Source organism: Janthinobacterium silvisoli (assembly GCF_014200725.1).
Taxonomy (GTDB): domain Bacteria; phylum Pseudomonadota; class Gammaproteobacteria; order Burkholderiales; family Burkholderiaceae_D; genus Janthinobacterium.
This window is the reverse complement of sequence record NZ_JACHCL010000003.1, coordinates 283,857-399,199: the sequence shown is the minus strand read 5'-3', so window position 1 is coordinate 399,199 and position 115,343 is coordinate 283,857. Positions and strand designations below refer to the sequence as shown.

Annotated in this window: 101 protein-coding genes, 2 tRNA genes and 1 pseudogene (2 of these 104 cut by a window edge); 57 read left to right on the top strand and 47 right to left on the bottom strand. The window is 58.0% G+C overall.

Features of this window, described 5'->3' with window-relative positions; all coding sequences use genetic code 11:
- A protein-coding gene (locus HDE75_RS18245; RefSeq protein ID WP_183680861.1) for a flavin monoamine oxidase family protein crosses the window boundary here: on the bottom strand, positions 1–866 show its 5' portion. The gene continues 523 nt to the left of window position 1, outside the view; 866 of the gene's 1,389 nt are visible here — the first part of the coding sequence; it begins with the start codon at positions 864–866; the stop codon falls past the left edge of the window.
- A gap of 81 nt (positions 867–947) precedes the next feature.
- On the opposite strand from HDE75_RS18245, the gene HDE75_RS18240 reads away from it, so the two are divergent.
- The 9 genes from HDE75_RS18240 (at position 948) to typA (ending at position 13,604) form a co-directional block, all read left to right on the top strand.
- Positions 948–1,520 carry a TetR/AcrR family transcriptional regulator gene (locus HDE75_RS18240; RefSeq protein WP_183680859.1) on the top strand — a complete coding sequence of 191 codons (573 nt, stop codon included), beginning with the start codon at positions 948–950 and terminating at the stop codon, positions 1,518–1,520.
- Positions 1,521–1,971: 451 nt separating this feature from the next.
- Positions 1,972–2,772 (top strand): SMC-Scp complex subunit ScpB, encoded by an 801-nt coding sequence (gene scpB, locus HDE75_RS18235; RefSeq protein ID WP_183680857.1) that lies wholly within the window; start codon positions 1,972–1,974, stop codon positions 2,770–2,772.
- Positions 2,765–4,786, top strand: a complete 2,022-nt coding sequence (gene rluB / locus HDE75_RS18230) for a 23S rRNA pseudouridine(2605) synthase RluB (protein ID WP_183680855.1) — start codon at positions 2,765–2,767, stop codon at positions 4,784–4,786. The genes scpB and rluB overlap by 8 nt, the downstream gene beginning before the upstream one ends.
- 347 nt (positions 4,787–5,133) lie before the next feature.
- The gene (gene rimP / locus HDE75_RS18225) at positions 5,134–5,622 is read left to right on the top strand and encodes a ribosome maturation factor RimP (protein WP_183681130.1); all 489 of its coding nucleotides are present in this window, start codon (positions 5,134–5,136) and stop codon (positions 5,620–5,622) included.
- Positions 5,619–7,184 (top strand): transcription termination factor NusA, encoded by a 1,566-nt coding sequence (gene nusA / locus HDE75_RS18220; protein ID WP_183680853.1) that lies wholly within the window; start codon positions 5,619–5,621, stop codon positions 7,182–7,184. Before rimP ends, nusA begins: the two co-directional genes overlap by 4 nt.
- 46 nt (positions 7,185–7,230) lie before the next feature.
- Complete coding sequence (gene infB, locus HDE75_RS18215; protein WP_183680852.1) at positions 7,231–10,095, top strand: translation initiation factor IF-2; 2,865 nt, start codon at positions 7,231–7,233, stop codon at positions 10,093–10,095.
- A 109-nt stretch (positions 10,096–10,204) separates the two neighbouring features.
- On the top strand, positions 10,205–10,621 hold the full coding sequence (gene rbfA / locus HDE75_RS18210) for a 30S ribosome-binding factor RbfA (protein WP_183680850.1): 417 nt from the start codon (positions 10,205–10,207) through the stop codon (positions 10,619–10,621).
- Between the two features lie 2 nt (positions 10,622–10,623).
- Positions 10,624–11,562, top strand: a complete 939-nt coding sequence (truB, locus tag HDE75_RS18205; protein WP_183680848.1) for a tRNA pseudouridine(55) synthase TruB — start codon at positions 10,624–10,626, stop codon at positions 11,560–11,562.
- 209 nt (positions 11,563–11,771) lie between these two features.
- Entirely contained in the window at positions 11,772–13,604 is a 1,833-nt protein-coding gene (gene typA / locus HDE75_RS18200) for a translational GTPase TypA (protein ID WP_183680846.1), read from the top strand.
- 84 nt (positions 13,605–13,688) lie between these two features.
- Here typA and HDE75_RS18195 read toward each other — a convergent pair whose 3' ends face one another.
- The 3 genes from HDE75_RS18195 to HDE75_RS18185 form a co-directional block, all read right to left on the bottom strand.
- Complete coding sequence (locus tag HDE75_RS18195; protein ID WP_183680844.1) at positions 13,689–14,873, bottom strand: phosphatidylinositol-specific phospholipase C1-like protein; 1,185 nt, start codon at positions 14,871–14,873, stop codon at positions 13,689–13,691.
- A gap of 18 nt (positions 14,874–14,891) precedes the next feature.
- On the bottom strand, positions 14,892–17,144 hold the full coding sequence (locus HDE75_RS18190; RefSeq protein ID WP_183680842.1) for a TonB-dependent receptor: 2,253 nt from the start codon (positions 17,142–17,144) through the stop codon (positions 14,892–14,894).
- Between the two features lie 134 nt (positions 17,145–17,278).
- Positions 17,279–18,529 (bottom strand): TetR family transcriptional regulator, encoded by a 1,251-nt coding sequence (locus tag HDE75_RS18185; protein ID WP_183680841.1) that lies wholly within the window; start codon positions 18,527–18,529, stop codon positions 17,279–17,281.
- Between the two features lie 286 nt (positions 18,530–18,815).
- On the opposite strand from HDE75_RS18185, the gene dusA reads away from it, so the two are divergent.
- The 5 genes from dusA (at position 18,816) to HDE75_RS18160 (ending at position 23,946) form a co-directional block, all read left to right on the top strand.
- Positions 18,816–19,847 (top strand): tRNA dihydrouridine(20/20a) synthase DusA, encoded by a 1,032-nt coding sequence (gene dusA, locus HDE75_RS18180; protein ID WP_183680840.1) that lies wholly within the window; start codon positions 18,816–18,818, stop codon positions 19,845–19,847.
- A 552-nt stretch (positions 19,848–20,399) separates the two neighbouring features.
- Positions 20,400–22,163, top strand: coding sequence for a methyl-accepting chemotaxis protein (locus HDE75_RS18175; RefSeq protein ID WP_260174278.1), 1,764 nt, complete (start codon positions 20,400–20,402; stop codon positions 22,161–22,163).
- Between the two features lie 88 nt (positions 22,164–22,251).
- A complete protein-coding gene (locus HDE75_RS18170) occupies positions 22,252–22,599 on the top strand; it encodes an energy transducer TonB (protein ID WP_260174277.1) in 348 nt (115 codons plus the stop codon).
- Positions 22,600–22,806: 207 nt separating this feature from the next.
- Positions 22,807–23,355, top strand: a complete 549-nt coding sequence (locus HDE75_RS18165) for a hypothetical protein (RefSeq protein WP_183680839.1) — start codon at positions 22,807–22,809, stop codon at positions 23,353–23,355.
- 168 nt (positions 23,356–23,523) lie between these two features.
- Positions 23,524–23,946 (top strand): hypothetical protein, encoded by a 423-nt coding sequence (locus tag HDE75_RS18160; RefSeq protein ID WP_183680838.1) that lies wholly within the window; start codon positions 23,524–23,526, stop codon positions 23,944–23,946.
- 314 nt (positions 23,947–24,260) lie between these two features.
- On the opposite strand, the gene HDE75_RS18155 is transcribed toward HDE75_RS18160, so the two are convergent.
- The 3 genes from HDE75_RS18155 to HDE75_RS18145 all read right to left on the bottom strand — a co-directional run bounded on the left by HDE75_RS18155 (position 24,261) and on the right by HDE75_RS18145 (position 28,153).
- Positions 24,261–24,710, bottom strand: a complete 450-nt coding sequence (locus tag HDE75_RS18155; RefSeq protein WP_183680837.1) for a hypothetical protein — start codon at positions 24,708–24,710, stop codon at positions 24,261–24,263.
- A gap of 281 nt (positions 24,711–24,991) precedes the next feature.
- Positions 24,992–25,651, bottom strand: a complete 660-nt coding sequence (locus tag HDE75_RS18150; RefSeq protein WP_183680836.1) for an FxDxF family PEP-CTERM protein — start codon at positions 25,649–25,651, stop codon at positions 24,992–24,994.
- Positions 25,652–25,978: 327 nt separating this feature from the next.
- Positions 25,979–28,153, bottom strand: a complete 2,175-nt coding sequence (locus tag HDE75_RS18145; protein WP_260174276.1) for a TonB-dependent receptor family protein — start codon at positions 28,151–28,153, stop codon at positions 25,979–25,981.
- A gap of 271 nt (positions 28,154–28,424) precedes the next feature.
- Here HDE75_RS18145 and HDE75_RS18140 point away from each other — a divergent pair, with 271 nt between their 5' ends.
- Entirely contained in the window at positions 28,425–28,886 is a 462-nt protein-coding gene (locus tag HDE75_RS18140; RefSeq protein ID WP_183680835.1) for a response regulator, read from the top strand.
- Between the two features lie 7 nt (positions 28,887–28,893).
- On the opposite strand, the gene HDE75_RS18135 is transcribed toward HDE75_RS18140, so the two are convergent.
- From HDE75_RS18135 to HDE75_RS18110, 5 genes and pseudogenes are all read right to left on the bottom strand, one after another.
- Positions 28,894–30,414 (bottom strand): RHS repeat-associated core domain-containing protein, encoded by a 1,521-nt coding sequence (locus HDE75_RS18135; protein ID WP_221291920.1) that lies wholly within the window; start codon positions 30,412–30,414, stop codon positions 28,894–28,896.
- An 11-nt stretch (positions 30,415–30,425) separates the two neighbouring features.
- The gene (locus tag HDE75_RS18130) at positions 30,426–30,566 is read right to left on the bottom strand and encodes a hypothetical protein (RefSeq protein WP_183680833.1); all 141 of its coding nucleotides are present in this window, start codon (positions 30,564–30,566) and stop codon (positions 30,426–30,428) included.
- A gap of 74 nt (positions 30,567–30,640) precedes the next feature.
- The gene (locus HDE75_RS18125) at positions 30,641–31,114 is read right to left on the bottom strand and encodes a hypothetical protein (RefSeq protein ID WP_183680831.1); all 474 of its coding nucleotides are present in this window, start codon (positions 31,112–31,114) and stop codon (positions 30,641–30,643) included.
- A gap of 3 nt (positions 31,115–31,117) precedes the next feature.
- Positions 31,118–31,390, bottom strand: a complete 273-nt coding sequence (locus HDE75_RS18120; protein ID WP_183680829.1) for a colicin immunity domain-containing protein — start codon at positions 31,388–31,390, stop codon at positions 31,118–31,120.
- Between the two features lie 160 nt (positions 31,391–31,550).
- Positions 31,551–32,715: pseudogene (locus HDE75_RS18110) on the bottom strand (IS3 family transposase).
- 211 nt (positions 32,716–32,926) lie between these two features.
- Between HDE75_RS18110 and HDE75_RS18105 the strand changes: the two are divergent.
- Positions 32,927–33,454 (top strand): hypothetical protein, encoded by a 528-nt coding sequence (locus HDE75_RS18105; protein WP_183678753.1) that lies wholly within the window; start codon positions 32,927–32,929, stop codon positions 33,452–33,454.
- A 512-nt stretch (positions 33,455–33,966) separates the two neighbouring features.
- A complete protein-coding gene (locus tag HDE75_RS18100; RefSeq protein ID WP_183678751.1) occupies positions 33,967–34,398 on the top strand; it encodes a hypothetical protein in 432 nt (143 codons plus the stop codon).
- 190 nt (positions 34,399–34,588) lie between these two features.
- On the opposite strand, the gene HDE75_RS18095 is transcribed toward HDE75_RS18100, so the two are convergent.
- From HDE75_RS18095 to HDE75_RS18080, 4 genes are all read right to left on the bottom strand, one after another.
- Positions 34,589–34,664 (bottom strand) — tRNA-His (locus HDE75_RS18095).
- A gap of 161 nt (positions 34,665–34,825) precedes the next feature.
- Positions 34,826–35,707: a glutamate racemase gene (gene murI, locus HDE75_RS18090; RefSeq protein ID WP_183678749.1), complete on the bottom strand. Its 882-nt coding sequence runs from the start codon at positions 35,705–35,707 to the stop codon at positions 34,826–34,828.
- Between the two features lie 65 nt (positions 35,708–35,772).
- The gene (locus tag HDE75_RS18085) at positions 35,773–37,314 is read right to left on the bottom strand and encodes a fumarate hydratase (protein WP_183678747.1); all 1,542 of its coding nucleotides are present in this window, start codon (positions 37,312–37,314) and stop codon (positions 35,773–35,775) included.
- Positions 37,315–37,401: 87 nt separating this feature from the next.
- The gene (locus tag HDE75_RS18080; RefSeq protein WP_183678746.1) at positions 37,402–38,013 is read right to left on the bottom strand and encodes a YqhA family protein; all 612 of its coding nucleotides are present in this window, start codon (positions 38,011–38,013) and stop codon (positions 37,402–37,404) included.
- 293 nt (positions 38,014–38,306) lie between these two features.
- Between HDE75_RS18080 and acs the strand changes: the two genes are divergently transcribed.
- Positions 38,307–40,313 carry an acetate--CoA ligase gene (gene acs / locus HDE75_RS18075; protein WP_183678744.1) on the top strand — a complete coding sequence of 669 codons (2,007 nt, stop codon included), beginning with the start codon at positions 38,307–38,309 and terminating at the stop codon, positions 40,311–40,313.
- A gap of 171 nt (positions 40,314–40,484) precedes the next feature.
- Positions 40,485–40,575, top strand: a tRNA-Ser gene (locus tag HDE75_RS18070).
- A 514-nt stretch (positions 40,576–41,089) separates the two neighbouring features.
- On the opposite strand, the gene HDE75_RS18065 is transcribed toward HDE75_RS18070, so the two are convergent.
- Both HDE75_RS18065 and HDE75_RS18060 read right to left on the bottom strand, forming a co-directional pair.
- The gene (locus HDE75_RS18065) at positions 41,090–41,956 is read right to left on the bottom strand and encodes an IS3 family transposase (RefSeq protein WP_183678742.1); all 867 of its coding nucleotides are present in this window, start codon (positions 41,954–41,956) and stop codon (positions 41,090–41,092) included.
- A complete protein-coding gene (locus tag HDE75_RS18060; RefSeq protein WP_183678740.1) occupies positions 41,953–42,312 on the bottom strand; it encodes a transposase in 360 nt (119 codons plus the stop codon). Before HDE75_RS18060 ends, HDE75_RS18065 begins: the two co-directional genes overlap by 4 nt.
- A 318-nt stretch (positions 42,313–42,630) precedes the next feature.
- On the opposite strand from HDE75_RS18060, the gene HDE75_RS18055 reads away from it, so the two are divergent.
- From HDE75_RS18055 to HDE75_RS18035, 5 genes are all read left to right on the top strand, one after another.
- Positions 42,631–43,935 carry an HlyD family secretion protein gene (locus HDE75_RS18055; RefSeq protein ID WP_183678738.1) on the top strand — a complete coding sequence of 435 codons (1,305 nt, stop codon included), beginning with the start codon at positions 42,631–42,633 and terminating at the stop codon, positions 43,933–43,935.
- Between the two features lie 2 nt (positions 43,936–43,937).
- Entirely contained in the window at positions 43,938–45,134 is a 1,197-nt protein-coding gene (locus HDE75_RS18050; protein WP_183678736.1) for a Fic family protein, read from the top strand.
- Positions 45,135–45,145: 11 nt separating this feature from the next.
- Positions 45,146–45,826 (top strand): hypothetical protein, encoded by a 681-nt coding sequence (locus HDE75_RS18045; RefSeq protein ID WP_183678735.1) that lies wholly within the window; start codon positions 45,146–45,148, stop codon positions 45,824–45,826.
- A gap of 61 nt (positions 45,827–45,887) precedes the next feature.
- The gene (locus HDE75_RS18040; protein WP_221291919.1) at positions 45,888–47,969 is read left to right on the top strand and encodes a peptidase domain-containing ABC transporter; all 2,082 of its coding nucleotides are present in this window, start codon (positions 45,888–45,890) and stop codon (positions 47,967–47,969) included.
- 92 nt (positions 47,970–48,061) lie between these two features.
- A complete protein-coding gene (locus tag HDE75_RS18035; RefSeq protein ID WP_183678731.1) occupies positions 48,062–48,511 on the top strand; it encodes a hypothetical protein in 450 nt (149 codons plus the stop codon).
- A 211-nt stretch (positions 48,512–48,722) separates the two neighbouring features.
- On the opposite strand, the gene HDE75_RS18030 is transcribed toward HDE75_RS18035, so the two are convergent.
- The 3 genes from HDE75_RS18030 to HDE75_RS18020 all read right to left on the bottom strand — a co-directional run bounded on the left by HDE75_RS18030 (position 48,723) and on the right by HDE75_RS18020 (position 49,742).
- On the bottom strand, positions 48,723–49,013 hold the full coding sequence (locus HDE75_RS18030; RefSeq protein WP_183678729.1) for an IS4/Tn5 family transposase DNA-binding protein: 291 nt from the start codon (positions 49,011–49,013) through the stop codon (positions 48,723–48,725).
- A gap of 145 nt (positions 49,014–49,158) precedes the next feature.
- Complete coding sequence (locus tag HDE75_RS18025) at positions 49,159–49,584, bottom strand: helix-turn-helix domain-containing protein (RefSeq protein WP_183678727.1); 426 nt, start codon at positions 49,582–49,584, stop codon at positions 49,159–49,161.
- Positions 49,572–49,742, bottom strand: a complete 171-nt coding sequence (locus tag HDE75_RS18020) for a type II toxin-antitoxin system HigB family toxin (RefSeq protein WP_260178637.1) — start codon at positions 49,740–49,742, stop codon at positions 49,572–49,574. Before HDE75_RS18020 ends, HDE75_RS18025 begins: the two co-directional genes overlap by 13 nt.
- Before the next feature lie 335 nt (positions 49,743–50,077).
- On the opposite strand from HDE75_RS18020, the gene HDE75_RS18015 reads away from it, so the two are divergent.
- From HDE75_RS18015 to HDE75_RS18005, 3 genes are all read left to right on the top strand, one after another.
- A complete protein-coding gene (locus tag HDE75_RS18015; RefSeq protein WP_183678724.1) occupies positions 50,078–50,821 on the top strand; it encodes a hypothetical protein in 744 nt (247 codons plus the stop codon).
- A gap of 483 nt (positions 50,822–51,304) precedes the next feature.
- On the top strand, positions 51,305–52,195 hold the full coding sequence (locus HDE75_RS18010) for an OmpA family protein (protein ID WP_183678722.1): 891 nt from the start codon (positions 51,305–51,307) through the stop codon (positions 52,193–52,195).
- 217 nt (positions 52,196–52,412) lie between these two features.
- Entirely contained in the window at positions 52,413–53,585 is a 1,173-nt protein-coding gene (locus tag HDE75_RS18005; protein ID WP_183678720.1) for a lactonase family protein, read from the top strand.
- 138 nt (positions 53,586–53,723) lie between these two features.
- Here HDE75_RS18005 and HDE75_RS18000 read toward each other — a convergent pair whose 3' ends face one another.
- Both HDE75_RS18000 and HDE75_RS17995 read right to left on the bottom strand, forming a co-directional pair.
- The gene (locus HDE75_RS18000) at positions 53,724–54,332 is read right to left on the bottom strand and encodes a LysE family translocator (RefSeq protein WP_221291918.1); all 609 of its coding nucleotides are present in this window, start codon (positions 54,330–54,332) and stop codon (positions 53,724–53,726) included.
- A 191-nt stretch (positions 54,333–54,523) separates the two neighbouring features.
- On the bottom strand, positions 54,524–55,144 hold the full coding sequence (locus tag HDE75_RS17995) for a TetR/AcrR family transcriptional regulator (protein WP_183678716.1): 621 nt from the start codon (positions 55,142–55,144) through the stop codon (positions 54,524–54,526).
- 112 nt (positions 55,145–55,256) lie between these two features.
- On the opposite strand from HDE75_RS17995, the gene HDE75_RS17990 reads away from it, so the two are divergent.
- The gene (locus tag HDE75_RS17990; protein ID WP_183678713.1) at positions 55,257–55,667 is read left to right on the top strand and encodes a nuclear transport factor 2 family protein; all 411 of its coding nucleotides are present in this window, start codon (positions 55,257–55,259) and stop codon (positions 55,665–55,667) included.
- Between the two features lie 60 nt (positions 55,668–55,727).
- Here HDE75_RS17990 and HDE75_RS17985 read toward each other — a convergent pair whose 3' ends face one another.
- The gene (locus HDE75_RS17985) at positions 55,728–57,308 is read right to left on the bottom strand and encodes an isocitrate lyase (protein ID WP_183678712.1); all 1,581 of its coding nucleotides are present in this window, start codon (positions 57,306–57,308) and stop codon (positions 55,728–55,730) included.
- Between the two features lie 485 nt (positions 57,309–57,793).
- The gene (locus tag HDE75_RS17980) at positions 57,794–58,003 is read right to left on the bottom strand and encodes a DUF1993 family protein (RefSeq protein ID WP_409335665.1); all 210 of its coding nucleotides are present in this window, start codon (positions 58,001–58,003) and stop codon (positions 57,794–57,796) included.
- Between HDE75_RS17980 and HDE75_RS17975 the strand changes: the two genes are divergently transcribed.
- The 8 genes from HDE75_RS17975 (at position 57,942) to HDE75_RS17940 (ending at position 67,607) form a co-directional block, all read left to right on the top strand.
- Positions 57,942–58,556 (top strand): hypothetical protein, encoded by a 615-nt coding sequence (locus tag HDE75_RS17975; protein ID WP_183678710.1) that lies wholly within the window; start codon positions 57,942–57,944, stop codon positions 58,554–58,556. The two genes, HDE75_RS17980 and HDE75_RS17975, sit on opposite strands and share 62 nt — an antisense overlap.
- Before the next feature lie 477 nt (positions 58,557–59,033).
- On the top strand, positions 59,034–60,977 hold the full coding sequence (locus tag HDE75_RS17970; RefSeq protein WP_183678707.1) for a PKD domain-containing protein: 1,944 nt from the start codon (positions 59,034–59,036) through the stop codon (positions 60,975–60,977).
- Between the two features lie 66 nt (positions 60,978–61,043).
- Positions 61,044–61,508: a hypothetical protein gene (locus HDE75_RS17965; RefSeq protein ID WP_183678705.1), complete on the top strand. Its 465-nt coding sequence runs from the start codon at positions 61,044–61,046 to the stop codon at positions 61,506–61,508.
- Positions 61,509–61,534: 26 nt separating this feature from the next.
- Complete coding sequence (locus HDE75_RS17960; protein ID WP_183678703.1) at positions 61,535–62,491, top strand: bifunctional helix-turn-helix transcriptional regulator/GNAT family N-acetyltransferase; 957 nt, start codon at positions 61,535–61,537, stop codon at positions 62,489–62,491.
- Between the two features lie 113 nt (positions 62,492–62,604).
- The gene (locus HDE75_RS17955; protein WP_183678701.1) at positions 62,605–63,243 is read left to right on the top strand and encodes a TetR/AcrR family transcriptional regulator; all 639 of its coding nucleotides are present in this window, start codon (positions 62,605–62,607) and stop codon (positions 63,241–63,243) included.
- A 114-nt stretch (positions 63,244–63,357) separates the two neighbouring features.
- The gene (locus HDE75_RS17950; protein WP_183678699.1) at positions 63,358–64,179 is read left to right on the top strand and encodes an alpha/beta fold hydrolase; all 822 of its coding nucleotides are present in this window, start codon (positions 63,358–63,360) and stop codon (positions 64,177–64,179) included.
- Between the two features lie 150 nt (positions 64,180–64,329).
- Positions 64,330–66,525, top strand: a complete 2,196-nt coding sequence (locus HDE75_RS17945; RefSeq protein ID WP_183678697.1) for a TonB-dependent receptor — start codon at positions 64,330–64,332, stop codon at positions 66,523–66,525.
- Between the two features lie 86 nt (positions 66,526–66,611).
- Positions 66,612–67,607, top strand: a complete 996-nt coding sequence (locus HDE75_RS17940; protein WP_183678695.1) for an extracellular catalytic domain type 1 short-chain-length polyhydroxyalkanoate depolymerase — start codon at positions 66,612–66,614, stop codon at positions 67,605–67,607.
- Positions 67,608–67,620: 13 nt separating this feature from the next.
- Here the strand turns inward: HDE75_RS17940 and HDE75_RS17935 are convergent, their stop codons facing one another.
- On the bottom strand, positions 67,621–68,568 hold the full coding sequence (locus HDE75_RS17935) for a nucleoside hydrolase (protein ID WP_260174163.1): 948 nt from the start codon (positions 68,566–68,568) through the stop codon (positions 67,621–67,623).
- Positions 68,569–68,693: 125 nt separating this feature from the next.
- Between HDE75_RS17935 and HDE75_RS17930 the strand changes: the two genes are divergently transcribed.
- From HDE75_RS17930 to HDE75_RS17920, 3 genes are all read left to right on the top strand, one after another.
- Complete coding sequence (locus HDE75_RS17930; protein WP_183678691.1) at positions 68,694–69,581, top strand: zinc-binding metallopeptidase; 888 nt, start codon at positions 68,694–68,696, stop codon at positions 69,579–69,581.
- Between the two features lie 95 nt (positions 69,582–69,676).
- On the top strand, positions 69,677–70,342 hold the full coding sequence (locus tag HDE75_RS17925; protein ID WP_183678690.1) for a hypothetical protein: 666 nt from the start codon (positions 69,677–69,679) through the stop codon (positions 70,340–70,342).
- A 42-nt stretch (positions 70,343–70,384) separates the two neighbouring features.
- Positions 70,385–70,819: a DUF695 domain-containing protein gene (locus HDE75_RS17920; protein WP_183678688.1), complete on the top strand. Its 435-nt coding sequence runs from the start codon at positions 70,385–70,387 to the stop codon at positions 70,817–70,819.
- A gap of 4 nt (positions 70,820–70,823) precedes the next feature.
- Here the strand turns inward: HDE75_RS17920 and bla are convergent, their stop codons facing one another.
- Positions 70,824–71,714: a class A beta-lactamase gene (bla, locus tag HDE75_RS17915; RefSeq protein ID WP_183678686.1), complete on the bottom strand. Its 891-nt coding sequence runs from the start codon at positions 71,712–71,714 to the stop codon at positions 70,824–70,826.
- Positions 71,707–74,706 carry a hybrid sensor histidine kinase/response regulator gene (locus HDE75_RS17910; RefSeq protein ID WP_183678684.1) on the bottom strand — a complete coding sequence of 1,000 codons (3,000 nt, stop codon included), beginning with the start codon at positions 74,704–74,706 and terminating at the stop codon, positions 71,707–71,709. Before HDE75_RS17910 ends, bla begins: the two co-directional genes overlap by 8 nt.
- A gap of 526 nt (positions 74,707–75,232) precedes the next feature.
- On the opposite strand from HDE75_RS17910, the gene HDE75_RS17905 reads away from it, so the two are divergent.
- Complete coding sequence (locus HDE75_RS17905) at positions 75,233–77,509, top strand: TonB-dependent receptor (protein ID WP_183678682.1); 2,277 nt, start codon at positions 75,233–75,235, stop codon at positions 77,507–77,509.
- Between the two features lie 89 nt (positions 77,510–77,598).
- Here HDE75_RS17905 and gluQRS read toward each other — a convergent pair whose 3' ends face one another.
- Both gluQRS and tcuC read right to left on the bottom strand, forming a co-directional pair.
- Positions 77,599–78,519, bottom strand: coding sequence for a tRNA glutamyl-Q(34) synthetase GluQRS (gluQRS, locus tag HDE75_RS17900; protein WP_183678680.1), 921 nt, complete (start codon positions 78,517–78,519; stop codon positions 77,599–77,601).
- A gap of 105 nt (positions 78,520–78,624) precedes the next feature.
- Positions 78,625–79,950 carry an MFS transporter gene (gene tcuC, locus HDE75_RS17895; RefSeq protein WP_183678678.1) on the bottom strand — a complete coding sequence of 442 codons (1,326 nt, stop codon included), beginning with the start codon at positions 79,948–79,950 and terminating at the stop codon, positions 78,625–78,627.
- A 289-nt stretch (positions 79,951–80,239) separates the two neighbouring features.
- On the opposite strand from tcuC, the gene HDE75_RS17890 reads away from it, so the two are divergent.
- Positions 80,240–81,076: an HDOD domain-containing protein gene (locus HDE75_RS17890; protein ID WP_183678676.1), complete on the top strand. Its 837-nt coding sequence runs from the start codon at positions 80,240–80,242 to the stop codon at positions 81,074–81,076.
- 144 nt (positions 81,077–81,220) lie between these two features.
- Positions 81,221–82,870, top strand: coding sequence for a M28 family peptidase (locus tag HDE75_RS17885; protein ID WP_183678674.1), 1,650 nt, complete (start codon positions 81,221–81,223; stop codon positions 82,868–82,870).
- A 54-nt stretch (positions 82,871–82,924) separates the two neighbouring features.
- Here the strand turns inward: HDE75_RS17885 and HDE75_RS17880 are convergent, their stop codons facing one another.
- On the bottom strand, positions 82,925–84,136 hold the full coding sequence (locus HDE75_RS17880) for an MFS transporter (protein WP_183678672.1): 1,212 nt from the start codon (positions 84,134–84,136) through the stop codon (positions 82,925–82,927).
- Positions 84,137–84,333: 197 nt separating this feature from the next.
- Positions 84,334–85,332 carry an LLM class flavin-dependent oxidoreductase gene (locus HDE75_RS17875; RefSeq protein WP_183678671.1) on the bottom strand — a complete coding sequence of 333 codons (999 nt, stop codon included), beginning with the start codon at positions 85,330–85,332 and terminating at the stop codon, positions 84,334–84,336.
- A 232-nt stretch (positions 85,333–85,564) separates the two neighbouring features.
- On the opposite strand from HDE75_RS17875, the gene HDE75_RS17870 reads away from it, so the two are divergent.
- Positions 85,565–87,088 carry a dipeptidase gene (locus HDE75_RS17870; RefSeq protein ID WP_183678669.1) on the top strand — a complete coding sequence of 508 codons (1,524 nt, stop codon included), beginning with the start codon at positions 85,565–85,567 and terminating at the stop codon, positions 87,086–87,088.
- A gap of 141 nt (positions 87,089–87,229) precedes the next feature.
- Positions 87,230–88,501 carry a M24 family metallopeptidase gene (locus HDE75_RS17865; RefSeq protein WP_183678667.1) on the top strand — a complete coding sequence of 424 codons (1,272 nt, stop codon included), beginning with the start codon at positions 87,230–87,232 and terminating at the stop codon, positions 88,499–88,501.
- Between the two features lie 7 nt (positions 88,502–88,508).
- On the opposite strand, the gene HDE75_RS17860 is transcribed toward HDE75_RS17865, so the two are convergent.
- On the bottom strand, positions 88,509–89,003 hold the full coding sequence (locus HDE75_RS17860) for a hypothetical protein (protein WP_183678665.1): 495 nt from the start codon (positions 89,001–89,003) through the stop codon (positions 88,509–88,511).
- A gap of 244 nt (positions 89,004–89,247) precedes the next feature.
- Between HDE75_RS17860 and HDE75_RS17855 the strand changes: the two genes are divergently transcribed.
- The gene (locus HDE75_RS17855; RefSeq protein WP_183678663.1) at positions 89,248–89,535 is read left to right on the top strand and encodes a hypothetical protein; all 288 of its coding nucleotides are present in this window, start codon (positions 89,248–89,250) and stop codon (positions 89,533–89,535) included.
- Positions 89,536–89,558: 23 nt separating this feature from the next.
- Here HDE75_RS17855 and HDE75_RS17850 read toward each other — a convergent pair whose 3' ends face one another.
- The 5 genes from HDE75_RS17850 to HDE75_RS17830 form a co-directional block, all read right to left on the bottom strand.
- On the bottom strand, positions 89,559–89,984 hold the full coding sequence (locus HDE75_RS17850) for a VanZ family protein (RefSeq protein ID WP_260174164.1): 426 nt from the start codon (positions 89,982–89,984) through the stop codon (positions 89,559–89,561).
- Between the two features lie 530 nt (positions 89,985–90,514).
- A complete protein-coding gene (locus tag HDE75_RS17845) occupies positions 90,515–91,279 on the bottom strand; it encodes an SDR family NAD(P)-dependent oxidoreductase (RefSeq protein ID WP_183678661.1) in 765 nt (254 codons plus the stop codon).
- 85 nt (positions 91,280–91,364) lie between these two features.
- Positions 91,365–91,901 (bottom strand): TPM domain-containing protein, encoded by a 537-nt coding sequence (locus tag HDE75_RS17840; protein WP_183678659.1) that lies wholly within the window; start codon positions 91,899–91,901, stop codon positions 91,365–91,367.
- A complete protein-coding gene (locus HDE75_RS17835; protein ID WP_183678657.1) occupies positions 91,901–92,743 on the bottom strand; it encodes a TPM domain-containing protein in 843 nt (280 codons plus the stop codon). The genes HDE75_RS17840 and HDE75_RS17835 overlap by 1 nt, the downstream gene beginning before the upstream one ends.
- A 1-nt stretch (position 92,744) precedes the next feature.
- Positions 92,745–93,329 (bottom strand): LemA family protein, encoded by a 585-nt coding sequence (locus HDE75_RS17830; protein WP_183678796.1) that lies wholly within the window; start codon positions 93,327–93,329, stop codon positions 92,745–92,747.
- A gap of 209 nt (positions 93,330–93,538) precedes the next feature.
- Between HDE75_RS17830 and HDE75_RS17825 the strand changes: the two genes are divergently transcribed.
- The 3 genes from HDE75_RS17825 to pyrF all read left to right on the top strand — a co-directional run bounded on the left by HDE75_RS17825 (position 93,539) and on the right by pyrF (position 98,729).
- Positions 93,539–95,350 carry a glycoside hydrolase family 28 protein gene (locus tag HDE75_RS17825; RefSeq protein WP_183678655.1) on the top strand — a complete coding sequence of 604 codons (1,812 nt, stop codon included), beginning with the start codon at positions 93,539–93,541 and terminating at the stop codon, positions 95,348–95,350.
- Between the two features lie 67 nt (positions 95,351–95,417).
- Positions 95,418–97,778 (top strand): pectinesterase family protein, encoded by a 2,361-nt coding sequence (locus HDE75_RS17820; protein ID WP_183678654.1) that lies wholly within the window; start codon positions 95,418–95,420, stop codon positions 97,776–97,778.
- 126 nt (positions 97,779–97,904) lie between these two features.
- Positions 97,905–98,729 (top strand): orotidine-5'-phosphate decarboxylase, encoded by an 825-nt coding sequence (gene pyrF, locus HDE75_RS17815; RefSeq protein ID WP_183678652.1) that lies wholly within the window; start codon positions 97,905–97,907, stop codon positions 98,727–98,729.
- Positions 98,730–98,775: 46 nt separating this feature from the next.
- On the opposite strand, the gene sbcB is transcribed toward pyrF, so the two are convergent.
- Complete coding sequence (sbcB, locus tag HDE75_RS17810; protein ID WP_183678650.1) at positions 98,776–100,224, bottom strand: exodeoxyribonuclease I; 1,449 nt, start codon at positions 100,222–100,224, stop codon at positions 98,776–98,778.
- A 130-nt stretch (positions 100,225–100,354) separates the two neighbouring features.
- On the opposite strand from sbcB, the gene HDE75_RS17805 reads away from it, so the two are divergent.
- Positions 100,355–100,954, top strand: a complete 600-nt coding sequence (locus HDE75_RS17805; RefSeq protein ID WP_311735128.1) for a DUF5610 domain-containing protein — start codon at positions 100,355–100,357, stop codon at positions 100,952–100,954.
- Positions 100,955–100,958: 4 nt separating this feature from the next.
- Here HDE75_RS17805 and HDE75_RS17800 read toward each other — a convergent pair whose 3' ends face one another.
- From HDE75_RS17800 to HDE75_RS17780, 5 genes are all read right to left on the bottom strand, one after another.
- Entirely contained in the window at positions 100,959–101,924 is a 966-nt protein-coding gene (locus tag HDE75_RS17800; RefSeq protein WP_183678646.1) for a GGDEF domain-containing protein, read from the bottom strand.
- Positions 101,925–102,168: 244 nt separating this feature from the next.
- Complete coding sequence (locus HDE75_RS17795) at positions 102,169–102,546, bottom strand: HPF/RaiA family ribosome-associated protein (protein ID WP_183678645.1); 378 nt, start codon at positions 102,544–102,546, stop codon at positions 102,169–102,171.
- Positions 102,547–102,757: 211 nt separating this feature from the next.
- Positions 102,758–103,423 carry a DUF1345 domain-containing protein gene (locus HDE75_RS17790; RefSeq protein WP_183678643.1) on the bottom strand — a complete coding sequence of 222 codons (666 nt, stop codon included), beginning with the start codon at positions 103,421–103,423 and terminating at the stop codon, positions 102,758–102,760.
- Between the two features lie 33 nt (positions 103,424–103,456).
- On the bottom strand, positions 103,457–104,719 hold the full coding sequence (locus tag HDE75_RS17785) for an MFS transporter (RefSeq protein WP_183678641.1): 1,263 nt from the start codon (positions 104,717–104,719) through the stop codon (positions 103,457–103,459).
- Between the two features lie 79 nt (positions 104,720–104,798).
- Entirely contained in the window at positions 104,799–105,824 is a 1,026-nt protein-coding gene (locus tag HDE75_RS17780; protein ID WP_183678640.1) for a CDP-6-deoxy-delta-3,4-glucoseen reductase, read from the bottom strand.
- A 12-nt stretch (positions 105,825–105,836) separates the two neighbouring features.
- Here HDE75_RS17780 and HDE75_RS17775 point away from each other — a divergent pair, with 12 nt between their 5' ends.
- The 4 genes from HDE75_RS17775 to HDE75_RS17760 all read left to right on the top strand — a co-directional run bounded on the left by HDE75_RS17775 (position 105,837) and on the right by HDE75_RS17760 (position 108,201).
- Positions 105,837–106,754, top strand: a complete 918-nt coding sequence (locus HDE75_RS17775; protein ID WP_183678638.1) for an SDR family oxidoreductase — start codon at positions 105,837–105,839, stop codon at positions 106,752–106,754.
- A gap of 84 nt (positions 106,755–106,838) precedes the next feature.
- The gene (locus HDE75_RS17770) at positions 106,839–107,102 is read left to right on the top strand and encodes a hypothetical protein (protein ID WP_183678636.1); all 264 of its coding nucleotides are present in this window, start codon (positions 106,839–106,841) and stop codon (positions 107,100–107,102) included.
- Positions 107,103–107,470: 368 nt separating this feature from the next.
- A complete protein-coding gene (locus HDE75_RS17765) occupies positions 107,471–107,716 on the top strand; it encodes a hypothetical protein (RefSeq protein ID WP_183678634.1) in 246 nt (81 codons plus the stop codon).
- Between the two features lie 245 nt (positions 107,717–107,961).
- Entirely contained in the window at positions 107,962–108,201 is a 240-nt protein-coding gene (locus HDE75_RS17760) for a hypothetical protein (protein ID WP_029496207.1), read from the top strand.
- Positions 108,202–108,369: 168 nt separating this feature from the next.
- Here HDE75_RS17760 and HDE75_RS17755 read toward each other — a convergent pair whose 3' ends face one another.
- The 3 genes from HDE75_RS17755 to HDE75_RS17745 all read right to left on the bottom strand — a co-directional run bounded on the left by HDE75_RS17755 (position 108,370) and on the right by HDE75_RS17745 (position 113,098).
- Entirely contained in the window at positions 108,370–109,194 is an 825-nt protein-coding gene (locus HDE75_RS17755) for a glycine-rich domain-containing protein (protein WP_311735129.1), read from the bottom strand.
- Between the two features lie 65 nt (positions 109,195–109,259).
- Positions 109,260–111,038, bottom strand: a complete 1,779-nt coding sequence (locus HDE75_RS17750) for a CHASE domain-containing protein (protein WP_260174165.1) — start codon at positions 111,036–111,038, stop codon at positions 109,260–109,262.
- 293 nt (positions 111,039–111,331) lie between these two features.
- Positions 111,332–113,098 (bottom strand): glutamine--tRNA ligase/YqeY domain fusion protein, encoded by a 1,767-nt coding sequence (locus HDE75_RS17745; protein WP_183678632.1) that lies wholly within the window; start codon positions 113,096–113,098, stop codon positions 111,332–111,334.
- A gap of 172 nt (positions 113,099–113,270) precedes the next feature.
- On the opposite strand from HDE75_RS17745, the gene HDE75_RS17740 reads away from it, so the two are divergent.
- The 4 genes from HDE75_RS17740 to HDE75_RS17725 all read left to right on the top strand — a co-directional run.
- Entirely contained in the window at positions 113,271–113,564 is a 294-nt protein-coding gene (locus HDE75_RS17740; protein ID WP_183678630.1) for a DnaJ domain-containing protein, read from the top strand.
- Between the two features lie 92 nt (positions 113,565–113,656).
- Positions 113,657–114,169 carry a hypothetical protein gene (locus tag HDE75_RS17735; protein ID WP_183678628.1) on the top strand — a complete coding sequence of 171 codons (513 nt, stop codon included), beginning with the start codon at positions 113,657–113,659 and terminating at the stop codon, positions 114,167–114,169.
- Positions 114,159–114,947, top strand: a complete 789-nt coding sequence (locus HDE75_RS17730; RefSeq protein WP_183678626.1) for a hypothetical protein — start codon at positions 114,159–114,161, stop codon at positions 114,945–114,947. Before HDE75_RS17735 ends, HDE75_RS17730 begins: the two co-directional genes overlap by 11 nt.
- Before the next feature lie 19 nt (positions 114,948–114,966).
- A protein-coding gene (locus tag HDE75_RS17725; protein WP_183678625.1) for a hypothetical protein crosses the window boundary here: on the top strand, positions 114,967–115,343 show its beginning. The gene runs 496 nt beyond the window's last position; 377 of the gene's 873 nt are visible here — the first part of the coding sequence; its start codon is at positions 114,967–114,969; the stop codon falls past the right edge of the window.

Sequence of the window (115,343 nt, the reverse complement as noted above, 5' to 3'; positions counted from 1 at the left end):
GAGAAGCCGACCTTGCCTTCCTTGAGCACGCCGAGCGGCAAGGTCACGATAGCCTTGTCCGCGCTGATCACGCCCTGGCTGGTGTGTACCTGGACCTGCTTGCCGCGATAGTCGATGTGCTCGACGACATGGCCTGTGAGGATGGCGAGTCCTTGGGCCAGGCGTTCGGCCAACTGGCCGTATCCGCCGGGAAGCACCACTTCGCGCCCGCCAAAACCCGATCCCTCTTGCAGCGCCCATGCCGCGATCTCGTCGATGCTGGCACCATAGTCGTCTTCCACATTGCGGCTGAACAGTTCAAATGCGGCGCTTTTTCGCTCGGCTGGCAAGCCGCTGTCTTGCAAAGCCTGGTGCAAGGCATTGCGCATGGAGAGTGGGGCATCGGTTTTGTCAGCGATGCTGGCCATGCGCTCGCCGAGTTGATCCTGGTCGGCCGCGAATTGCTGGCGCTGCGCGGCCGTCACGGCTGCGCCTGCTGCGTCATACAGACGGCTCTCGCTGAGGTTGTTGCTGAGCGTGCCCGCATCGTAGACAGTGGTCTGGATGCCAAATTGCCTGGCCAGCGCCGCGACCGGGTTGTTGTGGACGCCATGTATCCACGAAGCGCCCAGGTCAACCGGTGCGTCGGGCCAGCTGTGATCGGTCCAGATGCGACCGCCCAGCCGCTGGCGCGCTTCGATGATGGTGACGCAGCAGCCAGCACGCTGCAAACGTTGCGCCGCAGCGATGCCGGCGATACCCGCGCCGATCACGATGACGGACGGCATGCGGCGGCCAGTCCGGCCGGTGGCGATGGAAGGCGCGAGCGCGGCGGCGATGGCGGCGAACGTATGGCGCAGCAGGCTGCGGCGGTGTGGGGACGTCATGCTACACTCCTTATTTACATCAAAATACCTAATGGTACATAAATGTGCCACAATGAACATAAATGTTTCATATGGAGTGCCATGTCAGGAACACCTGAAAATATTCTGGACGCAGCCGCGATGGTCTTGTCGCGTGACCGCAGCGCATCGATACAGCAGATTGCCAAAGCAGCCGGCCTTAGCCGCACCACCTTGGCGCGTTACTTTGCGACGCGGGAACTATTGATCGCGGCACTGGTCGAACGGGTGCTGGGCGAGGCCTTGTCGGTGCTCGATGCCGCCAGGCTGGAGGATGAGCCAGTTGCCGTGGCGTTCCAGTCGCTGACGCAGCATTACCGGGCCATCGGCCAAGTCTGGGGCCTCGGTTATGGACTCGGCTATAGCTGGCTGCATCTGGTGGAGCTGGTGCCGGGCATGGATGCGTCAGTCGAGAAGATCGAGCAGCGCCTGCACGCTTTTTTTGAGCGTGGTCAGGCGCAGGGCGTGTTTCGCCAGGACATGCCGGCGCAGTGGCTGGTCGGCGCCTTGCAGGGCTTGGCGGAAACTACCTCTGATCTGATCGCCGATGAGGCGATGGGCGCGCGCCAGGGAGCCGATTTTCTATTGTCGATGTTTTTAAATGGCGGCGGCGCGAAGGCTGGCCAGGAAAAATAGTCGCTTATCTTGTCTGTTTTTCGCATCGTGACCGGGTAAAACGCGTGTTTTGCCCGGTTTTGCGCTTTTCCGCTTTTTATCAGGTACAATTGGCATCGTTGGATGAAACGACGACTGTCGCTTACTTGCCCGGCTTATTATTACGCTACTGATTGCGCCGCTGGTGTAGCGATTGCTCCGGATCTCGTTTCAGAGCTGGTTACTTAGTTAAATTAGTTAAGGTTAATTAAGACCGGCGCCATGGATGGCGGGACGTTCACCGCATCCGCATCACTCCCGCTTTGCGCGCATCGGCCAAGGCGTCGGAAAAACAGCCTCAACTTGTAACCCAGCATGGCGTCATTACCGATGTCTGCCCTGTCTCATGTTACGTTGAATTGTTACGTTGAAATGAACGTTTTGATTTCTTTCTCTGCATACGAATTGCAACACACATCCGCACAGAACTGCTATGAATACAATTGAGGCTAAAAAAGTCCTCGAAACCGCGTTGCTGTGCGCTCGTGAATCGTTGACGATCCACAGCCTGAAAAAGCTGTTCGTCGATGCGGACGAGAATGGCCGCGTGCGCGGTGTCGGCGTTGGCGCCGATACGATCAAGCAATTGCTGGAAGAGCTGCGGCAGGATTGGGAGGGCCGCGGCATTGAAGTGGTCAGCCTGGCGTCAGGCTGGCGCTTTCAAAGCCGGCCGGAAATGAAGATGTATCTCGATCGTTTGACGCCGGAGCGTCCGCCCAAATATTCGCGGGCGACCCTGGAAACGCTGGCCATCATTGCGTATCGCCAGCCCGTGACGCGCGGCGATATTGAGGAAATTCGCGGCGTGGCCGTCAATTCGCAAACGATCAAGATGCTGGAAGACCGTGGCTGGGTCGATGCGATCGGCTACCGCGACGTGGTGGGGCGGCCAGCCTTGCTGGCGACCACCAAACAATTTCTCGATGATCTGGGTTTGAGTTCGCTGTCCCAGCTGCCGCCGTTGCAGCAAATCAGCGAGATGCAGGGGAACGGAATGGAAGCCCTGGAAGCGGCCCTGCAAGAAAATTTTGATAAAGCAAAGAATGACGCAACGGATGACGTTGCACAACAGCTTGGTGCAGGTAGCAATGCCGCTGTAACTGACGTGACAGCAAGCCCTGATGCCGGCCCCGATGCTTCACCCCTGGATGAAGCCTACACTCACGACCCTGCGCCAGAACTAACGGTTGACGCTGCGCCAGGTCAGCACAGCCAAGAAACGAATAATGAATAATCCGAACACTCCCGAGACAAATACCGCCAGCGACGACGTCGTCGCCAAGCCCAAGCGCCGCACCAAGGCTCAGATAGAAGCCGCAGCCGCAACCGCCAGCACTGCCAGCCCGGCTGCAGATGTTGCCGCCAAACCAAAACGCCGCAGCAAAGCCGATGTGGCCGCCGATGCGCCCGTCGCTGCTGTGGCAGCCGTAGACACCGATGCTGCGCCAGTGGCCCGGAAAACCCGCGCCAAGCCAGCCGCCAAGGGCGTGGCCGCCGCCGCTGAAGCCGCTGCCGACGCCGTTGCCGCACCAGTAGCACCCGCCGCGCCGCGTCCGCCGCGCGCCCGCGCCGCCATCAAGGCAGCTGTTGAGTCTGTTGAAGCCGTCGCCGACGAAGCTCCTGCAGCGCGCCAGCCGCGCGGTCCGCGTCAGATGCGTGGCGTGCAAGCCGAACGCGCCTTGCGCCAGCCGCCGCGCGAAGTGGCCGAGCTTGCTGAAGCGTCCACCGTGCCTGAAGTCGCCGCCGCACCTGCCGATGGCGTCGAAGGCAAGCCAGTCCGTGGCCAGCGCAACGATATGCCCGGCACCGGCAAGAATGCCGGCAAGAGCCGTAAAAAAGGCAAGGGCCGCCAGGGCGCGCCAGGCAAGCTCAATGAAGCCGATGCGGTATTCTCGTTTGTCACTTCCGACGCGTTCGACAGCGAAGAAGGCGGCACGGGCCGTGTACAAAAATCGGCAGTACGCCGTGACCTGACGTCCGACGACGATGCGCCGAAGCTGCACAAGGTGCTGGCCGAAGCCGGTCTCGGTTCGCGCCGCGACATGGAAGACCTGATCATTTCTGGCCGCGTGTCCGTCAATGGCGAGCCAGCCCATATTGGCCAGCGTATCTTGCCGACCGACCATGTGCGTATCAATGGTAAATTGATACAGCGCCGTGTCAGCAAAAAGCCGCCACGCGTGCTGGTGTACCACAAGCCAACTGGCGAGATCGTCAGCCATAACGACCCGGATGGCCGTCCTTCCGTGTTCGACCGCTTGCCGACCATGAAGGCGGGCAAATGGGTGGCTGTGGGTCGTCTGGACTTCAATACTGAAGGTTTGCTGCTGTTTACGACTTCCGGTGACTTGGCCAACCGTCTGATGCACCCACGCTACGGCATCGACCGCGAGTACGCAGTGCGTACCCTGGGTGAGCTGGAAGAGGGCATGCGCCAGAAACTGCTGGCCGGTGTCGAGCTGGAAGACGGCCTGGCGCAGTTTTCGAAGATCGCCGATGGCGGCGGCGAAGGCATCAACAAGTGGTACCGCGTGGTGATTGGCGAAGGCCGTAACCGCGAAGTGCGCCGTATGTTCGAAGCGATCGGCCTGACCGTTTCGCGCCTGATTCGTACCCGTTATGGCGCGATGACCTTGCCGAGCGGACTGAAACGTGGCCGTTGGGAAGAAATGGATGAAAATACCGTGCGCGACTTGCTGGCCGCCTACGGCATTGAAAAGAAAGTGCCGGCCTCCGGCGATCCGCGCGCGGCAGCCGCCGCCAAGGGCCGCGAGGCGCGCAAGCCTGCCCGCGATGACGAGCCGAATGGCAACCGTATCGATGTGAGCAACCGCAACGCCGATCCGTTCCCGGTTGCGCCGCGCCGTGGCCAGCCGCAAGGCCAGTTTGCTCGTCCGCAAGGCCAGGGTCGTCCAGGTGGCACCGGCCGTCCTGGCGAAAGCCGTGGTCCGGGCCGTGGCCAGCCACAAGGTCCATTCCAGGGCGGTCCCCGTTCGTCGGCGTCGTTCGATGCCCAGGGGCAAGGCCAGGGCCAGGGCCGTTCGGCGCGCCCAGCCGGCCAGGGTCGTCCAGGTGGTGAAGGCCGCGCGCCACAGCGTGGTCCGCGCCAGCCTGATCCGCTGCAAACGGCGTTTGGCTTTGCCACGCCGGCGCCGCGCCGCAACAATGGCGGTGGCGCCGGCCAGGTGCGTTCCGGTGGCCAGCCGCGTGGCGGCATGGATGGCATGCCGCGCCGCCGCAAAGGCTGATCGGGATACGCTTGTAGCGCGTCCGGTTTTTTGTGCCGGATGCGCAACTCTTGTTGCTGAGACTGTTGTAAGCGGGGCCGCTCCTGTCGTGCGGCATTGCGGCGCAGTTAATAAGAGGTTATAATCTGCAGCCTAATAAAAGTTCTCCGCAGGGTAGTTTGGTGGGGAGTGCTTTCATCTGGTTGGGGAAATACAAGAAGATGGGCAGATGCCCATTTTTTTTTTGTTGAACCGTTTGTAATGGCTCCGCGAGGGGCCATAAATGACTAGAGCGTGTTTTTTTGCATGTTGCCAGCGCCTAAAAGGATGCTGCAATGCGGAAACAGGCCTTATTTCTGGAGAATTTCTTGCAGCAGTTGGAATTAATTGAAAAGACAGTCACTGGTCTGGGCTACGAGCTCGTTGATGTTGAACGTGCCGAGCGCGGCCTGCTGCGCGTCTTTATTGATTTCAGCGCCGCCGATGCCGCTGAAAAAGGTCCGATCACGGTCGAAGACTGTGCCACGGTCAGTCACCAGTTATCGCATGTGTTGACGGTAGAGAACGTTCCTTACGAACGTCTCGAGATTTCTTCCCCGGGCCTGGACCGGCCGGTGCGCAAGCTGGAAGACTTCGTCCGTTTCGCAGGCCATGAAATCATCGTCAAGCTGCGCGTGGCGATGCCGGGTACGAACAACCGGAAGTCGTTCGAGGGGACGTTGCAAGAACCCGTCGGCGATAATTTGTCGTTGGAATTTGAAGGTAAGGATGGTCCGGCGATGTTGGAGTTTACGCTCGCCGACGTGGATAAGGCACGCTTGGTGCCAAAGGTGGATTTTAAGGGACGCAAAGCATGAGCCGCGAAGTTTTATTATTGGTTGACGCGCTGGCGCGCGAAAAAAACGTCGATAAAGATGTCGTTTTCGGCGCGCTTGAATTCGCGTTGGCGCAAGCCACGAAGAAACGTTATGAGGGTGAAGTAGACATCCGCGTTTCGATCGACCGTGATTCGGGCGAGTTTGAATCGTTCCGCCGCTGGCACGTGGTGCCTGATGAAGCGGGCCTGCAATTGCCGGATCAGGAGATCCTGCACTTCGAGGCAAAAGAACAGATTCCAGATATCGAAGTCGATGACCACATCGAAGAACCGATCGAGTCCGTCGAATTCGGCCGCCGCTTCGCGCAAGACACCAAACAGGTAGTCTTGCAGCGCGTGCGTGACGCCGAGCGCGAACAGATCCTGGTCGACTTCCTGGAACGCGGCGATTCGCTGGTCACCGGCACCATCAAGCGCATGGAACGCGGCGATGCAATCGTCGAGTCCGGCAAAATTGAAGCGCGTCTGCCACGCGACCAGATGATCCCGAAAGAGAATCTGCGTATCGGCGACCGCGTGCGTGCTTTCATCCTGCGCATCGACCGCAATATGCGCGGCCCGCAAGTGATCCTGTCGCGCACCGCTCCAGACTTCATCATGAAGCTGTTCGAACTGGAAGTACCGGAAATCGAACAAGGCATGCTGGAAATCAAATCGGCTGCCCGCGATGCTGGCGTACGCGCCAAGATCGCCGTCTACACGGCGGACAAGCGCATCGACCCTATCGGTACTTGCGTCGGCATGCGCGGCTCGCGCGTGCAGGCTGTGACCGGTGAGTTGGGTGGCGAGCGCGTCGACATCGTGCTGTGGTCGGAAGATCCAGCGCAGTTCGTGATTGGCGCCCTGGCGCCGGCGAACGTCTCGTCGATCATGGTCGATGAAGAAAAGCACGCCATGGACGTGGTAGTCGATGAAGAAAACCTGGCAATCGCGATCGGCCGTTCCGGCCAGAACGTGCGCCTGGCTGCTGACCTGACCGGTTGGAAGATCAACATCATGACGGCCGAAGAATCGGCTGACAAAGCTGCCCAGGAAACGGCTGCCGTGCGCATCCTGTTCATGGAAAAGCTCGATGTTGACCAGGAAGTGGCCGACATTCTGGTGGAAGAAGGTTTCGCCAGTCTGGAAGAAATCGCTTACGTGCCAATTTCCGAAATGCTGGAAATCGAATCGTTTGACGAAGATACCGTCAATGAACTCCGTACCCGTGCGCGTGATGCGCTGGTTACCGAAGCAATCGCTTCGGAAGAGGGTCTGGAAGGCATGGACGAGGCGTTGGTGGGTCTGGAAGGCATGGACCGTGTCACCGCCGGCAAGCTGGGTCTGGCTGGTATCAAGACTGTTGAAGCATTTGCAGCACTGGCATACGACGAATTTGGCGCAATCCTGGCCTTGTCTGCGGACCGTGCGCGTGAACTGATTACAAGTGAATTTAAAGATGTGACCGACGATGAGATGAAGTTGGTTGACTCGAAATACGACGATCGTGCCAAGGCGCTGCAAGCCAAGGCATGGAGTCTGGCCGAATCCGCAAAGGCTTAATTTGAGTATCTTTATCATCTCCGCGACACATAGAAAAGAGGACTGAATGGCGAGTAACAACGTAGCCCAATTTGCCACCGAACTGAAGATGCCTGCAGATTTGCTGCTGACGCAGCTGCGTTCTGCCGGCGTCGAGAAAAGTTCGACGTCAGATCCATTGTCGAAAGATGATAAGGACAAGCTTTTGGATCATCTGCGCCGCACCCATGGCGCAGCGGCTGACACAGAAAAGAAGAAGATCACCGTGACCCGCAAGGAAACGACCGAAATCAAGCAAGCCGATGCAACCGGCAAATCGCGCACCATCCAGGTGGAAGTGCGCAAGAAACGTACTTTCGTCCAGCGTGATGAAGCCGCGCCGGTCGCAGCAGAACCGGTCGCGCCTGCCGCGCCGGTGATCGATCACGCCGAAGTGGCGCGTCGCGAAGAAGAAGCCCGCAAGCAGGCTGAACTGATCGCCCGCCAGGAAGCTGATCTGCGCGAAAAGCAAGAACGTCTGGCCAAGCTCGACGCAGAAAAAGAAGCCCAGGCGAAAGCCACGCAACAGGCTGAATTGGCTGCCAAGAAAGAAGCCGAAGCAGAAGCCAAGAAAGCCGCCGCCAAGGCCGCTACCGTGGTCGCTGCCGCTGCTGCAGGTACGCCTGCCGTAGCTGACGACGCTGCTGCTGAAGCGAAAAAAGCTGCCGCCGCTGAAGAAGCGAAGAAAAAAGCTGCTGCCGCTGCAGTTGCTGCCAAGGAAGCTGCTGAAAAAGCCGAAGCCACCGAACGCGCCCGCAAGGCCGTGGCGGACGAGGTTGCCCAGATCAAGGCCATGATGAACGCGCCACGTCGCGCCATCAAAGCCCCTGAGCCAGCACCGGCGCCAGTCAAGCCGAAGGCGCCGGAAGGCACCTTGCACAAGCCAGCCGACAAGAAACCTGGCGAAAAACCAGGCGACAAGAAGCCAGCGGTTGCAGACAAAAAATCGATCAAGTCGGCCAATGTGTCGTCGACCTGGTCGGATGACGCGAAAAAACGCGGCACCACCGGTGGTCCCAAGCCACGCGGCAATAGCGGCCCGGCGGGTCGTGACAGCTGGCGCGGTGGCGCGAAGGGCCGTCGCCCATCGCACCATGACGAGCGTGAATCGAACTTCCAGGCACCGACCGAAGCTGTCGTCAAAGACGTGCACGTGCCGGAAACGATCACCGTCGCCGAACTGGCGCACAAAATGTCCGTCAAGGCATCCGAAGTCATCAAGCATTTGATGAAATTGGGCCAGATGTGCACCATCAACCAGGTGCTGGACCAGGAAACGGCCATGATTCTGGTCGAAGAAATGGGCCACAAGGCATTTGCTGCTGAACAAGACGATCCGGAAGCCTTGCTGGCCGACGTGGGCGAACACGCGCACTTCGAGTCCAAGCCACGCGCTCCTGTGGTCACCGTCATGGGTCACGTCGACCATGGTAAAACGTCCTTGCTCGATTACATCCGCCGCGCCAAAGTCGCTTCGGGCGAAGCCGGTGGCATTACGCAGCATATCGGCGCTTACCACGTCGATACGCCACGCGGCATGATCACCTTCCTCGACACCCCAGGCCACGAAGCGTTTACCGCCATGCGTGCCCGTGGTGCGAAGGCAACCGACATCGTTATTCTGGTGGTTGCCGCCGACGATGGCGTGATGCCGCAAACCAAGGAAGCGATTGCCCATGCGAAAGCAGCTGGCGTACCGCTGGTAGTGGCGATCAACAAGGTCGACAAACCGGGTGGCAACGTCGACCGTGTGACGCAGGAACTGGTCGCCGAACAAGTCGTGCCGGAAGAATACGGTGGCGAATCGCCATTCGTGCCGGTATCGGCCAAAACCGGCCAGGGTATCGACGATCTGCTGGAACAAGTGCTGTTGCAAGCTGAAGTGCTGGAATTGACGGCACCGGTGGATGCACCTGCACGCGGCCTGGTGGTTGAAGCGCGTCTGGACAAGGGCCGTGGCCCGGTTGCGACGATCCTGGTACAGTCCGGCACCCTGAAGCGCGGCGACGTGATTTTGGCTGGCTCTTCGTATGGCCGTGTACGCGCCATGCTGGACGAAAACGGCAAGGCGATTGCCGAAGCTGGTCCATCGATCCCGGTAGAAATCCAGGGTCTGACGGAAGTGCCAGTGGCGGGTGAAGAAGTGGTCGTCATGGCTGACGAGCGCAAGGCGCGTGAAATTGGTCTGTTCCGTCAAGGTAAGTTCCGTGACGTGAAACTGGCTAAGCAACAAGCCGCGAAACTGGAAAACATGTTCGACCAGATGGCCGAAGGCGAAGTGAAAAACTTGCCATTGATCATCAAAACCGACGTGCAAGGTTCGCAAGAAGCGCTGGTCGGTTCGCTGCAGAAGCTGTCGACATCGGAAGTGCGCGTACAAGTGGTACATGCTGCCGTTGGTGGTATTTCGGAATCGGACGTCAACCTGGCAGTCGCTTCGAAAGCGGTCATCATCGGCTTCAACGCCCGTGCCGACGCTCAAGCACGCAAGCTGGCCGAGTCGAATGGCGTGGACATTCGCTACTACAACATCATTTACGATGCGATCGACGAGATCAAATCGGCGTTGTCGGGCATGTTGGCGCCAGAGAAACGCGAAACCGTTATCGGCCAGGTCGAGATCCGCCAGGTTATCCTGGTCTCGAAAGTGGGCGCAATTGCCGGCTGTCTGGTCACCGATGGCGTGGTCAAGCGTGCTTCTTCCGTCCGCCTGTTGCGCAACAACATCGTGGTGTGGAGCGGCGAGATCGACTCCCTGAAACGCTTCAAGGACGACGCGAAAGAAGTGCGCGCCGGTCTGGAGTGCGGCCTGTCGCTGAAGAACTACAACGACATTCAGGTTGGCGACACCCTGGAAGTATTCGAAGTTCAGGAAATCGCTCGTACCCTGTAATTGTCATACTCCGCGCGGACTTGTCCGCGCACACACGTGGGGCGCATTGGTCAACGGGCAACCGTTTGACCCATGCGCCCTGCGGCACTTAGGACAGCATAGAAATATCATGGCTAAACATAGCAAAACCATGCCAGCGCGCGGCTTGCGCGTGGCTGACCAGATCCAGCGCGACCTGGCCGAAATCATCGCCTACGAACTCAAAGACCCGCGCGTCGGCACCATGATCACCGTGACCGAAGTACAGATCACGCCTGATTACGCGCACGCCAAGGTGTTTTTCACGATGTTGAAAGACAGCAAGGAAGCCATCAAGAACACCACCGAAGGCTTGAGCGCCGCGGCCGGTTTCATCCGTGGCTTGCTGGGCAAGCGCCTGCACATCCATACCTTGCCGATGTTGCACTTCGTGCACGACAGCTCGACTTCACGCGGCATGGAAATGTCCTTGCTGATCGACAAGGCCAACGCCACGCGCGCGGCTGATGCCGAGCCGGACGACAAATCTGAAGCGGACGAGCAATAAGCGTGGCCGGAGCAAAACGACCGCCCGGCATCAAGCGGGTGCGTGACCTGGTCGATGGCGTGCTGCTGCTGGACAAGCCGGTCGGCTGGTCCAGCAACGATGCCTTGATCAAGGCCAAACGCGTGCTGAATGCGAAAAAGGCCGGCCATACTGGCACTTTGGATCCGTTCGCCACGGGCTTGCTGCCGCTGTGCTTTGGCGAAGCGACCAAGTTTTCCCAGGATTTGCTGGAAGCGGACAAGACCTACGAGACCGTGGTGCACCTGGGGCAGACGACCGATACGGGCGACACCGAAGGTGAGGTGCTGGAAACGCGCGACGTGAATGTGACGCAGGAACAGATCGACGCCGTGCTGGCACAGTTCCGTGGCCCCATTATGCAGACGCCGCCGATGTACTCGGCCCTGAAGCGCGACGGCAAGCCACTGTATGAATATGCGCGCGCCGGCATCACCCTGGAGCGTGAAGCGCGCCCGGTAACGATCCACAAGCTGGAATTCATCCGCTATGAAGCGCCGTTTTTGACCTTGTCGGTGATGTGCAGCAAGGGCACGTATATCCGCGTGCTCGGTGAAGATATCGGCGCGGCACTCGGTTGCGGCGCGCATCTGAACGCCTTGCGCCGCACGCAGGTGGGCAGCCTGACACTCGCTGGCGTGGTTACTCTGGACGAACTGACGGCCCACGAAGCGCCGTTCGGCTTGCTGGCCCCCGTCGATGCCTTGCTGTCGAGTTTCCCTGCCGTGCAGTTGACCGAGGAATTGGCAAAACGCTTTTTGCACGGTCAGCGCATCGCCCTGGGCAAGGAAGAGGTTGTCGTGCCAGGCGAGCCGGGCAGGGTGCGTGTGTATCACGACACAAAACTGCTGGGCACTGGCCAGTTGCAGGAATACAGCATCCTGGCGCCAGAGCGTCTGATCGCCACGGCGCAGCAGCCGTAAGTCACAATAAAGTCATATTAGTCAGCGACACTATCAAAATGGTGTCGCTTTTTTTAAACCATCCGTCGCCGACCGTTGGAGCCGCCAGCATTTTTGAATAGCGTTGCAGCGCAACATGCTATACTACGCGGTTCCGGAAATAGATTAGCATTCGGGTATCTCGTACACCTACGTACGCACTCCGCAGTTTTTCAGTAACTACTACGACCATGTCAAATACAAAACGCGCAATTCGCAACATCGCAATCATCGCCCACGTTGACCACGGCAAAACGACCCTGGTTGACCAACTGCTGCGTCAGTCCGGCACCTTCCGTGAAAACCAAGCGGTAGACACACGTGTCATGGACTCGAACGACCTCGAAAAGGAGCGCGGCATTACGATTCTGTCGAAGAACTGCGCCGTTGAGTACGAAGGCACCCACATCAATATCGTCGATACCCCAGGCCACGCCGACTTCGGTGGCGAGGTAGAGCGCGTACTGTCGATGGTTGACTCGGTTCTGCTGCTGATCGATGCACAAGAAGGCCCGATGCCACAAACCCGTTTCGTCACGCGCAAGGCGCTGGCACTGGGTCTGAAACCTATCGTTATCGTCAACAAGATCGACCGTCCAGGCGCACGTCCGGACTGGGCCATCAACCAGACTTTCGAACTGTTCGACAAACTGGGCGCTACCGACGAGCAACTGGATTTCCCTATCGTTTACGCTTCGGGCCTGAACGGCTACGCTGGCCTGACCGAAGACGTACGCGGCGGCGACATGAAGCCGATGTTTGACGCCATCCTGGAACACGTGCCAGTACGCGACGACAATCCAGAAGGCCCGCTGCAAATGCAAATCACCTCGCTGGACTACTCGTCCTACGTGGGTAAAATCGGCATTGGCCGCGTCAACCGCGGTACCGTCAAGGTTGGCCAGGACGTGCTGGTCATCAATGGCCCAGGCGCAACCCCAGTCAAAGGCCGCATCAACCAGGTGTTGAACTTCAAAGGCCTGGAGCGCGTGCTGGTAGACGAAGCTGTTGCCGGCGACATTTGCCTGATCAACGGTATCGACGAAATCGGCATCGGTTCGACCCTGTGCGCACTGGACACTCCAGAAGCGCTGCCTATGCTGACCGTTGACGAGCCTACCCTGACCATGAACTTCATGGTCAACAACTCGCCACTGGCTGGCCGCGAAGGCAAGTTCGTGACCTCGCGTCAACTGCGTGACCGTCTGGAAAAAGAATTGAAAGCCAACGTTGCTCTGCGCGTTGCGCCAACCGATGACGACACGATCTTTGAAGTATCGGGCCGCGGCGAGCTGCACCTGACGATTCTGATCGAAAACATGCGTCGCGAAGGCTTCGAGCTGGCTGTGTCGCGTCCACGCGTGGTGTTCAAAATGGTCGATGGCGTGCGCCAGGAACCGTTTGAAAACCTGTCGGTTGACGTAGAAGAAGCCAACCAGGGCGGCGTGATGGAAGAACTGGGCCGCCGTCGTGGCGACCTGCAAAACATGGAATCGGATGGCAAGGGCCGCGTGCGTCTCGAGTACCTGATCCCGGCACGTGGCCTGATCGGCTTCCAGGGCGAATTCATGACCCTGACCCGTGGTACCGGTTTGATGAGCCACGTATTCCACGAATACGCAGCCGTCGACAACACCCGTGGTGAAATGGCTGGCCGTCGTAACGGCGTGCTGATCTCGCAAGATGACGGCGCTGCTGTTGCCTACGCTATCTGGAAACTGCAAGACCGCGGCCGCATGTTCGTGTCGCACAACGATCCAGTGTACGAAGGCATGATCATCGGTATCCACTCGCGCGACAACGACCTGGTGGTTAACCCGATCAAGGGCAAACAGCTGACCAACGTGCGTTCGTCGGGTACCGACGAAGCGGTACGCCTGGTACCACCTATCCAGATGTCCCTGGAATACGCAGTGGAATTCATCGAGGACGACGAACTGGTGGAAATCACCCCGAAATCGATCCGTCTGCGCAAGCGCTTCCTGAAAGAGCACGAGCGTAAAAAAGCATCGCGCGATTCTTAATATGTTGTAGCGCATGGCCTGCGGGCCATGCCCGCCGCATCAGCAAGGCCACGGTTATCCGTGGCCTTTTGCATATCTGGTCTATTACTTTGGAGCGGACGCTGGCTCTGGCCGCACGCGGGCCGCAGCACCACCCGGCAGCTTGATCACATAGTCGGTCTTGTAGGCATTGCCCGGCTGCTCAAAGTCGGTAGAGACGATCTGGGCGCCGCTGGCGAAGGCGGCATTGGCGCGCGTCATATCGTTGGTCTTGGCTTCAAAGGTTTCGATGTCCGAGCGGGTGCGCACCAGATAACCCTGTTCCACGTATTGACGGATCTGCTTGCCACGCACCAGCGCATTGTCCATCAGCAAGAAGGCCGCATGGTCTTCGCCCGGCTCGGCGCGCAAAAAGGCGGCGCGCCCTTTCAAAGACGGGTGGCCCGTCAGGTAGCCGGCAGCGCCGCTGGGGCCGTTCGCCGTCATCAGCAAAAACAGTACCTTGCCACGCGCATTTGCCAGCGTCGGCCAGTTGTCGGCGCGCACGGCGGCATTCAGGGTGGGGTAGTTGCCGCGCAAATCGTCGGGCGTGATGATGCGCTCGCGGCCCATCACCGACAACAATTCCTTGTCCATGTCATCGAACAGCGCCGGCGTGAACGGCACGGTGTGGGTGGCGCCGGGCAATATGGGCAGGTCCTGGTTCTTCGCTTCGATCAGGATAAACAGCGGCACGTGATCGGCATGCGCATCGGACCAGCCGCGTATCTGTTGCAAACACAGGTGCAGGGTAGGGCAGTTGCTGCGGAAGTCGATGTCCGGAATATGCAGCACCTTGAAGCCGGGCTGGTCCAGGCCGGCCGAATTAAACGGCAGCAAATCGGTGATGCCTTTGTCGCGCAGCATCTTGTAGCCGACCGGATTGGCATAGATGCCGCCCTTGGGATCGGGATTGATATCGATCTCCAGGCTGCGCACGCCCAAGTTCAGCTGCGTTTCCAGGCTGGGGTGGCTGTATTTCAGCAGTTCCGAGGCCGACATGCTGTTCGGATGCTCTTCCTGGAACAGGGCGCGCGCCGCCGGTGGCATCTTGTCGATAAAGCTGCTGAAGTCGGGGGCCTTTTCTTCAAACAGCTTTTCCATCTGCGGATCGAGTCCCTGGCCGTAGCTGTTGTGGGTGCCCAGCACCTGCAACTGGTTGATCTTCAGGTCGGCCGGCAGTTGATGTGCTTCGGCTGCATAGGCGGATTGGCAGAGCAGGCAGGCCAGGATAAGTGTGTGCAGTTTCATGAGGTCTTGGAAGTTAAGTTAGTAGTTGTAGTTGGCAAAAATGCCTACCGTGCGGACGGCGTTGGGCGAGGTGTAGTGCAGCAGGCCGAGTGTTCCGTATTGCTGGTAGCCGGTAGAGAAATAGCGGTTGAGCAAGTTGCGCGCATACAGGCCGAATTCGAAAGCGCTGTCATGTGGCGCGAATGTCAGGCGCGCATTGACCAGGCCGTAGCCGGGCACTTCCGAATAGGCCGGCTGGCCCACCACGGTCCACAGCTTGCTGCGGAACGCATAGTCCGCATGCGCTTTCAGGGTCAGCTTGCCGCCGACTTCGGTCTGGTAGTTGACGCCCAGGTTGCCGGCCCAGCGCGGCGCATTCGTCAGGGCCGTATTGGTGTAGTCGGTCTTGCTGTCGTAGACGTAGTCGGTGAACTTGGCGCTAGTGTAGGTCAGCGCGCTGTTGAAGGTCAGCGCTGGGGCGGCGCGCCAGGTTGCGCTGACCTCTGCGCCGCCGCTACGCAGGCCGCCGGCGTTGCCGATCACCGCCTGCAGGGTCGGGCTGCCGGGGATGCTCGTGAGGATGGTGGTCTGGAAGTCATTGAATTTTTCCAGAAACAGGTCGGCGTTCAGGCGTAGCGTACGGTTCAGCAGTTCCGACTTGATGCCCAGCTCGTAGCTCTTGACCGTCTCTTCGCGGTAGGGATCGTATTTGTTGCCGACAAAGGCGATCCCGGCCGGTTTGTAGCCAGTGGTGTAGCTGGCGTACACCATGGTGTCCTTGCTGAGCTGGTACTGCGGCGAAATGCGGTACGAGAAATTGTGGCCAGACACCGAACCCTCGGGATACAGCGGCGGCGCACTGGTGGCGACAAAGGTGTTGTTCACGCCCGTGATCGGTTCGCTGGGCGTGTTGATGTAGCGCAGCGACTGGCTGTTGCGGTCTTGCGTGTAGCGGCCACCCAGCGCCAGGCTCGCTTGTGGCGTGAAGTTGAATTTCAGCTGGCCGAACGCCGCCGCCGTGGTGTTGCGCGTGTTGAACAGGGACGTGTTGCCATCTTCACCGATGGCGCCCGTCAGCGCGTACAGTTGCGTGCGCGGCACGCCGGTGGGCGACACCAGCGGTGCGCCCAGGGTGGCCCATTGCAACTGGGTTTGCCGGGCGTCGAGCTGGTTCCAGAACAGCCCGCCCAGATAGTCGACAAACTGCCCACTAGCGGACGCCAGGCGGAATTCCTGACTGTATTTGGTGGTGCCCAGCGCGCCCTTGTTGTACGGCACGTAGGCAAAGATATTGCCTGGCACCAAATCGGCCGGCGTGTCGTTGTCGTAGGTCGTGCCCCGATAGGCGGTGATCGAGGTCAGCGTCGCGCCGTTACCGAGCTGGTAGCGCAGGCGCAAGGAGCTGCCCCATTCTTCGCTGGTGGTCTGGCCGAACGAGGAATCGGCACTGTCGGCATTGCGTGGCCCCGGAATAACGCCGTTGGCGATCTCGGCCGCAGTGACAGCGGCTGGCGCGCCAGAAACAGCTGTACGAATATTGCTGTCCCAGTGATGCTGGTAGTCATTCGACAGTATCACTTCCAGGTCGCGGCTGGGATTGAACAGCGCGCGCGCGCGATAGCCCCGTTCGCTGACGCTGCCCAATGTGCGGTCAAGCGTGGTGTACTTGCCGTAGCCGTCCTGGCCCTGGTTGAAGGCAGAGATGCGCAAGGCGCTGCTGTCGCCCAGCGGCAGGTTCAGCGTTGCGTTGTACGTATGATCGTTGCGCTGGCCGTAGCTGACGCCAGCGTTGAGGCTGGTGGCGCCGATTTCGGGCTTGGCCGTGTTGACCGACATCACACCCGAGGTGGCGTTCTTGCCGAACAGCGTGCCTTGCGGCCCCATCAGCACATCGACACGCGCGATGTCGACCAGTCCGATCAGGCCGTTGGCGCGCTGGGCGTCCATCACCACATCATCGACCACCACGCTGACCGATTTGGCGTTGGAAAAATCGAAGCTTTCGCTGCCGACGCCGCGAATCTGGAAGGCCGCACCCTGCGTGGGGTCGTACTGCAGGCTGGGCACTAGGTATTGCAGGTCGGTCAGTGCGTGGTAGCCGGAGTCTTCCAGCGCCTTGCCAGTGATCACGCTGACGGCAATCGGTACGTTTTGCACATTTTCGCTGCGCCGCTGCGCCGTCACGATGACATCCGGCAGTGCAGTCGCTGACTGGTCTTGCGCGGAGGCGGCGCCACAGCTGACGGCGGCACAAGCGAGCACCAGGCTGCGGTAAGGGGTTGAAATCAGCATGCTTTCCTCAGGAATGAGTCGATGAAAGCGTTTACTGTATCAAGCTAATATGACCGTAAAATTACAGTTGTACGAAAATATTTTTCATAATTGTAGGGGTATTTGAATAAAGGAAGACGGATGGTCGAATCAGCTTAGGTGCGCTGCACCCAGCTGATGACGCTGCCGAAGGCTTGATTGACGGCTTGCCGGGCAGTTTCGCCGGGTGGCAATGTATTGGCCAGGCCGATCAGGCCGATGGACATGATCTGCGCCGCCAGCCAGTCCATGCCGGTGGCCTCGGGCGCCAGTTGGGGCAACAGTTTGACCAGGTTGATGCCGCGCTGGCGCCGCATGTCGGCCGCGCAAGCAGCCAGCCGGGGCAGGCGCGTGGCGGCGATGGCGACGGCAAAGGTGGCGCGGCCGACATCGAGTCCGTGCTGGTCGCCTATGCTTGATAGCTGCTTGCCGCTCAGCTCAGCCTTGTCCACGGCGATCAGCAGGTGCGAGATGATGTATTCCAGCCCGGCGATCACCAGATCGTGCTGGGTCGGAAAGCGGTAGCTGAGCGTGGTATGGGGCACGCCGGCCTCGGCGGCGATGGCGCGGTGGGTCAGGCCGCTAACGCCGCGCGCCGACAATTGCATGGCGCAGGCCTGGGCCGCGCGTCCCGGCCAGCCAGCGCTGAGGTCGGCGCCCTGCATGACAGATGGTTCGCCCGGCTGATACTCCAGCGCATCGAATAGCATGGAGAACAAGGCCGTATCGCTGTTCTCGTCCGGCCGTTGGACCAGTCCGGAAAACAGCCGGCGCAGGCACAGACGGCGCAGCAGCCGGTAAGGCGGCGCATGATTCAATAGCACGCTGTAGGCCAGTTCGTCGATGAAATAGCCGGCCAGCCAGCCGCTGTCTAGCAGGGCGGCGGGGAGCCCCGCGCGCGTGCCGAACTCGTGCCAGAACTGCCCGCGCGCCTGCAGCCATGGCGCAAACGCCGCTTGCACCGTCTCGTCCCAGGTCGAGGCTTGTACCATTTCGACAAACAGCTGCGACAGCGGACGCTGGCGCACCGCCAGTTCTTCGACGATGATTTCCGCCAGGTCGGCGGCAACGGCCGGCGCCAGCATCTCCAGCGTGACGAGGTCGCGGCGCCAGGTCGTGAACAGGCGCAGTTCCTCATCCAGTGCGGCCTTGCAGATGGCCGTGATCACATCGGCACGCGCGCCGTAGTGATTGCTGAGCACCGTGACCGATACCTCCAGACTTTCTGCCAGCGGCCGCAAGGTCAGGCCAGCGAAGCCTTCGGTGGCGGCGATGCGGCAGGCGGCCGCCAGCAATGCTTCCGCGGTGGGTGGCTTGCCGCGTTTGCGTGTGGCTGGCGGTTCTGCCAGGTGATCCATTGGGGGCATGGTCGATGTTTTCCTGTTTCTTTTCTGATAGGCGTGCCATCGCTGGCACGCCGGCCAGCGTCATTTTTGATATGATACGCACCTGCTGGTGTTTTATAGCCAGAATGTTCTACTCGGCCGTAGCCGCCCACCCAACGGCCTGCCCTTCGTGACGGAGGGGGAAGTCCTTGCGCCATAGCCTACTATCTTATTCGTTATCACCTTGCTTGCTGAAGCCATCTCGTCGCCATCCTGCCGCGCCACGAGATGAGCCAAGTGATTATTCCTTATGTACAGCGATAAACCAATGCAACAAAACCTTCAGTCCCCAGCAGGGGAAGCTCAACAATCCAAGGTTGACACTGGTCGCCGGATTAGCGTCGCCCCGATGATGGACTGGACCGACCGCCATTGCCGCAAGTTCCACCGCGAAATCACGCGCCATACCTGGCTCTACACGGAAATGGTGACCACCGGTGCGCTGGTCTACGGCGACGTGGAGCGTCATTTGCGCTTCAACGAGGAAGAGCATCCGGTGGCGCTGCAGCTGGGTGGCAGCGATCCGAAGGATTTGGCCATCAGCGCGAAACTGGGCCAGCAATGGGGCTATGACGAAATCAACCTGAACTGCGGCTGCCCGTCCGAACGCGTGCAAAAGGGCGCGTTTGGCGCCTGCCTGATGGCCGAACCACAACTGGTGGCCGATTGCGTGAAAGCCATGCGCGACGTAGTCACGATCGACGTCACGGTCAAGCACCGTATCGGCATCGACGATAGCGAGTCCTACGACTTCGTGCGCGATTTCGTCGGCACCGTGGCTGACGCCGGCTGCTCCACGTTTATCGTGCATGCGCGCAATGCCATTCTGAAAGGCTTGAGCCCGAAGGAAAACCGCGAAGTGCCGCCGCTGAAATACGATTACGCCTATCGCTTGAAGCGCGACTTCCCGCAATTCGAATTCATCATCAATGGCGGCATCAAGACGCTGGACGAAATCGACCTGCACTTGCAGCATCTCGATGGCGTGATGCTGGGCCGCGAGGCGTACCACAACCCGTATGTGATGGCGCAGTTCGACCAGCGTTATTACGGCGACACTGCCGAAGTGAAAACCCGCGAGCAGGTACTCGAAGCGATGATCCCTTATATTAGTGCGCAGCTGGCAAAAGAGGGTGGCCGTTTGAAATTGAACAGCATCACGCGCCACATGCTGGGCCTGATGCAAAACCTGCCTGGCGCGCGCAGCTTCCGCCAGACTTTGTCAGATTCGAAGAAGCTGGCGTCGGGCGATCCGCGCTTGCTGCTTGAGGCGGCCGCCCGTTTGCCTGCCCATGTTTGAGGCTTAGTCTCCACCTGCTTTAACCTGTGCGGCCGGGCGTTCGTCCCGGCCCATCGGCTTCTACGCCGCATTTTCCGCCACCTCCGGCTCACTGCCATTGCTTATAAAACTGGCATAAATAACTTTTTTATATGTTGTAAATTTGCAGTTTCATCGCATGCTTGCACGCTAATGGGGCGTTTCTGCTTGGCAAGAAACGGAGATGTTGTCATTTCCCCGAAGAAAGTTAATCTGCAAATTATTCAGGCAGTTATTGCTTGCTTTGAGGCAAAATTTACACCTATAATTGATTATAGACAAATATTTCTCATATGAATTTTTGATGTTGCTACAGCTACTAAATGTGTCGAAAATTTAATATGCAGAGCAAATTTGCATTCGCAGTCACTGCTTGTTCAGGGGGTTGGGAAGACCAGGAAACACCTCGGGCTGCGTGCGGCCGGATACCGCGAGCAGCCGGGCAGGCCGCTGGCCGATACCGGTGACACGCAGCCCTCGTCTTGTCGTGCCGGGCAAAATTCTTATCAATAGTTTCATTTACGAAGAGCCGAAATGAATTTAGCAAAAATGAAGGTTGGTACACGTCTGGGCCTGGGATTTGCCCTGGTACTGGTGTTGTTGGTCGCCGTCACGGTGGTCGGTATCGCGCGCATGGCGCAGATCCAGGAACGTCTCGATCACGTGATCGACGTCAACAACGTCGTGACCCGCCTGGTGACCGACATGCGGACCAACGTCAGTGACCGCATCACTTCCTTGCGCATCCTGACCCTGATGACGGATGCCGGTGATATGGAGCCGGAAATGGCGCGTATCAAGACGCAGACTGCGACGTATCAGGAAGCCCAGAAAAAGCTGGAGGCGCAATTCGCCCTCGAATCGACGACCGAGGAAAAAACCTTGCTCGCTTCGATCAAGGAATATGAGGCAGCGGCCATGCCGGCCATCGGCAAGGCATCGGCACTGTGGCTGGCCAATGATGCAGAAGGCGCCACGCGCGTGATGATCAAGGAAATCCGTCCGGTGCAAAAGAAATGGATAGAAGCGCTGGAGCAACTGACTACCCTGGAAGACAAGTTGAATGCGCAAATGCAGCAAGATGCCCGCACGGCGTTCGACAGTGCCCGTTTGTTCATGATCATCCTCGGCGTACTGGCGGTCGGGATGGGCGTGGCAGCGGCACTGGTGATTACCCGCGGCTTGCTCAAGCAACTGGGCGGCGAACCGGATTACACGGCATCGATTGCCGGCAGCATCGCCAATGGCGACCTGTCGATCGGCATCCACACCCAGCCGTCGGACAACTCCAGCCTGCTGGCGGAAATGAAAGAAATGCGTAACAGCCTGGTCAATATCGTGGGCCAGGTACGTGTCGGCACGGAAACCATCGGCACGGCCTCGCGTGAAATCGCAGCCGGCAACCTGGACCTGTCGTCGCGCACGGAAATGCAAGCGAGCGCACTGGAAAAAACCGCCTCGGCGATGGAAGAACTGACCTCGACCGTGAAACAGAATGCAGACAATGCACGTGAAGCCAACAAGCTGGCCGCCACCGCATCGGATGTGGCGTTGAAAGGCGGCTCGGTGGTATCGCAAGTGGTCGACACCATGAGCTCGATCAATGAATCGGCCAAGAAGATTGTCGACATCATCGGCGTGATCGATGGCATCGCTTTCCAGACCAACATCCTGGCATTGAATGCGGCCGTCGAGGCAGCGCGTGCCGGCGAGCAGGGCCGTGGCTTTGCCGTGGTCGCTTCCGAAGTGCGTAACCTGGCCCAGCGTTCGGCTGGTGCAGCGAAAGAAATCAAGACCCTGATCGATGACTCGGCCGAGAAAACCGAGCGCGGTACGCGCCTGGTTGGCCAGGCCGGCGTGACGATGGGCGAAGTGGTCGACAGTGTGCGCCGCGTTACCGACATCATGAGCGAGATCGCCAGCGCGAGCCAGGAGCAAAGCGCCGGTATCGCCCAGGTCAATCTGTCGATCATCGAAATGGATGGCATGACGCAGCAAAATGCATCGCTGGTGGAAGAAGCCGCTGCAGCGGCGCAAAGCCTGCAAGACCAGGCAGCCGAACTGGCCCACGTGGTCAGTATCTTCAAGCTGGTGGAAGGCGAAGAAAAGCCGGCCGCTTATGTGCCTGTGCAAGCCGAGCCGAAAGCCGCGCCTGTGATCGCGCGCAAGCCGGCAGCAGCATTGCGTCCAGTCAAGTCGCTGGCGCGTAAGACAGAAGAGTCCGCTCCAGTGGCGCCAGCACCGGCACCGAAACGCGCAGCTGCCACCACCAGTAATGATGAGTGGGAAGAGTTCTAAGTTTGGTTTTACATTCGGTTGCAAGCACACCGGGCTATGCAGGGCGTAACTGGTGTGCTTGATAAGTCTGATAATTATGGGGAAGCAAATGTTTAAAAAAATGCGTTCGATGAGTGTGGCAGCAGCGCTGCTGGTTTCTGTTTCTTCCGCTGCATTTGCAGCAGAAGTACCGGCATCGTTTGATTCGAAAAACTGCAAGGCCGACTATCCAAAAGCCTCGTTGATGAATGAGGAACAGGGCACGGTATCGATGTCCTTCCTGGTCAACGCCGACGGTAGTGTTGCTGACTCGAAAATCGAGAAAAGCAGCGGCTTCAAGAATCTGGACAAGGCCGCCATCAAAGCGCTGTCCGCCTGCAAGTTCAAGCCGGGCACCAAGGATGGTGCAGCAGCGCAAACCTGGACCAAGGTGGACTACGCCTGGAAACTGGATTAAGAATTTGGCAGCATCTGCCGCAGCAACTGCAAGGCGGCAGTAATTTGTTATACCCATCCACGGGCAGCGTCTGACGGCAGGCGTTGCCCGTTTTTTATGTACATCGCTTATGTGCGCGAGGGCACGGCGCCGTGGCGTGCTTCTGTTACTCTAAGCCTATACCCCCACGAGAAGAGGTTCATTATGCATTGCGTCCTGAAACTTTCCATGATCGCCAGCATCGCTGCCATGCTCTCGGCCTGTGCCAGCCTGGGTGCGCCGGTTGGCCTGGAGGCGGGGCAGACCGTTGCCGTCGTCAATAGCCTGAGTTGGGATAATCCACTGACCGGCAAGCGCGATGGCGTGCGCACCAGCTGGCCCTTGAAGGATGGCAAGGTTGCCGCCGAATATTTTCCGTTGGCGCAGTTGAAGCAATGCGATGCCGACACCAAGGTTTGTGCCTGGGGCGTGATGCGCGCCTGGCGCAACGCCCCCACGTTCAGCTATGCGCAGGGGGGCGTCAATCTCTCATTGGCATTGGAGATGGACGTGGCGCGGCGTCAGCAAGCGTGCCAGGGCGAGGTGCAGACCTCGATGACGATCCCGCAAGATGTCGCTGCGCTGGCCGGCAAAAGCCAGGTGCGGCCAGCCTTGAACCTGAAGTATGGCAAAGTGGAGCAGGTCGATCTCGATTATGGCGTACGCTATCAGGTTTGTGTGCAGCGCTATGATGCAGATGGGAAAGTGATCGATCGTTGTGAGATTCCCTATATCTGATGCTGTTTTGGTATGGGGTAATATTGAAAAAATGCACGCTGCAAGCCGTTTGTGGCGGCGCCGCCACGTTTCATGTTGCGCTCTGCGTAGGGGTGTAACAATAGGTAAATGCACAGCAAAGGCGCGCGTTATTTCTTATAGTACCTAATTAGAGATAGGAGAATTCCGATGAAAACCTTGTTGGCAGTAATTTCGCTGGCCGCGCTGGGTGGCTGTGCTGTGGCACCCCCCGGTCCCGCCTATTACGGCACGCGTGCCCCGCAAGCAGCATACAATCCGTACGAGTGGCACACCGTGTCGTCTACCCCGGTAGTGCAGAACAGCACAGTTGTCAGCACGCCTAGCGTGCAATATACGGATCAACCCGTGTATGTGCAGCAACAGCCTGTGTATGTCGAGCAGCCTGTCTATGTGCCGGCGCCCGTGTATGCGCAACCCTACTACTATAATCCACCGGTGTCGGTCGATCTGGTATTCGGCTTCGGCGGCGGCTACCGTGGCGGTTGGGGCGGATATCGTGGCGGCTGGGGCGGCTATCGCGGTGGCTGGGGCGGCTATCGCGGTGGCTGGGGCCGCGGCCGCTGGCGTTAATCACCGCTGCTAAAACCTGCGTTCCGGTTTTGTCAGGAGTGATCAGTCATCAGGCAGGCGTCCGTCTCAATGAAAGTAGATCGACGCCTGATGCAACACGTCCACCGAGCACAACAGATACATCGCCAAGCCTGCCAGACCTATTTGCAAGGCGCCAAAGCTGATGGGGATGAGGCGGGTCATGTCGTGCTCCTGATGGCTAGCGGTTTGTCTGGTGACTATGTTTCCATCTTAAAATTAATTGATGCCTACAGGAATCAGATGAATGTCCGCCGCCATGTAGGACAACTGCCCGCCGCCGATGAGGCAAGGCCTTAGCGGCCCTTCCAGCGCACTACCGTATCTTCCGGCGCTGTGTCGAGCAGATCCGAAATGGTCAGCCAATGCGTCAGGCGTTCCGGCTGCTTGATATTGATGCCCATGCCATCGATGATGCCTACCTGTTCCAGCATGCGCGCGTCCAGTTTTGCCTTGGAGACAGTCGGTGCACCCATGACCATGCGGTCATATGCCTTGCGCGCCTTGTTTTCCCATTTGTGCAGGCTGCTGTCGTCGAAGCGGTTGCCTTCGAAATAGACGGTCAGCGTGCCATCCAGATTGCCAAAGCCAACGATGCCGGCACCCTTGCGGATGGTGGTGGTATTGGCCATATCAAAGTCGGCGGTCGGTACAAAGATGCCGGCCCGGCCATCGACGTCAGGACGTCCCACGGGAGTTTCCTTGCCGTAGGAGCTAGTTTCGGTAATGGTTTTTTCTACAGACATAATGCGTGCTGGGCGCCCGGGACCGTAGCGGAAACGCTGCCGGTGGCGCCGCCTCTCCTGTTCAATAGTGTGTGCTGCCAGCAAGGCTGGATGCGGCGTGGGTCTGGCGATATTGCTGATTGCTTGATCTGGATGCTTGCGTGATCTGCCACGCTTATTGTAGTCCTAATTTAGTTCTTTTGTGCAACATTTTAACGCTGCTGAGCTGATGTATCCAGACGGAAAAAAGCCGCCCGGCAGCATGTGCAGGGCGGCTAATCTGAGGTGGCCTACAGGGAAATTTATGCCTGGCGTTTGCGGCGCGCCACGAAACCCATCAAGCCCAGGCCCAGCAGCAGCATGGCGTAGGTCTGCGGTTCAGGCACGGCCGATACCAGCGAGACCTTGTCCAGGTAAGAGCCATACGTGGGAGAGGAAACGGGGCCGACCGATTCAAAGCGCAGCACGGTCGAGGAACCCAGGGCGCTGAGATTCTGGCTATAGGTTTGCCACACGCCGTTGGTATTGCCGCTCAATGGGCTAGGCGTCAGCAGAGTGTTGCCCCAATATACATTCATCAAGCTGTTGACACCGCCTGGCGTGTCAGGGCGGCCCGAGTAGGAAAACGACAGGATATAAGTACCGCCCGCCGTGGTGGAGACGGTCTGCGATACCGACGTCAGACGCTCGCTATTCAATTCCAGATATTGCGTGCCATCGGCCGCAACCGGGTTGAAGCCGCTCAAGCCACCCTGGGTGGCACCTTTCTGGATTTCAAATGCCGCATTGCCGCTGACCGATGAAGACCAGCCAGTGACGGCGCTCAGTTGTGCATATGGCGAGCTGATGCGGTTATCTTCAAAGCTGCCGTTGACCACCAGATTGGTCGCGGCATGGGTGGTGCCAGCGGCGGCCAGGGTGGCCAATGCGGCGATTTTCAGCAAGATGGCAGGCGTCTTCATGATATGTCGATCTCTTATTTAATGATTAATTTAATTTCCTAAATGACATTTAAAGAATATCACCAAAACTCACTAAAAGAACAGGTGCTCGCTAAAAAAAATGTAATTGTGAAATGTTTTATGTCTACGTGGAAATTGATTTCCACAGTGAATTAACTGCGGCGAGGACTCAGAGTAAGCAGCGCTTTTGTCTCAATTGCATCAGGGGAATTTTGTAACATGAGGGCGAAAAAAAACCTGCACCAAAACAACAGTGGTGCAGGTTTTTGTGGCGTGCCGGGTGGCTCGGCGACTATCGATCTGATCAGTTTGCAGTAAATCCCTCGCTTAGAACGCCAACCTGCCTTGCAGATACACCATGCGCGGTGCACCGACCATCTTGCCCAGGTTGCTGTCTGAGGTGCGCGTGAAATAGCTTTTGTTCGTCAGGTTATTCGCGCCAGCCACCAGCTCCAGTCCTTTTTGCCCTGGCACTTTCCATTTCACCTGGGTATTCCAGGTGCGGTAGCCAGGGATAATGCCCAGGTTGCCTGCCGCGTTTTCCAGCACGGTATTGGCTTCATCGGCAAACTGGCGGCTTTGATGCGTGGTCGATAAATCAAAGCCCCAGGCGCCTTGCTGGTAGTGGGCGCCCAGCGTATCGGTGTTGCGCGAATAGAAGGACACGTCATTGCCCGCATTCACGCCATCCTGCAAGGTGGCCTTGGTGTAGGTGTAGGTGGCGTAGGTATTCCAGCCGGCCAGTGGGCCATGATCGTCGAAGTGGTAATCGACTGCTGTTTCCAGGCCGCGGTGATGGGTGGCGCCGATATTGAAAAAGATGGTGTTGATGCCGCTGCCGACCGACTGGATCTGGTTGTCGAACTTGATATTGAACAAGGTGGCTTCGGCCGACAGTTGTGCGCTTTTCCAGCGCGCGCCCAGTTCGGCCGTTTTTGCCAGTTCCGGTTGCAGCGGGTTATTTGCCGACTGCGAGTTGAGCTGGGTGTTTTGGACGGCGCCAAACGAGCTGTTGTAGTCGGTGAACAGGGTCACGTTACTGTTCAGCAAGTAGGCGACATTGATCGATGGCAAGGCCTTGTTGTTGAGCAGGGCGATTTCCTGGTCGGTCGGTATGTGATTGACGCGTACCGTCTTGATATGTTCGTAGCGCACGCCAGGCGTGATGCGCCAGGAGTCGATGGCGATCTTGTCGTCGATATACAGCGATTGCGCATCGGTGGAGTTATTGGCGAAGGCCGTTGGCGCCAGCTGCGCGTTGGTGGCAAGCACCGTGTTGTAGACGGTCTCGTCAGCACGTTCCCGCAGATAGCGGTAGCCGACGGTCACATCTTGCGACACCTTGCCGGTCGTGAAGCGCTGCGTGTAGCGTGGCTCGATGGCGATGGTTTCATAGTTGCGCGGCTGGTGGCCCAAGTTCAGGCCATTGATCAGGGTACTTTGGCGCGAGCTGTTGTTGTAATAGCTGCGGATTTCAAATTCCTGGGTAGCGGAAATGGAATTGAGGTAGCCGATATCGAACGCCGTGCGGTCGCCGCTCCAGAAGTCGGTCGGGCGCGTGTTCTGGTATGGGTCGGCCTTGTACTGCGCCACGGTCAGGCCGCCTGGCGTGCGCGAGTTGACGTCGTAGTAGGACAGCTTGCCATAGATCTCGGAAGTCGGGCTCAGGTCATAGTGGTATTTGATCGCGAAGTCGTTGACCTTTTCATCGCTGCCCACGCGCCAGTCGCTGCCGCGTACACCCGAATACAGCAGGGCCAGGCCCAGGCCATTGTCGAGTTGGCCGCCGGCAAACACGCTGTACTGCTGATTCTGCCCCGTCTCGCTATAACTGTTGTAGCGCACGCTGGCGTCGCCCGTGATGCCTGGCGTATTGGGAATCGCGCGCGTCTTGAAGTTGATGATGCCGCCCACGTTTTGCGGGCCGAAGCGCACTGCGCCACCGCCGCGCACCACATCGACCGTTTCGATATTGGCCAGGCTGACGGGCGCGAACGACAGTTGCGGCTGGCCATATGGCGCCACCGCCATCGGTATGCCATCGAGCAATACCGTGCTGCGTGGCGAATAGCGGCCGGCCAGGCCGCGCACGCCGATATTGAGCGAAACGGCGCTACCGGAGCTGCCCGAGTTATCGCTGATCTGCACGCCCGGAATACGGCGCATTACATCGCTGACGCTGGTCGCGCCCGAATTCTGGATGGCATCTTTTTGCACCACAGTGCGCGCACCGGCAAAGTTCTTGGTGCTGGCCGACATGGTAGTGCCCAGCAGATTGCTGCTGACCTGGATCGCTTCGAGCACCGGGCCTGCATTGTCGGCGCTACTGCCCGGCGCGGCGGTATTGTCGGCAACTGCGGCAGCGGCAGTGGTATCGGCGCCGATGTTGCTGTTGCTGGCGTCCTCTGCCTGGGCCGCATACGGCATGGCCAGGCAGGCGAGGGCGATGGCCAGCGCGGCAGGGCGCAGTGTCAGGGGAATGGTATAAGGTGCAGCGGCCATGCATATGCTCCAATGAGTCCGATGGGAAAGGTTGCGCAGACGGTAAGACGGCGCAACGTGACATGGCGTGGCGTAGACATCCGGCAGCTAAAGGATGCAAATGATAATGATTCCCATTTTTATCGTCAATGACACAGACTACGTAGATTTGCAGGCAAGTTAGTCTCCATGCGGGTTTTGCTTGCCTTTCAGCTACTCTTCTGGGGTGCGGAGGTATCAGTGGTCCTTCTTGTATACTGCCGTTTTTGCAGCTGTTGGACGTGAAGGTGCTATGAGCTATCTAATGGAAAACAAGGCGGAAACGACGCCACAGGTATCGCCCACTGAGCGCCGTCATGCGGGCGCCGATCAGGCAGAAGGCAAGCGCCAGTTGCACCTGCTGGTGGTGGACGACAATCAGGAAGTGGGCGAAACGCTGGCCCTGCTGCTGGAAACCTTTGGCCACCAGGTGGTGGTGGTGCGCAACTGGCAGATGGCTGCCGAGCAAGTCAAATTGCGCGTACCCGACGCTGTCTACCTCGACATCGAAATGCCCGGCATCAGCGGCATCGAAATCGGCCGCCGCCTGCGCAACAATCCCGACACCGCCAACGCCGTACTGATCGCCGTCACCGGCCACAGCCTGCCCATGTATATGGACGATGCATTGACGGTAGGCTTCCGCCACTTCCTCGTCAAGCCGGTGCGCATGGAAGACCTGGCGACGACGGTGGAGTCGGTGCTGGCGGGATGATATTTCTTCATGTTATGGTTTGTGCTCCCCATTCTGAGCGCAAACCATGACAGACACACCGTTGACATCCGCCGGCCTGGCCGACCGCTATCTCCGGGTGCTGCTGGACTTCAACGTCGAATTGCTGGACCGCCATGCGCCACGCGTCGATGCACAGCGCCTGTCTGGCCTGTTTCTGCCCAGCGTGCCATCGAATTTGCACCTTGCCAGGCGCCGTCTCATGATCGTCGGTTGTGAGACGCGGCAATGGAATGTGCTGAAAAAAGATGAGAGCTTCAGTACCCTTGAGCACTATGTCGCGCAGGCGATGCAGGTGCATCGCGATTATTTCTGTGACTGGACTTGTAAAGAAATTCCAAGTTGAGCCTCTAATTTGCTTCGTCGCCATTAACTCAACATCTTTGGCAATCTGAACACGAATATCAGCAGTCAGAGACGTGTATCCAACTTTTGATTCATGCCCGATACCATTCACAAGTTGGTCAATATATCGGCCACCTTGGCTTGTGCGGAAATAAACTTGAGAATCCCCACCCAACAGCTTTAGCGCGTCCTCGCCGACCTTACCCGTTGCTCCAATTGCTGGCTTCGAAAGACTTTCCGCAGCTTTCACAGCTGAACCAGTAGCAATCCTTTCAGTGTCAGCACCGGCCAGCAAAATGTTGGTGGCGAGATTGTACCCAGGCAGCGGATTTCGCCTTACGTACTCGTCACCCTTGCCATGCTTCGGCTTATCGCCGTTCCCTTTACCGTTCTGGTTGCTCGAATCTGCCTTTTTCTCGTTCAGCCGCCGCTGTTCATCGAGTTGCCTTTTCAGTTGCTCTTCCGGCAAATCTTCCCCCGCAAACCCGGTGGGATCCGTCAGATTCGTCGGATTGTTCCACACATAGGTATAGCGGTTGTAACTCTGGCTATGCATCGGATCCTGGATCAGTGGGTCAGCGCTCATGAAGCGCGCCAGCAAGGGGTCGTAGATGCGCCCGTTCATATGCACCAAGTCGAGCTTGTCGAGCATTTCATGGCCCGTAAAGCCGCGGTTGTCCGTTACGCCATCGAGGCTGTCCGGGATGGCGTCGCCAGTGATACTGCGGCGCTTGCTGGTGCTGTACAAGGTCTCCAGCATGGCCCTGTCCCGGATGCCGGTCGACGTGCTCAGGTCGGGCTGGGCCAGTACCGTCTCGGCCTCGCGGATCGTCAGCACGTGCTTGGGCAGGCAGCGCTCCAGCCGTGGCAGCTTCTGCTCGGACGCCGGGTTGTACAGGATGTGGTTATGCCGCGCTAACCATTTAAAGTAGGCGCGCAGCGGCGTGACGCGGGTGTGCTGGCTGCGCGTGGTGAGCGGCTGGCCATCCTCCTTCCGGTACAGGAACAGGTAGCGCAGGTAGACCTCGCGGGTCTCGATGGTGGCCACCGAGTAGTTTTTCTCGTGCTGCCAGGCGTTGAAGCGCAGCAGGTGGTGGTACAGGCTGTCGCGGTCGCGCACGTCGCCGGTCACGGGCTTGATGGTGGACTGGCCTTTACGTGCCATGGTCGCTGCCCTCAGGCGTCGCCGGTCGCACTGGTGGCAAGCACGGCGCTTGCGCTACGGTACGACGGGCTGCGCGCCGTGATGGCCTGACGCGGCTTTTGCGCATCAATCTCGTCCGATCCATTGCAGGCCGCGCCGGCATTGGCGATCAAGGCAATTTCATCATGCCGACCAGTGGCCGACTGCACCCCGACCACACCCCGACCGGGGGCCGACCACTCGCCATTTACCCCCGACCGCTGCGCGTCGTAAGGCAAGACCGCCTTGCCATCGAGCTGCGCCATGTCGGCCAGCCCATCAGGAAGCGCCCACCCGCATCGCCCTGGCCGTCATACACCAGCTCGTATTTCAGTCCCTGGCCACGGGCCACGCGGTGCGCCAGGATGTATTCCAGTTCGGCCAGCCTGGCCAGGTGTATCTTGAGCTGCGTATCACCCCAGCCAGTAAGCTCCCGCACCTGCCGGTGGCTAAAGCGCAGGTCGGCCGGTTTCATCGCCAACCGCCCTGCCTCCACCTTGACCCAGCCGTGCAAAGTTGTCAGCAGCTTACGAGTTTGCGGCGGCAGCTCGTCTAGGGTACGCCCCAGCACGTCATGCGCGAGGCGATTAGCGGTGCTGATATCGTCAGCTGTCACCTCGATGTAGCGTACTGCCTTGCCGCGGTGCTGCACCGTGTGGATGGTGCGCTGGTAGTCGAGCACTAATCAACGCCATTCACCGGCCTTTAACAAAGCTAGAATCCGTAGCCTCAGGTTTTCGTCATTCAATTCGTAGTCCTCTCTATCATCTGCAGCATTGAACAGATCAGCCAAGCAAAATATGGTGGAAAGAAGTTCGCTCAGATTCGCTGGATCAGCCTTGTATAAGCCACTGTCGCGTTCAACCTTCCACTGCAAAATAAACTGTTCAACAAAATCCTCAGGACTCAGTTCTGAGGCCAGGTAGGAATCAACCGTAGCTAATAGCTTGTCACTCATCGCAGTATCCCATTCGCCAGGTAGTTTTGATACTGTGGAGTACCAGGGGCCAGTTTGAATCCGGTCACAAACTGGCCGGCTTTATCGACGACCATAGCATTGTTAGTATTTGCGTTAAACAGAACCCGTGAGCCATTAACGAAACCGTAAGTTGTAGTGGTCAACCCATCCCGGACACTACGTTAAGTTTTTCTTCGGCGACGGCCGGTGCCAATCCGTGATTGAACTGATGTGGCCGTATCCAGTTATACCGGTGCATCAGGTAATGACTGATGTCCCGTTGTGCTTCCTGTGCCGTCATGTAACCAGTTGACGGCAGCCATTCAGTTTTGAAGCTGCGGAAGAGCCGTTCCATCGGGGAGTTATCCCAACAATTTCCCCGACGGCTCATGCTCTGTCGTACCCGATAGCGCCACAAACGCTGACGGAATTTTCGACTGGCGTACTGGCTACCTTGATCCGAATGAAACAGCAGCCCCTGCGGTCGACCTCGCTGCTCGTAAGCCATTTCCAGCGCTTGCACAACACAAGGTCGGCGTCGGGTCGTAGCGAGAATGCCCAGCCCACCGCTCGGCGAGCGAACAAGTCCAACACCACTGCCAAGTAATACCATCGGCCTTGCGCCCAGACATAGGTGATGTCCCCGCACCAGACCTGATTTGGCGTCTCCACTGTGAATTCACGATTGAGGTGGTTCGGAATATCGACCCGCTCCACCGTAGCCTACTTATACGCATGGCTGCCAGGCTGTTTGCAGGCCAGCCCTAGCTCTTCCATCAAACGGCTGACTTTGAAGCGGCCAATTGCCGTGCCTTCCTCGCGCATCATGCCCATGATGCTGCGGCTTCCCGCCGAACTGCGACTCTCGACGAACAGTTCGTGCACGCGGCTATGCAATGCCATGCGCTCAACATCAATGTGCCGGGCGCGCTCCCGATGCGCATACAGGCATGACCGCGCTACGTCGAACACCGCGCAGATCAACTCGATTGATTCGTTACCGCAAATCTGATCGATTACCTCGTACGTTCTATCCCTTCCGACATCAAGAGCGCGGTAGCCTTTTTTAAAATGGACTTCTCCCGCTCGAGACGCTCAATACGTGCTTCGAGTTCCTGTATTCGCTGCTGATCTGGCGTCATTGCCTTGCTCTGCGGCGTGATGCCTTGCCGTTCCAACTGCAGCTGCTGCACCCAACGGCGCAGCACTGATTCGCCGATGCCGACCGACCGGCTTGCCTCTGTATGGATATATCCTTGATCCAGTACCAGGCATGCGGCCTGCTCTTTGAACTCAGGGGAAAACGTACGTCTTTGCTTGCTCATCAAACACCTCTCCATGGCGAGCATTCTCGCCTAAATCAGTGTCCGGGTACATTAAACCACTACAGGGGTGTTGAGGTTCCCTAAGATAATTGACAGACATTTTGTAATGCGACTGCTTACGGTTTCAGTAATCGGTTACTTCTTTTCCATGATTCTTGCTATAAAGTATGCTTTGCAAACTAAAAATACGAGGTCAACTATGCACTACGGTATGAGCAGCTATAACGGCATTGAAATTGGTGACTTGGTTGTACTAACAGGCGGGCAGGCTGAGCCGTACATAGTCATGGCGATGCAACCTGGTGGGATGCTTGACTGCCAAGGACAGACGGGACGCTATAAGTACCAGGCTAGTGCACTTATGGTAATTAAGTCCCAGCACGAGACGCTCTTGGCGAGCGCAAACAAGCGATCCACGGGAGCCGAACGGCATGTGGAAGATGTCCTGGATATGAAGGAACAGCTGGAGAGGCAGCGGTTTCTATATATTGAAGCGCTTATCGATCAAGAATCCGCATGTAGACATCGCCTTGCTGCTGCAAGAGGGGAGATGGTGGTTCTTGAGGAGATAATTAGGGTGTTGCAATTGAAGTCGATTTTTTCTCGAAATCTTGGCAATGTCGGGGAAATATCCGTTTCTGATGTGGAGGCAAAGCTTGCTAAAGTAAAAAAAGATGTTGCAAAAATCTCCGAGACTATAGATTTCATTCATATGCGCGTTATAAGAACTCGTCCATAAAAGCTTGACGTGCCTGTTACAAGTCAGGTGTGTTTCTGTCATTCTCGTAGTATTAATGCCTAAAGCCTGCACAAGCGGGCTTTTTTGCGTTTGACGAGACAATTTCTCAACAGCGAAAGAGGTGATCTATCTCGATCCGCTCCATAGCGGGGCATACATTCGTTTCTCGTGCTTGCCCACTTCGGTGTGCTTTTTTATTTGTGTTGATGATAGTGCGCCACCGTGTGCGTATCAACCACCGGCCTAAGGCGTTTCTTGTGGGTCATATGTGCAGACGTCTGCACAAGCCTGAACGGAGCATCCATGGCGTTTGATGTGTCCGTGCGTACCAATCTCGCTGATTTCGAGCGGGGCTTGAATGACCTCGCTAAACGTCAACTGCCGTACGCCACGGCGCTGGCATTAACGTCGCTATCCAAGATGGTAGTAGTCGATGAGGTAAAGAACCTGTCGGCAAAATTGAAGAACCCATCGCCGTTCACGCTGCGGTCGGCGAACGCGATAATGCCGTCGTGGAGCGGACTAAGGCCGAGGGCGCGCGCGGCAAGGCACTGTCGAAAAATGGCGAGCTGCGCGGCGCCATCGCCAGCCAGAACAAGTCGATCCTCGATCTGGCGAGCAAGTCAGCCTATGCTCAAACGGCGACCGCGGCCGCGCTTGCAGCATTCGGGCCAATCAAAGCGAGCATCATGGCCTTGGCCACGAGCATCGCCGCACAGAAGCCGAGCTTGCGTGTGGCGAAATTGATGCCAATTGGTGGCGGAAGAGACTTCATACTTCCGCCATTGTATGACGCTGCCATTGTGTGGGTGGGGAATGGGCAGTTGCGGGTGCGTGGATTTGAAATTAATCCTATGACCATGGCTCATTTCGCAATGGCCTGGGGGGGGGGCGGCGGAGATTCTGGCCGATCAGCGGCCTGGATGGGTACTGGTGCCATTTGATGGAGATACGGCAACTGCGGTGATCACCACTCAAGCGGAGCTGGAAAAAGCGGCGGCCGCCCGAACTGGCCCTGCGCAGTGGAAGCGCTGAAATTTGATCTCGTTGGAAAATACGAAAACCCGTTGGAAAATGCAAAAAAAAAGGGTTACAAGCCGAAGCATGTAACCCTTTAATTTTCCTACAATTCTGTGGGGTGGCTGATGGGGCTCGAACCCACGACAACAGGAATCACAATCCTGGACTCTACCAACTGAGCTACAGCCACCACTGTCTTACAAATCTGCTTCACTACTTCAGCTATTTAGCTGTTTTGCTGAACAGGTGCCGAATTATACAAAGGATTCGGCAAAGTGGCAAATCTAAATCCAGTCTTTTTCAACTATTCGAAAGATTGCCTCGAAAGCCCTCTAATTCCCCTGCTTTTCCCTATACGGACAGATGTTCCACCGGGGGATGCAAGTCCAGCAATCCGGCAAATGCTTGCTCCAGCATGTCGACCCCGGCCGTCGTATAGCCGTGCAGTTGCGGTGCAGGGTTGCCGTCGCGGCGCAAGCTGGCCGCATCGAGCAGGCGGGCCAGTTGCCGGGCGACCGCTTCGCCCGTATCGACCAGGGTGATTGGGCTAGCCGAATGGGCGCGCACCGTGCGCTCGATGGCGTCTTGCACGAAGGGGTAGTGGGTGCAGCCGAGTACCAGGGTGTCGACGCCTTGTGCCAGCAGTGGCGCGATGTAGCGTTCGAGCATGACGCTGGTGGCGTCGTTGCTGTCCTGGCCCAGCGAGCATTGCTCGATCAGCTCGACCAGGCCTACGCAGGGCTGCAGCAGGAATTGCGCCTGGCTGGCGGCGCTGATCTGTTCGCGCAGTAGCAAAAACTTTTCACCGGACAAGGTGCGGCTGGTCGCCAGTACACCCACCTTGCCATTGCGCGTGACCGCTGCGGCAGGTTTCAAGCCGGGTTCGACTCCGACCAGCGGTAAGTCAGGGTAGCGCGCGCGCAGCGCCTTGATGGCGGCCACGGTGGCGGTGTTGCAGGCGACAACGATGGCCTTGGCGCCTTGGTCCAGCAGATAGGCGGCAATCGCCAGCGAACGATCGATGACTTGCTGCTCCGTCCTGTCGCCATACGGCGCGTAGCCGGAATCGGCAAAGTAGATCAGGTCTTCCTGCGGCAGCTGCGTGCGGATATGGCGCAGCACCGACAGGCCGCCCACGCCGGAATCGAAGACGCCGATAGGCAGCTTGACTGCCGGGGTCAGACCCGTCGGGTCTGACCCCAGTTTTACGCCATGAGGTGTGTTCAAAGTCATATATAACTGGTGAGTATAAAAAACGCCGCGCTAGGTTGCTGCGCGGCGTTCATGGTAGTGCTTGTTTAAGCGACAGTCACGGGAATCTTGCTGACGCTATTGAGTTGCTCGATCTTCGCTTGCCATTCTTTCGGACCCGTGTTGTGCACCGAAGTACCCTTGGCATCGACGGCCACCGTGACCGGCATGTCGACCACGTCGAATTCATAGATCGCTTCCATGCCCATGTCGGCAAAGCCCAGCACCTTGGCGCCCTTGATGGCTTTCGACACCAGGTAAGCGGAACCGCCGACGGCCATCAGGTAGGCCGATTGGTGTTTCTGGATAGACTCGATGGCGACCGGGCCGCGCTCGGCCTTGCCGATCATGGCGATCAGGCCGGTTTTTTCCAGCATCATGTCGGTGAACTTGTCCATGCGGGTGGCGGTGGTCGGGCCGGCTGGGCCTACCACTTCGTCACGCACCGGATCGACCGGACCAACGTAATAAATCACGCGGTTCTTGAAGTCGACTGGCAGTTCTTCGCCACGGGCCAGCATGTCCTGGATACGTTTGTGGGCAGCGTCGCGGCCGGTCAGCATCTTGCCGTTCAGCAGCAGGGTCTGGCCTGGCGTCCAGGAAGCAACTTCTTCCTTGGTCAGGGTATTCAAGTCGACGCGCTTGGATTTTTCCGTGTCCGGCGCCCAGCTCACGTCAGGCCAGGTCGACAGCGCTGGCGGGGTCATGTAGGCAGGGCCCGAACCGTCCAGCACGAAGTGGCCGTGGCGGGTGGCCGCGCAGTTTGGGATCATGGCGACCGGTTTCGATGCAGCGTGCGTCGGGTGCATCATGATCTTGACGTCCAGCACGGTGGTCAGGCCGCCCAGGCCCTGCGCGCCGATGCCCAGCGAGTTGATCTTGTCGCACAGTTCGATGCGCAATTCTTCCAGCTTGTTTTGCGGGCCGCGTTGTTTCAGCTCATACATGTCGATGTCTTCCATCAACACTTCTTTTGCCATCAGCATGGCTTTTTCGGCCGTGCCGCCGATACCGATACCCAGCATGCCAGGCGGGCACCAGCCGGCGCCCATGGTCGGCACGGTTTTCATGACCCAGTCCACCAGCGAATCGGATGGATTCATCATGATCATCTTCGACTTGTTTTCCGAGCCGCCGCCCTTGGCCGCGACTTTCACGTCGACCGTATTTCCTTCGACCAATTCCATATGGACCACGGCTGGCGTGTTGTCCTTGGTGTTCTTGCGGTCGAAATGCGGGTCGGCCACGATGGAAGCGCGCAGCTTGTTGTCATCGAAATTGTAGGCGCGGCGCACGCCTTCGTTGACGGCGTCGGTCACGGTGCCGGTAAAACCTTCGAAGCGCACGCCCATGCCGATTTTCAGGAAGACGTTGACGATGCCGGTATCCTGGCAGATCGGGCGCTTGCCTTCCGCGCACATGCGCGAGTTGGTCAGGATTTGCGCGATCGCATCCTTGGCCGCCGGGCTTTGCTCGGTCTCGTAGGCACGCGCCAGGTGCTCGATGTAATCAGCAGGGTGGTAGTAGCTAATGTACTGCAACGCTGCGGCGACGGATTCGATCAGGTCTTCTTGCTTTATGACAGTCATGGTGTTCTCGCGAGGGATAAGAAGGGTAAGACTTGTTACTGCATCAAAAAAAAGCCCACGCGCCGCTGGCGGTCGTGGGTTTGAGGTTTAGTGGGGACGCGCCTGGTTTTGCGTCACGGTCATGATCCGGTCTGTATAAGCAATCGCCATGGCTGAAATGATGAAGACCATATGGATCACCGTTTGCGCAATGATCACATCCAGCTTGTACGAACTGGCGTTGATGAAAGTCTTCAGCAGGTGGATCGACGAGATGCCGATGATGGCCATGGCCAGCTTGGTTTTCAGCACCGACGCATTGACGTGCGACAGCCATTCCGGCTGGTCAGGATGGTCGTCCAGGTGCATGCGCGATACGAAAGTTTCATAGCCGCCGATGATGACCATGATCAACAGGTTCGAAATCATCACCACGTCGATCAGGCCCAGCACCACCAGCATGATGGACGTTTCATTGAGCTTGGTCGGCAGCGGTGCACCCGGCACGGCAACAGCCGTCAGCACGTGCTGCAAGGCGGCATCATTGCCGAACACGGCGCCGATCAGGTCCGACAGTTCGACCCAGAAATGAAATACATACACGCACTGGGCCAGGATCAAACCCAGGTACAGCGGCAGTTGCAACCAGCGCGACATGAAGATGAAGGCGGATAAAGGGTGCAATTTAGTTGGTATGGTTTTTTTCTGGTGGTCTGTCATCTGGGGGCTTCCTGAGATTAATGCAATTTTTTGCTACGCCCGATATTTTACACGGGCTGGCGGGCAATGCGCTTGGCCTTGATCTGGATTGTTGACCTTGATGAAAGACAAAGTGGTATTAACTATTCGGTACATTCTTTAATTTTCCATCAAAAATACTGCGTTGCGCCCCCTTGACGCCTGTTGCGGATGGCGATTACTGTTAGTCTTGACAGAGGAAACGCTGCATGTAAGGCGTCCGTAAGGCACTGCGCTTATCGTGTTAGCAAACAATTACTACACTGGAGACAAGCATGGCCGGTACAGAAAACCAAGGGCAGGGCACGCAGCAGCAAGGACCAGAAGAGTCGCGCGTATTTGATCCATCGGCGGCATTCGCCGCACAAGCAACAATTTCGGGCATGGACGCCTACCACGCGATGGTGGCCGACGCCGAGCGCGACTACGAAGGTTTCTGGGCCAAGCTGGCGCGCGAAAACCTGAGCTGGAAAAAGCCGTTCACCCGCACCCTGAACGAAGACAACGCGCCATTCTACAAATGGTTCGAAGACGGCCAGCTGAACGTGTCCTACAACTGCCTGGACCGCAACATCGACAATGGCCTGGGCGACAAGACCGCCATCATCTTCGAAGCCGACGACGGCACCGTCACCAAAGCAAGCTACAAAGAACTGCATGAAAAAGTCTGCAAATTCGCCAACGGCCTGAAATCCAAGGGGATAGCCAAGGGCGACCGCGTCATCATCTATATGTCGATGTCGGTTGAAGGCGTGGCCGCCATGCAAGCCTGCGCGCGCATCGGCGCGACCCATTCCGTCGTGTTCGGTGGCTTCTCCGCCAAATCCTTGCAAGAGCGCATCATCGACGCAGGCGCCGTGGCCGTCATCACCGGCGATGAACAACTGCGCGGCGGCAAGAAGCTGCCATTGAAATCCATCGTCGACGAAGCGCTGGCGCTGGGCGGCTGCGAGTCCGTCAAAAACGTGATTGTCTACCAACGCACGGGCAGCGAGCTGCCGATGCAGGCCGGCCGCGATACCTGGCTGCACGATCTGGTCGAAGGCCAGAGCGCGCAGTGCGAGCCGGAATGGGTTGATGCCGAGCATCCTCTGTTCATTTTGTACACCTCCGGCTCGACCGGCACCCCGAAAGGCGTGCAGCATTCCAGCGGCGGCTACCTGCTGTGGGCCGCGCTGACGATGAAATGGAGTTTCGACATCAAGCCGACCGATGTGTTCTGGTGCACGGCCGACATCGGCTGGGTGACGGGCCACAGCTACATCGCCTATGGTCCGATGGCCGTGGGCGCCACGCAAGTGGTATTCGAGGGCATCCCGACCTACCCGAACGCTGGCCGTTTCTGGGAAACCATCAAAAAGCACAAGGTCAGCATCTTCTACACGGCGCCTACCGCCATCCGTTCGCTGATCAAGGCAGCCGACGTGGACCCGAAAGTTCACCCGAGCCACTACGACCTGTCCAGCCTGCGCCTGCTGGGCACGGTGGGCGAACCGATCAACCCGGAAGCATGGATGTGGTACTACAAAAACATCGGCGGCGAAAAATGCCCGATCGTCGACACCTTCTGGCAAACGGAAACGGGTGGCCACATGATCACCCCATTGCCAGGCGCCACGCCGATGGTGCCCGGCTCCTGTACCCTGCCATTGCCCGGCATCATGGCCGCCATCGTCGACGAAGCAGGCCATGACGTGCCGAACGGCCAGGGCGGCATTCTGGTCGTGAAACGCCCATGGCCATCGATGATACGCACGATCTGGAACAACCCGGACCGTTTCAAGGCCAGCTATTTCCCGGAAGAACTGGGCGGCAAGATGTATCTGGCCGGCGACGGCGCCATCCGCAACAAGGACACCGGCTACTTCACGATCACGGGCCGCATAGATGACGTGCTGAACGTTTCCGGTCACCGCATGGGCACGATGGAAATCGAATCGGCCCTGGTGGCCAACCCGCTGGTAGCCGAAGCAGCCGTGGTAGGCCGCCCGGACGACACGACGGGCGAATCGATCTGCGCCTTCGTGGTCCTGAAGCAAGCCCGCCCCACCGGCGAGGAAGCGAAAAAACTCGCATTGGAGCTGCGCAACTGGGTCGGCAAGGAAATCGGCCCGATCGCGAAACCCAAGGAAATCCGCTTCGGCGACAACCTGCCAAAAACCCGCTCCGGCAAAATCATGCGCCGTTTGCTGCGCGTGCTGGCCAAGGGCGAGACGATTACGCAGGATGTGTCGACGCTGGAAAACCCGGCGATTCTGGAGCAGCTCAAAGAGGCGTCTTAATAAGCCAAACCAACATCCGGGGTCAGACCCGCCGGGTCTGACCCCAGCAGTTACTGGCTTGGTCGTATCAAACTTTACCCTAGGGTAAATATCTTTGGCACTCTGTAGAATCTTTGCTATAATCTGCGGCTTCGCGACAAGCGAGATGCAGTAAGCAAGAAATTGCATGCAGGAGAGGTGGATGAGTGGTTGAAGTCGCACGCCTGGAAAGCGTGTATAGGTTCATAGCCTATCGGGGGTTCGAATCCCCCTCTCTCCGCCACAGACACAAAAGCAAAAGGCCACCTTCGGGTGGCCTTTTTGTTTTTGTGTCCGGCGGAGAGAAGCAGGGCGCCTGCGCGCCCTGCGCGGGGGATTCGAAGGGTCGGGCCTACCGGCCCGGCCCTCTCCGAATCGACCAACTGCTGCCGCTACGCGGCAGCTTCGCGCGCCTCCGGCGCGCGTTCGTGGTTCTGATCAGGTTTCGACTGAGTTAGCTTCTACTGCGCCCCATGCATCAGTCCGTGTCTGAATGGCAGAACAGGCTCTGCTGCACTTGAAGTGCGGGCCTGAATCGCGGGCCTGAGAAAATGGCCATGGCTGCGTTGCTTGGGCTTGCCGTACATGCGTACTGTCTGCGCCCGCGCGCCTTGCCCTGACCATTTTTCAGACCCGCTGGGCCCGGAGAACCCTTGCTTGCGACTTGGGCCGGGGCATATTGCTGTTCTGCTTTGATTTATGATGGATGAGGTTGTGTCCGAATGGCAGAACTGAGGTAGTTCGGATTTTCAGGACAGTTAATTAAGCACACGAAACTGTGCCTCCACTTGTACCGGCGTTTGATAACCCAGGGTTTGATGTAGCCTGCTTCGATTGTAATACATCTCGATGTAATCATTTACCACCGCCCTCGCTTCCTCTCTGCATGCAAACAGGTGATCGTGCATCACTTCGTTTTTCAGATTGGAAAAGAAGCTTTCGGCCACGGCATTGTCGTGACAGTTGCCTTTACGGCTCATGCTCGCCAGCACACCATGTTTTTGCAGCAGTTCACGGTAGTCATTGCACCCATAAACCGTACCTTGATCGCTGTGGAAAATGAGTCCTGCACGGGGCTGCCGCTGAGCTAATGCCATGCTCAACGCCGCCATCGGCAGCGTCGCGGCTTGGGTACTATTCATGGCCCAGCCGACCACGCGACGGGCAAATAAATCGAGTACGATTGCCAGGTGAACCCATCCTTCTCTGGTGCGCAAGGACGTGATGTCTCCCACCCAAACCTTGTTTGGGGCATCGACCTGAAAAGCACGCTTGACCAGATCAGGCGCTGGCGGCTGCACACGCTCCTTCGCTTGCATGACACGGAAACGTTTCATGCGGGTCGTCTGAATGCCTTCCAGTTTGCGCAGTCTAATTACCCGGTGCTTCCCACATTGGATGCCTTCGGCCTTGAGCAAATGCCACATCTTCACGGCGCCAGGCGCCCAGCGATGCGCTGTATTGATGGCAACGATCCTGGCACGCAAGGCCAAATCCTGCTGGCTGCGCAAGCTTGGCCGATCCTGTTTGAAGGCGTAGTACAGGCTGCGGCTGATATCGAGCACGCGACATAGCGACTTGACTGAAAACTCGCTGCGATGCGCATCAATGACGGCGTACCTCACTTCTTTAGGAGAGTTAAGTACGCATCTAACTTTTTTAAGATGGCCAGCTCCTCCTGGGCACTGGCAAGGTCGCGTCGTAATTGCTCGACTTCGCTCAGATCACCGGCCGGGGGGCGGCCAGGAGAGCGCAAGGAGTCCTCGGATGATTGCTCGTCCAGCTTCTTGGCCCATTTATAGAGCTGATTACGACGCAGCCCCAGCTCTACCGCCAGATCCGTGGCACTTTGATTGCCTGCGCGCAGCCGCGCCACTGCATCGCGCTTGAACGAATCGGTGAATGTCACACGCGACTTCGGTGCTAATTTCGGTGACGCGGGAATGATCTCCCGCTTCGAGGGTAATTGTTTTTTCTTCATGAGTATCCTCCGGGGAACATTGTCCCCTGAGGATGTCCATGAAAACCGGACTAGCTCAAACTGACCCTCATCCCATGGGCGCGTCTGGTGATCACTTTGTGCATCCATTTTTTTTGAAAAAATAAATAAGCAGAATTTTCAAAGATTGAGTAGCTTGGGTTGGATTTTATTTTATTCAAGCCATACAAGTATTAGATTACGAAATTGTAATATTCGATAATCTTTCATTTGTAACGTACTGTGTTGTGTGACTTTTTGTGAGAATGTTAAAGAGGATGTTTGATAGACTTTATCCCGATAAAACTTTGTTAATTAACGATGACTCAAGAGAAAAAGCTCCGAACCTCGGAGAAAGACTTACTGTTGTCAATTTTTCGTAAAAATGCACTAGATGAGGTAAGAGCTATAAAGGGTGCACCTATAAAACAATTAATTTTATCTGGTTGGATTTTAACTGGGTTTTTTGTTTTTATATTAATTGGAGCCGGAGTATTTTTGGCCTCATCAAAATACTCACGGCGTGAGACGGTGGCTGGCCAAATTACGCCAGCAGCCGGATCTTTTCGTATTGCTTCTCAGTTAAGTGGGGCGGCAACTAATATTTATGTGCGTGAAGGAGATTTTGTATCTGTCGGCACGCCAATTGCTCTGATAGCAGCAAATCAAACTTTAAGGAATGGAGTTTCTCTTGAGGAAGCATTGAAGTCTATTCAGGAATCACAACGTTCTGCGCAGGAGAAACAAGCTTCTGCTCACTTCACTCAAATTGAACAACAGATTCAAGAGCTTCATACTCGGCGTACAGGTTTAGCGCGTGATATAGAAAAACTAGAAGATCTCAAGGCTTTACTAATGAAACGCATAAATTTACAAAGAGACACCGTGCGGTCAAATCAGCAACTTGCTGAGAAGGGCATGGTTTCAGAAGTCGTAATTCGACAGTTGGAAGATGCAGGACTGGCTCTTCAACAACAACTGGAACAGGCGGAGCGCGATCGCTCGCAACAGCAGACACAAATAGAGCAGATTGGATCTCAACTGGGACGTCTGGTTGCAGAGGGCGAGCAGGCGCGATCTGAAGCCTTGGGCGCGCGTGAGTCTCTTAAAGAGAAAGAACTAAATACAGGTTCTCATTTATCGGAAAAATTACTCGCGCCAATTTCGGGATTTGTTACAGCACTAAAAATTCGTGAAGGAGCAATTGTATCACCAGAGGACACAATTGCGATTATCGTCCCTGCCGGGACGGCCAAGTTAAGCACACCGCTGGAGGTTGAACTCTGGGCTCCTTCACGTGCAATCGGCTTTGTCAAACCTGGGAATAAGGTGCGTCTGATGTATGACTCATTTCCTTATGAGACCTTCGGCGCAGGCGAGGGAGTGGTAGTCGAAATTTCAGGCTCAGCTATCCAGCCCAGGGAAATTCCATCTTCGATTGAAACGAAAGAGCAGTTATTCCGCGTGAGAGTACGTATTGCGCAGTCGAGCCTGACTGCATTTGGTTCAGATTGGAATTTGACGCCTGGTATGTTACTCAAGGCAGATTTGATTTTAGAAAAACAATCGCTGCTTCAACTTCTTTTTGAACCACTACGTGCGGCAAATAAACGTTTTTTTAATTAATTATGAAATCAAAAATTAGTCCACCATTCTTCCCCTTGCGCTGGAGAGATCTGGATAATCATACCAAAGCTCGCCTGCACAAGTTGTATCAGAATTACAAGGCGATTCGATCTGTTTCCTTGACGTATGTGCAACTTGATGGATTTATATTTATCCAGTCTTCCGATCCGGATGTTCGTGAATCTATAGTCGCCACAGCGAAATTGAAAGAAGAGCCAGCATTCGGACTTGGAATGGAAAAGTCTGTTCTCAGTCTTTTAAGAAAACAACCTCAAAATTTCAGCGATGGGAAAATTTATGATGTTGCTTGTGCTATACGGGTCCACCTTTTTGGTTCCAGTGAGCCCCTTCGTACCAGTGACCTCTCAATAAAGCACTTGCCATGGCTCCGAATTCCTCCACCGGGGAAATCCGATCCTGTCTTTCATTCATTTAAAGTTTTTAACAGTGCTAATCCTATTTGGGATGCAATTAATATTTTTATCATCATGTTGGTTTCTCATCCATTTTCCGATGGAAATGGACGAACAGGACGTGTATTAGTTAATGCATTTTTACGTGATCGCGCAGGTTTCGATGCGCATATCATGCCACTATCTGAAATTCTTAGATGTTCTAAAGGGATATTTGAGGAGATGCTGGCGCGTGGCCATGCCGATGGTAACTATTATCCTCTCACAATTTTTCTTGTTGATTTATTTGAGCAATATATTAAGTATGCCTCAGAAATTATATGTGTAAAAGATCCTATTGCTATTGATTTCATTAATAGTAATAAGGTTAACAACTTCCGAGAGCGTCAATTTGATCTTAATGCCATTTCACCATTTACCATTTCTTGGGGCGAACTATGCGAACAGATTCCGTCTTCAAAATCTATCGATTTGATCCAAGAGGCTGCCAGAAAGATTCTAGAGTTTGGGGAAATAGAATACGCTTTTTCCCTGCTTTCGGTTTTCGAGGAAAATGCAAACCGCACGGCTATTACTTTTGTTGTTAATTCGGAAAGAGGGGAGGAGTTAAGAGCGCTATTTCGTGAAATACGATATAGTTTGCCAGAGATAGATATTTTTGAATTATTAATTAGGACCAATGATCCAGTAATTGATGCGAAAATTATCATAAATATATCTACGTTTTATTTGACGGAGATATGTGATGTCAATGATGCACTGTTACTTATTTATGATTTTAAATAGATGGAGAACCAATGCGTATTATTCCTGACGACATTCTTGATCTTGTAGCTGGCGGTCGCCAGGCTGCTGCTAATACTGACACTACCGGTATCCCTAGCGTAACCGTCTCGGCATCCGGTAACGGTGGCGACGACGGTGGTGGCGACGGCGGTTGGAATCCAGATCCGGGCAGTGATTCGCCTAGCGATTCTGGCGGGGACCATGGAAGTGGTGGCAGCAGCAGTAGCACCACGCAGCACTCATCACCAGCTCCAGCCCATGTTCCTGAGAATGTGGATCTGAATCATTTGCGTAATGTTGCTGATGATCTCGGCAAGCAGTTGGCGGCAATGACAAAAATTGATGGTAACGAACATGGTGCACTGATTATTCGTGCGGTTGACGGAACTCTCCGCACTGGACCAATCAGTACTGGAAATGAAGATAGCAATACTGCAACTGCAGATTTGAGCCAGGGCGAAAAGGTGGTTGCCTGGATACACGATCATCCGGAAACGCCCGGTGTAAATGAGGCTTTCCCTTCGAAAACAGACGTACAGAGCATTCGCACTTTGACAGCTAATACATCTGCCGTCGATCCAAATGCGCTGATGTATATCGTTGACGAAGCAACGCACTCTACTTATGAGTACGATCACACGGTGAGCCCGAATACAAACCATCTTGGCAATAATATTAGCACCGACCACTAATTGAGCGTGCCGTTTTGTTATGCCGGCTAACAGAACGGCCATCTCGAAATCTCGATCACTAATGAAAAAACTTCTACTGCAAGATGAGCTGTCTGAGTGTGGATTAGTCTGCCTGGCTCACGTTTCGAGCAAGCTAGGCGGCAACGAAGCGCTAAATGAGCTAAGGAGGAAGTACCCCGTTTCAAATAGAGGCCTAAATCTGCGTGAGATGAAGGATATCGCTGCTGATATTGGATTGGTAGGTAGGGCTGTAAGTTGTGAGGTGGATGAACTTGCTGATTTGAAAACTCCCGCCATTTTGCACTGGAACTTTCAACATTTCGTCGTGCTTGAAAAAGTTAAACGCAACAAATACCTGGTGTTTGATCCTGCCTTTGGAACATATTATCCATCGATCAAAGATATATCTAGCAAATTTACTGGTGTAGCACTTGAACTAACACCTGCCGCAAGTTTTGTCAGGCGACGTCGGCCAAGCGAACTGTCGCTTTCATCTTGGTTCAAATTTTCTCGCGAAATGTGGACCCCCCTTGGACAAATCATCTTTCTTTCTTTTGTCTTGCAGGCATACGTCATAGCCACGCCATTCTACTTGCAGACAGCGATAGACCAAGCCGCATTGAAAGGTGACGACAAAATTTTGGGAGCACTTGCAGTTGGATTCGCCATGTTCTGCGTGTTCAATGCCGGAGCTACATTTTTGCGCGGCGTAGTAACAACTAATTTAACGTCACTGCTGAATTGGGACATGAGTCTACGCTTGTTCAGGCATCTCATTCGCCTCCCGCTACCCTGGTTTCAAAAACGGCGGTTAGCCGATGTCTTGTCGCGTTTTGATGCCATTTCGCCAGTTAGGGATATACTATCTGGAAGTCTGGTATCTGCTATCGTTGATGGAACTTTGGCTTTGGTAACTTTGGCAATGATGCTGCTGTATGACTTGCGCTTGGGTTTAATCGTGATCGCAGGTTTCATGTGTTATATATTCCTGAGATTAATTTCCATACCAGTCACGATAAAACTGGGTGCGGCGGCAATGATGGCGAAGATAGCGGAGAGTGGAAAACGTATTGAGTCTATTCGTGCGATCCAGACCATTAAGATAATGGGAGCAGAAAACGAGCGGGAGAGCGAATGGGCTAACAAATTTGCAGAAACAATCAAGCGTGACCAAGCACTCTCTATAGTAAATTTGGGGTTCGGAACATTACAGTCACTCGTTGATGGCCTAGTAAAAATTTTTCTTATCTACCTTGGCGTCAAATCGGTCATGCAGCACCAGATGAGTATAGGAGTGCTATATGCATTCTTAAGCTACCAGACGCAATTTTCGTCAAAAGCTAATGCTTTATTTGATCAATACGTCAAATGGCGTAATACCGGAATCTATAGTTACCGCCTGGCAGATATCGTACTGACGAAACAGGAAGATGGCTTGACCGGGGGGGGCATGATCGACCGTGTCATTGAAGGAAACGTTGATGTGCGTGGTTTGTACTTCACATACGCTGTCCAAGAAAAGTACATACTTTCGAATATTTCGTTCAGCATTAAAAAGGGAGAGTTTGTCGCAATTGTCGGTCCTTCCGGAACTGGCAAGTCGACACTGCTTAAAATAATTTGTGGATTGTATCCGGTAGCAGCTGGCGAAATACTGATAGATGGCCAGAGTTTGCGCTCTTGGGGCACGCGTGCTGTACGTCGCTCTCTTGGGGTAGTTATGCAAGATGATGAATTGCTTTCTGGTTCTATTGCGGAAAATGTCGCATTTTTTGACGATTGCATCGATATTGACAAAGTATGGCGTTGCTTGCGCGCTGCTGCCCTGTACGACGAAGTGAATACGATGCCAATGCGAGCTGAAACATTAGTTGGTGACTTAGGTTCAACGCTCTCAGGAGGACAAAAACAGCGAATGCTGCTTGCGCGCGCACTTTATCGTGAGCCACAAATCCTGATTCTTGATGAAGCGACGTCATCATTGGATGCCGAGCGCGAAAGCAGCATTAATATCGCACTAAAACAGCTAGCTATCACTCGTATTATCGTTGCTCATCGTAAGGAAACTATTGACGCGGCTGATCGAATTATTGGTATAGATCAAGGTGTTGTTATCTTTGATCGTCTGAAGCAGACAAGTTAAGACCGCTCTGGCAGTCATAAACGCATAGTAATCAGCATTGTAGAGACGAAGTCTTGCAATCCCCCCCAGTAAATCAACCTTACAGGAATTGTATGAAAATTTTTAAAGCTGCCACCCTCGTCGCCATCTTGTTCGGTGGCGCGAATTTCGCCAGTGCAGAGTCTGTATCAGTGACTAGTGGACCTGGTCCTAAGCTGTCAAACGCGGATGAAATCGCCTACAGTGCTGAATGCGACAATCGTAAGTATGAAATTCGTTTTCAGAGAGTTAGCAAGAGGCTGTGGTTTAAGGCAGATCAGCAGCAGGTTGATGTTAGCGATACTGCGCTTGGACATAGTATCAATAATCGTTCGCTCTACGGTAGATTGGGAGTGGCTTGCCTGCCTAACGCACTTAATGTCCAATTTTTCGGCTTTGATACGTCAAAAGGGACAATCGCACCTGTAATGTTTCGAGCCGTAATTGGGGCAGGGGGTAAAGTTGAAGGTGGTGAAATTCAGCCGACCAGTCAGGATGCAGTGATCGCCAATAAGATCAATTAATCGTTGATATTAAGTTGCACTGAAAACTTGGCTATCCTCTTCGTTGCGTAAACAATGGCAATTCCAAGCAGCAAAACACCGCCAAGCCCGCATAACTACGAGCTTTTTCATTGTGGCGCAATCTAGCTGGCAACGCTGTCTCTTAACCTATCTTTTTTTGGAATAAAGCCCCGAAAGCCGGATGCCAACTTTCGGGGCTTTCATAACGGATTCAGCGCAGGCTTTCCTTCGGACCAGCCTCGCTGGCCGTCTGCGCGGCCATCCACTGTTCCGTTTGCTGCCAGTGCGGCTCCAGGATTGCACGCCACTCAACGCTTTCATTGTCGAAGAAACGATATGCCGCCATCGTTTCGCCCCAGCCGTTACACGCCTTTGGCACGCTCGCCGTCGGTGTCGCCGCCATACTTTCCGTCAGTGTCCTCGCTTGCCGGTTCAGGCGCGCATCGCCCAAGTCGAGTTGCTCAAACTCCGAGTCCGTCCATGCTCTCGACTTGCCTGCCATTTACGCCACGCAAAGGACGAAAGTAAACGCGATTTCGCAAGCCTTTACAAGGGGGGCTGGCAAGTCATTGAAAGTAAATTGATTTTCAGTACCACGGCGCGACTGGCAGACTTGTGTATAACGAGTTGCACCAACACCCCCCCCATCAACCAACAAACACCCCCACAGGCAAATCAAACCGCCTAGCCAATGCCTTCACCTGACGAATATTGAGTTTCCGCTTCCCACTCAAGACTTCGGATACGACGCCTTGGCTGCCGATCTCAGCCAAGTCCCTTTGAGTCAATTGATGCTGTTCCATCAGCGAGCGTATCACTGCCGCAGGCGAGACTGGCGGAGCGGGATAGTGCTGATCGTCATATTTACTGATCAACATGCCGAGCGTGTCAACGAGCATGGCCAAGGGATGATTTTCATCGGCGGCGCCGGCATCGAGCAGGCCGTTCAAGATACCGACTGCGCGCTCATAATCTGCCTCATCGTTTAGTGGGTGAAGGGGCACCAGCGTCGATAATGCTTGGTAATGCGTAGTGATTTGTTCGACCACTTTGTGATCCATCAGGGCTGCCATGCGTCATATTCCTTATGGGTGTACACGTTTCGAACGTAGAGGAGCTGCCGATTGCAGTGTATCGCAGCGATGATGCGATACTTGTTTCCGCCTATTTCACAGCAACCAACAGAAACCAACAGGAGCCAACAGGAGCCAAGGCCAGTTCCGCCATGCATGCACAGCCTGCTCAGTACCTTAGCCTCCACACCCTCCAGGCGCCTGCTCGTAGTTTTCATCAGCCCACAAGCCAGCCAGTTACCCACTCCCCCAACAACTTTTCCCAAAGTTGCCTAGTGCATCTGTGATAACATCCCGGAAACTGACCGGCGCCTGGCCTATACTGCAAACATCAGTCAATCCAGCCCAAGCCAGCAGACGAACAAACAGCGGTGTAAGAACACGCCAGTTGCTATCCAGATTGCCCCCATCACTATCCTTTTAATCCCCTCATCTCGGCCGTAAAATAGTCCCCAGTCCTGGCAACGTCCGAAGAAAATCACCCATCGCCACCATGAAAAGCATTATGTTTTGTACCAGTTTTTCCAGAGATGTCCACTCCTGGGAAAGTCGTTATCAGCGGTGGCTCGATTATTACCAGGACGTTCCCATCGATGTCGTCAAACGTATCCTGATCGATGACGGTTCTCCGTACATCCCGCCGCAGGAGGTCATCAAGAGCGTTGCGCACGATGCACCTTTGGCCGGAGTGGATGATAAAAATATCCTGATACGTTTCGAGGATAATCTGGGACGGCAAAGCATCGAGGCTTATCCTGGCTGGTGGCGCAGTTTTCTGCATTCGATCGAGGTGGCCAAGGCCCTCGGCGCCGACAAGATTATTCATATCGAATCGGATGCTTTTGTTTTGAGCCAGAAACTGGCCGACTTCATTAACAAAACAGAGTCAGGCTGGCATGTGCTGTGGGCGCAGCGCTATCGGTTTCCGGAAACAGCGATACAAGTGATTTGCCGCGATCAATTTGACGTTTTTGAACAATTCAAAGATGCGCATCCAACCCTGGAATTTACCGATATTGCCGAACGCTTGCTGCCGTTTACTTCGGTAGACCCGCGCTACAAGGGCGACCGCTACAGTGAATTCAAGAAAAACCGCTGGATTTTCCGTTCGCGCAAATTTGAGTGGATTCCCTTTTTTAAACATCCTTATTTCTGGGAACCGATTCCGAACGACGCTGATTTTGTGACCCAGACCATTGCTCGTCAAAGCGTCACTTTTCGCGGTAAGGCAAAATAAGTTCGCCATCAAGCCATCCATTACAAACCCCGGTCACTGGCACGTGTGGCAGGGGGGGGGCAGCGTCTAATACCTGGTGAAGGCTGACGTCTGCACCAGGTATCTTCTTGTCAAATCAGCTGGCGATTGAAGCAGCTTCCCGGCATACCAGCCACTCCCCCCGAGACAGCTATCCGCATTACACATTTATCACTGGCGTTTCGATAAGTATTGCGTTATTTTCTACTGTATCTCAATGTAGAGATTCAATTTCTCACTCATACATCACGCAAGGCTTTACTCAGTATTTGGCTGACTCCCTCGCGTTGACTTTCTCACTTATTCTTCCCATCCACTATGCGCCTTTATACTTTGTCATTTACCGTCTGTCTGCTTGCAGCGTTAAGCTTGGCCGCTTGCAAGAAAAAACCGGCAGAAGCACCTGCCAGTAACGCCAGCGCTGCCAGTGTCAGTAGTGCGGATACTGTCCAGGTCGCGTCGTCCATGGCTGCCAAGCCGGGATTCGATATCAATAGTGTGCCGGTATCGAGCGTGGCATTGCCGCCGTTTCCTTATCTGGCCTACCCAGACAAGCTGGATGACGGCTATAAGCACAATACGCAAGACTCCGATTTTGACGAAGTCCAGCTGATCGCCGGCCATGATTTGCGTACGGTAGAAGGCAAGGTTTCCCGTCGCTTCTTTCCGCATAACACGATAGGAATGTCAGCCATCGGTTCCGTAAAAAATCACGAAAATGCGATCAAATTGCTGGGTGGTGTGCTGGTCAATGACATCGTGCCAGCGGACCCGGAATTTAGAAAATTACATCCTGAACAAGATAGTGTGCTGGCGCAAAAAATGCACTTGCCCGGCATTAGTAATGGTGGCAAGAATTACCATGTCTATCTGCTGCGCACGGACAAGACCAATATCTGGTTTGTCGTGTCGATCTTCGATGACGATAATTTAACCTGGCTGCTGACTGTAGAAGAAAAACCGCTGCAGCAAAGCGTTGGCTTCATCAAGGCCGATGCCATGGCGGCGAGCTTGCAAACGCAAGGCCACGTCGCGCTGTATCTGCCTTTTGACACCGACAGCGACGTGATCAAGGCAGAAGGTAAAACAGCAGTCGATGAGATCGTCAAGCTGCTACGCGCGGACAGCAAGTTGCAATTGAATATCGAAGGCCATACCGACAATGTTGGCGCCGCCGCGCATAATAAAACCTTGTCACTTGCGCGTGCGCAAGCTGTTGTGAAAGCCATCACTGCGCAAGGCATCGATGCCACGCGCCTCAATGCCCTTGGTTTGGGCGCCGAGCGGCCATTGCAAGACAATGCTAATGAGGCAGGCAGGGCCAAGAACCGCCGTGTCGAATTGGTAAAACGCTGATATTGTTGGCGTTTTTGAATGCCAGTGCTGTATCGCTGGCATTGAAGAATTGTGGGCTGTTCGTAGATTATTCCAAGAAATTCCTCCCGCCCTGTAACTAATTCCTTATCCCCACCGAAGTACCCTCCGCAACCCCAAGCCATCCCCTCTTGGCCCATGGAATCACAACGGCGTCGTCCATTCCGGCTGCGCCAGATAAAACTTAGCGGAGAAACAAATGATCAAGAATTTTTTAATCGCCAGTGCGGTAGCGACCCTGTTGGCAGCGTGCGGCGGCAGCAGCAGCCAGGCGCCAGCGGCCTCGCAATTGTTTGCCCAGACCAATGACAACACCAATATGGTGGTGCAATATCTGCGCAACACGGATGGCACGCTGACCGCAATGGCGCCAGTCGCGACGGGTGGCAAGGGCACCAATGGCGTGAACTATTTCATGGGCAATACGGTCGCGCCTGATGCGCTGACCAGTAACCACAGCGTGGTGGTGTCCGACGATGGCAAGCAGCTGTTCGTGGCCAATGCAGGCGACAATACCGTCAGCGTCTTCACGATTGCGCCGACTGGCGGTTTGACCTTGCTGGGCGTGTCGTCCACTGGCGGTATCCGGCCTACTTCGCTGGCTTTCAATAACGGTGTTTTGTACGTGACGCATCAGCAAGGTGTCAATGAGCTGGGTGCTTACCGTGTCGGCGCCGATGGCAAGCTGACGCAGCTGGGCTCCTATGCCGTGCTGCAGCAAGATGCGCTGCCGACCGAGGTGTCGATCAGCCCGGACCATAAATTCGTGGTCGTCAACGGTTTCCTGAAGTCATTGTCGCCGGTCACGCCGGGCAATACGCTGCTCGTTTTCGCTATCAATAGCGATGGCACCTTGGCCAATCCAGTCAACTCGGCCACGGTAGGCGTGGGCCCGTTTGGCGGCGTCTTCGGCCATGGCGCGCAATCGAATGTGTACCTGACGGCGGACGCCGCCGGTACCACCGCCAGCTCCTACAATTTTACGGCTGGCGGCAGCTTCAGTTCCCTGGGCGCTCCGATTACCGTGACGGGCCAGATGGCGCCGTGCTGGATCGCCATCACGCCAGACAATCGTTTTGTGTATGTGAGCAACGGCAGCGGCGCCATTTCCCAGTTCTCGCTTGATGCGGCGGGCCATTTGACACTGGTCAATGCCGCCGCCGCTGTCGAACCGGCAATTACCGCTGGTACATCGAGCTTCGCAGCCGATGCCTGGGTCAGCCCGGATGGCAAGTTCCTGTACCAGGACTTTGCCGGCAACGACAAGATCGTCGTGTACGCCATCGGCAGCGATGGCTCGCTCAAGCGCAGCGGTGAACAGATTGTGCACAGCAAGTCTGGTATCAGTTTGCAGGGTCTGGCTGGGGTTTAACTAGCTGGCTTGATATTGAATTGTATCCACCTTTACGGTGGATACAGAATGAGCGTGATGGATGGTGCCGCAAGGAGTAGCAAGACAGGCAGTGATACAGTTCTTTGCAATCAAGGGAGAAAGCCAAAATCCCTGGATTTATTTTTTGCCTTCCCAGGCCATCCTCACTGCCAGGCCCGTCAGCACGCCACCCATCATCCAGCGCTGCAGCAACACCCACCCTGGCCGCCGCGCCAAAAATCCTGCAATCGATCCCGCCATCACGGCAATCACGCCATTGACTGTCACGCTGACGATGATTTGAACGCAGCCCAGCGCTATTGATTGCGTTAGCACGCTGCCATGTCCAGGGCTAATAAACTGCGGCAGCAGCGACAAATACATGACTGCAATCTTGGGATTGGCCAGGTTGGTGATAAAGCCCATGAGAAAGAGCTTGCGTGGGCCGTCAACCGGCAAATCGCGCACGGCAAACGCGGAGCGCCCACCTGGCTTGAGGGCTTGCCAGGCAAGATACAGCAAATAGGCCGCGCCGCCGAAGCGTAACAGATCATAAGCATAGGGCACGGCAAATACAAAAGCGGTGATGCCGAATGCCGCGCACAGCATGTAGAACAGGAAGCCCAGCGCCACGCCGCCAAGTGAAATAAAACCTGCGCGCCGGCCCTGGCTGATGGAACGGGAAATCAGATAAATCATATTGGGGCCGGGCGTCAAGGCCATGCCCAGCGCGACGAGTCCAAACATCAGTAAGGCGCTTGCATCAGGCACGTTATAACTCCAGAAGAAATAATGTTAAGCCCGGCAACATGCCAGCACGCTGTCTTTGTGTGGGCCGAGTAGGGGAGGCAAAGATTAGCACAGCTCAAAGTTGCCTGTTGGTGAAGGAAGTATCAGGGGGCTTGCACCGGCTTAGTCATGCTCAGACCAGCGCACGCTTACTGTGCAGATGCCTGCCTCTTGCCGCCAGCTAATTGCTCAAACACTGCCATCGCCCCCTCCACAGCCAGCTCCAGCTCCTCCCGCGTTGCCCCATCGCGCGCCCTTAAAGACAAGCCTTGCAGCACCGTCGCAATCAACTGCGTCAATCCCTCCACAGCTGTGGCGGCTAGCTCTCCTTCTTCAGCAGCACGCTGCAGACGGTTGCGGATGCTATCGACGTTGCTTATGCGTATGTCTTCCAGGCGCTGGCACAGCTGGGCGTTGTCTGGCGTGCGGTGGATTACGCCCAGGATCAGCAGGCAGCCGCCAGCGGGCGCGCTCAAGGCGGCGTTGATGCTTTCAGCCAGCATGGCGCGGATGGCGTCGTTGACTGCCGGCGTCTGTTCGAGTACGTGGATGGTCTTGCTGCCGACTGTGCGCAGGTACAGGTCGATGGCTTCGTTGAATGCGGCTTGCTTGGAGCCAAAGGCGGCGTAGAAGCTGGGCGGTTTGATGCCCATGGCGGCCGTCAGGTCGGCAACCTGGGTCAGGTCGTAGCCTTTTTCCCAGAATGTGATCAATGCGGTTTGCAACGCTTGCTCACGGTCAAACGCGCGCGGGCGGCCTCGGATGGTCATCGTGTTTTTCCTCTATCGTTTTATTTTTGTAACGCATCATACAGAAATCATTGACATACGTGGTGGCGGGCTTGGATAATTGTTTAATATTGACTACATAAATGGAATCAGCATGAGCAATCAACGCAGCACGCGCGAGACGATCGAGAATTTATTTGCCACCGTGGGCGGTGGCGCCAGCCCTGAACAGATCGCTACGCTGTTTAGTGTAGATATCGATTGGAATATCGCCGGCGACGTAGCCAGCGTGCCCTGGATAGGCCGCAAGGTGGGGCGGGCCGGCGTGGCCGAGTTTTATCAGCAGATACGCGACCAGCTCATTTCAGAGCGCTTCGAGTTGCACGCCATTTTGGCCGAAGGCGAGCGTGGCGTGGTGCTGGGGCAACTGGCTTCGCGTGCGCGCAGCACCGGCAAGCTGATGGAGACGGCGTTTGCTTTTGATCTGACCGTGCGTGATGGCTTGATCGTGCGCTGTCATATGCTGGAAGACAGCTATGCCGTGGCGCAAGCGTTGCAGCCCTAAGTCTTCACTCCCAAAAAATAAGCTCGCCGCAGCGAGCTTATTCTGATCAAGACAACAACATCAGAACTGGTTCATGGTGTTGTCCTTGCCGGCCGCTTTCAGTGCTGCTTCGCCGCTGAAATAATCCTTGTGGTCATCACCGATGTCGGAGCCCGACATGTTCTGGTGCTTGACGCAGGCGATGCCCTGGCGGATTTCCTTGCGCTGCACGCCAGCCACGTAGCCCAGCATGCCCTGGTCGCCAAAGTATTCCCTGGCCAGGTTGTCGGTCGACAAGGCGGCCGTGTGATAAGTCGGCAAGGTGATCAGGTGGTGGAAGATGCCGGCTTCGCGGGCCGAATCGGCCTGGAAGGTGCGGATCTTTTCATCGGCCGTGGCCGCCAGTTCGCTCTGGTCGTATTCCACGCTCATCAATTGGCTGCGTTCGTAGGCGGACACGTCCTTGCCCTCCGCTTTCATCGCGTCGTAGACTTGCTGGCGGAAGTTCAGGGTCCAGTTGAACGATGGGCTGTTGTTGTACACCAGCTTGGCATTTGGAATCACCTTGCGGATCTCGCTGACCATGCCGCCGATTTGTGCGATATGCGGTTTTTCCGTTTCGATCCACAGCAGGTCGGCGCCGTTTTGCAGCGAGGTGATGGAATCGAGTACGCAGCGTGCTTCGCCGGTACCGGCGCGGAACTGGAACAGGTTGCTGGGCAAGCGTTTAGGGCGCAGCAGCTTGCCGTCGCGCTTGATGATCACGTCGCCATTGCCCAGCGCATCGGCCGAGACTTCTTCGCAATCGAGGAAGCTATTGTATTGGTCGCCCAGGTCGCCTGGCGTGGCTGTCACGGCGATCTGCTTGGTCAGGCCGGCGCCCAGCGAATCGGTGCGGGCCACGATGATGCCGTCATCCACGCCCAGCTCCAGGAAGGCGTAGCGGATGGCGCGGATCTTGGCCAGGAAATCTTCGTGCGGCACCGTGACTTTACCGTCCTGGTGACCGCATTGTTTTTCATCGGACACCTGGTTTTCGATCTGGATGCAGCAGGCGCCCGCTTCGATAAACTGTTTGGCCAGCAGATAGGTTGCTTCGGCATTGCCGAAACCGGCGTCGATGTCGGCGATGATGGGCACCACGTGCGTGACGTGGTTATCGATTTTTGCCTGGATCGCTTGCTTGGCGCTGCCTTCGGCGGCATCGAGCTGGCGGAACAGGCCGCCCAGTTCGCGCGCATCGGCCTGGCGCAAGAAAGTGTAGAGCTCGCGGATCAGGCTGGTGACTGCCGTTTTTTCATGCATCGACTGGTCGGGCAGCGGGCCGAACTCGGAGCGCAGCGCGGCCACCATCCAGCCGGACAGGTAGAGGTAGCGGCGGTCGGTGCTGTTGAAGTGTTTCTTGATCGAGATCATCTTTTGCTGGCCAATGAAACCGTGCCAGCAGCCCAGCGACTGCGTGTATTTCGAGGGGTCCGCATCGTAGGCAGCCATGTCGGCGCGCATGATTTTTGCCGTGTATCTGGCAATGTCCAGACCCGTCTTGAAACGGTTCTGGGCACGCATGCGGGCGGCCGACTCGGGATTGATGGCGTTCCATGCGCTGCCTTGTTGCTCTTTCAAACCGGCAACTGCCTTGATGTCGTCTTGATATTGGGACATGTCTATCTCCTGAAGAAAAAAACTAAGTTTGAGAAAATCGTCGAGTGTGCCGCCACGTCTGTTTGTAGCGCCTGCATGAATTAATAGTAGGCTTTTCGATCAGGATCATCAAGTCTTATATAAGACATATAACTTAAATTAATTCCTTGTTTTTCAATGGCTTGATATGAAAATTTCAGAATATGGAATGAATTTTCAAAAAGTGAGAGCGTGTGTGTGGTCGATGAGTGGTCGTGTTTTCGCGATGTGAAACAGGTTTTCAGCTTTTGATGTGGCAAGGGTCACCGGGTATCCCAGTTGTACTGAACAAAACACTTTTATGATTTGCTTCGAATCAATTTAATAAATGGGAGACAGCATGAAGATCATCGTGACAGGCGCCAGCAGCGGGCGCCAAGCTGTAGTGGATCGCGGAGGGCATGGCTACGCCCGCCCAGGCCATCATCGAGATGGTCAATATCAATGGATGCGTTAAGCCTGAAACTTCAAGGTTGGCGTAAATAGGCAAACATATGCTGCACATATTCCGCCTTGCCGAGCGGCACGCCGTTGTGGCGCAGGATGTTGTACGCCGTCACCAGGTGGAAATAGAACTGTGGCGTGGCCCAGTTGACGGCGTATTCCTGGCCCGTCATGTCAAAGACTAATCCATCGGCCAGCGTGATCGATACTTGCCGCTCGGCACCGTCGTCGATTGAGGCTTGGTCAGCGCCGGCCAGCTTGGCCAGGGTTGCCGCTACTTTTGCCTTCTTGCCGGGCCTGCTGCCAGCCGCTGCGCAAGCGAAAGATGGGCGAGGTCAATTTTTCGCCACCCTGAAAAGCCTGTGCGGCCAGCAATTCGAAGGTGTGCTGGTCTATCCCAAGGATCCCCAGCATGATTTCGCCGGCAAGCGCCTGCAGGCGGACTTTGCCGCCTGCAGCGAGCGGCAAATCAAGATGCCATTCCAGGTGGGAGCGGACAAGTCGCGCACCTGGATCATCATCCGCACGCCGGCGGGCTTGGCCTTGCAGCACGACCATCGCCACGCGGACGGCACGCCCGACGCCGTGACCATGTATGGCGGCATGGCCAGTACAACGGGTTCGACCTTGTCGCAATCGTACTACACGGCCAGGTTGGTCAAGGGCGCGGCCACGAAGGTGTGGAGCATCAGCATCAGCGCCGATGGCACGATCCTCACGTACCACCTGGAGCGCAATGCCCAGCCGCGCGCTACTGTGGTGTTCAAGCACTGCAGCGCTGGCTAAGCCGTGAGCCTTCGCCAGCGCACTTTGGCGATCAAGCGCGGCAATGCGTGCGTCTGGACGCTGCAATAAGCGTGATAGCCAAAGCACCATGTGGTGCTGCCCTGCCCGCTAAGAGATGCACGATTTTCCTGCGTTCGCATGATCGTGACAGAGAGCGACTGAGAAGATCTCGACGGGAGGGTCTTCATGGTTTGCAGGTCGTTGAGTAGAACTATCTTGATGGTGACAGATTTTTTACGATGCTAAATCACTACTTGCTGTTCTGCTTATTATTCATTTCCCCATCATCGCTAACTCGCCGTTAAAAATTTCAATTATTTGATACTTGCAATGAGCGCCAGTTTTTCTTTTTTTAAATAGATGAAGGGGGAACATGGGATTGAAATATTTTTCTTTTCAATTGTTTTGTCTATCATATTTATTATTTATCGTGAATAATTGGGTTAAATGCAAAATAATTAACCTGATAGGAATTACATGAATAGTAGAATTTTATGGTGTATGGGCGTGGTTGCATTCTTATCGGCCTGCGGTGGTGGCGGGAATGATGTGACGGAAAATCCCGGTACCGTGACGCCTCCGGTCACCGTGGTTAATACGGCCCCAGTCGCGCACGCGGGGCTTGCCCAAAGTGTGATTGCCGGTAGCGTCGTAACCCTTGACGCCAGTGCCAGTTCCGATGTCGATGGCGATGCCTTGACCTATAAATGGGTATTAAACTCCAAACCCGTATCCAGTGCCGCCGTCCTGGATTCCCTCTCCGCCGTGAAACCGACTTTTGTCGCTGATGTGGCTGGCAGTTACGTCGCCACACTGGTTGTCAATGACGGCAAGGTCAATAGCGAATTATCGTCTGTCACCATTACCGCATCGGTGGCGAATGCCCCGCCAGTCGCCTACGCTGGCAATGCAATAACCGTCGTTGCTGGCGTTTTAGGGGTAATGCTGGACGGTAGCGCAAGCAGCGATGCGAATGGCGATAGTCTCACCTATAAATGGAGCCTGTTATCAAAGCCGGACGGCAGCGCCGTACAATTGGTCGACGCCACCTCGGCTCGCCCGTACCTTCGTGTAGATGTGCCTGGTGCATATGAAGTTGGCCTGGTGGTCAACGATGGCCAAGTGGATAGCGAGGTATCGCGCGTGACCGTCACGGTGGTTGCCGTCAATGCTCCGCCACTGGCCAATGCGGGCGTGTCGCAGCACGTACTTAAAGGTAGCACCGTCATTCTTGACGGTAGCGCAAGTTCCGATCCGAATGGCAATACCCTGACTTATTACTGGACTCTGGCTTCCCGTCCTGACGGGAGTACCGCCACCCTGTCTTCCGTCGATTTGGTGAAACCCTCATTTATTGCCGACAAGGCTGGCATATACCTCGCTGTGTTGTTTGTGAAAAACGCTATTTATAGTTCTTCGGCAAGCGTCACTATTATGGCGACGTCCACGAATGCCGCTCCTGTGGCGCATGCTGGCGTGGATCAGCATGTGCTGGCAGGCGCGAATGGTGTTTTCCTGGACGGCAGGGGCAGTACGGATGCGGACGGCGATAGTTTGCGCTACAAATGGACGTTCATCTCCGTGCCGCCCAATAGCATGCTGCAGCCGTTTTCCAATGAATTGGCTCGCACTAATGAAGTAGCGAGATTTTGGGCAAATGTACCGGGAACTTACGTCGTCAGCCTGGTTGTCAATGACGGTACGGTCGATAGTGCTCCGTCGACCTCTACCATTATCGCTACGGCAGGCTTGACGAATGCGGTGCCGATGGCTAATGCGGGCCTAGATCAGGTTGTCGCGCCGGGAACGACTGTGCGCTTGAGTGGACTTGGTAGTACTGATGCGGACCACGATCCATTGACATATCGATGGCAATTGAAGGCCAAGCCTGCCGGCAGCAAGGCAGTGCTTTCATCGCTTGCTGCCGCGCAGCCGACATTTATCGCTGACTTGGCAGGCGATTATGTCGCTACATTAATTGTCAATGATGGCTCGGTGAACAGTAGCGAAGATAATATGACGGTAACCGCGACGCCGAATCTGCTCAATTTATATCAGGTGCAGGACAGCCTGGCCGGACTGATCGAGACGAAGGTCGGCTTGCCCTACGCTGCCAATGCGGGCGCGCAGCAAACGTGCACAGGTACGTGTACCGCCAACTTTACTGTGGATACTTTCAAAGTGGCTGCGTCCGGTACGAGCTTCATGATTACCAATGTGACGGCTGTCGACAGTACCGGTAGAGTTGTTCCAGCCATCGTTGGTTTGGTGTCGGGCCAGGTCATTTCCGCTGGTAGCAGCGTTAATTTTTCGCTCGTCTCGCCAAGGACAAATGGCGCAACGGCTAGACTGAGCTACAAGTTTTTTGTGGCGGAAACGGGGCAGTCTTTCGTTTATAACGCAGACTTCACGTCAAATTAAGTGATGTAATATGGCGAACACGGAACTTCGGTTCTGCGTTCGCCAGCCCTCCTGCTTCCATCTATCATGCCCACCTGGACTTCCCCACCGCAACTCGTCGCGCTCGCCGCCTTCTATGAGCATGTGCGAGCCCACCCTGATGCGGTCAGCGATGCGGCCTTCGTGCAAGCCGTCAAAAATGCCCATTGGCCCAGCAATTGCTGGAGCTATGTCGAGGCGTCATTCGCTATCATCGCATCCGCCTGCCTGCTGCGTCCGCACCTGACAGCGGCCCTGATTGCCTTGCCGATCGACGCCATGATCGCCGGCGGCCTGGAAGATGCGGGGCAAGTCATCGCTCTTGGCCTGGCCTGTGCCACATGCAGCGTAGCGTATGTGGAGCCCGGCGCAGAGGGCAAGCGCTGGCTGGCGCAGGTCTGGCCCGGGCTGGGGGAACTGGCCGAGACGGTATTCCAGGCCCGGTGGCGGGCGACGACTGAGCTCGATGGTCTGCTTGACGCCAAATCGCCGTTTACGTTAGGGTATACGTAACTTCTTACGTATCTATGATAAACCCTATGTCCACTCTGCAAACTTATGGCTCCCTGATGCTGGGCAGCCGCCTGCGTCGTCTTTCCGATCAACTGTATGCCGGTGTCGATAGCAGCTATCTGGCTGCTGGCGTCGAACTGAGTTCGCGCTGCTTTCCCTTGTTATTGCTGCTGCGCGACAATGGTCCCACCTCGATCACGGTGCTGGCCGCGCAGATAGGGCAGACGCATCCTGTCGTGGTGCAACTGGGGCGCAAGTTGCTCGATGCTGGCGTAGTGGTGGAAATGTTCGAGCCGAAAGATGAGCGGCGCCGGCTGCTGGCGCTGTCGGAAGCGGGGCAGGGTTTGCTGCATACCATGGAACCGCTGTGGATCGATGTCAAGGCGGCTATCGATGTGGTGTTGGGAGGCAATACAGATGCGTGGATCGCCAATCTGGAGAAGATAGAGGCCCACTTGCAAGACAAGGCCTTCGGCGACGTGATCGCGGCATGCCGGCGCCAGCGCGAGCGGGCAGCCGTCGATATCATCGATTACGAAGCGCAATACGCGCCGGACTTCAAGCGTTTGAATATCGAGTGGCTGGAGCGCTATTTCTATGTCGAGGCGCTCGATGACCAGGTGCTGTCCAACCCGCAAGCGTCCATACTCGATGGCGGCGGGCAAATATTTCTGGCGCGGCTCGAAGGCCGCATCGTCGGCACTTGCAGCTTGATACGGGCCAGCGCCGACAGCTTTGAACTGTCGAAGATGGCCGTCACGCCCGCCTGCCAGGGATTGGGTATTGCGCGCCGCCTGCTGCTGCGGGCATTGCAGGCGTTCGAAGCCAGCAGCGTGAAACTGCTGTTCCTGGAATCGAATAGCAAGTTATTGCCTGCCATACAGTTATATGAGAGCACAGGCTTTGTGCATGTGGCGCGGCCCGAGGGCGAAGTCCATTATCAGCGGGCCGATGTTTATATGGAGTGGCGCGGCCATCCCTGAGCGGGTAGCAGGGTGCACGCTTGCAGAACGAACCCCATTTTGCGCCTCTCGCGTTACAATATGTCTCCCTCATAACGGAACCTCGGTTCCACTATCACGAGACACAGGCGAGCATGCCCCCATCCCCGATTCCTTTCCCGCAAATGATCGTTCCACCGGAACCCACGCAGGCGCGCAGCAAGCAGGCGTTTGAACGCTTGCTGCAAGTGGGGGAGCAGTTGCTGGCTGAAAACCGCTTCGATGAAATCGGCGTGGCTGACCTGGCCAGGCTGGCCGAAACGTCCGTGGGCACTTTTTACCGCTTGCTGGGCGACAAGGACACCTTGAGCCGCTTGCTGCTGCAGCGCTTTTTTTCCGATATGGTGGAGCAAGTCGAAACCCTGACGGAACTGCATCAATGGGAAGGGCGCAGCCTGGAAGACTTCATCCGCGCCATGGTAGCCATGTTTGTCGGCGTCAACGGTGGCCGGCGCGGTGTGCTGCGCGCACTGATCACGCGTTCCTCTCAGGATGCGCAATTCCGCGACCGCGTGCACCAGATCAATCATTTGATTTCGCAACGCACGGTGGCCGTGCTGGCCAGTAAATCAGCCAGCATCCGCCACCCCGATCCTACGCAAGCGATGATGGTGATACCGCCCGTGCTGCTGGGCATTTTGAATCAGCATACCTTGACGGGCTCGCTGTCGTTTTTATCGGCGGCGGCGCTGCAAGAGGAACTGGTGCGTGTTGCTTTAAATTACCTGACTTGAGATATTTAGCGATTTAACTTGAAATCGGAATTCGGATTCCGTATTATATTTCCAACAGCAGGGAAAAATATCCCTGTGCTGAACACAAAGCATGTTCAACAGCAAGGAGACAGAATGCGGCGTCACACGACATCCGATGTTCCATTGCATTACCTCGACCTTGGCCTCGGTAAACCTGGCGCGGAGAGTGAGCCCACGCATCATGAACCGATCTTGCTGCTGCATGGCCTGGGTTCCTGCGCGCAAGACTGGCAGCCGCAGATCGAGGCGCTATCCCCCACTTATCGTTTGATCGTGCCCGATATGCGCGGCCATGGCCGCAGCCCGGCTCCCGATGGCGTGTGGCAGATTGCCGACTTTGCCAACGATATTTTCAATCTGATGGACCAGCTCGATGTACCGCGTGCGCATGTCGTCGGCTTTTCGCTGGGCGGCATGGTGGGCCTGGAAATGGCCAACCGCGCCCCTGGCCGCATCGCCAGCTTGTGTCTGATCAATTCGCAACCGTTCCAGGGCAGCAAGCCGCCCGCGCTGCTATTTGCTTACTGGCTACGCCGCACGGTGATCGCCACCTTCGGTTTGAAAGCCATGGGCAAGATTATCGGCAAAAAACTCTTTCCCGATCCGGCGCAGCAAGCGCTGGTGGAGCGCTTCGCCGCGCAGATGGCGGGCATGCATAAACGCGCTTACCTGGCTGCGCTGGACGCCATCTTTCACTGGCAGATACAGCCATGCTTTGAGAGCTTATTGATGCCGGTAAAGATCCTGGCGGCCGACCAGGATTACACGCCTGTCGCAAGCAAGCGGGCCTTTGCGGCACAGTTTCCACACTGCGAATTCGAGGTGATTGCGAATTCGCGTCATGCCACGCCCCTGGACCAGGCGCAGCGTGTGAATACCTTGTTGCGGTCCTTCCTTAGTTCACATTCAAAATAAATAAACAGGCCACTGCTGTAACGGCAGGGATCGGGTTTTGTCATTGCAGGAAAGGTGCTCGCCAGGTGCGTGCGGGGACCGTTACGTCTTGCGATTTTGCAACCCAGCCATCTGCCTTTGCTGCCAGCGAGCCTGATAACAGGAGACGCCATGAAACTTGCTACACAACTGATACCGATAAGCCTGGCTGTTGCAGGAGCTTTCAGCCTGGCCAGCGTGGCCCATGCTCAGCAGACGGCCCCGTCCAGCGACGATGCTCAGGCGCAAGAGCGCATGGACACCGTCACAGTCTCGGCCCGCCGCCGCGAGGAGCGCTTGCAGGATGTGCCGCTGGCGGTCACGGCGTTTTCTGCCAAGGCATTGGAACGGGCGAATATCCAGAACCTGGCCGACTTGCAGGAACGGGTGCCGAACCTCACCGTGTACGCTTCGCGCGGCACCAATACCACCCTGACGGCGTTCATCCGCGGCGTGGGCCAGGCCGATCCGGTATGGGGCGTGGATCCGGGCGTGGGGATTTATTTCGATGACGTTTATATGGCCCGGCCGCAAGGCGCCTTGCTCGACGTGTTCGACGTGCAGCGCATCGAAGTGCTGCGCGGACCACAAGGCACGCTGTACGGCAAGAACACCATTGGCGGCGCCATCAAATATATTTCGCGTCCGCTGGCCAGGGAAAACGGCGCTTCGGCGGAAGTGGGTATCGGCAACTACAATCAGCGCAATTTCAAGGCTGCCTTCAATCTGGCCAACGAGAGCGGCACCTGGCGCGCGCGCCTGGCTGCCGCCAAGCTGGACCGCGACGGCTTTGGCCGCAACACCTTTAACGGCGAACAGGTCAGCGACCAGGACAGCACGGCGGCGCGCATATCCGTCGGCTATTTTCCGCAAGAGCTACCGCTCACCGTGGTGCTGAGCCTGGACGCCACCGACGACAAGTCGGGCGTGCGCGGCTTCCAGCGCATGGGCGTGAGCGCTTTCGATCCGCTCAGGCGTCCACCGAGCACCAGCGCCTACGATATCCAGAGTGGCATGCCGGGAAATAACTTTACGCATAACCGGGGCGGCTCGCTGGTCGCCAATTACACGGTATCGAACGACTGGTCGCTGAAGGTCATCGGCGCCAAGCGGCGCAGCACGTCCGAACAAACCATCGATTTCGATGGCTTGCCGCAGCCGATCGCCGACGTGTTTGGCGATTCGCACGACGACCAGAAAAGCCTGGAATTGCAAGCGTCGTACAGTGGCGATTATGGCGCTGGCGTGATTGGCCTGTACCGCTTCGAGGGCACGGCTGGCGGCGGCATCTACAACAACTTTCTGGGTAGGCAATTCACGGCCGCCGTCAGCACGGTAGAGACCGACAGCACGGCGCTGTACACGGACTGGACCTGGCCGCTGGGCCAGTGGTGGAGCCTGAATGCAGGCTTGCGCCACACGCGCGAAGAAAAGCGCGCCATCGTGCTCAACCGCGCCTTTGCCGATGTGGGCTTTACGCGGCCTATCCAGACGGCGGCCGACTTCGACAAGTCGCTGTCGGTCAGCAATACCTCGCCGAAACTGTCCTTGCGCTACCAGGCGTCGAGTACGACCAATCTGTATGGCAACGTATCGCGCGGTTTCAAGTCGGGCGGCTACAACGTGCGCGCCAACAATCTGGTGGTGCCCGATTCGGCTCGCCCTTACCGCGATGAAACACTCGATGCGCTGGAAGTGGGTCTGAAGTACGCCAAGCCGGACGACACCCTGGACGTCAACGTGGCCCTGTTCTATAACCGCTACAAGGATATTCAATTGTCGGTGTTTACCAGCTATGTACAGCCCGGTGGCTTGCCCGGTTTTTATGGCGACTTCACGAACGCGGGCAAGGCCACCGTGAAAGGCGCGGAATTTGAATTCTCGTGGCGGCCGAACCGCCAGTGGGATGTGAATGGTTTCGTGGCGCTGCTGAGCGCAAGCTATGGCGAGTTCCTCAGCGGTGGGCAGAACATTGCGTCTACGCAAAAGTTCAGCAATACACCGAGCCGGCAAGTGGGCTTGAATCTCACGCGCACCGACCGCGCCGTCCTGGGTGGTACCTTGCGCAGCCTGGTCGGCTTTGGCTACCGCAGCAAGGTGTATCCGACCACCGACTTGAGCGAAGTGCTGGCGCAGGGCGGCTACAGCTTGTGGACGGCCGGTGTGGTGTGGGAAGGGGCTAAGAACTGGACTTTCAGCCTGCACGGAAGCAACCTGGGCAATAAGCGCTACCGCACGGATGGCTACAACATCCCGGCCCTGTTTATCCTCGACGGTTTTTATGGGCCACCGCGCCAGATTATTGCCAAGGCTGGCTATAAGTTTTAAAGCGTTGTAAAAGTGGCCGGTTTGTCTTGCATCAAGCTGGCCTGTTGTCGCTGTTTTCGTAACCAATAACAATCATGGAGACTGGCATGGCATATCTGCATTTGCATCTGCGTCACTTTTTTCTCACCTTTATCGCCGCCTGCGGCTTGCTGGCGGCAATGCCCGCGTCGGCAGGCCAATGGGATTTTGGCCTCTACACCAGCCTGTGGGGCTCGCGCGAATACCAGGTGTGGCTGCCGACCAACTACCAGTCGGGCACACCCTTGCCCGTGGTGCTGATGCTGCATGGCTGCGGTTCCGAGCCGAACAGCATGGCGGCCGTCAGCCGCTACAATGAACTGGCCGACCGCGAGAATTTCATCGTCGTTTATCCGCGCCAGAACGTCACGGCCAATCCCATGCGCTGCTGGAATTTCATGTTGCCGCTGAACCAGGAACGGGGCACGGGCGAGCCGGCCGTCTTCATGGGTATCTTGAACAAGGTCAAAAATAAATACAGCGTTGACGAGCACCGCGTGTATGTCACGGGCATTTCGGCCGGCGGCGCCATGGCCTCCATCATGGCGGCTTGCTACTCCGATGTGTTCGCTGCCGTGATGGTGCATTCGGGCGGCATGTACAAGGGCGCTACGGGCTTGGTGACGGCGGCCGATTCCTTGTTCAACGGCAGTTCTTTCGACCCTAAGGTGCGTGGCAAGGATGCCTGGCGCTGTTCCGGTTCACCGCGCCGCTTGATGCCGACGATGGTGTTTCACGGCACGTTTGACATCGTCGTCAATCCGATCAATGGCGAACAAACCATCGAGCAATTTTTGCAGACCAGCGATTACGGCGACGATGGCCTGGACAATGACAGTGTGCGCTACCGGGCCGACAGCATCGTGCGCCAGACGGTGCCGTATGGCCGCAGCTACACCATCGACACCTATATTTCCAACGGGATTGTGGTCGCACAGAAATACACGGTGGAAGGCATGAACCACGCGTGGAGCGGTGGCCCTCCGGGCTGGCCTTTCAGCGATGAACTGGGCCCGGACGCTACCACCATCAGCTGGAATTTCTTCAAGAATTACCAGCGCTGAACCAGTTGAGAAATTACTTCAGCAGCCGCTGCATGAAGACATTGAAGAAGCGCGGCTGGTCCGAGGCCAGGCACACCTGGGCGTTGGGCTTGCCCGCGCCCTCGCGCGTGTAGCCCTCATCGGTGACCGTAATGTGCAGTGGCGTGACGGGGCAGCTGGCAGGGTCGATCAGGTAGGTGACCGGCACCACGTCGAATAGCGACGGCATATTGCTGGACCACGGTTGATATGCATCTATCCACTGGTGATACAGCAGGGTGATGGCGTCCGTCACCGGCGAGCCGTGGCCGAAGATGGCGTTGCGCTCGACTTCATCGAGGCGTATCTGGGTCGAGTCGAGCGGCGTCATGACGATGGGCACGCCGGAGTTGAACAGCGCCTGCGCTCCCTTGACGTCGGAGGCGATGTTGTATTCCTTGTCGGCTGGGCGGCTCGGAACATACTGCGATTTGCGGTAGCCGGCGCGCACCGAGCCGCCCATCATGACCACTTGTTTCAAGGCGCCGAAAGACGCTTTGTCGCGCGCGATGGCGGCGCCCACGTTGGTCAGCGGTCCCAGGGCCAGCAAGGTGATCTGGCCGGGCTGGCGCGCCGCTTCGCGCAAGATGAAATCGACGGCACTTACTTGCGGCGCCGGCGCCTGTCCCCGCTGCGCATAACGCGCTTGGGTGAAGGGTGTAGGGTTGTTGGTGGTCACGATGCCTTGCGCGACCGGAATGCCGGCATGGCCGGTTTCGCGCAGCAGGCGTTCCAGCAGGCGGCCGCGCAAGGCCGTGTCGCCCCACGCCGTGGTGATGCCGACGATTTCGATATCGGGGCTTTGCAGCAGCAGGGCCAGCGCGAAGGCGTCGTCGATATCGTCGCCGATATCCATATCGACGATGACTTTATGGGCGGGCTGGACAGCCGGTGCGGCAAACGATGCGTTGACGCACAGGGTGGCGGCTAACAGGGGAAGCAAAGAACGAAGCAAAAGACGGCGCAGTAACATGGTCGACCTGGGGAAGTAGTGGGGGCGGGCCGATTTTAGCAGGCAGGCACAGACTGGGTACAATGGTTGACACCCTTATCCATGTGAAAGCTGTTATGTTGCCTTCCCGTCTATTGCCTGCCGCCGTGTCCTTAGCCGTGTGCTTATTCCTGCTGGGCGGCTGCGCCAGTCTCGGCATGGAGTCGCCTTCGGCGGAATATGCAGCTGCCTTCGAGCAGGCGGCCAGCCAGGACAGCATGCGCGCCGAGTGCGACTGGAGCGTGCATTACGCGCCGGTCGCAGTGCCGGGCGCCACGGTGGCCCAGTTAAAGGCGATCGCCACCAGCCGCCTGGCAGCCTTGCACCTGACACCAGCCTGGCAACTGGATATGCCCGAGAGCCAGGCGCACAGCTTCACCGATAGCGCGCAAGACCGTGCCGGCCTGCAATTGCTGCTGAGCATAGTGCTGCCCGCGCTGGAACGTTATCCCGTCAGCGTGTTTGCGCAGACGGGCTTGCGCCATGTGGTGCTGGTGAAAGACTTGAGCGTGGACGGCCAGCGCCGCCTGGCCATGCCGGCGCCTGAAATCGATAGCGTGGTGTATGCCGACAATATGCTGGCCGCGCTATGTCCGGCCGGCATGGAAATGCGCGTGCACCACGAGTTTTACCATTTCATCGAATACCGCCAATACAACGATTTCTATTACCGCGACCCCGTCTGGCTGGCCCTGAATCCGCCCGACACCAAATATGGCCACGGCGGCGTGACGGCCTATGGCAAAGGCTTCCAGAACCTGGGCCACCCGCATGCGGGCATGGTCAGCATGTACGCCGAATATGGCCCCGAGGAAGACAAGGCGGAAGTGTTTGGCTGGATGATGACGCCGGTGTATGCGGCGCGGCTGGATCAGTGGACGCGCGACGATGCGGCGCTGTCGGCCAAACGCCAGTTGCTGCAGGATGTCTTGCGTCTGAAATCGGCGGCGGCATCAGGCGGATAAAGTGCATGGCAAGGTGGCGTCACGGCATCATCCGCTGGCGCTATAATCTGCGCCTGGGCCGTGCCCGCTTTTGATCCCTGTTCTGAAGGAATGATATGCAAGCATGCCTCGTGCGCCCGCTGGCGCTTTTTGTCTTGTCGGCCACCCTGGTATCGGCCAGCGCCGTTGCCGATGACGTGACGGCGACCGCCGCAGAGCGCGCGTCGCTGTTGCAATTTTATGGACAGCAATACCCGGACCAGCCGGCTGCGCGCACGGTGTTCCAAAGCGTGCCGGTGGTGGGCGGTCATGGTCGCGAACTGGTCGGCAGCGTGGAAACGGCGCCGTATCGCGGACATGGCGCGCTGTGCCGTACGCAGCGCACGAAATTCGTGCTGCAGGGAACGGGCAAGCAGGAACGTTGGCAAGAGGCAGGCATCGAGTATTACGCCTGGCTGGACAGGGGCACGTGCCGGCCCGTAGCTGAACCGGTGCGCTTGCTGCAGAGGGTGCCCGATACGGAGCTGGAAGGCGTCTTGCTGTACCAGAAGCCGCTGCTGGAACGGGCACGGCTCTTGATGGCGGGCAATACAGCCTGCGCGCCGCTGCGCTCACTGAAGTTCAGTCTGGCGGCGGTCGATGTGGGCGCGTCCGTGCGCCAGGAGGAAGAGCGTTATGCGCTGGTGTTCAAGAGCGACCGCGACAGCTATGCACGGGTCTGGCTGCGCAAGAGCGCAGGGCAATATGATGCCTGGAATGTGACTTGTCCGCCGATGCTGTAAGCTGCGTGCCTGTTATCGATCCTCACACTGAATCTTGCACTTATGAACCCGAATTCCACTTCCGCCCGCAGCTGGGGCACCATCGTGACACATAGCGACGAGATGGCCATCATCTACCGTTATGTCGATACCTTTCATGAGGACTGGGACTTGTCGTCCCAGCCGGACCGCATCATCATCGCCTGGCGTTATGAAGATGAAACCGGCATGCCGGCGCCGAACGAACGCGAGCACATGGAAGAGCTGGAAGCGGCGCTGGAACCGGTAGTCGAGCAAGATGGCTTTGCCACCCTGGCGCTGGTATCGACTGGTGAAAACCTGCGTGAATGGATTTATTACACGCAGTCGGGCGAAGACTTTTTCAACCGTCTCAACACGGCGCTGGCCGACCGTCCGAAGTTCCCGATTGAAATTCGCAGCGCCTCCGATCCCGCCTGGGCTACCTATTCCGGCTTCATGGCCGCGCTGCCCAAGTAAAGTTTTACCTCAACGCGTTCACCACGATGCGCGTGGCTGCCGTGATGATGTCCTGGTTGCTTGGCGCATCTTTTTGTTCGCGCGTGTAGTACACGGCGATCACCAGCGGTGATCCGCTGGCTGACCAGGCCACGCCGATATCGTTGACGGTGCCGTAGGCGCCCGAGCCCGTTTTATCGGCCACGCTCCAGCCGGCAGGCAGGCCGGCACGGATGCGCTGGTCGCCGGTCGTGTTGCCGCGCATCCATGTTTCCAGTTGCTGGCGCTGCGGCGCAGGCAAGCTGTTCCCCAATAATAATTGCTGCAAGCTGTGCGCCATCGACGCGGGGCTGGCCGTGTCGCGCGTTTCGCCGGGAATCGCGCTATTCAATTCCGTTTCCCAGCGTTCCAGCTGGAATGTCTGGTTGCCGATGCTGCGTGCAAAGGCCGTGACGGCTTGCGGGCCACCCAGTAGTTTCATCAGGAAATTGGCAGCGCTGTTGTCGCTGTATTGCAAGGCGGCGGCGCACAGTGCGGCCACCGTCATGCCGTCCGCCAGGTGTTTTTCCGTCAGCGGCGAATACGTGACCAGTTCCTGCGCCGTATAGCGTATGGTTTTTTCCAGCAAGCCTTGCTCGCTGACGCTGCGGGCCAGCACGGCGGCGGCCAGCATGGCCTTGAAGGTGCTGCATATGGGAAAGCGCTCATCGGCCCGATGGACGATGCGCGCGCCGCCATCCGTGCGCCAGGCGGAAACACCGAGGCGTCCGCCCGCTTGCTGTTCCAGCGCCGCCAGTTGTGCGTGTGCGGAAGCGGGCGTGGTGCTGGCCAGCAATAGACCGGATGGGAAGAAGAGGGCGGCGCCGGCGGCCAGCAGATAATGGCGGCGTTGCGCGTTGGACAGGGTATCAGTCATGTTGGTCTCGATGATGAGATAAGGATAGGGTGGCCAGCAATTCGGCGATCGCCTGCAGGTTGGCCGGTTTGGTCAAATGATGATCGAAGCCGGCCGCACTCGATAAGCTACGGTCGTTTTCTGCCCCCCAGCCGGTCAGCGCGACCAGCACCAGTTGCGCGCCCGCAGGCGTCTGGCGCAGCGCGCGCGCCACGTCATAACCGCTCATGCCGGGCAGGCCGATATCGAGGAAGACCACGTCGGGTGCAAATTGCGGCGCCACCGCCAGCGCCTGCGCGCCATCGTTCGCCACTTGCGTCGCATGGCCCATCATGTCGAGTACGGCGGCCAGGGTGTCGGCTGCATCGATATTGTCATCGACCACCAGCACGCGGAAATGGTGTTCTGGTGCAGCCGGCGTGGCATCCTGCTTGTCGGGCAATACCGGCAAGGTGACGGCCAGCGGCAGGCGCACGGTAAAAGTACTGCCCTGGCCGGCGCCGTTGCTGGCCGCCGTGGCGCTGCCGCCATGCAATTCGGCCAGGCGCCGCACCAGCGACAGTCCGATGCCCAGGCCACCCTGGGCGCGACCCATGTTTTGTCCCACTTGCGTGAACATGTCAAAGATAGTGTCCAGCGCGTCGGCAGGGATGCCGATACCGCTGTCGCGTACCTGGATCACGGCATCACCACCATCGCGTTTTGCGCTGACAGTGAGTTGGCCGCCGGCTGGCGTGTACTTGGCGGCATTATTAAGCAGGTTGCCCAGCACTTGCGCCAAACGCGTGGGGTCGGCATCGAGCGGCAGCGGCTGTTCATCGAGTTCGACCTGCAACTGGTGCAGGTTGGCGTCGATCAGCGGCATGCCCGTTTCCACGGCGGCGGCGATCACGGTTTTCAGCTCGACCCGTTCCAGCTTGAGTTCGATCTGCCCCCGCGTGATACGGGCCACGTCGAGCAAGTCATTCACCAGATGCACCATCTGGTTGACCTGCCGTTCCATCACGTCGCGCACGCGCGTTACCGTGGCGGGCTGGTCGGCCGCCAGGCGCATGATTTGCAAACCGTTGCGGATGGGCGCCAGCGGGTTGCGCAATTCGTGCGCCAGGGTGGCCAGGAATTCGGTCTTGCGCCGGTCCATTTCCGACAGATTATCGGCCAGCTGGCGTAATTGCCGCTCCGAACGTTTGCGTTCTGAAATATCGCTGAACAGCACGGCCAGCTTGCGGCTGCCCGCGTCGCCCACACGCGCCGCGAAGATATCGAACCAGCGGTCCATCGCGTGTGCTTCGTTTTCATACCGTACGGCTTGCCCGGTCTTGACCACCTGGTCATACACGGTGAACCAGTGCTGGTCGTGATCGGGCACCATCTCGCGTATCGTGCGGCCGATGGCGTTTTCCAGGCCCGATTGCTTGACAAAGGCAGCGTTGCCTTCCAGATAGCGGAAATCAACGGGATGGCCTTGGTCGTCGTACAGCATTTCAATGATGCAGAACGCCTGGTCCATCAGCGCGATCAAGGTGCTGTAGCGCTCCTCGCTGCTGCGCAGTGCATCTTCTACCTGTTTCTGGCGCGTAATGTCGAGTATCACACCCGGCAGTTGCAAGGGCGTACCGTCCTGACCGTATTCGACCCGGCCCCGCGCCAGCACGTGGCGGTAGTGGCCGTGAACGCCCAGCACGCGGTAGTCGGCCTCGAATGGCTGGTGCTGGCTTATCGCTTGCCTGATCAGTGTAGCTAGCCTGGCGCGGTCGTCAGGGTGGATCTGCTCCATATAGTGCGCCAGCGGCTGTGCCGGCTGTGTGGTGTCGATGGCAAACAGGCGTGCCATGTTGCTGTCGGCCGTGACCCGGTCGGCCGCGATATCCCAGTTCCAGATGGCCACTTCGCCGGCTGCCAGGGTCAGGCGCAAGGCTTCTTCATTTTGTTTGCTGATGGTGAGGTCGAGCGAGATGCCGGACAGGGCGATCACGTTGCCGGCCCCATCGCTGGTGCAAGTGCCGCGCAGATGGACCCAGTGCAGCGAGCCGTCGGGCCAGCGCACGCGCACCTCGATTTCGAAATCGCTAGCCTTGGCGATCGCCGCATGGACCACTTCGCGCCAATGTGTCTGGTCACCGTCGAGCATGGCGCCCGTCAGGTGGCGATAGTCGATACGGGCATCTGGCGGAAAGCCGAAGTTGGCCTTGCAGGCATCGGAACATTCCATGCTGCCGCTGCCCAGGTCGATTTCCCAGGTACCCATGCGGCCGCCCTGCATGGCCAGGCGCAAGCGCTGCTCCGTCTGGCGCTGTTCCGTCACGTCGCAATGGGAGCCTACCCATTCGCGGATGCCGCCGTCGGGAGCGTAGACGGGCAGCATGCGCACCACGACGTTGCGGTAGGCGCCGCTCACATGGCGCAGCCGGTATTCGGCTTCAAATACGCGGCTCAGGTTCGATGGCATCACGTAGGGCAAGGCCCTGTCATCGGGATGCACGGCGTTGAGCCAGCCGCGCCCCAGCATTTCAGTTTCGCTCTGGCCCGTGTAGGCGCGCCAGCTGGGCTGGTCGGCGTCGAACTGGCCAAAGGTGCGCGTGCTCCAGACGATATCGCAGTGTGCGCCCAGCAAGAGGCGTGCGCGTTGTTCGCTTTCCGCCAGGTGGCGGGCGGCATTCATGGGGCCGCTGATGTCATGCAGGATGGCCAGCACGCTGGCGCTGCCAATCTCCTGCGGCGCTGGCAGGAGGGTCAATTTCGCTTGCCAGTATGTGCCATCGCCAGCCAGGGTCGTCGACCATTCTGCAGCGCCGCTTTCCCGGGCGCGCTGCAAGGCCTGTTCCGCTGCTGCGCGGTTGTCACCTGTCCACAACTGCGGCCAATGTGTTCCTAAAAGGCAAGACCGCGCGGCCGCATTGGGCGCGCCGACAGCGCCTTGGGGATCGATGGTGAACATCGGGTCGGCGCTGTGCTCGTAGGCATACCAGGCAGGTGAGGAGGTGGCGCTGTCGGGCTGGCTGGATTGGGGCATGAGAGGTCGGTATTGGTGCAACGCAGTTATTTTCGCACAAGATTTGGGCATGGCTGAGCCTGTATACATATGCTGATATTACAACCATTTACGCCCGCAGGCCTGTCCTGCAAACCATGTCTTGCTGTATGAATATCTGATAGCTTCTGTCAAGAAAAATCGTAAAAATCACCAAAATGCCTATTTTTTGTGCAAATTGTGGCTGAATAACCACTAGTTAGCCGTTTCTTATTGTCGATTGAATATTTCAGATAACAATATTCTTGCAGCGTATAAGCGGCTTGAATTACATTGGCGCCTTGCTTGAAAGTTGGCGTCAATCAGACATCCCAGAGATGCGGCCAGGACCGCTGCCGTGACCACGGCAGCTGAGGCAGAGCCAGTGACGCCGAGAGTGGGGGGACACCCGCTCGCGCTGCCGCACCACGAAGGTGCAGGCCGATACAAGGCGCCGCACAGAAGAAATCCCGGAGACAAGTTTGCAGAACAGGTTACGTCATTTTTATTTAAACTTCTGGGAAACAACATGATCAAAATGTCCAAGATGCACAAGCGGCTATGCGCCAAAAGCGCTGCCATGCTGGCACTGTCGGCAGTCTTGCCTATCGGTACGGCGTACGCTGACGAAGTCGCTGCTGCGCCTGCTGCCATTAGCAGCGATGCGGCACCTGCCGCCGCTACCGATGCTGCCGCGCCTGCAGCTGGCCAGCTGGAAACGGTGACCGTGACGGCACAGCGCCGCAAGGAAAACATCCGCGACGTGCCGGTCTCCGTGTCCCTGCTGCGTGATGAAAAGCTGGACGTGCTGGTCTCCGGCGGTCAGGATATCCGCATGCTGGCCGGCAAAGTGCCTAGCCTGAACGTGGAATCGTCGAATGGCCGTACCTTCCCGCGTTTCTACATCCGCGGCTACGGCAATACCGACTTCAACATCTTTGCTTCGCAACCCGTTTCCCTGATTTACGACGACGTGGTGCAGGAAAACCCGATCCTGAAAGGCTACCCATTGTTCGACGTGGCTGGCGTGGAAGTCTTGCGCGGCCCACAAGGCACCTTGTTCGGCCGTAACACTCCCGCTGGCGTGGTCAAGTTTGAATCGGTCAAGCCTAATCTGGACAAGGTCGAAGGTTATTACAACGTTTCCACCGCGACCCACAACACCAGCAACTTCGATGGCGCCGTGAACGTGCCGCTGAGCAAAGAGTGGGCGATGCGTTTCTCGACCCTGCGCCAGCACCGCGACGATTATGTCGACAATACCTACACCGGCCAGAAAAACGCACTCGACGGCTACAACGAACACGCCGAGCGCGTGCAATTGCTGTACGCACCAACTGGCAGCGGCTTCAACGCCCTGTTCAACGTGCATCAACGCACAACCGCTGGCAGCGCGCGCCTGTTCTTCGCGAACCTGATCAAGCCAGGCACCAACGATATCGTCGATGGTTTCGATCCGACCAAGATCAGCATCAATGCGCCCAACTTCCAGAGCCTGAGCACCAATGGCGCCAGCGCCCGCCTGAGCTGGGATCTGGACGGCATCAAGCTGTATTCGATCACCGGCTTCGAGCACGTTGGCCAATATGCGTCGCATGGCGACATCGATGGCGGCACACCGAACGGTCCCGGTTTCATCCCATTCCAGGTTGAAACGCAAGGCGGTATCACGAGCGTGAAGCAATACTCGCAAGAATTCCGCGCTGAATCGAAGAATGCCGGCCCGCTGAACTGGCAGGCAGGTTTGTACTACTTCAACGAAGACGCGAACGGTTATTCGGACGACTATTTCACCGACACCCATTTACTGAAGAATCATTTGGCCAGCCGCCAAAAGAATACGGCGTGGGCGACCTTCGGTTCCGTCAACTATGCTGTCAGCGATGACTTCATGCTGCGTGCCGGCTTGCGCTACACCAAGGACAAGAAAGACTTCACCACGGTTGCTGCAGATAACATCGTGCAAGTCAATCCGACCAGCGCCGACGTCAGCAAAGGCAAGGTCAACTGGGACTTGAGCGGTACCTACAAGTACAACAAGGACGTGAACTTCTACGGCCGTATCGCCACGGGCTTCCGTGCGCCAAGTATTGCGCCTGCCAGCACCAGCGTGCCTGTGACGGTTGCCGATGCAGAAACGATCACCTCGTATGAAGCCGGTATCAAGGCTGACCTGTTCGACCGCCGCGCCCGCCTGTCGTTCAGCCTGTACGATTACCAGATCAAGAACCAGCAACTGACAGTGGTCGGCGGTAATTCGAACGTGACGCGCCTGATCAACGCCGCCAAGACGGATGGCCGCGGTGCTGAACTGGAACTGGAAGGTTTCGTGACGCCTAGCCTGAAGATGTCCTTTGGCGGCAGCTACAACTTTACGGAAATCAAGGATCCTACCCTGGCGGTCGCCAAGTGCGCCAGCTGCACGGTGCTGAACCCGATCAACGCTGCCGGCAACGTCGTCATCAATGGCAATCCGCTGCCGCAAGCGCCGAAGTGGACCCTGACGGCCACGGGCCGCTACTCGATCCCGACCGATAACGGCGAATTCTTCGTCTTCACGGATTGGTCGTACCGCAGCGAAATCAACTTCTTCCTGTACCAGTCGACCGAGTTCACCGGCAAACCGCTGCTGGAAGGCGGCTTGCGCACCGGTTACAACTGGGATGGTGGCAAGTATGAAGTGGCATTGTTCGGCCGCAACATCACCAACACCCGCCGCGTGACGGGAGCCATCGACTTCGACAACCTGACCGGCTTCGTCAATGATCCTCGTCAATGGGGTGTGCAGTTCAAGGGCAATTTCTAAGCCCGCTTACAAGCGCCAGTCATTGCGGCTGGCGTTTGATTCAACCCGTTGCTGGCTCGCGCCGCAGCGGGTTTTTTTATGGCTTGATTTTACTTGGGCAAGCGCGACAGCAGTTGCGCCCAGGCGGGTATCGCTTGCCGCCAGAAGTCGTCGATATTGTCTGCGCGCACATCGAGGCCAAGAAAACGCGCAGCCGGCAGCAGTGCCACCGACAGCAGGCTCGCCGCGTCCGTGCCCGTATCGAAGGCCAGCGCGCCGGTCTGCTTGGACAATTTTTCACCGAGCGCGTTATTGACAACCGGCACGTGCATGAATTGCGGATGGGGCAAGCCCAGCGCCTCTTGCAGATACAGCTGGCGTGGCGTGGAGTCGAGCAGGTCGGCCCCGCGTACCACATGCGTGATCGCTTGTGCGCCATCATCGACCACCACCGCCAATTGATAAGCCCAGAAACCATCGCCGCGCAGCACGATAAAGTCGCCCACCTCGGCGCTGATATCCTGCTGCTGGTGGCCTTGCCAGCGGTCGATGAAACTGTAGGTAGCGTGGGTGGCCTGCGGAACGCGCAGCCGCAAGGCCCGCGCTTCCTTGCCTGGCGCCAGACCATGCCGGCAGGTGCCCGGATACACGGCGACGCCATTTTTTGGCGAACCCGCCCGCAAATTCGAATCGGCAATTTCCTTGCGCGAACAGCCGCAGGCATACACGAGCCCATCATTTTCTAATTGCTGCAACGCCGCCTGATACAGCGGCAAGCGCCGGCTCTGCCACGTCGCCTCGCCATCCCACAACATCTTGCAGCGCTGCAAGCTGGCCAGGATTGCCATATCCGCACCCTCGACATTGCGGTCATAGTCCAGATCCTCGATACGCAGCAACCATGTCCCCTGATGCACTTTCGCATCCAGATAACTGGCCATGGCGGCAACGAGTGAGCCCATGTGCAAGGGGCCGGAGGGAGAGGGGGCGAAGCGGCCGATGTAGGGCCGTTTGGAGACAGGAGTATTCATTCAGGCTGAAAAGGCGGTTGCGAAGACAGTCTGTACCATGGAGGGTGACAGCCGGGAGCCAGTATCGTAGAGGCTTTCCGGCGTGTCAAATGCGCTACGCTCTATTTACGCACTGCGCGCCACTGCCGATGCCGCCTTGGTGTCGCCGATGCTGGCTGGCGCTGCACCACCCTTGCGGTACAGTATCAAGGTGGCGATCAAGCCGCAGATGGCGGCAAAGGTCATCCACAAGCCTGGGGCGGCGCTGTCGCCGGTTGCTTCGATCAGGCCGGTAGCAATCGCCGGCGTAAAGCCGCCGAAGATGGCGGTGGCCAGGCTGTAGGCGAGCGAGAAGCCGACCGTGCGCACGTCCACTGGCATGACTTCCGTCAACGCCACCACCATCGCGCCGTTATAGCTGGCGTACACGAAGGACAACCACAGTTCCACGGTCAGCATTTTCTGGAAGCTGGCATCGTGCACCAGCCAGCTCAGCGCAGGATAGGTGCTGAGGATGGCCAGCAGGCTGAAGCACAGCAACAAAGGCTTGCGGCCGATGCGGTCGGACAAGGAGCCCATGATCGGCAGCCAGATGAAGTTGGAAATGCCGATGCAGAAGGTGACGATCAGGCTATCGCTGGTGCTCAGTTTCAGCACGGTCTTGCCGAAGGTCGGCGTGTAGACGGTGATCAGGTAAAACGACACGGTGGTAAACGAGACCAGCATCATGCCGGCCACCACCAAACGCCAGTTGCTGACCATGGACTGGAAGATGGCTTTCAATTCCGGGCGGTGCTTGCGCTGCTTGAATTCCTCGGTTTCCTGCAGCGAGCGGCGGATGATGAACAGGATGGGCACGATCATGCAACCGACAAAGAAGGGTATGCGCCAGCCCCATGCACCGACTTGCAGCGGGGTCAGTACCTGGTTCAGGCCATAACCGAGCGCTGCCGCGACGATGATCGCCACTTGCTGGCTGGCTGATTGCCAGCTGACATAAAAGCCCTTGCGGCCCGGTGTGGCCATTTCCGACAGGTAGACGGAGACGCCACCGAGTTCCACGCCAGCCGAAAAGCCTTGCAGCAGCCGCCCGGTCAAGACCAGGAACGGTGCCAGGTAGCCGATGGTGGCATAACCGGGCACGAAGGCGATCAGCATGGTGCCGGTAGCCATCAGTGCCAGGGTGACGATCAGGCCCTGGCGGCGGCCGACGCGGTCGACGTAGGCGCCTAGCAAGATGGCGCCCAGCGGACGCATCAGGAAGCCGGCGCCGAAGGTCATGAAGGTCAGCATCAGCGAGGCATAGGCATCACCGGCTGGAAAGAATGTCTGGGAAATATAGTTGGCGTAAAAACCGAACAGGAAAAAGTCGAACATTTCCATGAAGTTGCCGCTGGTGACACGTATCACGGTGCCGAACTTCGACTGCGCAGGAGGGGAGAGGGTGGTCATTTAAGTCTCAGTAATGTTATCAACCGCCTATCTTGTTGCAGGCGGCTTTGGTGGTGGCCCGGTTGCAGCCACGGTTGCCCCCACATTATTACCGTTTTTTACGTTCGCTGTGTATGAGGGTTTACCACGCTGGCGCGGGATCACTTCATAGTTTCCCAGGGGAAATGCCACGAATAACAACTTGCTGTAATATTGATAGCAATGGGAGCCGGGCCCTTAGCCGGCCTGCGTTCCCATCCTATCCCCATAGCACAGCAGAGCCATCAAAGGCCGTATCGGAGAGTCATTCATGGAACGATTGGCAGTATTTAAAATCATTGCGTTGCAGGCAAGTAAGGGCGAGCTGACTTTCCCCGCCAACGTCAAGGCAACCTTGAAGCTGCAGGATGCGCTCGATGATCCCGACTGCCATATCGAGGCGGCCGCGCGCATGGTGATGGCCGAGCCGCTGCTGTCGGCCAGAGTCGTGGCGCTGGCCAATTCGGCCGCCTACAACCGCTCGGGCAATGAAATCGCCAATGTGCGCGCAGCCGTCTCGCGGCTCGGGTTTGCCACCCTGAAATCGATGGTGGCGTCTGTCATCGTGCGCCAGCTGGGCAGCCAGATCACCGATCCGCAGTTGCGCGCCAAGGCCGCCAAGTTATGGGAGCACACGGCCCACGTGGCGGCACTGAGCCAGGTGATTGCCAAAAAAGTCACGCATGTCGATGTGGAAACGGCCATGTTTGCCGCTATCGTGCACGAAGTGGGCGGCTTTTATCTGCTGTCGCGGGCCGAGGAATATCCGGGTTTGCTCGACGATAATACGGAAGACTGGATCGAATACGGCGAAAAGCTGATCGGCCGCGGCGTGCTGCGCCAGCTGGAAGTACCGGACCTGGTACTGCAAGCGGTGGAAGGCATGTGGCACGGCGGCAGTCCATTCCCGCCGCGCACCCTGGGCGCAACCCTGGTGCTGGCGAACGACCTGGCGCCAGTCAGCTCACCCTTGCATCCGCCCGAGAGCGCCGCGCGGCGGCTGGCAGCGGCCAAGATCGATTTTGGCATCGGCGGCAGCACCCTGCACACTATTTTGGACGAATCGGCTGAAGAGATCGAATCGCTGGCGGCGGCCTTGCTGGTCTGATACTTTTCCCACAACATCCCCGTTGCGCCTGGCGGGGATTTTTTTCGTCCGCATTTTGATGCATCTTTCACCATGACATACAATCATCGGCTCGGCTATCCGCCGTCCGCTGACAGAACCACTTCCTCTTACCAAAAGGACTTTATGCAGAAGCTGTTTTCTTCCCTGGCCGCCACGGCGCTTGCCGCCAGCCTGGCCATGGCTTTCCCTGCCCACGCGGCAACCCCGTCCAACTTGCCGCTAGTCCAGGAAGGGCCCTTGCGCGCCCACCTGGCTTTCCTGTCGAATGACTTGCTCGAAGGCCGGGGCACGGGCCAGCGCGGCGCCGACCTGACGGTGGCTTATCTGGAAACGCAGGCGCAGATGGCAGGCTTGAAGCCCGTGCACGGCAACAGCTATCGCCAGTCGGTGCAGATCGCCGGCGTGAAATCCTTGCCTGCCGAAAGCAGCCTGCAAGCGCTTGCCGGTGGCAAACCCGTGCCGCTGGCCTTCGGCCCGGACTGGGTGTGGGCCACCGGTGATTCGGTTGCCACCCATACATTCGATGCGCCGCTGGTATTTGTCGGCTACGGCATCACAGCGCCCGAAGAAGGCTGGAATGATTTCAAGGGCACGGACGTCAAGGGCAAGATCGTGGCCATGATGGTCAATGATCCGCAGCCAACCGAAGCGGAACCGGACCGTTTCGCCGGCAAGGCGCTGACCTATTACGGCCGCTGGACCTATAAATTCGAAGAAGCCAAGCGCCAGGGCGCCGCTGGCGTGTTGCTGATCCATACAAAACCATCGGCCTCGTATGACTGGAGCGTGGTGCAAAACAGCTGGAGCGGTACCGAGCGCTTCCAGCTGGCCGAGCGCACGCCGGGCACGCCATTGCAGGGCTGGATCACGGAAGACGCGGCGCGTCGCCTGTTCGCCGCTGGCGGGCAAGATCTGGATGCCTTGCGAGCCAAGGCTGAGCGTAAGGATTTCCAGGCTGTCGCGCTGGATGCAAAACTGGCCGGCGAGATGAAGTCGGCCGTGCGCAAGGTCGAACAATTCAACGTGGCCGGCATGGTGCCGGGCACCGATGCCAGGTTGAAGGATGAGGCCGTTATCTACAGCGCCCACTGGGACCACCTGGGCATGCAGCCGAAAGAAGGCGACAAGCCGGGCGCCGACATCATTTATAACGGCGCCGTCGATAACGCGTCCGGCACGGCTGGCTTGCTGGCCATGGCGCAGGAAGCGGCGAAAAAGCCGGCCAGGCGCACGCAGATTTTCCTGTGGGTAGCGGCCGAAGAGCAGGGCTTGCTGGGCAGCGCCGCGTATGCGGCCGATCCGCTATGGCCTTTGAACAAGACGGCCGCCGCGCTGAACCTCGATAGCCTGAACTTCGTGGGCGCCACGCACGACATTGGCGTGCAAGGCAGCGAACGCACGGAACTGGGCGCCATGGCCGCCACGGTGGCAAAATCCATGGGCATGCATATCGCACAAGCGCGCCCTGACCTGGCGGGTGGCTATTTCCGCAGCGACCACTTCAGTTTTGCCAAGGCCGGCGTGCCAGCGTTTTCCATCAATGGCGGCCGTGAGTACATCAAGGATGTGGAAGCGTCGAAAGCCAAGGCAGCCGCTTATGGCCCGCGCTACCATCAGGTGACCGATGAATATGATGCTAGCTGGGATTTGTCGGGCATGACGCAGCAAGCCCAGTTCACCCTGAACCTGGGGCAAGCGGTGGCCAATGCCGCCAAGATGCCAGCCTGGAAGGCGGGCGATGCGTTTGGCAAGGTGCGCGAGCAAGCTCAATAAGTAAAAAACCGCTCAGCTTGTATGACCTGAGCGGTTTTTTTTGCGCGGTGCTTTTTACGCCTGGGCCAGGCGCCGCTGATCAAAACTGTATTTGCCCCATACCAGCAGCATCAGCAGCGGCATGGCGCCGCCGACGGCGCACAGGGCCATCCAGCCGCCAGCGGCAAAGCTCGCGCTGGCCAGCGCCGAGCCGGCCGAGGCGCCGATAAAGCCGGAGGCGATAAATACGGTGGTGACACGGGCGCGCGCCTGTGGCGCCAGTTTGTAGATGATGGACTGGTGCGTCACTTGCAAGCCCATCACGCCCACGTCGAGCAGCACGATACCGATCAGCAACAAGGTCAGCGAATATGCGCCCAGGCCGATAAAGGCCCAGCCCGCCAGAGAAGCGATGGCCAGCAGCCAGGTTGCCTGGCGCGCATAACCGCGGTCTGCCATGCGGCCCGCCGTGTTGGCGGCCAGTGCACCGGTGGCGCCTGCCAGGCCGAACATGCCGATCTGCAATTCGGAATAATGATAGGGCGCGCCGCTCAGCAAAAAGGTTAGCCCGGTCCAGAACACACTGAAGGTACCCAGGCCCAGGCCGGCGAACAGGGCGCGCTGGCGCAGCAGCGGTTCCTGGCGGATGATGTCGCCCAGGGACGCCATCAGCTTGCCGTATTGCAGTTTGCCCCTTGGCGCTTCATCGGGCAGGATGTGGCGCAGCATCAGCAGCAGGGCCAGCACAACGATGGCAGCCAGCACGTAGACGCTGCGCCAGCCGCCGCTGATGTGGGCGACGATGCCCGATACCGTGCGCGCCAGCAAGATTCCCAACAGTAAACCCGTCATGACGGTACCGACCATGCGGCCACGGCTATGGTCGGGCGCATAGGACGCCACCATTGCCGTGACTACCATCAGGGCGCTGGCCGTGATGCCCATCAGCACGCTGGCGATGGCGAAAATATAGATGTTCTGGCTGGTGGCAGCCAGCAGCAAGGCGGCGATTTTGGCCAGCAGCATCCAGGTCAGCAGCTTGCGGCGGTTCAGCACGTCGCTGAGCGGCACTAAAAAGACGATGCCCAATACATAGCCGATTTGCGTGGCGGTCACCAGGTAGCCGGCGTGGGTGACGCTGACGCCGAACGAGGCGGCCAGCATGGACGTCAACGGCTGGACGTAATACAGGCTGGCGACAAGCACGCCGGCGGACAGGGCGAACAACAGGATGCGGGTCGAGGTCAGCAGGGTGCTGGCGTCGATCTTGGAACTGGCTGATTTCATTGCGGTACGGCTTTCTTGGAATGACGCTTTTGGACCAGCATGATAGCGCCCGGGCGGTTTTCCTGCCGGGCATGGCTGGTTTTGCCGGGGATACTGGTCATCGTGACAAGACAAAAAAATCCCGGCGATCATGAATGATGGCCGGGACAAAGGTATATAGCGGGATATACCAGGAGGATAAACAGATAAATTCCTTGTTACGCTTCCGCAGCCAGCTCAGCATGCACGTGCGCCGTGATTTCGTAGGAGCGCAAGCGGTGCTGGTGGTCGAAAATTTGCGAGGTGATCATCAGTTCGTCGGCGCCGGTTTCCTTGATAAACGCTGCCATCTTCGCTTTTACCGTAGACGGCGAACCGATGGCGGTGCACGACAGCACGGAATCGAGCATGGCCCGTTCTTGCGGTCCCAGCTGCTCCAGGTAGCCGGGCACCGGTGGCTGCAAGCGCGATGGACGGCCCGTGCGCAGGTTGACAAAAGCTTGCTGCATCGAGGTGGCGCGCAAGTGCGCTTCTTCATCGGTGTCGGCGGCAAATACGTTAAAGCCCAGCATCACGTGCGGCTTGGCCAGCTGTTTGGATGGCTTGAAGTTGGCGCGGTAGTACTCGACGGCCATCTTCATCATCTGCGGCGCGAAATGCGAGGCAAAGGCATAAGGCAAGCCCATGTGGGCAGCCAGTTGCGCGCCGAACATGCTCGAACCGAGTATCCATACAGGCACATTGGAGCCCTTGCCTGGCACGGCCAGCACGCGCTGGCGTGGCTCGTCGGACATATAGTCCATCAATTCCAGCACGTCTTGCGGGAACTGGTCGGCATCCGATTGCAAATCGCGGCGCAAGGCGCGCGCGGTGGTCTGGTCGGAGCCGGGCGCGCGGCCCAGGCCCAGGTCGATGCGGCCTGGATACAGCGCTTCCAGCGTGCCGAACTGTTCGGCGATCACCAGCGGCGAGTGGTTCGGCAGCATCACGCCGCCAGCGCCTACGCGGATGGTCTTGGTGCCGGCCGCTACGTGGGCGATGACCACCGCCGTGGCGGCGCTGGCGATGCCGGGCATGCCGTGGTGTTCAGCCAGCCAGTAGCGGTTAAAGCCCCAGCGTTCGCCATGCTGCGCCAGGTCCAGCGTGTTCTTGAAAGAAATCGCAGCGCTGCTGCCTTCGGCGATGGGGGCCAGATCGAGTATGGAAAATGGAATCATGAGAGCAATATCGGGCTATTGGGGTAAATCACAATGGACGATTTGTCTATCCCCTGATGGCCGCAGGGTTGTAGTACCTGGCGCCGGCCATAAAGGAAAGACAAGGCTGACGCTATGATAATGCGAATCGGCTTTTTGCGTACTGATCGGTAAAAAACTCATGCTGATTGGAAATTCAATACGGCAATGTTAGAGTGACCATCCCGATATTGCCTGCCTGACCGATACCCTGATGCTCAAAAAACTTGCCCTGCGTACCTTGCTGCCGCTGCTGATCCAGTGCGCTTTCCACTTGCCCGTCCACGCTGCCGATGCCGCTGTCAGTGCTGAAGCGCAAGATACGGCCCGCTATGCGCTGGCGACCTATCCCGAAGCGATGATAGGAAGTTTGGCGAAGATGGTCAGCTTCAATACGGTGGCTGACCCAGCCGTGTCGTTTGAGAGCAATCCACAGCACACGGATTTCAAACGTTATCTGCAGCAAGAGGCACAGCGCCTGGGTTTTGATTTCCACGATTACGGTCACGTGGTGGTGATCGGCATGGGAACTGGCAGCGAGCGCGTGGGTGTGATCACGCATGGCGATGTACAGCCGGTGGACCCCACGAAATGGGCCCGTTCGCCATTCGAGCTGGACCGTACCAGCGAACCGGGCAAGCTGCTGGGACGCGGTACGGAAGACGACAAGGGGCCGATCGCCACCGCCCTGTATGCGATGAAAGCCATCCAGGATAAAAAGGTGCCGCTGCGCAAGCGCGTGGAATTGTATGTGTACATGGCCGAGGAATCGGACTGGGAACCGTTGAAGCAATTTCTCAAGACCCACACGCCGCCGGACATCAATATCACCATCGACGCGGAATATCCGGTGGTGACGGCCGAGAAAGGTTATGGCTCGATCAAGCTGAGCCTGCCAGCAGGTACGGCCTTGCCGAGCGGTGATGCGCCCGTCTTGAGCAGCCTGACGGGCGGCTTTTTCGGCAGCCAGATCCCGGAAGACGCCAGGGCCACCATCGAGCACGCGACTGCTGAGCTGGAAGCGCAGATACGGGCAAGGGCGCAACAGCAGCAAGGCATGCGCTACACTTTTGAACGCCAGGGAACGAGTTTGACCGTGAAAGCGCTCGGAGTATCGGCCCATTCGTCGAAACCGGAAAACGGTGTGAATGCCATCAGCATGCTGGCCGACGCCCTGAACGTGCAGCCATGGACGGGCACGCAGGCGGCCGATATGCTCTCCTTTTTGAACCAGCTGGTGGGCACCGGACTTTATGGCGAGAAATTCGGCCAGATCGCTTACCGCGACGCCTTCATGGGACCGATGACGGTGGCGCCCACCGTGCTCAAGCAACATAATGGCGAGCTGGAACTGAACATCAATCTGCGCCGCCCGCAAGGCAAGACGGCGTATGCCTTGCGTCAGCAAGTCCTCGACGCGTTTAATGGCTGGAAGGCGCAGCGCCATGTGGCCGCCGAGCTGCAAGTGCAGATAGGTGAACCATGGCTGCAAACCAGTGCGCCGCAGATCCCCACCTTGCTGAGGGTGTTTTCGCATTACACGGGCGTGGCTGATCCGCAGCCTGTGGCCATCGGCGGTGGCACCAATTCGCGGCTGTTCCCGAACGCCGTCAGTTTCGGCCCCGCCATGCCGCATACGGTGTACACGGGACACTCCGAACATGAATTCATCACGGAAAAACAGCTGCTGCTGAACTTGCAGATGTACACGGCCGTGCTGATTGAACTGGCGAAATAGGGTTCTTTGCAGGTGACAGAGTTTGCTTGAGAGCTGGAACCTTTATTGAAGACTGGAGTCATACGTCTCCATGTGATTCGAGGGGACGGCCATGGAGCATTACGGCAGACAAGAATGTAGCCCGGCCAGCACGGCGGCGCCATGAACTGGCCAACAGAGCTGGAGGTGGAGCACAAGCTGGCGCAGATGCGGGGCTGGTTGGAACAGCAGCGCGCTGGAGGCATACGTTTGCGCGGCGCGGACTGGTTTGCCTGGGCCACGGCAGGGGCGTCGAACAGTCAAAACCCGATGTCCCCGTGCGGTGGCGCCGAGCTGCTCGTTACGCGTGACCGGGCGTATATCCTCAGCGATGAAGCGGAAGCGCCCTGTTTGCGCGAGGACGCGCTGCACGGACCGTGGACGTGGCAAGTGTCGCCATGGATGCAGCCGCAGCTCCATGAATTGCGCGAGCATTTCGTGCAGCATGCGGCTGGCGGTGCATCTGTGCTATCGGACTTGCCTCGCCTGCACGAATGCGGCTTGCCCACCAGCATGCGTGAAGAACGCCTGGTTTTGCTGCAAGCGGAGCAGCAGCGCTACCTGCACCTGGGCCAGTTGGTGGCCAGCGCGGCAAGCGAGGCCTTGCGCAAGGCGCGCCCGGACTGGACCGAGCGGGAATTGGCGGCCGCCTGCGTCCGCGCACTGTGGCTGAGGGGGGTGCAAGAGGTGCATATTATTGCATTGGGTGCACAGCGGCAGTCGCTCTACCGCCGCGCACCAGCCAGCGCGACTACACTGGGGGCGCGCGCCGTGCTGGCCGTGTGTGCGAGGCGCCATGGCTTGTGTGCCAGCCTGAGCCGTCAGGTGCGTTTCGAACATGCTGGGCAGATACTTCGTCATGGCCACAATATTACAAAAAACGGCGTAAAAAACGGTGCTAATAACGGTATCGATAACGGTATCGATAACGGTAATAATATCGATAACGGCAGCAATAGCGCTGCTCCTGGCAGCACCGGTAACGGCGCGACTGGCGCCATTACCGACCACAGCAGTGTGGCGCATGACGATGCGACCCTACTTGCCCTGGAGGCTGTCGCGCTCGATACCTGTGTCGCGGGCAATGCCTTGAGCATGGTTTACCATGCGCTCGATAGCGCGTATGCCTATGCCGGCCACCCCGATACGGCGCTTCGTCATCGCCAGGGCGGCATTCAGGGTTATCTCGCGCCGGAAGTGATGGCTAGTGCCCATACGGAAATCACCCTCAAGCGTGGTATGGCTGCAGCTTTGCATCCCAGTTTGCCTTGCGGCATGGTCGAAGACACTTTCCTGATCGACGGCGATCACTTGCGTAATCTCACCTATGACCCTGCCTGGCCGTCAACCCTGATACAGGGGCGACGGCGGCCGTTGACCTTGGTGCTGGGATGAGCTGTGATCAATAGCGCTGTATCGCACCCCTTTGCACGCTGACCCGGTCACCAATCTGAAAGCCGGGCTGGGTGGTTTGCATGAGGGTGCGCGTCGAGCCATCGTCAAGCCGCAAGGTCACGCGGTACAGCATATTGTTCAGCGCTGCACCTCCTGTTCCGCCCGTTCCCGAGGTTCCTGTCTGCATGTCGCCGCTGCCTTGATCCATGCTGCGTGGCACGGTTTCTATCGTTTGTACGGTCGCCGCAGTGATGTTCATGCCGGACTGGCTGGCATCGCTGCCCGTGCTCATATCGCTGGCGGTGGAGGTGGTAGTGGCGGTGCTGCCAGTGTTGCTGGTATTACTGCCGGGCATGCTGCTTTGCGTACTGGCGCCAGCAGTCGTGTTGTAGGCATTATCGCCGCTGCTGCTGCGCGTCAGGCTGGTGCCGTCGGTAGAGTGGCAGGCAGCCAATACGGTACACAGCAAACCAGTCAACAACATGGTGTTTTTCGATCTCATCTTGGTCTCCTTATGCTAAAGATAGGGTTAAAGACAGGGGGATAACCGCGAGGCGATGGCAGATGGCTGATCGTATATTACATACTGCATAGTGCATCCTGGACGTCGCTGTGGCTAGCATAAGTAAGAGTATCCGTCGCGACGAATGTTCAGTGCCTGTCATGGCCGCTTGCGCCATATCAAGTGGTGAAATTAGCATGCTTGGTATAAATAGATGCTTTCAATCAACATACCAGGAGAAGAAATGTCCTCAGGCGCTACCGCAAAGCTGATCGATGAGTTGGTGTTGAGTGTACGTGGCGCCGAGCAAGACGCCCGCACGCGGCATGTGCTGGCGCAAGCCTTGCATGGGCTGGTGCGCCTGGCGCGGTCGGAACAGTTGCTGGAAATTCAGCGCGATGCGGCGCGTGCCGTGGGGGCGGGCAGCCGCCGCGAAATGCGCGCGCTGCTGCGGCGTATCGCTACGCCGGGGCATGGCGAGCAGGGGCAGTTAGCGCTGGCATTGATGGACAGCGACGCCAGCCAGGCCTGAGTTGCGCCTGGCCTGGTGAGTGGCTAGTTTTTTTCGCGGGCCTCAAGCGAGCCCAGTGCGGCGGCCACTATGCCAGGCCACAGGAAAGTCAAAGGCAGGACGATGATGGCCGCCGCCGTGATGTCGACCAGCCAGTCCGAGACGGCGCCGTGGCGGTAGGGCAGGAAACTCTGGATGAATTCGTCCAGCGCCCCCATGGCCGCCACCATCAGCATGGTGTGCACGGCGCGGCGCAGCATGCTGCCTGGCGTGCCGCTGAACAGGATCAGGGCCAGCACGCCGTAGCCGATGGAATGCAAGACCACACCGGAAGCATATTGAGCGATATCGGCGCGCGCGCCAGGAATATCGCCGATCAGGATGACCAGCGCATACAGGAACAGTGCCGTGCGGTAGCGCCAGCCCTGGTATGGCTCGGAAAAACAGTATCGTGTCAGTGTTGCCAGCATGGATGTTCTGGGTAGTGAAAAGAATAACCATAGCATGGGCAAGGCTGCAAGAGATGATACTTGCGCAATACTTTGTATACAGACAAAAAAAAGGCCCGCTGCTGAGCGGGCCAAAAACCCAAAAGGGTTCAAGAGTTGAGCTGGTACTCACCATGTCGCAGCAGTAAGTGTTGCCTGCGCCATAGTATGAAGAGGGTGTGGTGTACCACGGGGGCACACCTGTCTGTCGTCGCGCATATCGGTTGCGTGTACAGCAGATGAAGCTAGTATAGGCAGGGAAAATGACCGGGCCATGACACGCCGCAACATTTTTTAGAGAAAATTTTTGCTGGCTGTAGCAGTTGAAAAGATAGTAGTGGCAGCCGTTTGCACAGACGAAGGACAAAAAAAAGCCCGCTGGTGAAAGCGGGCTTAAAACTATTTTCTTGGAGGAGAATAGTGGAGACAGATGCATTATGCTGCGTCGCACTATATGTGTCTAATGGTATTTTCAGATATCGATTATCGTTTTTTGATATAACTGGGTGTTCTCATTCTTTGACGGCAACAGTGTAGTTCAGCGCCATGCGGCCGCCATCGACATAAATCGTTTGGCCGGTCATGTAGCTGGCGTCATCGCTGGCCAGGAAGGCGGCGATGCCGGCCACTTCTTCCGGTTCGCCGCAGCGCCCCAGCGGAGTGCGCGACAGGATGGTGTGGCGCGCTTGCGGGCTGGACAATACAGCTTGCTTGGCCAGTTCCGTCAGGATGGTGCCGGGGCCGATGCCGTTGACCCTCACGCCGTACGATGCCAGGTTCAGCGACATGACCTTGGTCAGCTGGTTGATGGCGCCTTTCGATACCACGTAAGGCACCTGGTTCGGGATCGCCAGTTCGGCATTCACGCTGGACATATTGATGATGCAGCCACTGTTGCGCTTGACCATTTCGCGCGCCACGGCCTGACCGCACAAAAACATCGATTTCAGGTTGATGCGCATCACGCGGTCGAAATCATCTTCGCAGACGTCGAGGAAGTCGGCCGCATGCGTCACGCCCGCATTGTTGACAAGGATGTCGATATGGCCAAAGCGGGCCAGGGTTTCTTTCAGCATCGCATCGACATCGGCTTTCTGGCTCACGTCGGCGCAGAAAAAATGTGCTTGCGGACCCAGCGCAGCGGCTGCTTGCGCGCCTTCCTCCTTGATGTCGACCAGCATGACTTGTGCGCCTTCGGCGATCAAACGGCTGGCGCACGCCAGGCCGATGCCCTGCGTGGCGCCCGTGACGATAGCGGTTTTGCCTTGTAATTTCATGGTGTTTCCTCTGCTGGTGGTGGCGCCGCGCTGGCTGGACGGCCATCCTGCGCGGCAAAAGCAGATTTTAATCCCTGCGCGGCGCTTACAGAAGAATCGCTTCGTTCGGCAATTGATTGCTGCGCGGGCCGGTGGAGGGGAAATGGCTTTGCAGCAAAGTGTTGAGTTGCTGTAGCGCTCGCAGGGTGCTGTCGTGGAAGTTGCCGCTGGCAAAACCGGTGGTCATGGTGCGGCACACGGCTTGCCATTCTTCCGGGCTGACACGGCGGCCCACGTTGCGGTCGGCCACGATATCGACCTGGTGCGAAGCCAGGTTGATGTAGATCAGCACGCCGCAATTGTCTTCCGTATCCCACACGCCATACTGGGCGAACAGTTCGCGTGCCCGTTGGCGGTTGCTGATGCCCGAATAGGCCATGCCTGGCGTCAGGGCTGCTTCGACGATCAGCCGGATTTCCGCGTTGTGCACGGTTTCGCCATCGGCGATGGCCGTCTCGATGGCTTTCAAGGTAGCTTCCGGAAACGCCTTGCGCGCCGCCGCTGGCGTGCTGCGCAAGTGTTTCAAGGTGCGTCCGCAGCGTTGCCCGAACGTTAGATGTTTCGTGCCGTGATGTTGATTCATTACCAGTCTCCCGAGGCGCCGCCGCCGTCAAAACTGCCGCCGCCACCGCCGCCAAAACTACCGCCGCCGCTATCGCCGCCACCGCCACCGAAACCGCCGCCGCCCGTAAAACCGCCACCGCTGCGGTTATTCAAGGCCTGGCTGAGGATGCTGCCCAGTATCACGCCGGTCGCGCCGCTGGACCAGTTGCTGCCGCGTTGCAAGCGGTTCGGCCCGCCACGTGAGCGGTAGACGATCAGGGCGACCAGGAAGCCGAAGAACAGCAGCGGCAGCCAGAAGCTGGCGCCTGTCTGCACGGCGGCGGCCGGTGCTTGTTTCTGCGCCGGCGCAGGGAATTGTTCCTGGTTCAGTAAAGTGGCGATGGCGCCCGTGCCCGCCACCAGGCCACCGTAATAATCGTTTTGTTTGAAATGGGGCGCGATCACGTCTTGCAGGATGCGTTTCGACTGGGCATCGGTCAGCACGCCTTGCACGCCACGGCCCGCCTCGATGCGCAGGCGGCGCAGCGCGGAAGGATTGTCTTTCGCCACCAGCAACAGCACGCCGTCATCGACACCCTTGCGGCCCAGCTTCCAGGCGTCCGTCACGCGGATGCTGTATTGCTCGATGGCTTCCGGTTCCGTGCTCTTGACCAGCAGCACGGCGATCTGGCTGCCGGTCTTGGCTTCGTAGTCGCCCAGCACGGCTTCCAGCGCCGCCTTTTGCTTGTTATCCAGCATGCCGGCCTGGTCGGTGACGCGGGCGGTCAGCGGCGGCACGGCCACCAGCTGTGCGCTGGCTGGCAGCGCCAGCCAGAAGAGCAGCGCCCCGCACAGCGCCGCCAGGTAGGCCCGGGCATTCATCTTATTTACCGAAATCGACGGTAGGCGCCGTCGAGATGGCTTTTTCATTATCGACCGTGAACGATGGCTTGACCTTGTAGCCAAAGATCATGGCCGTCAGGTTGTTCGGGAAACTGCGCGCATGCACGTTGTAATCCTGCACCGCTGCAATATAGCGCTGGCGCGCCACGGTGATGCGGTTTTCCGTACCTTCCAGCTGCGACTGCAGGTCGCGGAAACTGGTGTCGGCTTTCAAGTCAGGATATTTCTCGGACACCACCATCAGGCGCGACAGGGCAGACGACAGCTGGCCCTGCACTTGCTGGAATTTGGCGAAGGCGTTCGGGTCATTCAGCACTTCGGGCGTGATCTGGAAACTGGTGGCGGCGGCGCGCGCCTTGGTCACCGCTTCCAGGGTTTCGCGCTCGTGGGTGGCATAGCCTTTCACCGTGTTGACCAGGTTGGGAATCAGGTCCGAGCGGCGCTGGTACTGGTTGATCACTTCGCCCCAGGCCGCCTTGGTCGCTTCATCCTTGCTTTGGAAATCGTTGTAGCCACAGCCCGTCAAGATGCCGGCCAGCACGGTGACGCTCAAAGCCAGGCGCATCCATTTGGTGAATTGTTTGGTGATTTGCATGATGGGTTCCGTGCGTAGTGAGGGGATGCGATAAATATACCTGAATCTGTAGAGATGCCGCTTTCATCAGTCTCACTGCACCGTGGGTAAATTACCACATAGAAATAATTGATATATCAGATATGTCATCGTGATATATTAGAAAAAAGAATATCAACAAATCAAGGTTGGAGACACTGATGCCTAAGCCAGTAGCAAGAGCACGACGCCTGCAAAAACCTATCCCTTTCCAGCGCTGGGCTGGCCTCGCAGCCAGCCTGATGCTGGTCGCCTGCGGTGGTGGCGGTGGCGCCGCAGCGCAAGCGCCTATCGCCGTGACGCCGGTGCCCACGCCAATACCGACGCCAACGCCAACGCCAACGCCAACGCCAACGCCAACGCCTCCCCCCACTCTGGCCTCGCTGTGGCCCGCGTCGGCACGTGCCGATGCGGCGCTGGCCGGCCTGGAACCCGCCTTGCCGGCCAAGCTCTGCGCCACCCTGAGCGCCAGCCTGGCCAGCAATGCGGCTGGCTTGCTCGATGCAGCCGTGGATGCGGCGCCGGCCGATTCGCAGCCAGACGCGGCCCGCATCCAGGCAGCCCTCAACGCTTGCCCGGCTGGCCAGGCGCTCAAGCTGGTGGCTGGTAGCCAGGGACAAAACGCCTTTCTGTCCGGCCCATTGACCTTGCCGCCCAGCGTCAGCCTGTGGCTCGATGGCGGCGTGACCCTGTTCGCTTCGCGCCGTCCGGCCGATTACCAGATCGCTGGCAAGAATGCCTGCGGCGAAGCGTCTGCCAGCGACAATGGCTGTCTGGCCTTGATCACCACCACGCCAAATGGCAATGGCTTGTATGGCGAAGGCGTGATCGATGGACGGGGTGGGGCCGTGCTGACGTCGGGCGCTTATGCGGGCCGGCTCACCTGGTGGGATGTGGGCGCCCTGACCAAGACTGGCGGCAGCGCCATGAGCAGCCAGAATAATCCGCGCCTGGTGCAAGTGAATAATGGCAGCAACTTCACCGTCTATCGCTTGAGCTTGCAGAACGGGCCGAAGTTCCACCTGGTGTCGAGCGGCGTCGATGGCTTGACCGTGTGGGACAGCAAGCTGCTGTCGCCCACCCTGGCGTATTCCGTGGCTGGCTACCGCTGTGCTACGGGCAGCATGCCGGTAGTGTCCGGTACGGCCAACTTCACCACGCCCAGCACCTGTTTTACGCCAGACACGGTGAAAAATACGGATGGCATCGATCCGGGCCAGTCGAAGAATGTCTTGATCGCCTACAACCATATCAGCGTGGGCGACGATGGCATTGCCGTCAAGGCGCATACGGGCAAGATCGGCCCCGTGTCGGCCATGCGCATCTGGCATAACCGCATGTACTTTACGCACGGCATGTCGATCGGCAGTGAAACGGATAGCCAGGTCGATGGCATCAGCATCCACGACCTGGCCATCGATGGCTATGACATGGGTGCCACCAGCGGTTTCCGCATCAAGACGGACGACAGCCGCGGCGGTGTAGTCAAGAACGTGACGCTCGATGGCCTGTGCGCGCGGCGGGTGCAGCAGCCGATTGCGATCGACAGTTATTACGGCGACGCGGCCGATTCCAAAAATGCCCTGCTGCCGAATATCCACGACATTACCCTGCGCAATGTGCGCTACCTCGACACGCCAGGTTCCCGCTACAACGGCGACAAGGCGCTGCTGCTGTTGCGTGGCTACCAGTCGGCCACCCAAAGCTATCCGCTCTACAACATCGTTTTCGACAACGTGGTCTTCGACAGCCTGCCTGGCTGGGTCACGACGAAGATCAGCCAGCCCGTGCCATCGAATGCGGCATTGGTGATGGGCCCCGGCCCCGTCTCTTTTGCCAGCGTGTTGACGGCCGCTGCCGGAGCGAACGGAGTCAGCGTGACCGACCGCCGCAGCGCACAGGCAACGCCCTGGGATTGCAGCGCGGCCTTTGTTGACTTTCCGGCGACCAATGCGCCCATGTCCCAGCCTTGATCCCAGTGTTGATGTACTACACCGAGCGTTACCCCCAGCAAGACCATCATAATAAAAGGAGACCAGAGTGTTTATAGATAGCTATCCATTCCGACGGGCTGCAGCCTTGCCTGTCTTGCTGTTCCTGTCCGCTTGCGGCGGCGGCAGCGATGCGGGCGCGCCGGCAACTGTGCTGGCATCCGTGCAAGTGAGCCAGTCGGTCGACCGCAGCGCCGTGTCGGTGGGCGACCGCGTTACCTGGACTATGAGCGCGAGCAACAAGGGGCCGGGCGCCACCAGTGGTCCCGTGACCCTGGTCATGACCGTGCCGGCCAATATCAGTGGCATCAGCGTCACTGCCACGGGCGCCACTTGCGGCCCCGCCGTCAGCACGCTGACCTGCACCATCCCCGCAGGCTTGGCTGCGAATGCCAGCGCCAGCGTGGTATTGTCGGCCACGGCGGCGGGCGTGGATAAATTGGCCAGCAGCGTGATGGCCAGTGGCCCCGATGCTCCCACCTGCGTGGCGGCTGCCAGCTGCGCGGCTACCACCACCGTGACGGCCGCCACCCTGCCGAATGTGAGCGTGACGGCCAGCGTCGACAAGGCCAGCGCCATCGTCGGCGACAAATTGACCTGGAGTATCAAGGCGCTCAATAGCGGCAATGCACCCAGCGCCGGCGCGGTCACCTTGAGCACCAGCTTGCCGGCCAATATCAGCGGCGCCAATGTGACGGCCACGGGCGCCACTTGCTCCGCCATCAGCGGCAACACGCTCAGCTGCAGCATCGCCGCCGGCCTGGCGCCAAACGCCAGCGCCAGCGTGCAGATCAGCGCGAGTGCGGCCGCCGCTGGCAGCCTGGTCACCACTGTGGTGCCGGCCGGCGCCAATACCAGCTGCGCCACACCGGCCGTCTGCACCACCAGCACCAGCGTGACGGCTGCCGCGGTCGCCAATGTGCTGTTGACGGGCACGGTTGACAAGGCCACGGCCAACGTGGGCGACACGATTAGCTGGACGATCAAGGCTGTCAACAGCGGTTCCGCAGCGACGACGGTGGTCGTAACCTTGAGCAATACCTTGCCGGCGAATATCAGCAGCGTGACGGTGACGCCGGCGGGCGCCAGCTGCAGCATTTCGGGCAGCAGCGTGAACTGCAGCATACCGGCCGGACTGGCGGTGGGCGCGTCTGCCAGCGTGCGTATCGCCGCTGTGGCGAGTGGCGCTGGCAACCTGGTCAATACAGTGATGCCAGGCACGGGCAGCAGCTGCGCCAGCACGGTAGTTTGCAGCAGCACCACGGTGGTGGCTTCCTCCATCGTTGCCTCGACGGCAACGCGGCCACAACTGGATGCTGCCACGGCAGCGGGGTTGACGCCTGTGAAATATCTGGCGCAAGGCGGCAAGAGTTTGCCAGCGAGCAGCTTGCCGGTGGATAACTGGGACCCGACGGCTGGCGTGGGCGATGTCAGCACCTTCACGGCGCAGTTCACGGTCGATGCGGCGGGCAAGAGCGACGCCAGCAATTTTGTCACCGTGCAAGCGGCCATCGATGCGGCCGTCGCACTGGGCAATAAAGTGCCGCCCGTATTTATCCGCGTACAGCCCGGCACCTACCGCGAAACGGTGTGTTTGCCCAGCAGCGGAACGCCGGCCATCCGTTTATATAGCGTGGACAGCGATGCCTCTCATACGGTGATCGTGTTTAATAACGGCAATCCGACGGTGGATGCGGCCAAGACCAATGGCAACAAGTGCAATAGTTCGCCCGCCAACCCCATCGGCACCAGCGGCAGCGCCACCTTCGCCGTGAACGCGGCCGATTTCCAGGCCAAGAACCTGACTTTTTCCAATGATTATGTGAAGGGCAGCTTTGCGGGCAGCAATCAATCTGCCGTGGCCCTGATGACGCAGGGCGACAAGATCGTGCTGGAAAATGTGCGCCTGCTGGGTCATCAGGATACCTTCTACATGAAAAGCGGCAATGTGGACCAGGTGTCGCGCGTGTACGTGAAAAACAGCTATATCGAGGGCGATGTGGATTTCATCTTCGGCCGTGGCACGGCGGTGCTGGACAATTGCACTATCCATACCTTGAACACGGGCAACGGCACCGGCTATGTCACGGCGGCCAGCACCGATTACCGCAACGCCTATGGTTTCCTGATTACCAACAGCCGCTTCACGGCGGAAACGGGCACACCGGCCGGCCAGATCTACCTGGGCCGTGCCTGGGATGAGGGCGTTGCCAGCCTGGCTGCGTATGGCGCCACCTCGCCGAATGGACAAGTGTTGATCCGCAACTCGGTGCTGGGCGAGCATATCCGCAAGGCAGATCCATGGGCGGATTCGACGGCCACGCGCCCTTATAGTTCGGTGCCGGCTGGTGCCTTGCCGGCCAATCGTTTGCTTGAATATGGCAACACGGGGCCGGGGAATGGCAACTAAGGCTAGCAGGGTGTAAAGCCGCTCAAACAGCGCCGCGCTTGCCTGTAAGGAAGCGCGGCGCTGTCGTTGCGGACCCGCGCCGCGTTACAATACGGGGTTTGCAACTGAATATAGAGAAGGTGTGCCGTGAATTTCATCAATAAATTATCCGCCGCGTGGACGGCCAATAATTCCCTGCTGTGCGTGGGCCTGGACCCTGACCTGGCCAAGCTGCCAGCGCAGTTGCGCGATGCGCCCGATGGAATCACCACCTTTTGCACCCGCATCATCGACGCCACGGCCGATCTGGTATGCGCCTTCAAACCACAGATTGCCTACTTTGGCGCGCTGGGCGCAGAAAAACAGCTGGAAGACATCTGCCGCTATGTACGTGAAAACTACCCGCATATTCCGCTGATCCTCGACGCCAAGCGCGGCGATATCGGCGCCACCGCCACGCAATACGCGCGCGAAGCGTTCGAGCGCTATGGCGCCGACGCCGTCACCGTCAACCCCTACATGGGTGAAGATTCGCTCGACCCTTACCTGGCTTGGGCCGACCGTGGCGTGATCATCCTGTGCCGCACCTCCAATCCAGGCGGCTCGGACCTGCAATTCCTGCAAACCGATGGCGAACCGCTGTACCAGCGCGTGGCGCGTCTGGTAGCAGGTAAATGGAACAAGAGCGGCCAGTGCGCCCTGGTGGTGGGCGCGACGTTCCCTGAAGAACTGGCGCAAGTACGCGCCATCGTCGGCGACATGCCACTGCTGGTGCCCGGCATCGGCGCCCAGGGCGGCGATATTGCCGCCACGGTAGGCGCAGGCCAGACAGCGGGCGGCATGGGCATGATGATCAGCTCTTCGCGCGCCATTATTTACGCCAAGCCGCAGGACGGCGAAGATTTTGCCGATGCAGCGCGCCGCGTGGCGATTGAAACGCGCGACGCGATCAACGCACACCGTAGCGTTTAAAGTCGACGCAATATGAAAAATGCCGGGCTAGCCCGGCATTTTTCATTTAATCGCGTTGCGGCGCGACCATCTCTACATAGTCATACAACTCGCCCAGTATCTCTTCGCCCCGCTCATCGACCGATTCCGACAAGGTATCGATTTCCGTAAATAACATTTCGATGGTGCGGGCGCCCGCTTCGCCATAGAACAGCCGGGCGGCGCGGTGCTGTTCCCAGCGCAGGCTTTCCGCTTCGCTCAAGGTCTGCGGGAAATTGCGGGCGCGGTAGCGGAACAGCAATTCCTGCAGGCGTTCGTCGGCAAACGAGGGGCGGGCGGCGGCCAGTTCGGCCGGCGCCTTGCGGCGCAGCGAGTCGAGCAGGCGGCGGTCGTCATTGCTGACAAAACCGCCATACAGGTCTTCATCGACGTCGACTGCGCCTTCGCCAGCGGGGCGCTGGAAGACGGCCGCCCAGGTGGCCGACATGTCGGGCAAGGCGGCAGCATGGCTGGCGTTGGCCAGCGCTGTCTCGACATCGATGCCCCAGCGTGCGGCCATGGCAGGCGACAGGGTTTTCAAATTGCTGACCAGCATGGGCGACTTATTCAAATGCACGCTTTTCACGGGCAGGCGGGTCATGCCTTCCGGCATGGCATCGCTGCGGGTGAACAAGCGCGTGCGGATGGTGTCGGCGTCCAGCGTCGCCAGTTCGCGCGGATCGTACTGGCAATCCCATACCAGCACTTCATTCTTGTTGCTCGGATGCGTAGCCAGCGGCCAGACCAGGCCCAGGCAACCGCGCTCGGCCGGGAACATGCCCGAGACATGCAGGAAAGGCTGGCGCTGGCTGGCGTCCAGGTGCATGCCCATTTCGCTGGCGACCTTGTCTTTCTTGTGCAGCGCCAGGCAAAATTCAAACAGCTTCGGTTGCGTCTGCTTGATCAAGCGGGCCAGGGCGATGGTGGCGCGCACGTCGGACAGCGCATCATGGGCAGCTTCGTGCAGCAAGCCGTTGGCCTTGCTCAAGTGTTCCAGCTTGAAGCTGGTCTGGCCATCGTCGCGCTTGGGCCATTGCATGCCATCGGGGCGCAGCGCGTGCGTCATGCGCACCACGTCGAGCAAGTCCCAGCGGCCGCAATGGTTTTTCCATTCGCGCGCATACGGATCGTGCAGGTTGCGCCAGAGCAAGAAGCGTGTGACTTCATCGTCGAAGCGGATGGTGTTGTAGCCCACGCCGATAGTGCCTGGCTCGGAAAAAGCCGCTTCGATGACGGTGGCGAATTCATGCTCGGGCACGCCTGCTTGCAAGCATTGTTGTGGCGTAATACCGGTAATCAGACACGATTGCGGATCTGGCAAGAAATCATTGGCAGGCTGGCAATACAGCATGATGGGTTCGCCGATTTCATTCAGGTCGGCATCGGTGCGGATGGCAGCGAACTGGGCCGGACGGTCGCGGCGCGGCTGTACGCCAAAGGTTTCGTAATCGTGCCAAAGAAAAGTCTGGATAGTCATTGATGGTGGTGGCGTTGTGGTCGCTAAAAAAGTCGTGGCTATAGTTTTCTGAATACTTGCCGATAATATATGAGCGCGGGAAGATCACTCTCGCATGGTGTCATATATTGCCCGTTCAAGGAGGCCTATCGTGTCAATTCCCATCGCTGCAGGCGCTAATTCCGCCAGCTCCCTGAATTCCGTCAATACTGACGACAGCAAGGTCCGCCAAAAAGATGGCGGTAGCGCCGAAATGAGCGTCAACGACAAGTCGCGTCTGCAACTGAACGCGTCCATCATGCAGGCCTCGCTCAATGTCTCCATCGGTTCGCAGAATGATCCGCTGGCGCTGGTCTACAAATCGGCCATTACCAGCATCAATGAAGCGCTAAAGGGCCAGTATGGCGATGACGCCGTGCAAAACGCGGCATCGCAAGACAATAGTCCCGAGGCGACGGCGAGCCGCATTGTATCCTTGTCGACCGGTTTTTTTGAAGCCTACAAGAAACAGCATCCCGGCGAAGACGATGATGCCACCCTGCAAAAGTTCATGGATACCATCGGTGGCGGCATGGAAAAGGGGTTCAAGGAAGCGCGCGATATCCTGGGTGGCTTGAAAGTATTGGGCGGTGATATCGCCAGCAATATCGACAAGACCTATGCGCTGGTGCAAAAGGGTTATGCCGACTTCCAGGCCGCGCACAGCAGCAAGAAGGCTGATACGCAGGCAACGGATACCAAGGCGGCCTGATTTTCTACAGGGAAACGGTATTGCGTCCTGCCGCCTTGGCCCGGTACAGGGCCGTGTCCGCTGCGGCGACCAGCCCGTGTTCATCCTGGTTTTGCGCCAGGCTGGCCACGCCAAAGGAACCCGTGATATGCGGCAGCGGGCAGCGCATGTCGTTGAAGATGACGGCCTGCTGCAGGCGTTCGCATAGCCGCTCTGCCACCAGCATGGCCACTTGTTCGCTGGTATCGGGCAAGATCACCATCAGCTCTTCACCGCCATAGCGCACGGCAAAATCGGTAGGGCGCGAAGCGGCGCCGAGCACCTGGGCGGCAATGCGCAGCGCCTGGTCGCCGGCCTGGTGGCCGTGGGTATCGTTGAAGCGCTTGAAATGGTCGAGGTCTATCATCACCAGCGACAGCGGTTCGCCGCTGCTGTGGGCTGTGACGATCATGTTCGGCAGCAAATCGTTGAGCCAGGCCCGGTTGTACAAGCCTGTCAGGCTGTCGACCATCGATAGCTGGCGATAGAATTCGCCGAGTTTCTGGCGCCGGCGCAGCAAGGCGTTGGCGGCGCGGATGCGGAAGGACAGCAGGCGCAGCAGGTTGCGCGCCAGGCCGTTCGATTGTTCGATCAACTCCCACACGAGGCTGGCGTGAATCACCAGCAAGTCGGTTTCTTCCAGGGCGGAAATGGCGGCCAGGTTGCTCGCTTCGTCGAGCACCGATTGTTCGCCCACGCTTTCGCCGGGCAAGACTTTGCTGACCGTGCCGTCGTCCATGCCGGTGTGCGTGTCGGCGGCAACGGCCAGCGAGCCGCGCAGCACGATGTAGAGGCTGGCGCCTTGCGTATCGGCCAGCGCTTCGCCCGCTTCCAGGCGGATCACAGGGCAGGGCGCCAGCATGATCGCTGTCCGGCTGTTCGCCCCATCGCGAAATAGCTGTAGATCACCGATGTTGCAGTTTGAAGCGCCGAAGTTGCCGATCTTTTCCACAGTCCACTTTCAAGAAGCTGGTCCACGCAAGCAGTGGGTCAGTCGCTTCATGATAGCTTAAAGCGCACTGGACTGTAATGAAAAAGGCTTTCCAGAAGTGAAATTATGTGTGAAATACGACAATTATTTTGTTGTGATGATAATTGTGTGAAACACAATGATGGTGGGTGTTGTGAAAAACTGCTGCCCCAAATGCAAAGGCAGCCTTGATCGGCTGCCCAGGTCTCTATAAAGCCACGGGGAATTATTCGGCGGTTTCTTCCGCTTCCGTCGCGTCGGCTACGGCATTCTTGCCGCTGGCCTGGCGCTTGTTGCCGTGCAGGCGACCCATGGCGCTCTCGATGGCGCGCTTGAGTTTTTCGGTAGCGCCGCTGATCGATTGATGCACGGTGGCATTTTGTTCGGTGACGGCGATAGGTTGATAACCAGCAACGCGCGCTTCGATGACGCAACGGATATCGTCGGCGCCGCCTTTCGGGCCATTCGTGTCGCTCAGGTGGACTTCGATGCGGGTCAGGTTGTCGCGGAAACGGCTCAGTGCGTTTTCGAGCACGGATTGCACATGTTCGGTCAATCCAGGGGTGTGGGCGATGGTGCTGTCGGTATTGATATTGATTTGCATATGCTTGACTCCTTCAATTCAAAAAAAACCATCACAGCCGTGTTGCGGCCTCATGCAGATGACCTCCTGCATGAGACTTATCTTACTCCTGTTTCCCCTATTTCAAGGGCCTACACACGATTAAGATGGGCTTAACCCTTCAGCCAGATCAAGTTTCCTTGCTGAAATGTTTTTGAGCCTCATAATGCTTAATTGACCTCATTAGCCCTGATCAACCATTAATCAGGCCGGCGGCAATATTGATCGACAGGCCCAGCACCACCAGGTTGAAGAAAAAGCTCAGCACTGATTGTCCCAGCACGATCTGGCGCATCAGGCGCGTCTGCACGGTGACGTCCGAGGTTTGCACGGCCACCGCGATGGTGAATGAGAAATACAGGAAATCCCAGTAATCGGGATTTTTCTCATCTTCGGGGAAGCGCAGCGGCCTTTGCTGCGGGCTGGCCTGGTAATACAAGTGGGCGTAGTGGAAGCAAAATAAGGTGCCGACCAGGAACCAGGAGCCGACCAGGGTCAATATGGTCAGGCCGTAGTGCAGGGCGCGCATGTCGGGTGCCATGTCTTTCATGGCTGACAGTTGCGAGACGATCGCGGCCAGGCTCATCACGGAAGCCACCGACAGGGCCGACAGAACCATGGCCGCCCGTTCATCCTGGCGCGCCGCCACCGCCCTGACCTTTTGGTGGCTGGCGCGCATCATCATCCAGGCCATGGTAATCAGGTAGAGCCAGACGGCCACGTTCCAGGCCGCCAGCAAGCGCGTCATCTGGCGCCAGGAATCGGGCAGCAGCAAACCGGCCGCCACGCCGATCACGATCGCCAGGCTCAGGTGGGGGCGGCTGCGGATGAAGCCGTGCAAGGGGAATGAGATTTTCATGGTGCAGGCTGGCGTGGTGGTCGATAGCGCATCTTATCCTGTCGTACTTTTCGCCGCTTCTTCCTTGGCGTGATGGGGGAAACGGTCCATGCGCGACAGCACGGGGAACAGCACGGCCCACAGTCCCGTCACGGCCAGGGTGGCGGCGCCGCCGAACAGCACGGCGCGCACCAGGCCGAACCAGCCGGCCGTCAGGCCCGACTCAAATTCGCCCAGCTCGTTCGAGGCACCGATAAACACGGAATTGACGGCGCTGACACGGCCCCGTATCTCGTCGGGCGTCTCGAACTGCACCAGCAGGTGGCGGATATACACGCTGACCATGTCGCCAGCGCCCATCAGGAATAGCGCGACCAGGGCTACCGCGACATGGCTGGTGGCGCCCAGGGCCAGCGTGCCCAGGCCAAACACGGCCACGCCGCCAAACATCCAGGCTCCCACCCGGCGCGTGATCGGGAAAAAGGCCAGCGCGATCGAACAGGCGGCCGCGCCCACGCCGGGCGCCGTGCGCAGCAAGCCCAAGCCGCTGGGGCCGGTATGCAGCACATCGTGGGCCAGCGCCGGCAGCAGGGCGGTGGCGCCGCCGAACAGCACGGCAAACAGGTCCAGCGAAATGGCGCCCAGCACGATCGGTTTGGACCAGACGAAGCGCAAGCCTTCAAGCAAGGTGTGCCAGCTGACGGGCGCGCGTTTGACCACTTGCGGCGCCGGCGTGGTGGCGCGCATCAGCAGCACCGATAACACCAGCAGCGAGGCGGCCACCAGATACACGACCTTGGGGCCGAAGTAATACAGCAGGCCGCCCAGGATGGGGCCAAGGATGATGGCCACATGCGAACTCGACGAGCTGAGCGCGACGGCGCGGCTGAAGCTTTCGGTGGGCACCATATTGACCAGTACGGCTTGCGTGGCCGGCATCATGAAGGCGCGCGCGCTGCCAAACAGCACCAGCACGGCGAATACGGGCCAGACGGCGCTCATGCCGCTGACCGTAAAGGCCAGCAACGCGAGTGCGCAAGCCAGTTGTGCCGTCAGGCACCAGGCGATGATATTGCGGCGGTTGTAGCGGTCGGCCGCGTGGCCGGCCGGCAGGATCAGCACCAGGAAGGGAGCGAACTGCGCCAGGCCGATCAAGCCCAGGTCGAACAGGCTGCCCGTCAGCTGGTACACCTGCCAGCCGATGGCCACGCTTTGCATTTGCACGGCCAGGGTGCCCAGCACGCGGGCCGACAGGTAGAAAGAGAAATTGCGGTGGCGCAGGACACTGAAACCGTTGCCGGGCGAAGCGAGGGACATGAACACTTTCCAGAGAGCAGCGGGTGTCGATAGAGGCAGCGGGCGGCGCCCGCAGCGCCTTCCCGCTGCATGGAGGGTGTTATTTGGCCAGGTCGGCCTCGGTGGTAAACGCGTCTGCGTAGAACTCGTCTTCCGGCAACTGGCATTGCTGCACGAAATCGTGGCGCGCAGCCTCGACCATCACGGGCGCGCCGCAGGCATATACCTGGTGGCCGGACAGGTCGGGCAGGTCGGCCATCACGGCCTGGTGCACGAAGCCCGTGCGGCCTTGCCACCGGTCTTCTTCTTGCGCGTTGGAAATCACGGGCACATAGCTAAACTGCGGCAACTCAAGCGCCCACTGGCGGCACAGCGCATCCATATACAGGTCTTGCGGGCGGCGTCCGCCCCAGTACAAGGTTACCGGGCGTGCCGACTGTGTGTGGATCATGTGCTCGACAATCGCCTTCAATGGCGCAAAGCCTGTACCAGAAGCGAGCAGCACCACCGGCTTGTCGCTATCGTCACGCAGGAAAAAGGTGCCCATCGGGCCTTCGAAGCGCAGGATGTCGCGCTCTTTCAGGGTGCTGAACACCTGGTCGGTGAACAGGCCACCCGGCAGGTGGCGGATGTGCAAGGTCACGGGGCCGCCGTCCTGCGGCGCATTGGCCATGCTGTAGCTACGGCGCTTGCCGTCGCGCAGCATGAACTCGATATACTGCCCGGCGCGGTAGTTGAGGCGCTCGGCCGCTGGCAATTGCAGCGTCAGCACGACCACGTCGGGTGCGACTTTTTCAATGGTCGTCACGCGCGAAGGCATTTTCTTGATCGGATAATCGCTGCTGCCAGCCACCACTCGCGCTTCGATGACGAGGTCGGCGCCGGTAGTGGCGCAGCAGAACAGCGAGTAGCCGGCTGCCGCTTCGTCCGGCGTCAGTGCGCGTTCCTGGTGCGCCTTATGCTGTACGCTGCCAGACACGACCTTGCCCTTGCAGGAGCCGCAAGCGCCATTTTTACAGCCATATGGCAAGCCCACGCCGGCGCGGATCGCCGCCGCCAGCACGGTTTCGTCCGCTTCGCAGCTGAATTGCTGGCCGCTGGGCTGAACAGTCACTTGAAAAGTCATACAATCCTTGAGATGAAAAACATATTAATTCAACCATTGCACAAGCCGCTGGGCCTGCCGCGCCTGCTCATTCTTGGCTGCGGCGATGTCGGCATGCGGCTGCTACCCTTGCTGTGCGCGCGTTTTCGCGTGTTTGCCGTCACCAGCCAGCCGGCGCGCTGTGCCGAGCTGCGTGCGGCTGGCGCCGTACCCATCGTGGCCAATCTCGATGAGCGTGCCAGCCTGCGGCGGCTGGCGGGGCTGGCGCCGTGGATCGTGCACCTGGCGCCACCCCAGCCGACAGGGCTGCTGGACCGGCGCACGCGTAATCTGGCCGCCATTTTACCTGAGCACGCGCGCCTGGTATATGTCAGCACCAGCGGCGTGTATGGCGATTGCGGCGGTGCAAAGGTGGTTGAAACGCGGCCAGCGGCACCGCAAAATACCCGTGCGCATCGCCGGGTGGATGCGGAAACCGTCTTGCGCGCCTGGGGCGTGCGCCGTGCCGGCACGGTGGCCATCCTGCGCGTGCCCGGTATTTATGCCGATGACCGGCTGCCGCTCAAACGCTTGCGCGAGGGCACGCCGGCGCTGGCGCCGCAAGACGATGTGTATACCAACCACATCCATGCAGACGACCTGGCGCGCATCATAGCGCGGGCCCTGTGGCGCGCCAGGCCGGGCCGCCTGTATCACGCCAGCGATGACAGTCAATTGAAGATGGGCGAGTATTTTGACCTGGTCGCCGATGCCTTCGGCTTGCCGCATCCGCCGCGTTTGCCGCGTACCGAGTTGCGGCAAGTGGTCACGCCGATGCTGCTGTCGTTCATGTCCGAGTCGCGCCGCATGGACAATGCCCGCATCAAGCGTGAACTGGGCGTGCGCCTGCGCTACCAGCGTGTGAGTGACGCACTGGCGGTGTTGTCAGACAGGAATCCCGCCATCAGTTAAAATGCCCGGTTATTTCCGTACTTTTTAGCGGCCACAAGGCGCAATACGCCTTGTGGCCGCACGCTATTTACCGAGGATGATTGCATGACTACCCTGACTTACGAAGAATACCTGGACGAGGTCACTACCGTCCTGACCGAGTTGTATGACCTTGAAGACGAGGCTGCCATCAAGCTGGTGGTCGCGGCCCAGGATGCGGAATTTTTCGTTGCGCACGATGATCACGCCGAGATGCGTACGCTGGAGCAGGCGAAGAAGGATGCCGTCACCTTGTACGAGCATAAGCAGAACCGCCAGCAAACCCAGACAAAGCAGCAACAGCGCTTGCGCCAGCAAAAGAAGAAGTAAGGAGGCGGCCATCCCGCTGCCACCTGCACCGTATTTGCCGGGCAGGCGGCTACGTCACTATTGATATGGCGCAAACGCGCTCTGGCGTTGTGGCGATATTGTGAGTATCCGGTTTGGTAGCGTCTTGCAGGTCAGCTTGCTTGATAAGTTGGTTTTTACAGTACTTGTGAAGCAGTTTTTTCATTTATTGACCGCTTTGTGTATCACGTTGGTGGTAGCGCTACCAATCGTGCGGTCCAGCCGTGCAAAATGAGGCTTGCAGGCGATTACGGCATGTAACGTTAGTTTGCAATGTTCATCTGTTGGCAAGGTGGGCGGCAGATGATTTTGATATTGTTTTTATCATTTTTGACCTGCAGGAGCATGCGATGCATTCCATGACTCGTCCCAGCAAGGAGCAGGTCCGCGCCTATATGCGGCGCCGTGAAAATGCCCGTAAAGCCCCGCCGGCGCCCGAGGAAATACGTCGCCAGCTGGCTAGCAGCGGGTGTGATATTTCGCCGGCCAGCATGGCCGCGCAAGGCTGGCAGCTCTCCGCTGACCTCGCCCAACTTGGTTCCCTGATGGCCATCGCCTGGCTGATGGACAGCGGAATTGCTCTCCGAAAAAATTGATGGCCTGCAGCAAACTTTTTCAAATTGAGTTATCCTCTAGCACATCAAAAGTGCATCAAATCTATTCAATTATCACAAATTTGCTTTAAGTTAAGCAAAAATCAACAATAACGTGTATTATGTGGCCTGCAAACTAAAAACCGCATAACCGATGGCGTTTTTTAGTGTGTCCCATAGGATTTATTGCAAAGTAGTCATATAAACATATTTTATTTTAGTCATACTACAAGTTCGGATTTTTGATCATGTCTCTCAAACAAATTACTTCTTTGCCTACCTACAACCCAAACCGCGTTCTCGACGCTATCATTGACAAGCTGCAGCTGAAAAATGATGCCGCCCTGTCGCGCGCGCTGGAAGTTGCGCCACCCGTCATCAGCAAGATTCGTCATAACACCTTGCCGATCGGCGCCACGATCCTGATACGCATGCATGAAATCAGCGACTTCAGCATCCGTGAATTGCGTGAATTGATGGCTGCCTGATTGACGGCTTTGTAGCTGACGTTGCTTCAATGTGCTGCCTCAGCGCGGTAGACAGACGGCAACGTGAGAGGTGCCGCCTGGTTTTATCCGGCTTGCCGCGTGCGGCAGCCCACACTCAATCCATGCTCATATGGTATCGAGAGGACGTTTGCATAGCCGATCTGGCTATCAGGATGATGGATCCTGGCTGATGGCAATCGATGGCCGGTCGACATAGAAACGGCTGACTTGTCCCTCTGGCAAGGATGATTTGACTACCGCTGCGGCGAGCAAGCCCGGTGCGCTGGAAAACGCCGTTGGCGCCGCCCCCGAGAAAGCAGTCTTTGCCGGGGTTGCCATGCCTGAGTAAGCCGTCTTTACCTGGGTTGCCCCTGAAAAAGCGGCCTGAATCGCCATGCCTGAATAAGCTGTCTTGACAGCTGCACCCGAAAAAGCGGCCTGGATGGCCATGCCTGAAAATGCCGTTTGCACAGCCGCGCCTGAAAACGCCGTTTCCGTGCGTTCGTAAGTTTCCCCGAATGTCAGTTCATACAATTGTTTCATGCGCTCGCCGACGCGGTGATGTGCCGCTTCGTCGTCTTCGCCGCGCAGGCCGATGTACGGGAAGTGATGCAGGAAATAGCCGAATACCTGCTCGCAGTCGGCAGCATATTTCAGCGTATCAAGAATATGGTAGTGCCAGAAGGTGTCCACATCCATCAACGGCGCCGTTTCTTCCTGGGGGAACTGCTTCATCAGGATCAGGAAGCGGCGGTACTCGAATTCCACTGCATTCGCCTTTTCCAGGCTCCAGCCCTCTCCGGATTCCCGGTGCATCAGTTTGACCTTGATCGCATCCAAATTCAACTCTGCAATTGCCTTGAAACTGTCGTTCGTATCCATGAATATCCTTTGATAAAAGAAATGTAACTGGAAAGACTGTACAGCTGATGTGGAAAAGACTGTTCTAGTGGGGGCAACTCCTGTCAGGGTGAAAAGATTGTTCTGCGTCAATATTGCATTGAATTAAGAAATAAGCAAGCATTGCATGATGCTAGTTTCAGTCTGCTGAGCCAGCGTCAGGCGCTGATATCCGCTTCCTCCCGCTGCGAGTAGGCCGAGGCGTCTGCCGCCAGTGGCACGCTGACATGCACGCGCATGCCGGCGCCGGGGCTGCTCTCGATGAAAAACGTGCCACCCAGGAGGCTGATGCGTTCCTCGATACCGACCAGGCCAAATGAGCCCTGCTTGTTGCGTCCGTCGATGGCGGCACCCACGCCATTGTCGCTGACGGTCATCGATACGCTATCGCGGCATCTTTCCAGCTTGACTTGTACCAGGCTGGCTTGCGCGTGCTGGGAAATATTGCTGAGCGACTCTTGCAAGATACGAAACAGGGCGGTCGCGCACTGGTCGCTGAGCGAGATATCGTCGTGGCTTTCGATGACTTCGCAGGCAATGCCGGTGCGCACGCGGAACTGCGCCACCTGCCATTCTACCGCCGCGTTCACGCCCAGGTCGAGCACGGTCGGGCGCAAGTCGTTGATGATCTGGCGCACGCTCTTGATGGTGGCGTCGATCTGGCCCAGGGTGGCGCGGGCGCGTGCATTCAGGCGCGGATGATGTTGTGCCGTGCGCGAAGCGAGCATGTCGGCATCGATGCGCAGCACCAGCAGGTTTTGCCCCAGGTCATCGTGGATTTCACGCGCGATGCGCTTGCGTTCCTCTTCCTTGATCTGGTCTGCGTGGGCCGCCAGCCGGCGCAATTTCTGATTCGACGATTGCAGGCGCAGCTGGCTGGCGCGCAATTCCTGCGTCATGCCGGTGGCCATCTGGATCGCCCGCCGGCGCGACGATGACAAGGTGTGGAATAGTGTGTACAACAACATGCTGCCGCAAAAACCGGCCAGCAACGCCAGCCAGGGCAGGTAGGCGTCGAAGCTGGTATAGAGGTCACTCTTGCGTACACTGAACAGGGCTTGCCATACGCGGCCGTTGTAATCGATCAGCATGGTGCTGCTCAGGTATTTACCTGACTGCGCCGGCTGCCACCAGGGCGCGTGCAAGCCTGCCGCCGTACTGTCGTAGAGGGGACGCATCTGGTGCGGCACATCGAGTGGCTGCCGGGTTTGCGCGCCGACGTCGAACAGGGTCAGGCGCACATTGCGCACCGCCATGTCGTTCAGTACGCTGCCGACCATCAGCGCCAGGTCGAAACCGATGCCGACCGAACCTTCATAGGCGGCGCGGCGCTGCTGTACGGTATCGAGTGGCATGCCGTTACGGTAGATAGGCAGGCGCAGTGCCATGCCGGTCAGTTGTGGCCGGTTCGGCATCGGTACGGGCATGCCGGAATTGCTCATCTGGCCAGAATCGCGCGACTGCGCCAGCACATCGCTGATGGGCGGCCGTACTGCAATGTCGTAGCCATATTTTTCCGGGGCGCTGGAGATCGGTTCGATATACACGATCACGGAATAGTGCGCGCGTGACCCCGGTGGATCGATGGCGAAAGCGGGATAGCCATCGCGTCCGGCCGGATAGTCGCGCCGCATCGCCGCTTCGAACCCAGGGCGCTGCGCTGCGTTGATTTCCCGCGTGTAATTTAGGTTCATTACGCCAGGGAAATTGCGCTGCAAATCCATATTGCTCACGTAGCGGTGGAAGTCTTCCCGGCTGACATGGTCGCTGGCCTGGAACAGGCTGGCTGCACCGCGCAGCAAATCGCTATACGACTTCACCTTTGCATCGATATCTTGCCGGGTATTGCGCGTCAGATTCTTGAACAGTTCGTTGGCATCGTTTTCGATCGATAGCGAAGCGCCCATGTAGAACAGCAGACCAACCAGCATGGACATGACACCGCCGAGCACCCAGAGTGGTCTTTTTTCTGGCATTGGCTGTTTCTCGCCGGTTGTAGCAGACATTGCAATCCGCATCAAAAAGAGGAATCGGGTGCTGCCGCAGGAGTGCTCCCAGCGGCTTGCACAAGCGCTATCGAAATTGCAAATTACGCAATAGGTGCTTACTATACAAAACTAGTCACATTGTAGTCAATAGGCAAGATTCTCCCAGAAAAATCTTGTTGCTGAAATGAAAAAAGCCCCCGGATTGCATGGCAATCCGGGGGCTGGTTCACTGCAGGCAGCGCTTACTTGGCTGGTTGCCAGCTGTCTTTCAGCGTGACGATACGGTTGAACACGGGTTTGCCTGGCTGGCTGTCCACGCGGTCGGCCGCGAAGTAGCCATGGCGTTCAAACTGGAAACGCTGTTCCGGCAAGGCCAGTTCCGCACCCGGCTCCAGCCAGGCTTGCACCACATCCTTGGCCAGTGGATTGAGCAGTTGCTTGAAGTCCTTGCCGCCTGCGTCCGGTTGCGGATCGGTGAACAAACGGTCGTACAGGCGTACTTCGGCAGCAATCGCCGTCGGCGCGCTGACCCAGTGCATATTGCCCTTGACCTTGTAATTGGCGCTGCCTTCGGTACCCGACTTGCTGTCCGGGAAATAGTTGCAATGCACGGCGATGACCTTGCCGTCCGCATCTTTCTCGAAGCCCGTGCACTCGATCACATAACCGTAGCGCAGGCGCACGCGGCTGCCCGGCTTGTCGTCGATAGGCGGGTACAGACGGAAATAGCCCTTGTTCGGCACTTCCATGAAGTCGTCTTCCTCGATCCATAGTTCGCGCGAAATCGGGAAGGTGCGCAGGCCGCGTTCCGGGAAGTGCGGGTGCACGGGCGCCGTGCATTCCACGCTTTCGCCTTCAGGGAAGTTGTCGATGATCAGTTTCAACGGGCGCAGCACGGCCACCGTACGCGGTGCTTTCGGATCCAGGTCTTCGCGCAGACAGCCTTCGAGCACGCTGTAGTCGATCCAGCCGTCGGACTTGGTCACGCCCGTGCGCTCGCACATCAACTGGATCGCTTCCGGCGTGTAGCCGCGGCGGCGCATGCCCACCAGGGTCGGCATGCGCGGGTCGTCCCAGCCGTCGACGATCTTTTCTTCCACCAGCTGGCGCAGCTTGCGCTTGCTGGTGACGATGTAGGTCAGATTCAGACGCGAGAATTCAAACTGGTGCGGCACCGGTTGCTGGAAGAAGCCGCCCGCCGACAGGGTTTCCAGCAGCCAATCGTAGAATGGGCGGTGATCCTGGAATTCCAGGGTGCAGACCGAATGGGTGATGTTTTCCAGCGCATCCGAAATCGGGTGCGTGTAGTCATACATCGGGTAGATGCACCAGGCGTCGCCCGTGCGGTGGTGGTGCGCATGGCGGATGCGGTAGATGGCAGGGTCGCGCAAGTTCATGTTCGGCGAGCTCATCGCGTCTTCGCTGACTTTTGCGCGCAGAATGTGCTCGCCATCCTTGAACTGGCCCGCCTTCATGGCGCGGAACAGGGCTAGCGATTCCTCGCGCGGACGGTCGCGGAATGGCGAATTCTTGCCGGCCTGGCCGAAATTGCCGCGGTTGGCGGCCATCTCTTCGGCGCTCTGGCTATCGACATAGGCGTAGCCGGCCGTGATCAGGTATTCAGCCATCGCATATAACTGGTCGAAGTAATCGCTGGCGTAGTGCAGATTGCTGACACCGCCGGCCGCTTCCCAGTCAAAGCCCAGCCATTTCACGCTGTCCATGATGGTGTCGACGTATTCCTGCTCTTCCTTGGCCGGATTGGTGTCGTCGAAGCGCAGATTGCACTGGCCGGCGTAATCACGTGCCAGGCCGAAATTGACGCAGATCGATTTGGCGTGGCCCACGTGCAGATAACCGTTTGGTTCTGGCGGGAAACGCGTGATCACCTGGGGCAGGCCGGGACGCACGTGGGTGCCGGCGGCCAGGTCGGCTTCGATGATGTTACGCAAAAAATTGGGTGCCAGCGCCGGTGCGGCGGCAGCGCTACTATGTTTATCGTTGCTCATTGATCAATGCGGAAGAGTGACAGTAAAGAGCATTTTACCGTACCGCAAGCGTCTTCCCGCTGTCAATTTGCCCTCAAATGTCTTGATTCAGTGTCATCCCAGCGACGCCGCGGCCGTTCTATAGGATAATTCGCCTTTATATCAGCAGAAAATCATCTCCCCGGAGCCTCCCATGGAAAATTTATACAACGTCCTCGGTGTCGCCCCCAATGCCAGCGATGATGAAATCAAGAAAATCTATCGTTCGCTGGCGATGCGTTTTCACCCCGACCGCAACCAGGCTCCCGGCGCCGAGGCGCGCTTCAAGAGCGTGACCAAGGCGTATGAAATCCTGGCCGATCCGGTCAAGCGCGCCGAATATGACCAAAGCGTCAACCACCGCATCATCATCGATGCCGATGCGGAAGCCTATGCCCTGTGGTGCGGGGTGTTCCGCCTGCATGGCACCTCACTGCCGGCCGACTAAGTTCTTTTAGCTGCCGCTGCGGTGGCCCGACATGATTTGAAAAACAACAACGGTGCTTTTTGAGCACTGCGCATCACATTGGAAAGCACAACATGAGAAGAGTACACCCTGAATTCGCGTACCAGTCGCGCGAGCTGGAAGGCCAGATCGAAGGCATTCTGGGCGATCCGCCCAATCGCAAGAACTACAAGAGCATGGTTGACGCGCTGGTGGGCGAATACGCCAGCGGCGGCGGCATCGAAGACGTGAACATGCTGGCTTTCGCGCTGGTCGACCACATCACGTTCAGCGACCCGAAAGGCTTGCTGGCCGAGAGCGAAGACTACGAGTTCGGCGACCCGGCCCGCGTCTTTGCCATGGCCTCCTGCGCTGCGCCGGAAGCGGCGAAAATGTATGCTGCCATCGAAGACAGCTTCCCCGACCTGGCGCGCCAGGCCATCATCACGGCATTCCTGCACAAAAATCCACGCCTGTGGGACGATGACGACCAGTCGCTGGATCAATTGGCCGCCAATGACGATGGCGATGATGAGCACGACGAAGACCAGGCTACCGACGATTTCGCCCAGATGTTTGACCAGGATGGAGATGACCATGGCCGATAATGAAGATAAAAAAAGCAACCTTCCCGCGCTGACGAAACAAGTCACGGAATTGGTGTTGTCCGGTTCGCTGGGCCACGCCGAGCAGGCGTTTGCCGATGCGGCGGACCAGTACGGCGACCTGGCCGTGGTGGAGGTGTTGAGCTCGATTCCGCCGCAAGTGACGGCCTTGCACCTGGCCGGTTTCGACGGCGGCAAGATGTCGCTGGCCACCTTGCTGGTGCCGCCCAAGGCCTGGGCTGACAGCCTGGCCTTCATCGCCGCCACCTGGAGCGACGACCAGATCGAGGATGACCCGGAACGCATCGCCGAAGCGCTGTTCGCCCACATCCACGGCGTGGTGTTTTCTACCGATGACGCCGAGCGCCGCCGCGAATTGCTGCTCGAAGCGTCGGCTACCGACTGGGGCGCCACCGCGTTTGCCATTCTGTTCTCGATGGCGCCCAAGGAAATCCTCGAAGTGGCTGGCGAAATCGTCATCAAGGGACCGTATGTGACGGGCGTGACGTCGTCCGACAACGACATCGTGCCGCTGGCGATCGAACTGGCGCAAGCCAATGAAGACGGCTGGGACCGCTCGCTGTTCGAACTGTTCCCCGATTTCCGCCACAGCGCCGACCTGGCCGACGCCGAATATTCGGACGACCCGGACGAAGAGCCGACGATGTTGCAGCGTAGCACCAAGGAATTGCTGTACCGCCTGCGCAAGCAAGTGCCGAGCACGCGCAGCGCACCGCGCGCCAGCGCCCGCCGCAGCCTGGGCACCGGTATCTTCTCTTGATGAAAGCAGGGAAACACTAATGCTGCCAGCAATTGTTGTAGAGAATCTTCCGCGCCTGATACGCGCCATCAAGCTCTTGCCGACCGATCCGCGTGCCGATGCGGCGCTGAACCTGGCCGACGAGTTGACGGGCATCACGGCCATGGTGGCCGAGAAGTTCACCAATGAACGCACGGCCGACGGCATCCAGAAGGCCTTGTACCTGACGGTGGGCGGCGTTTCGCTGGGCCTGGAACATGCCTTGCATCACGAAGGCGACCAGGCCGCGCTGGACTTTTTGGTCGAACATGGCGCCGAGCATGCTTTCCAGGTGGGCTTTCGCCTGATCAAGGAATTGTCGCAATTGCCCGAAGATGCACTGGTGGGCGAGTATGACCAGGATCCCGTCTACATGGC

What these genes read in the sequence shown, in the direction of transcription:
- HDE75_RS18240 (WP_183680859.1), top strand. Translation starts at nt 948, where the DNA reads ATGTCAGGAACACCTGAAAATATTCTGGACGCAGCCGCGATGGTCTTG.
- scpB (WP_183680857.1), top strand. Translation starts at nt 1,972, where the DNA reads ATGAATACAATTGAGGCTAAAAAAGTCCTCGAAACCGCGTTGCTGTGC.
- rluB (WP_183680855.1), top strand. Translation starts at nt 2,765, where the DNA reads ATGAATAATCCGAACACTCCCGAGACAAATACCGCCAGCGACGACGTC.
- nusA (WP_183680853.1), top strand. Translation starts at nt 5,619, where the DNA reads ATGAGCCGCGAAGTTTTATTATTGGTTGACGCGCTGGCGCGCGAAAAA.
- infB (WP_183680852.1), top strand. Translation starts at nt 7,231, where the DNA reads ATGGCGAGTAACAACGTAGCCCAATTTGCCACCGAACTGAAGATGCCT.
- rbfA (WP_183680850.1), top strand. Translation starts at nt 10,205, where the DNA reads ATGGCTAAACATAGCAAAACCATGCCAGCGCGCGGCTTGCGCGTGGCT.
- typA (WP_183680846.1), top strand. Translation starts at nt 11,772, where the DNA reads ATGTCAAATACAAAACGCGCAATTCGCAACATCGCAATCATCGCCCAC.
- HDE75_RS18195 (WP_183680844.1), bottom strand. Translation starts at nt 14,873, where the DNA reads ATGAAACTGCACACACTTATCCTGGCCTGCCTGCTCTGCCAATCCGCC.
- HDE75_RS18190 (WP_183680842.1), bottom strand. Translation starts at nt 17,144, where the DNA reads ATGCTGATTTCAACCCCTTACCGCAGCCTGGTGCTCGCTTGTGCCGCC.
- HDE75_RS18185 (WP_183680841.1), bottom strand. Translation starts at nt 18,529, where the DNA reads ATGCCCCCAATGGATCACCTGGCAGAACCGCCAGCCACACGCAAACGC.
- dusA (WP_183680840.1), top strand. Translation starts at nt 18,816, where the DNA reads ATGCAACAAAACCTTCAGTCCCCAGCAGGGGAAGCTCAACAATCCAAG.
- HDE75_RS18175 (WP_260174278.1), top strand. Translation starts at nt 20,400, where the DNA reads ATGAATTTAGCAAAAATGAAGGTTGGTACACGTCTGGGCCTGGGATTT.
- HDE75_RS18170 (WP_260174277.1), top strand. Translation starts at nt 22,252, where the DNA reads ATGTTTAAAAAAATGCGTTCGATGAGTGTGGCAGCAGCGCTGCTGGTT.
- HDE75_RS18165 (WP_183680839.1), top strand. Translation starts at nt 22,807, where the DNA reads ATGATCGCCAGCATCGCTGCCATGCTCTCGGCCTGTGCCAGCCTGGGT.
- HDE75_RS18160 (WP_183680838.1), top strand. Translation starts at nt 23,524, where the DNA reads ATGAAAACCTTGTTGGCAGTAATTTCGCTGGCCGCGCTGGGTGGCTGT.
- HDE75_RS18155 (WP_183680837.1), bottom strand. Translation starts at nt 24,710, where the DNA reads ATGTCTGTAGAAAAAACCATTACCGAAACTAGCTCCTACGGCAAGGAA.
- HDE75_RS18150 (WP_183680836.1), bottom strand. Translation starts at nt 25,651, where the DNA reads ATGAAGACGCCTGCCATCTTGCTGAAAATCGCCGCATTGGCCACCCTG.
- HDE75_RS18145 (WP_260174276.1), bottom strand. Translation starts at nt 28,153, where the DNA reads ATGGCCGCTGCACCTTATACCATTCCCCTGACACTGCGCCCTGCCGCG.
- HDE75_RS18140 (WP_183680835.1), top strand. Translation starts at nt 28,425, where the DNA reads ATGAGCTATCTAATGGAAAACAAGGCGGAAACGACGCCACAGGTATCG.
- HDE75_RS18135 (WP_221291920.1), bottom strand. Translation starts at nt 30,414, where the DNA reads ATGGCACGTAAAGGCCAGTCCACCATCAAGCCCGTGACCGGCGACGTG.
- HDE75_RS18120 (WP_183680829.1), bottom strand. Translation starts at nt 31,390, where the DNA reads ATGAGTGACAAGCTATTAGCTACGGTTGATTCCTACCTGGCCTCAGAA.
- HDE75_RS18105 (WP_183678753.1), top strand. Translation starts at nt 32,927, where the DNA reads ATGAGCAGCTATAACGGCATTGAAATTGGTGACTTGGTTGTACTAACA.
- murI (WP_183678749.1), bottom strand. Translation starts at nt 35,707, where the DNA reads ATGACTTTGAACACACCTCATGGCGTAAAACTGGGGTCAGACCCGACG.
- HDE75_RS18085 (WP_183678747.1), bottom strand. Translation starts at nt 37,314, where the DNA reads ATGACTGTCATAAAGCAAGAAGACCTGATCGAATCCGTCGCCGCAGCG.
- HDE75_RS18080 (WP_183678746.1), bottom strand. Translation starts at nt 38,013, where the DNA reads ATGACAGACCACCAGAAAAAAACCATACCAACTAAATTGCACCCTTTA.
- acs (WP_183678744.1), top strand. Translation starts at nt 38,307, where the DNA reads ATGGCCGGTACAGAAAACCAAGGGCAGGGCACGCAGCAGCAAGGACCA.
- HDE75_RS18060 (WP_183678740.1), bottom strand. Translation starts at nt 42,312, where the DNA reads ATGAAGAAAAAACAATTACCCTCGAAGCGGGAGATCATTCCCGCGTCA.
- HDE75_RS18055 (WP_183678738.1), top strand. Translation starts at nt 42,631, where the DNA reads ATGACTCAAGAGAAAAAGCTCCGAACCTCGGAGAAAGACTTACTGTTG.
- HDE75_RS18050 (WP_183678736.1), top strand. Translation starts at nt 43,938, where the DNA reads ATGAAATCAAAAATTAGTCCACCATTCTTCCCCTTGCGCTGGAGAGAT.
- HDE75_RS18045 (WP_183678735.1), top strand. Translation starts at nt 45,146, where the DNA reads ATGCGTATTATTCCTGACGACATTCTTGATCTTGTAGCTGGCGGTCGC.
- HDE75_RS18040 (WP_221291919.1), top strand. Translation starts at nt 45,888, where the DNA reads ATGAAAAAACTTCTACTGCAAGATGAGCTGTCTGAGTGTGGATTAGTC.
- HDE75_RS18035 (WP_183678731.1), top strand. Translation starts at nt 48,062, where the DNA reads ATGAAAATTTTTAAAGCTGCCACCCTCGTCGCCATCTTGTTCGGTGGC.
- HDE75_RS18030 (WP_183678729.1), bottom strand. Translation starts at nt 49,013, where the DNA reads ATGGCAGGCAAGTCGAGAGCATGGACGGACTCGGAGTTTGAGCAACTC.
- HDE75_RS18025 (WP_183678727.1), bottom strand. Translation starts at nt 49,584, where the DNA reads ATGGCAGCCCTGATGGATCACAAAGTGGTCGAACAAATCACTACGCAT.
- HDE75_RS18020 (WP_260178637.1), bottom strand. Translation starts at nt 49,742, where the DNA reads ATGCATGGCGGAACTGGCCTTGGCTCCTGTTGGCTCCTGTTGGTTTCT.
- HDE75_RS18015 (WP_183678724.1), top strand. Translation starts at nt 50,078, where the DNA reads ATGAAAAGCATTATGTTTTGTACCAGTTTTTCCAGAGATGTCCACTCC.
- HDE75_RS18010 (WP_183678722.1), top strand. Translation starts at nt 51,305, where the DNA reads ATGGCTGCCAAGCCGGGATTCGATATCAATAGTGTGCCGGTATCGAGC.
- HDE75_RS18005 (WP_183678720.1), top strand. Translation starts at nt 52,413, where the DNA reads ATGATCAAGAATTTTTTAATCGCCAGTGCGGTAGCGACCCTGTTGGCA.
- HDE75_RS18000 (WP_221291918.1), bottom strand. Translation starts at nt 54,332, where the DNA reads ATGTTTGGACTCGTCGCGCTGGGCATGGCCTTGACGCCCGGCCCCAAT.
- HDE75_RS17995 (WP_183678716.1), bottom strand. Translation starts at nt 55,144, where the DNA reads ATGACCATCCGAGGCCGCCCGCGCGCGTTTGACCGTGAGCAAGCGTTG.
- HDE75_RS17990 (WP_183678713.1), top strand. Translation starts at nt 55,257, where the DNA reads ATGAGCAATCAACGCAGCACGCGCGAGACGATCGAGAATTTATTTGCC.
- HDE75_RS17985 (WP_183678712.1), bottom strand. Translation starts at nt 57,308, where the DNA reads ATGTCCCAATATCAAGACGACATCAAGGCAGTTGCCGGTTTGAAAGAG.
- HDE75_RS17975 (WP_183678710.1), top strand. Translation starts at nt 57,942, where the DNA reads ATGTCAAAGACTAATCCATCGGCCAGCGTGATCGATACTTGCCGCTCG.
- HDE75_RS17970 (WP_183678707.1), top strand. Translation starts at nt 59,034, where the DNA reads ATGAATAGTAGAATTTTATGGTGTATGGGCGTGGTTGCATTCTTATCG.
- HDE75_RS17965 (WP_183678705.1), top strand. Translation starts at nt 61,044, where the DNA reads ATGCCCACCTGGACTTCCCCACCGCAACTCGTCGCGCTCGCCGCCTTC.
- HDE75_RS17960 (WP_183678703.1), top strand. Translation starts at nt 61,535, where the DNA reads ATGTCCACTCTGCAAACTTATGGCTCCCTGATGCTGGGCAGCCGCCTG.
- HDE75_RS17955 (WP_183678701.1), top strand. Translation starts at nt 62,605, where the DNA reads ATGCCCCCATCCCCGATTCCTTTCCCGCAAATGATCGTTCCACCGGAA.
- HDE75_RS17950 (WP_183678699.1), top strand. Translation starts at nt 63,358, where the DNA reads ATGCGGCGTCACACGACATCCGATGTTCCATTGCATTACCTCGACCTT.
- HDE75_RS17945 (WP_183678697.1), top strand. Translation starts at nt 64,330, where the DNA reads ATGAAACTTGCTACACAACTGATACCGATAAGCCTGGCTGTTGCAGGA.
- HDE75_RS17940 (WP_183678695.1), top strand. Translation starts at nt 66,612, where the DNA reads ATGGCATATCTGCATTTGCATCTGCGTCACTTTTTTCTCACCTTTATC.
- HDE75_RS17930 (WP_183678691.1), top strand. Translation starts at nt 68,694, where the DNA reads ATGTTGCCTTCCCGTCTATTGCCTGCCGCCGTGTCCTTAGCCGTGTGC.
- HDE75_RS17925 (WP_183678690.1), top strand. Translation starts at nt 69,677, where the DNA reads ATGCAAGCATGCCTCGTGCGCCCGCTGGCGCTTTTTGTCTTGTCGGCC.
- HDE75_RS17920 (WP_183678688.1), top strand. Translation starts at nt 70,385, where the DNA reads ATGAACCCGAATTCCACTTCCGCCCGCAGCTGGGGCACCATCGTGACA.
- bla (WP_183678686.1), bottom strand. Translation starts at nt 71,714, where the DNA reads ATGACTGATACCCTGTCCAACGCGCAACGCCGCCATTATCTGCTGGCC.
- HDE75_RS17910 (WP_183678684.1), bottom strand. Translation starts at nt 74,706, where the DNA reads ATGCCCCAATCCAGCCAGCCCGACAGCGCCACCTCCTCACCTGCCTGG.
- HDE75_RS17905 (WP_183678682.1), top strand. Translation starts at nt 75,233, where the DNA reads ATGATCAAAATGTCCAAGATGCACAAGCGGCTATGCGCCAAAAGCGCT.
- gluQRS (WP_183678680.1), bottom strand. Translation starts at nt 78,519, where the DNA reads ATGAATACTCCTGTCTCCAAACGGCCCTACATCGGCCGCTTCGCCCCC.
- tcuC (WP_183678678.1), bottom strand. Translation starts at nt 79,950, where the DNA reads ATGACCACCCTCTCCCCTCCTGCGCAGTCGAAGTTCGGCACCGTGATA.
- HDE75_RS17890 (WP_183678676.1), top strand. Translation starts at nt 80,240, where the DNA reads ATGGAACGATTGGCAGTATTTAAAATCATTGCGTTGCAGGCAAGTAAG.
- HDE75_RS17885 (WP_183678674.1), top strand. Translation starts at nt 81,221, where the DNA reads ATGCAGAAGCTGTTTTCTTCCCTGGCCGCCACGGCGCTTGCCGCCAGC.
- HDE75_RS17880 (WP_183678672.1), bottom strand. Translation starts at nt 84,136, where the DNA reads ATGAAATCAGCCAGTTCCAAGATCGACGCCAGCACCCTGCTGACCTCG.
- HDE75_RS17875 (WP_183678671.1), bottom strand. Translation starts at nt 85,332, where the DNA reads ATGATTCCATTTTCCATACTCGATCTGGCCCCCATCGCCGAAGGCAGC.
- HDE75_RS17870 (WP_183678669.1), top strand. Translation starts at nt 85,565, where the DNA reads ATGCTCAAAAAACTTGCCCTGCGTACCTTGCTGCCGCTGCTGATCCAG.
- HDE75_RS17865 (WP_183678667.1), top strand. Translation starts at nt 87,230, where the DNA reads ATGAACTGGCCAACAGAGCTGGAGGTGGAGCACAAGCTGGCGCAGATG.
- HDE75_RS17860 (WP_183678665.1), bottom strand. Translation starts at nt 89,003, where the DNA reads ATGAGATCGAAAAACACCATGTTGTTGACTGGTTTGCTGTGTACCGTA.
- HDE75_RS17855 (WP_183678663.1), top strand. Translation starts at nt 89,248, where the DNA reads ATGTCCTCAGGCGCTACCGCAAAGCTGATCGATGAGTTGGTGTTGAGT.
- HDE75_RS17850 (WP_260174164.1), bottom strand. Translation starts at nt 89,984, where the DNA reads ATGCTGGCAACACTGACACGATACTGTTTTTCCGAGCCATACCAGGGC.
- HDE75_RS17845 (WP_183678661.1), bottom strand. Translation starts at nt 91,279, where the DNA reads ATGAAATTACAAGGCAAAACCGCTATCGTCACGGGCGCCACGCAGGGC.
- HDE75_RS17840 (WP_183678659.1), bottom strand. Translation starts at nt 91,901, where the DNA reads ATGAATCAACATCACGGCACGAAACATCTAACGTTCGGGCAACGCTGC.
- HDE75_RS17835 (WP_183678657.1), bottom strand. Translation starts at nt 92,743, where the DNA reads ATGAATGCCCGGGCCTACCTGGCGGCGCTGTGCGGGGCGCTGCTCTTC.
- HDE75_RS17830 (WP_183678796.1), bottom strand. Translation starts at nt 93,329, where the DNA reads ATGCGCCTGGCTTTGAGCGTCACCGTGCTGGCCGGCATCTTGACGGGC.
- HDE75_RS17825 (WP_183678655.1), top strand. Translation starts at nt 93,539, where the DNA reads ATGCCTAAGCCAGTAGCAAGAGCACGACGCCTGCAAAAACCTATCCCT.
- sbcB (WP_183678650.1), bottom strand. Translation starts at nt 100,224, where the DNA reads ATGACTATCCAGACTTTTCTTTGGCACGATTACGAAACCTTTGGCGTA.
- HDE75_RS17795 (WP_183678645.1), bottom strand. Translation starts at nt 102,546, where the DNA reads ATGCAAATCAATATCAATACCGACAGCACCATCGCCCACACCCCTGGA.
- HDE75_RS17790 (WP_183678643.1), bottom strand. Translation starts at nt 103,423, where the DNA reads ATGAAAATCTCATTCCCCTTGCACGGCTTCATCCGCAGCCGCCCCCAC.
- HDE75_RS17785 (WP_183678641.1), bottom strand. Translation starts at nt 104,719, where the DNA reads ATGTCCCTCGCTTCGCCCGGCAACGGTTTCAGTGTCCTGCGCCACCGC.
- HDE75_RS17780 (WP_183678640.1), bottom strand. Translation starts at nt 105,824, where the DNA reads ATGACTTTTCAAGTGACTGTTCAGCCCAGCGGCCAGCAATTCAGCTGC.
- HDE75_RS17775 (WP_183678638.1), top strand. Translation starts at nt 105,837, where the DNA reads ATGAAAAACATATTAATTCAACCATTGCACAAGCCGCTGGGCCTGCCG.
- HDE75_RS17770 (WP_183678636.1), top strand. Translation starts at nt 106,839, where the DNA reads ATGACTACCCTGACTTACGAAGAATACCTGGACGAGGTCACTACCGTC.
- HDE75_RS17765 (WP_183678634.1), top strand. Translation starts at nt 107,471, where the DNA reads ATGCATTCCATGACTCGTCCCAGCAAGGAGCAGGTCCGCGCCTATATG.
- HDE75_RS17760 (WP_029496207.1), top strand. Translation starts at nt 107,962, where the DNA reads ATGTCTCTCAAACAAATTACTTCTTTGCCTACCTACAACCCAAACCGC.
- HDE75_RS17750 (WP_260174165.1), bottom strand. Translation starts at nt 111,038, where the DNA reads ATGTCCATGCTGGTTGGTCTGCTGTTCTACATGGGCGCTTCGCTATCG.
- HDE75_RS17745 (WP_183678632.1), bottom strand. Translation starts at nt 113,098, where the DNA reads ATGAGCAACGATAAACATAGTAGCGCTGCCGCCGCACCGGCGCTGGCA.
- HDE75_RS17740 (WP_183678630.1), top strand. Translation starts at nt 113,271, where the DNA reads ATGGAAAATTTATACAACGTCCTCGGTGTCGCCCCCAATGCCAGCGAT.
- HDE75_RS17735 (WP_183678628.1), top strand. Translation starts at nt 113,657, where the DNA reads ATGAGAAGAGTACACCCTGAATTCGCGTACCAGTCGCGCGAGCTGGAA.
- HDE75_RS17730 (WP_183678626.1), top strand. Translation starts at nt 114,159, where the DNA reads ATGGCCGATAATGAAGATAAAAAAAGCAACCTTCCCGCGCTGACGAAA.